Source organism: Acrocarpospora catenulata (assembly GCF_018476525.1).
Taxonomy (GTDB): domain Bacteria; phylum Actinomycetota; class Actinomycetes; order Streptosporangiales; family Streptosporangiaceae; genus Acrocarpospora; species Acrocarpospora catenulata.
Genome location: NZ_JAHCST010000003.1, coordinates 1 through 105253 on the forward strand (window position 1 = coordinate 1; position 105253 = coordinate 105253).

Here is a 105253-nt window from a genome sequence, read left to right on the forward strand (position 1 = left end):
GTGCTGGGCGGCAGCCGACCCTCCCGGCGGAGCCGGGTCCGGACCCGAAGGGGTCAAGAGGGTGGGTGGGTGGGAGATCCACCCCAGACGACGGCGAAGCCGGGGACGGCCGGCGTTCTGCGGGCGTCGAAAATTTGTCGGCAGACTTTGGGATTCAGCGGGAGAGATTCGGACAAAAGCTGACGGCGTCCCTGGAATGGGACGCCGTCGCCAGTACGTCGTACCGGGTTACCAAGCGTGCACCTTCATCTGTCTAGCGGGGCAAGCCCGTGTCGACACGCCTCCCGCGGCTGGTCGCGCGTGGGTACCCGGCAGCCGTACCCGGACACCTGGTCCGTGAGACCTTTCTACGTCGGATCCATGCACTTGGGAACCCCTTGAAGCAAGACCTTTACAGACTGCCCCCCTGCTCTACGGACCCATCTGAAGCGATTTGTCATAACTTGAGGCAATGGATCGTTATAGTGATGCTTGATCACTGAGGGTGATTGCCCAGCGGCAATCCCCCTGACCACAACCCAGCCCCACACCTCCAAAAAAACTGGCGCAAATTGCAGATTGCAGCTCGACGAAACTCGCGTGGATCGGGCAGCATACGGTGGTATCTCCCAATGTGGGAGTGACTGCGCACAGGGCACCTATGCAAGTCCCTTGCCATGCCCTGGTCAACTGATGAAAGCTTTCTTCTGAAACGGGACCGGCTCTACCCCCCCGGAGCCGGACCGGTCGGCGACCCCCGCTCTCCCCCCCGGCGGGGGTCGCCCTTTTCTCTTGACCTCCCCCCGCGACCCAGCGTCGGACACACCGTCGACCCCGCCCCGGAAACCCACCCCCGGCCGTACGAGAAGCCCGTGGTTTTCCACAGCAAGCGAGTTATCCACAGCCCGCCCCCGCAGCCCTCGAAGTGCCTCGCAGATCCCGCACAGTGGTCTCCCTCGACGGGAGGAGACCTCGATGCACCGTCCGCTGGCCATCACGGACGACCAGGACCTACTCGACGACCTGCTAAGGCTGGCCGCCGCAGCAGGCGTGGAACTCGACGTGGCCCACGTCGCGGCCCGAGCCCGCCCCCAGTGGCGCACGGCACCCCTAGTGGTGGTCGGCACCGACCTGGCCGAAGCCCTGGCCGCAACCGCCCCACCGCCCCGCCAGAACGTCCTGCTGGTCACCCGAACCACCGAAGACCCCGCCAGCTGGCGCAGATGCGTGGCCGTCGGCGCCCAGACCGTCATCGAACTCCCCGAGTGCGAGCGTCTGCTGGTGGCCGAGTTCGCCGAGGCCGCCGAGCCGTCCAACCGATCCGGAACCGTCATCTGCGTCACCGGCGGCCGCGGCGGTGCCGGAGCCACCGTCCTGGCGGCCTCACTGGCCCTGTCAGCGTCCCGATCGGGTCTGCGTACCCTCCTGGTCGACGCCGACCCCCTGGGCGGCGGCATAGACGTGGTGCTCGGCGAGGAGGAGGCGTCCGGCGCCCGCTGGCCCGACATCGTCGGCAGGGAGGGCAGGGTCAGCTACGGCGCACTACAACGCGCCCTCCCCACCTTCGGCGAACTCACCGTGCTGTCCTGGCACCGAGGCGAGCCCCTGCGCATCCCCAGGGAAGCCATGCGCGCCGTGCTGGACGCCGCCCGCCGCGGCTGCGACCTGGTCGTCGTCGACATCCCCCGGCACATCGACGACGCCGTGTCCGAGGCCCTCGCGAGAGCCACCGCCACCCTGGTCCTCGTCCACGCCGACGTGCGCGGCGTACTGTCCGCCGCCCAAACCCTGGCCTTCCTGCGCCCTCACACCGGCGACCTGAAAGCCGTGATCCGTACCGGATCGCTCGACCCCGACGTGGTCACCACCTCGCTGGGGCTCGCCGGTTGCCTCGTCTGCCCCGAGCAACGCGGCCTCACCCAGGCCCTCGACCGCGGCTTCGCGCCACCGCTCGGCAACACACCTCTCGGCCGCTTCTGCGCCACCGTGCTTGACCATGTGGGAGCCACCCATGACCGCCCCTAGCCCCGCCGCCACGGACCTCGCCAAGGCCGCTCCCGAACTCGTCGAAGCGGTCCGCGTCCGGCTCGCGCGCACCGGGGAGGAACCCACTCCCGCCCGGGTCGCCGCCGCCCTCCGCGCCGAACGCGCCGTGCTCGGCGACGCCGAGGTCCTCGCCATCGCCCGTACGCTCCGGGCCGACCTGATCGGCGCAGGCCCCCTGGAGTCCCTGCTGGCCGCCCCCGGCGTGACCGACATCCTCGTCAACGGCCCCCAGGAGGTCTGGGTGGACGACGGCAGCGGCCTGCGCCGTACCCCGGTCTCCTTCCCGTCCGACGAGGACGTGCGCCGCCTGGCCCAGCGCCTGGCCGCCGCCGCGGGCCGCCGTCTCGACGACGCCTCGCCGTACGTGGACGCCCGCCTGGCCGGCGGCGTACGGCTGCACGCCGTGCTGCCACCCGTGGCACCCGAAGGCACCTGCCTGTCCCTGCGCCTCCCGCCCCGGCACACCTTCGCCCTGGAAGACCTCGTGCCCGCCCCCTTGGCCACCGCGCTCCGCGCCATCCTCACCGCACGCCTGGCCTTCCTCGTCACCGGCGGCACTGGCACCGGCAAAACCACCTTGCTCTCAGCGTTGCTCTCGCTCGCGTCCCCAACCGAGCGCCTCCTCCTGGTCGAGGACTCCGCCGAACTCCGCCCCGACCACCCACACGTCGTCCGCCTCGAAGCCCGCCCACCCAACCTCGAAGGCGTCGGCGGCGTGACCCTGCGCGACCTCGTCCGCCAAGCCCTCCGCATGCGCCCGGACCGCCTGGTCGTAGGCGAGGTCCGGGGAAACGAGGTGGTGGAGCTGAATCTGAGGAAAACACCTATACTCACGGCATGCCCCCCAGCGCAGACGACACGACACGGGCCGGGATCTACTGTCGCCTCAGCTACGCCCCCGACGGCAGCCTCGAAAAGGTCGAACGCCAGGAAGCCGACTGCCGCCAGCAGGCCGCACGTCTCGGCTGGCCAGTCGATGATGACCACGTCTACAGCGACAACTCACGGTCTGCGTGGCAGAGGACCCGCAAACGCCCACAGTGGGATCGCATGCTCGCCGACATCGAGGCCGGCGACATCAACGCGATCATCGTGTACCACGGCGATCGGCTCGTCCGGCAGCCCTGGGATCTGGAACTGCTCCTGAAACTCGCCGACACCCGGCACCTACGCCTCGCAAGCGTGTCCGGCGTCCGCGACCTGATGTCCGAAGATGATCGGTTCGTCCTGCGGATCGAGGCCGCCCAGGCGTGCCGGGCGAGCGCCGACACCTCACGCCGGGTCAAGCGGGGCTGGAGGGCTCGCGCCGAGGCCGGAAAGCCCGTTGGGGGCGGGAAGAGGCCGTTCGGGTGGGGCATACCTACCGACCGCATCGGGCGCACTGGACGGCCCATCTACGACATCACCAAAGCTGTACCTGGCGAACACGCCATCCTCCGCGAGGCGGTCGAGCGGCTGATGGCCGGCCAGTCCCAGGGCGGGGTGTTGGCGTGGATGAACACGGTCTCGACCACATCCCAAGGCAAGAAATGGTCGGGTCAAGCCCTCAAGCACCTACTCAAATCCCCACGTCTCGCTGGCCTCATCGACGTGGCCGGCCAGCTGTATGAGGCGCAATGGCCGGCCGTCGTCACGCCAGAGGAATGGGAGGACCTCAAACTCCTGCTGAAAGAGAAGGAGGACTCCATCCCCTACTACGGGAGGGAGCGACGGTACCTGCTCTCCGGAATCGCCGAATGCTGTTCGTGCGGCGGCTTCATGCGCACGAAGCCGTCTGGCGGGCGCAATCGTAAGACTTCCCGCCTCTACTACTGCTGGGATTTGACCTGCACGGGCAGGGTGGCGCGGAACGTGGAGCACCTAGACACCTACGTGACATTGCGGGCCCTACGACGGCTGAGCGAGCCCGACCTCATGGAGGGGGTAGTCACCCAGGACCCCCGTGTCGCGGCCGAAATCGTCGCCCTGGAGCGCCGTCGCGCAGAGTTGAAGGCGGCATTCTCTAAGCTCGCCGACCATCCAGACATTGATCCAATGGTGCTGGCCGAGCAGTTGACGAGGGTCAACGGCCGGATCACGGAAGCGCGGGCCCGGCGCACCTCCAACGAGCGGGAGCGCCTCCTCCTCCGCATGCAGGGAATGACGCGGGAGCAGTGGGACGAGACCCCGATCGACGTCCGGTCCTCGACCGTGCGCGCTCTATTCCGAGTGATCATCCTTCCCGCAACCTGGCGCGGCCCCGGCTTCGACCCCGACAGCGTCCAGTTGATCCCCGTAACCGCATAACAGCAGGTCGAGACAGCATATAGCTATATGGCCATAGGTTGAATGCTCCCTATGGGCAAATACGGTGCCGGGCGTGACCGTCGACCGAACCGCGTACGAACCTATGTACCGGCAGGTCGCCCGCATCCTGAGCACGCAAATTGAGGACGGCTCCTACCTTCCGGGCGAGTTGCTCCCTTCGGAGCGCGAGCTGGCGACCGCGATGGGCGCGAGCAAGGACACCATCCGGGATGGGCTGCGGGTCTTGCGCGCCCGCGGCCTGGTGGTCACTGTCAAGGGAGTGGGCACCAAAGTTGCTGCCCGTCACGAGCTCCACGAGCACGAACTCTCCCCCGACGCCAAGGTGACGGCACGCATGCCGACCGCCGCAGAGCGGCGGCGGTTCCGAATCTCTGAGGGCGTTCCGGTCTTCGTCGTTGAGGACGCCTCAGGTTCGATTGTTTTGCCTGCCGACCGGACGGTTTTGCGGTCTGGGGGAGAGCCACAAACGAGGCGGGGATCCTAGGCCCCACCGAGGGCCTGGCGTTGCCGCCTTGAGCGGGTGACCCCGGGTAATAGGTCTGCCCGGGGTCACCCGCGGGCCGCACCGCGCGCTGGGTGGCGGCCCCGGGAGGAGTCCCCCGGCGGCGCGGTGCGGCGGCCCAGGGCATCCCTCGCCCGATCGCGTCAAAATGTGCGATCCCGGACATCGTAGACGCGACATGGCGTAGTGTCACGACTACCGCACTGGGCGTTTCCTGCCACAGTTTCGGCCTTACGTTCCGGCGAGAACCTCGTAGCCGTTCCAGTCCGTCGGGGGAGTGGATTTCGGACACCTTGATAGAAAGCTATCTTCCTCCGACTACATGTAGTAATGGCTGGTGAGCGGGAGGGTTACCAGACAAACGTTCGGGTTAAACCGGTCCACAGGAGATACTTTCGCACCCGGCCGAAGCGACCTAAAGTGGTCTTTCGCGAGAGGCCCCGGGAGAAAAAGTCGATCGCGCCGACGGGAGCACCCGCTTGTGGGGGAGGGATGATCCCGAGAGAGCAAGGCAACATGAGTAAGCTGATCAAGAGTAAGTCCCACGTCATGCTTTCCCGACTCATGTGGGCCTCGTGGGGGGTCGTCACCCTTGAGACCCTCCTCGACCTCATGCACACGAAAGCGTTCATGGGGCTCCTGGCCGCAGCTGGCGCACTGACAGTGTCGGCGCTGCTGGCGAAGAGAGCCGCCGCCGCCGAAGAACGCGCCGCAGCCCAGACAGACGCCATAGCGCGAGCGATCCGCGACCATGCCACGGTAGTCACCGAGAACGCTGTCGCGGCTGTGGAGGAACACACTCGGGTGATCACCGAGCGGGTCCTATCCTTCCCCAGCATGTACCAGCTCGGGCTCGAAGGCGATGTGAGTGCCCGGATGGCGGCCAGCGACCGAGTCGCGCGCATGACCTCGACGGCTCCGGACACGGGGCCCTTCGGCGCGGTGCGCTAGCTGGAACGAGCGAAGTAGGAGTGGGCGCCCTCGGCGTTTACTCCTGCTCTCGTCGCCGTCGCGCTTCTTCGAACCGGAGCGCCCGGTTCTCCAGGTAGATCCGGATCATCTTGACCTTGGCATCCTGGGGGATGTCCAGTGCCTCGATCTCCAAGATGTGAGGGTCTGTCGGCGGAGCGTCAGGGATGATCAGTTGATTGGCATCGACGCCGCGCTCCAGCAGCACCTCTCCGATCGACTTTCCTTCGGCAGCGGCATCGCGCCGCAGGTCGGCGATGACCTCGTCGTGGGTTGCCGCGTGCCGGACTGGCAGCTCGTCCGCGGTGGCCACGCCTGCGATCACGAGCATTTCCCCGAGCCCGTACCCGAGTACTCGGCCGATTCCTCGCAATGCGTCGATCTCCGGTACGCGATCCCCGCTGAGGGTCCGCGAGAGGACGGAAACGCCGATGCCGGCTTCGGTAGCGAACCGCGTCTGCCCTCCGCGCTCCAGCAGGTACCCTCGCTCGGTCAGCTGCTCGCGGAGCCAGGCACCGAATTGGCCTGCATTGTTGCCCACGGGCAAGGATGATAGCGCCTCTGTTACCCGCATGACCATGCGCTCCTGAGTGAGCTGCGACTGGCCAGCGCCTGTATTGCCATGAACACCCCTCTTGCCGAGCGGGAAAAATCATGGGCAGCTCCTTGCTTCAAGACAACAAACGCACTAGGTTGTTGGTTGTCGGCAAGCAAAGAGCTTTCCTTGACGGTACTCGGGAGGCCCACATGGCGCAACGCGCAAAGCTGCGTCAGGACCGATTCGTAGACAGAGCCCGCGAAATCGGGCTGGTATCGCAGGTACAGCAGGCCCAAGCCATCCGCACCCACCCGTCGATCCACTGCCGGGCGCTCAAGGGGGCTCGCGAGCTCAGCGGATCTTACGTCCTCGGTGTCTTGCTGACCGTGGGGGACAACGCCACCCGGGAACTCATCGACGACCTCTTCGAACTCCCGGACGCCTGATGAGGCCGCCTCGTCTCTGCATGACCCTCGACGAGATCGCCCGTGCGGGCTGGGAGGACGGGGCGAACGACCCGCCGCTCACCCCCACGCAGCGGACCTACCTGATCGCCCTGCTCGGCCCTCACATCAGGGCCTCGATCGCCAAGCGCGCCGTCGCCAGCAGCGACCAGACCAGCACCGCCGCCTGAACTACGGCGGGCCCCGACCGCCGAATCCGCCCAGACATCGAGAACGGAGCACCCCCGATGCTCGACCAGAACCAGCGCGAGGACCGCTACCTCGCCCAGACCGGCCGCACCACCCTGACCGCCGCGCAGCGCCGCCGCCTCCAGCACAAGGCCGGACACCAGCTGGCCGACGCTGCCGCCGCCCGCGAGGAGAACTCGCAGACCCGGGCCGCCGTGCGGGAGCGCCGCAAGGCCGCCAGGGAATCCTTCTCGACCGCCCAGCGCACGCTCTCGGGCCTGCTCGCCCGCTGAAAACCAAGCGGGCCCCGACCGAATAGCCCTCGGTCAGAGGCCCGCGTAACCCAGCTCAACCATCCGATTTCTGAAGCTCAGAGAGGAGCCGGGAGTGACATCGTCTCACACCCCCGCCTCGGAATTCCTGTACGCGGTCCGGATCATGGACGGCGACACGATCGTGGCCGACCGCACCGAGCCCACCCCCGTCCTGGAGAAGGCCCGAACCCAGCTGGCCAAGCTCCAGTACGCCTTCCCCGCCTCGGTCCTGGTCATCTCGGAACCCGGCTCCTACAGCCCCGGGTGGCAGGTGGCCACCGACGACCTTTTGCGCCGCATGGCCTACGCCCGCGCCGCCGACACCATCACCAAGCTGGTCGGGCGTGCCGACCTGCCCCTGATCGACTGGGGCATCAACGAGCACTACGACGGCTCGGTCCGCCTGTACGCGAACACCTCCCACGCGAACATCACCGCCCTCGCGGACGCGATCGGGATGGACGTCGTGGAGAAGGACGGCCGGCTCGACGGCAAGGGCACCTTCGACGGCATCGACCTCTGGGTGTACGCCTACCGGCCCGCCGCCGAGAGCAAGGCCGCGGCCTGATGGATCTGCACCTGAACCCGGACGGCCCGCGCACCCCCGACTACACCACCGCGGTGGCTCTGGGGCTCACCGAGTGCGTCCGGGTCCTCAACTCCCACACCCGGGACGCCGCCGCGCTGCCCGACCCGCAGACTATTTACGAGGTGCTCGGCGACCTGCACGCTGGCGCGGCCAAGTCCGACCAACTGCTCCAGCAGATCAGCCGCCGCTTGGGTGAACTCCTGGAATCGGACCGTCTGGCCGACGACCGGGGTAACCCGACGGGCTCCGTGCTCGCGGCCGTGAACTCGCTGGAGGCCGCTCGGTCCGCCGCCTACCAGCTGGCCAGCCACCTGGAGCGGGCCCACCTCGCCACCGCCACCCTCCACCTTCGGGAGGGGCAGTGAGCACCCAGGCCCTCGACATGTCCGCACCCGCCATCCTGCGGAGGGCGGCCAACGTGTACCGCACCAACGGGCGGTGCGAGGGGGCGTACTACGACGTCGTCCAGGAGTCCTTCGGGGTGCCCGCCAAGGACTGCCGGGTCTGCGCCATAGGCGCCATCAACATCGCCGCAGGCGCGCACCCTGAGGGCGTCCTCAACAGCAGTGGTCTCCGCGCCCGCATGGCTCTCGCAAAGCACCTGGGGCTTGGCCGCCACCTCGTCGGGCTCGACGTGGACCGGGACGACCCGCACGACACGGACGGACCCGGCTACGCGCTGATCAACGCCCTGGCGACCTGGCACGACCTCGCTGCCCGCACCCTCGACGAGGTGGTGGCCGCCCTGGTGGCCGCTGCCGACGCAGTCGAGCGGGGTGAATCGCGGTGACCGTGATCCCCCTACCTGCGCAGACCCACCTGCACCTGGCCGCCCGCGAGGTGGGCGCGGACGAGATGGCCCTGTCCTTCCCGCTGGACGCAGACGGAGTCAAGCGCGTCCTCGCCGACGCAGGGATCACCAACCCGGCGCTGGCCGCCGCCATCGACCTGGGCAGCCCGTCGGCGTTCGCATCCATCCCCGGCGGCCAGGTCGGCGTCATCCGCTGCGACGGCGACTGCGAGGCGACCCGTGCCGTCCTCGCGGCGGAAGGGACCGGTGGCCGATGAGCGTCCACACCGCCACGCTCGCCGCAACGGTCGCCGCCGTCCTGGACGGCGTGCCGGTCGCCGACTGCACGCCCGTCATCAGCCAGCCCCAGGACCGGTGCCACGTCCTGGTCACCTGTGGGATCGACGAGTTCTGGCGCGGCATGCCGTACACCACCCAGCACCAGCTCGTCTCCCGCGCACTCGAACACTGGCGGTTGGCGCTGGCCAACACCGACCTCGCGGTCGAGCCGTGGTGGCCGGGGGTCAGCAGGCTGGCTGCGCTGGTCGTTGCCGACCAGGACCACATCGACGTGGAGTCCAGGTGGGCGCTCGCCTACCTGTCTCAGCAGCAGCGGGACGGTGCCCGATGACCGCCCTCACCCCTGATCTCGCCGCCCTGGGGCAGGCCCCACCGGCCCCGGCGGCGACCCCCGGCGCGGAGGCACACCCCTCCGCCTCCGCGCCGGGCGTGCTCCCCGGGGAGACTTCCCCCTCCCCGGGTTCCGCCTCCGTTGAGGAGGTGCTGGAGGCCCTGCACTGGTCCGAGGTGGACGACGAGCTGACTGGCCCCGACCGGTCCGAGGTCGCGCACGACATCGCCTGTGGCCGGGTGACGGATGCCGCCCGCGTCCTGCTGTGCGGGAGGCGGGTGCGATGACGACCGCCACCGACCTGGTCATCCCCGGCGTCTACGACATCCCCGAGGAGCAGTACCACGCCGATCCCGTCCCGTGCGGCAGCCTCTCATCCTCGGGTGCCCGGAAACTGCTGACCCGCTGCCCGGCCGTGTTCATGCACGAGCAGCTCAACCCGCCCGAGAGCACCGCCGAACTCGACCTCGGCAAGGCCGCCCACCGGATGGTGCTGGGTGTCGGCCCCGAGTTCGTCATCGTGGACGCCAAAGACTGGACGACCAAGGCAGCCCAAGCCAAGCGGAAGGCCGCCCGCGCTGACGGTGCCGTCCCCCTCCTGACTCACCAGTGGCAGACCGTTCAGGACATGGCGTCCGCCCTCCGTCGGCACGAGCACGCCGGCGCACTTCTGTCGCCTGGTCATGGCGACCCTGAGCAGACTCTGATCTGGCGCGACGCCACAACAGGTGTGTGGCGTCGCGCCCGCCTCGACTTGCTGCCCCGGACCACCCCGGGCCGGATGATCCTCGTCGACTACAAGACGACCAAGAACGCCAACCCGCAGGTGCTCGACAGGACGATCCACGAGTACGGCTACCACCAGCAGCACGCCTGGTACGTCGACGGGGTGCTCGCGCTGGGGCTGGCCAGCGAGGTCGTCATGGTTTTCGTCTTCCAGGAGAAGACACCCCCGTACCTGATCACCGTGGCTGAGATCGCCGCGAGCGCCGTACGGATCGGGCGCGACCGCAACCGGCGCGCACTCGACCTCTACCGCCGCTGCGTCGAGACGGGCGAATGGCCCGGCTACAGCAGCGACATCGCCTACGTGTCCCTGCCCTACTGGGCCGAACGCCGGGAGGCCCTGGCATGATCCCCAACGGTAACGGCGCGCCCCCGCTGCCCGCCCCCACCCGCATCGGGCAGGCCACCGCGGTCGAGCAGTCCCGCGCGGTCGCCGAAGTCCACGCCGCGATCATCGTCGCCCAGCAGTGCCCCCGCGATGTGCAGGCGGCACGCCAGGCGATGCACGACTCATGCCAGCAGATGTTCATGGCCGAGAAGGCGTTCTTCCGGTTCCGGCGCGGCGACGGCCAGATCAGCGGCGAGACCGTGCACCTGGCCCGCGAGCTGGCCCGCTGCTGGCAGAACATCCAGTACAACGTGGGGGAACTCCGGCGCGACGACGCCGCCGGCCAGTCCGAGGTCATCGCGTGGGCCTGGGACGTCCAGATGAACACCAGGTCGAGCACCACGTTCATCGTTCCGCACGGCAGGGACAAGGACGGCCAGGTCGTCCCGCTGATCAGCCTGCGGGACATCTACGAGAACAACGCCAACGCGGGCGCCCGCCGCGTCCGGGAGATGATTTTCAACGTCCTCCCGCCGTGGTTCATCGAAGAGGCGAAGGAGGTCTGCACCCGCACCCTGGCGGGTGGCGGCGGCAAGCCGCTCGCGCAGCTCATCGACGAGGCGCTTCTCACCTTCGCCGGGCTGGGCGTGTCCGCCGACCAGATGGAGCAGAAGGTCGGCCGCCCCAAGGGCAACTGGAACCCCTACGACCTCGCCCAGTTCCGGGTGATCTACCGCAGCCTCCAGCGCCGCGAGGTCACCGTGGAGGACGAGTTCCCGCCCGCGCGGGTCACCGCGGCCGAGGTACTCCAGGCCGCCCAACAGCCTGCCGCACCCGCGCCCACCGAGCAGGTCACCTCCGAGCAGACCTCCGAAGGTGACAGCGGGAGGACCGGCGAGGGAGCGGATGGCTGGCCCCCGGTCACCAAGCCCGGGACGGGCGGTGATCCGGCATGAGTGACGTGTTCGCCCGCGGCCGGTCCGGCTCCTTCGAGTTCATCGACGCCGACGCGGTGCTCACCCCCGTTGAAACCGACGCGTTCCTTCGCCGCCTCAACAACGAACTCGCATGGGCGCATCTGGCCGTCCGTACGGCACGCGCCCGCGAAGTCGAATGCGAGAAGGCGTTCATGGTGGCCAAGGCTCCGGTCCTCCTGGAGGAGGAGGTGCCCAAGGTCGGCAACCGGGCCGGCGAGATGAACAAGACAGCCGCCGACGCCTGGTGGGCGGAGCGGCTCCCGGAGCCGTACTGGGCGCTGCGCAGCTCCCAGCTGGAGCGGCGCAACGCGCAGGACTACGCGACCTTGGTGCAGAACCAGGTCGAGATCATGCGCTCGCTGAACGTCAACGCCAAGGCCATCTACGAGTCCTACCGGGGCGGTGGCCGATGAGCCTTCTCCCCGTCGCCCTCGGCCGCGTCGCCGTCGCCGACCTGCCCCGCTGGCCCGCCTACCAGTACTTCGCCATCAACGCGGGCACCCAGGAGCGATACCTCGCCCTTCACGCGGACCGGCAGACCGTCACCGACGGCGACTTGGCCCACGCCCGCCACCGGGACACGGACTGCTGGACCTGCGCGGACAACGACAAGAACCACCACGCGGCGCAGCAGCGGGAGAACCGGCTGGAGACCGCCTACGGCATCCTCCAGAGCGGGATCTACCTGCTCCGTCGCCCCCACCTGGAGCCCGGTCTTTTCGATGAACCGGGCGACCCCGCCAAGCGGCTGGCCACGCTACTGGCTGGCTTGGAGAAGCTCTCCGCGCGGGCCGGAAAAGTCTTCCGGGGGGAGCGGTGAAGCGCCGCGCCCGGCTGGAGCCGGGCAAGCTGCTGGTCCGCCGTACCGAACTGAAGCGCGGGGACTGCCAGATGAAGCGCACCCCGCTCCGCTCGGTGTCCGCCAAGCGGGCTGCGGAGAACCGGCGGCGCCGGGAGATGAAGAACGAACTCTGGCCTGACGGCATCCGGCCGCGGTGCGTCGTCCCCTGGTGCGCCCATCTGGCCGACGACATCCACGAACCCCTCACCCGGGCGCGTGGCGGACCGATCGACCACCCCGACAACTCGGAGCCGTGCTGCCGCGACCACAACGGCGAGCTGACCCGCGAGCCGGAGTGGGGCTATCGGTACGACCTGCTCATCCACTCCTACGACCAGCGTCCGCTCGCCCAGCAGGCGGCCGACCGGCGGGCCAAGCTCGCCGCCTGGGCACCCCGGGAGGCGGCATGAGCTTCAACTGCGACCGCCGCCGTGAGCGTTTCGTCGCGTACCGCCGCCAGGGCCTGATGGTCAAGGAAGCCGCGGAAAGGCTCGGCGTTTCCGAGCGGACTGGCCACCGGTACGAGCAGTGGTATTGGCGCACGAAAGGCGTCACTGAAATGCGCCGCCGCGAGGCCAATTGGATGCGTCCGTTGATCCTGGCCCACCTGCGCGCCTACCCGGACCAGCTGTTCAGCGCTTGGGACATGGTGCGCAAACTCGGCAAGCCGACGAACCAGGTCACGGCCGCGCGGACGCTACGCGGCCTGGCCGCTGACGGGCTCGTGGAGCTGGTCGTGGGGCCAACCTGCGAGTTCGACCCACGCCCCGCCCGCCGCTACCGGCTTGCATCCTCTGCGCTTCGGGAGGTGGCGTGATCCTCCCCGTTGACGACATGCGCTTCTGCCCCTGGGAGGGGGAGACCCTCCCGGCCGGCCACGACTGCATCGCGGGCCCCGCGCCCGCTCCCATGCGGCTGACGCTCGACGAGGTTGAGGCCGCCTACCTGGACGCGCTGGGGGAGGGCGGGGTGCTCGGCGAGCACGCCCGTGTCGCTCTCGGTGCCGTCCCCGATCTGATCGCCCGCATCCGCCGCGCTGAGCGTGAGCTGGACGGCTGGCGGTCCCGACCCGCTGGAGGCCCCCAGTGACCGAGAACACCGACACGCAGGTGATTCCTGCCGTGCCCACCCCTGCCGCTCCTCCGCACGTGAAGCGCCGCTTCCGGGAGATCGCCGCCCAGGAGATGGCGACGATCCGCGCGACCGCCGACGCCGGGATCGCCTGGTGGCAGGCCGCGCTGGAGCGGGTCGAGGCGGAGGTGCCCGACCCCGCCCCGTACCGGATCGGCCAGCCGCCGTACACCCCCACCACCACCGACACCCCCTCGGGGAGGACGCCGTGAAGGACTTCCACATCCTGGACATTTCGATCGACCCGGGCCACGAGGGTGTGTGGCCGGGCATGGAGCCCGCCAAGGTGCGGGCCGCCTACGACAAGGCTGCGGGCACGAGCCCGCTCCCGGAGCAGGTGTTCAGCAAGGACGCGCTGCTCGCCCGGGGCGGTAGCCGTGGCTGACCCGCTGTACTGCGCGAACGAGGACCACGTCCGCCCAGCCGTCGCCCGCCTCTCCTGGCCGTGCGGACGCTTCAACCCGACGCTCGCCTGCCGCGAGGACGCCGCCAGAAGCCTGCGCGAGTCCATCGCCGACGGCTACACGCTGCTGGTCGAACCCATCGAGATCAGGGAGCGCCCCAAGGGCCCGCGCGACTACGCGCCCGCTGTCCGCGAGGTGGCCCGCCTTTACCGCAAGTCCTACGGGGAGCCCGTCCGGGCGATCCTCTTGGCGGCCCCGGACCTGCTTAGTTACGACGAGCTGCCGGAAACGCTGGAGGAGCGCCGGGCGCTTCCTGCCCGCTTCCACACGCCGGTCTGGCTCGACACGTGCACCCCGAAGGTGTGGGTCTGCGCGGTGTGCTGGGACGAGGGCCAGACCTATGGGTGGCCGTGCAAGACGGCGGTCGAGCAGGGCGGGGAGGTGTTCGCCCGATGAGCTACGCCCATTTCTCCTCTGACTGCGGCGAGCACCACGACCTGGTGGTGGACTTCCACGGCCTCCGCCCGGAGATCGTCGTCCTGTGCGGCAGCACGAGGTTCTTCGACACCTTCCGGTCGGAGAACCTGCGCCTCACGCTCGCCGGAAAGATCGTGCTCAGCATCGGGTGTGACACCAAGGCCGACGACGACATCGCCGAGATCTCGGACGTCGAGCAGGCGAAGACCGACCTGGACGAGCTGCACAAGCGGAAGATCGACCTGGCCGACTCGGTGCTCGTACTCAACGTCGGCGGCTACATCGGATCGTCCACCCGCTCCGAGGTCGAGTACGCGCTGAGGCTCGGCAAGCCCGTCGTCTACCTGGAGCCTGTAGGCGCGGAGGCGGTGACCTCCCGTGCCTGAGCAGACGACCGCTCCCGCCGAGTCGATGCCGCCAGGCCGCCTGGCCGAGATCGAGGCGACCATCCCCGACGGTCAGTTCGGGGACCACTGGACATTCACCCCCGGCGAGGACGCGAACCGCAAGGGCATCTGGGTCGTCCTGGACGACGACAACCAGGTGATCGCCACCGTCCCTATGGGCGACGGCGACCCCGACCCGGGGGCGGACCTGGCCGACTTCCTCGCGGGCGCCCGCACGGCCGTACCGGAGCTGGCCGCCGAGGTGCGTCGCCTCAACGGCGTGGTGGGCTTCCTCGGCCGCGAGCTCCAGCGGGACGCCCAGAAGACCGTGGACGCGGTCCGGGCCGAGGCCGCAGCAGAGTCGTGCGACCACTCCTTCCCGTGCCAGCCTCCGCACGGGTCCGTCTTCAACCCTGGCCCGTGCCGCCACTGCGGCCTGCCGTATCTGGTCGCGCAGGGGATCGACGAAATGGAGGAGGCCCGCCGGGCCCTCGGCGACCACGCGGCGCTCCGCCACCGCGCCCACTCCGGTGACCTCGCGGCGTGCGGGGAGCAGCCGTGCACGGCCATCCGTGCCGCCCTCCAGGGTCACGCTCCGGCTCCGTCGCTGGGGCGGCATGTCGCCGCCCTGGTTGCCTGGCTGGACTCCCACAACCCTCGCACCGACCACGAGATCGCCTGCCGGGTCATGAAGACCGCAGGCGAGGCGGGGGAGGCGATCGAAACCTACCTGGCCGCCGTCGGCCAGAACCCCCGCAAGAAGGGCACGGGCACGCTGGACCACGTCCGTGATGAGCTCCTGGACGTCGCCGCTACCGCCCTGGTGGCGGCGGCCAGCCTGGAGCCCGGCCGGGCAGAGCACACCATCGACGCGGACCTGCTGGCCCACCTCGCCTACCTGTGTGACCGGGTCGGGGCGGGTGAGACGCGGTGAAGGCGGACTTCTTCTACCGGGACCTCGATCGGTTCAACGCCGAGTTCGAGCGGCTCGGCGCGGTCGCCGAAACGGCCGACGGCTTCAAGTACATCGACGAGTCGAAGGCCCCCGCCCGCTTGGTGAGCGCCTACCGGATGCTCGGCCGCTTCGGGTACGCCAACGGCCTTTTGGGGGGTAGCCGTGGCTGACAACACCGCCATCGAGTGGGCCGACCGCACCTGGAACCCCGTGCTCGGCTGCGTCAAAGTCTCCCCGGGCTGCGACGGCTGCTACGCGATCACCCAGGCTCACATCCGGGCATCCAACCCGCACCCACGCGTGGCCAGCGCGTTCAACGGGCTCACCCAGCGGACCCCGGAGGGACTCGACTGGACGGGCAGAGTCAACCTGATCCGCGAGCGGCTGGGCGAGCCCTTCACCTGGCGCAAGCCGCAGACGGTGTTCGTGAACTCCCTCTCGGACCTGTTCCACCCGGCGATCCCCGAATCGTTCATCGCCGACGTGTTCCAGGTGATGGCCGCGACACCGCGGCACACCTACCAGGTCTTGACCAAGCGGCACGGCCGGATGCGAGGGCTGCTGCGGAAGTGGTCGCCCATCACGGGCGCCCCGCCGTGGGTGCACACGGGGCCGTGGCCGCTGCCGAACGTCTGGCTCGGAGTGAGCGTCGAAGACCAGGAGCGCGCCGAACTCCGCATCCCGGCGCTGTTGGAGACCCCCGCTGCTGTGCGCTGGATCTCGGCGGAACCACTGCTCGGGCCTGTAGATCTCCGCAACCTCAAGGCGAGGAACGGCGCTCTGATCGACTGCCTCGGCGGCGATGTGAAGACCCCCGGCGGCGAGGTCTACAGCGGCGCGCCGAGCGTCCTCGACTGGGTCGTGACCGGGGGTGAGTCCGGCAAGGGCGCCCGTCCACCCCACCCGGACTGGTTCCGGCGACTTCGTGACCAGTGCCAGGAGTTGGGCACGGCCTTTTTCCTCAAGCAGTGGGGATCATGGCGGCCTCAGCCCAGGTACGCGACCGACGACCGCCACCACGTGGTCATGGTCGACGGCCACGACCGGGGCACGCCGTGGCCCGGCTGGAGGCTCGACCAGCCCGACGCCGTGGTGATGGAGCGGGTCAGCAAGAAGTCCGCCGGGCGCGAGCTGGACGGACGCACATGGGATGAACTCCCCGGCGCCCGCGAGGTGGTGGTCCAGCATGGCTGACCTGCATCCGGTGGTGGCCGCCTTGGCGCACCGCACCAAGGTGCTGGGGCTGTCCAACCAGCAGCTCGCGCTTCGCATCGGCGTCAGCAAGACCTGCGTGAAGCGCTGGCTGTCCGGAGACAACATCCCCTGCTTCGGCCCCGCCGTCCGGTGGGCACAGGTTGTCGGCCTGCGCCTGGCCGCCGTGGACGGCAACGAGGTCTGGGCCGAAGGGATGGGGATTCTCTCATCTCTTGCCGAGTTCCGGCGGCGGCGCGGGATCCGGCAGGGCCAGGTCGCCCGCGTCCGGGACATCGCCCAGGCCAGCATCTCCCGGCTGGAGCACAGCCACGCCCGAGGTTTGGACCCGTTCCTGGTGAGCGTGGACGACCAGCTCGCCGCCCTCGACCTCCGGCTCGTCGTGCTCGCGGAGAGGGGGCGCAATGCTGCGTAACACCCTCCGTCTGGCCCGCTCCTACGCCTGGGAGTGGGGGCCGCTCGCCGCGGTCTCCGCCGCCGCAACCTGGGTGATCGTCCGCGCGGATCTGCCTGCGCTGGCTGTCGGCGCCTTCTACACCTCCCTGGTCGTCATGCAGGGCGTGCTGGTGCGGGCCCGCTGGGAGCGTGACGTGCTGGCCGACGAACTGGCCGAGCTGCGCGCCCGGCTGGAGCGGAGGCGGCCGTGCTGATCCCCACCTGGGCGGTGCCCATCGTCGGCGTCCTGGCCCTCTTTGGCTTCGTCTTCCTCTGCCTTGTCGCCGGGGCGGTCTGGCTCGCCTGGTGCGACGCCCGCGCTGATCGCCGCGACCGGCGACACACCGCCCGCCACTCCAAGAAGCCCGCCACCTCTGACGACGCGGACGGGCTGATCTCCGACACCACGAGAGGGGTCGCAACCTGATGTTCCGCCACGACTCCAACTTCATCGAGGTCCAGGACTGGTTCTGTGGTGCCGGCGGGTCCTCCCAGGGGGCCGAGGTGGTTCCCAACGTCAAGGTCACGCTCGCCGCGAACCACTGGGATCTGGCTCTCGACACTCATCGGGCGAACTTCCCCGATGTCCGCCACGAGCAGGGAAAGATCCAGGAGTCTGACGTCCACACCTGGCCGGTATCGCACATCCACTGGGCGTCCCCCGAATGCTTCCCCGCTGGGACTCTGATCCTCACCCGCCGCGGCCTGGTGCCCGTGGAGGACGTGCGCGAAGGCGATGTGGTGTTCACGCACCGTCGCCGCTGGCGACCCATCACCGCGACTATGAGCCGGCCCGCTGACACCGTCATCGTGCGCGGAATCGGCTTGGCTGGCGGCCTGGAGACCACACGTGAGCATCCCTTCTATACGCGGCGGGCTCTGAAGGTCTGGGACAACGGCTCTCGGACCTATCGCCGCACCCTCACCTCGGAGTCGAAGTGGACGGGTGCCGGGGACCTGGGCGGCCACCTGTGGGCCACGCCGGTCGACTTCGGGGCCGAGTTGCCGACGCCGGAAGTCCCCGGCCGAGGCGTGGAGTTCGACGCGGACTTCTGGTGGCTGGTGGGCCGCTGGCTTGGCGACGGCTCCATGCGCCTGTCGCCGAAGACCGGCGATGGGCTCCCAGCATTGCCGCGCCGCGTCTCACAACCGGCCGGGTCGACGTGCCTCGTGTGCGAGCAGCCTGCCCGCCCGGACGCTCGCAGCACCACGGGCCGCGTCGCGCCGTACTGCTCGGACGCATGTAAGAACACCCAGAAGCGGCAGGACCCCCGCCGGGGACGCTACGAGTTGACCATCGTGTGCGGCTTCCACGAGGCCGACGAATTGGCGAAGCGACTCGGTGCGGTCCCCGGTCTTCGTTGGCAGCGGCGGAACCTGCGGACAGCCGCGGCGTTCACAGCGGCTCACCGCGGATTGGTCGAGTGGCTTGCCGAGCACTTCGGTCAGCACGCGCACGGCAAGACGGTTCCAGCGTGGGCGCTCACCATGCCCAGCGCATGGCGAACTGCACTGCTGGACGGCTACGTCTCCGCTGACGGGCACGTCGCCCATGCCACCCAACTGACGACCGTGTCCAAGAAGCTGGCCATCGGCATGCGGATGCTGGCGAACTCCCTCGGCCAGATCGCCAACGTCGCCGGACCCTACGTCCGGAAGGGCGCGCGTGCCATCGAGGGTCGTCCCGTCCACGAACGGCCGAACTGGTCGGTCTCCTGGATCACCGACGGCCCCCGCCATGCCTTTACCTCCCAGGACGAAGGCTTCCGCTGGGCGCCGGTCAAGTCGGTGACCGATGGCCGTCGTGTCGAGGTCTTCAACATCTCGGTCGCCGAAGACGAGTCCTATGTCGCGGACGGCATCGTCGTGCACAACTGCACCAAGTGGTCGATCGCCAACGGCGAGAAGCGCACCTTCCACCGCTCCCGCCAAGACGAGCTGATCCCTCGGGAGAAGACCGAGAAGGAGATCACAGCCGAGGAGTCCCGGGCCCTCATGGAGCAGGTGCCCACCTACCTCGAAGGCGTCGTCTCCCGCGGACGGCTGGTCCTGGCCGGCATCGTCGAGAACGTCATCGACGAGCGCGAATGGGATGGCTTCGACGACTGGCTCCGCCGCTTCCACCGCATGGGCTACAAGACCCGCGTCATCGCCCTGAACAGCATGCACGTCCAGCCCGTACGCACGCTGGCCGCCCCGCAGAGCCGGGACCGGCTGTATGTCGGCTACTGGCACCGCTCCCTCGGTCGTGACCCCGACTGGGACAAGTGGCTCCGGCCGCTCGCCTGGTGCCCGGTGTGCGACGAGATGGTCCACGCCATCCAGTCGTTCAAGAAGACCCACAAGGACATGGGCCGCTACCGCGCCCAGTACCTGTACCGCTGCCCCCGGATTTCGTGCAGGAACGCCGTGGTCGAGCCCCCGGCTCTCCCCGCGTGGGAGGCGATCGACTTCACCCTGCCGACCCGGCGGATCGGCGACGGCAAGCCCGGCAAGAAGTTCCGGCCCTACGCGGAAGCGACCGTCGCCAGGATCGAGGCCGGGATCAAGAAGTTCTGGGTCCCGCTGCTCGTTCCGGCGGGCGGCACGTGGAACACGACGGCCTACCCGGTGACCCAGCCCTTGAGGACCCGGACGGCGACCGAGAACGACGCCCTGGCGGTTCCGCCGCTGCTGGTGCCCGTCGAGGGCCGCGAAGGCAAAGCGGCATTCCCGGCGACCGAGCCGGGCCGGACGCAGACGGCACGGAACGAGACGGGGGTCGCCTTCCCACCGTTCCTGACCTTGCTGCGGTCCGGCCGGCCGCGCAACACCGACCCGGCCGTTGACCCGCTGGCCACGATCGTGGCGGACGGCTCCAACCACGCCTTGGTCGAGCCGCCACCCTTCATGATCCCGATGCGTGGAGGGGGCGACAAGGAGAGGGCCCGGCCGATCAGCGAGCCCCTGCACACGGTCACTGCGGGCGGCAACCACCACTACCTGGCCCAGGCGCCGGAAGCCCTGCTGATCCCGTACTACAGCACCGGTAGGGCGCGACCCGCCTCGGAGCCGATGGGGACGGTGACCACGCTCGACCGGTTCGGCGTTGCTACCACCGACCTGCCGGAGATCGACGTCAACGAGGTCCGGTTCAGGATGCTCGAACCCAGCGAGATCGCTCGGGGCATGGCGTTCGCATCCGGATACGTGGTGCTGGGCGACAAGCGCGACCAGGTGACCCAGCTCGGGAACGCCGTCACCCCGCCTGCGGCCGAGGTGCTCGTCTCTGCCCTGGTGGAGGCCATCACCGGCGAAGAGCTGGGGCGGGGGGTGGCAGCGTGACGCTCGCGCACCCCTCTACCCTCACCCTGCCCGAGAACGCACCGTCCGGGCCATGCGAGGGACAGTCCGCCCTCATGAACCCGGATCCCGCCAACGTGCTCGGGGTGCATCGGGCCGTCGAGGTCTGCCTTGGCTGCCCGGTCTTCGTCGAATGCCTGACCTGGGTGATGGCGCTCAAGGACGACCGAGACCCCGGCGGCGTCATCGCTGGCCTGACTGAGCCTGAGCGCCACGAGCGGCGCCTGAACGCCGGTCGTACATGCACCGCCTGTGGCGAGCACCGGGCGGCCGACCAGTTCGGCTTCCATGACCGGGAGACCGGCCGCCGCCGGGCCATCTGCAAGCCATGCACCCAGGCCGCCAACCTGGCCCGCTACCACGCGCAGAGGAGAGCGGCATGAGGGACCACGTTGTGCTGCCGTCCGGCTGGGTGCGCCCCTGGTTCCCGGCCGGGGTCTCCGTTCGGGAGTCCACCTTCGATCGCGGCTGCGTCATCGAGGGCCACCTGTTCGACGACTGCGAAGTCCTCCTGCGCCGGGTGTCCGAACCCGTCGAGGGGTGCGGCTGGCTGGACCCGCGCCAGCCCGGCACGTGTGAGGACTGCATCGAGCGATTCGACGAGGCCCTGGCCTCCGAGCTTTTCCACGACGAGGACTGCGACTGCTCGCCGTGCGAGCAGCGCGCGAAGGGCCGTACGGCGGCCGGGAGCGAGCAGAAATGAAACTCTCCATCGACCCCCAGACCCTGGCCGAGACCGTCACCTGGGCGGTCCGCGCCATCACCCAGCGCCCGGCGATCCCCATCCTGGCTGGCCTGCTCTTGGAGGCGGCCGACGACCAGCTCACGGTCAGCGCCTTCGACTACGACTTCGTCCTCCAGGCGACGGTGACTGCCGACGTGTCCGAGCCCGGCCGGGTCGTGCTCCCGGGCCGGGTCCTGGCCGAGATCGCCAAGGACCTGCCCGGGGGGAACTTCGCGGACCTGGCCTTGTCCGGCCGCGAAATGGCGATCACCTGCGGGCGTCTGTCCTACACCCTGGTCTCCCTCCCCGTCGAGGACTACCCGAGCATCCCCGAGGCCCCGCCCATCCTGGGCACCGCTGACGGCGCCGTCCTGGCCACCGCCATCCAGCAGGTCGCCACGGCCGCCACCAAGGACAACACGCTGCCCATGCTGACCGGCATCCGGTGGGACATCTCCGAGGACACGCTCAGCCTGGCCGCCACCGACCGGTACCGGATCGCCGTCCGCGACCTGCCATGGACCCCCCACGTCACCGGCAAGGTCGACGGCGTGGTGGCCCCTCACGGCCATCTGCTGGACGCGGCCAAGGGTGGCATGCGCGGAACCGTGTCCGTCGGCTGGGACGGATCCCGGATCGGGTTCCAGTACGAAGGCCGCACCGTGATCACGCGGCTGCTCGACTCGCAGTTCATCGACTACACGTCGCGCACCGAGTACGGCGACCTCCCGATCCTGGCCACGATCGACAGGGCCTTGATCATGGGTGCGGTCAAGCGCGCGGCCCGGGTGGCCGAGAAGAACACGGCGGTCCGGCTGGCCTTCAGCTCCGACGAGGTGCTGGTGCAGGCGGGCACCGCCGACGTGGCGCGCGGCGCCGAAACCGTGCCGTGCGAGCTCACTGGTGCAGACGTGCACGAGATCGCGTTCCAGCCTCAGTTCCTGCTGGACGCACTCACCGGGGTCCAGCAGGACAAGGTGCTCATGCACATGCAGCCCGGCAACAAGCCCGCCCTGATCAGCGGTCAGGAGAGCGACTCCTACCGGTGCCTGGTCATGGTGCTGAGGCTCGCATGAGCGCCCCGATTCTCGACCTCCCGGCGTTCGCCGACGAGGTGCAAGACGCCCTTGAGGTCGCCGGGCACGAGCATTGGACCGTGTCCGGCGACGGATTCGCGATTCTCGAACACGAGTCGGACAGCGATCACGTCCTGGTGATGGACAAACGCACCGGCCTGCTGCGGGTCGGCGACTGGTCGACGATGAACCGCCAGCGCCTCGCCGGGGTCGAGGCGGATCTGCTGGCGGCTGGGTACGGGGTCGACTGGTTCGAGCGTCACGGCGAAACCGTCGGCCTGCTAGTCCGTCCCCGGCAGGTGACGCCGTGACCACCTATACCGAATTCCTTGAGGCCAAAGCTGCTCTCGCTGCCACGAGCGGGCTGGACGTCGACCTGTCCGAGGTTCACCCGGTCCTGAAGCCTCACCAGCGGGACGCCGTGGTGTGGGCGGTTCGCGGCGGCCGGCGCGCCGTGTTCGCGAGTTTCGGCCTCGGCAAGACTCTGATCCAGCTGGAGATCGTGCGCCTGGTGCTGGCCAAGCTCGGCCGCGGCCGCGGTCTGATCGTGCTGCCGCTGGGCGTCCGCCAGGAGTTCGTCCGCGATGCACGTCTGCTCGGCCTCGAAGTGCGGTTCATCCGCACCGTCACCGAGGCATCGGCTGGAGGCATCTATCTGACGAACTACGAGTCCGTCCGGGACGGCAAGCTCGACCCGCGGGCCTTCGACGTCGTCAGCTTGGACGAGGCCGCCGTCCTGCGCGGGTTCGGCGGGACCAAGACCTTCCGCGAGTTCATGAAGCTGTACGAGGGCAGCGACAACTACCGGTTCGTGGCCACGGCCACCCCGTCCCCGAACGAGTACATCGAACTCCTGGCCTACGCGGCGTTCCTCGACGTCATGGACGTTGGGCAGGCCAAGACCAGGTTCTTCAAGCGGGACTCCACCAAGGCCGACAAGCTCACCCTGCTCCCGCACATGGAGGCCGACTTCTGGCTGTGGGTGTCCTCGTGGGCGCTGTTCCTCCAGAAGCCGAGCGATCTGGGCCACAGCGACGAGGGCTACGTCCTGCCTCCGCTGGAGGTGGTCTGGCACGAGGTGCCGTCCGAGATCCCTGCCGAAGGTGTGGTGGACCGCAAGGGCCGGACGGCCCTGTTCGCCGACGCCGCGATGGGTGTGCAGGACGCCGCCCGGGAGAAGCGGGAAAGCCTCCAGGCCCGCGTAGGCGTGATGGCGTCCCTGGTCGCCGAAGCCCCCGAGGACCACTTCCTGCTCTGGCACGACCTGGAGGCGGAGCGGCACGCCATCGCGGCCGCGATCCCCGGCGTGACCGCCGTGTGGGGCTCCCAGGACTTGGACGAGCGGGAGCGGCGGATCATCGGCTTCTCCGACGGTGAGTTCCGGCTGCTGGCGACCAAGCCGGTCATCGCCGGGTCGGGGTGCAACTTCCAGCGGCACTGCCACCGCGCGGTCTTCCTGGGGATCGGGTTCAAGTTTGCCGACTTCATCCAGGCGATCCACCGCATCCACCGCTTCCTTCAGGACCGGCCGGTCCGCATCGACCTGATCTACACCGAGGCCGAGCGGGAGATCCGCAAGCAGCTGGAGCGCAAGTGGGCCCAGCACGACGAGCTGACTGCCCGCATGGGCGACATCATCAGGGAGTACGGGTTGTCACACGAGGCCATGGCCGCCCACATGCGGCGATCCATCGGAGTGGAGCGGGTCGAGGTCGCCGGCGAGTCCTACCGGCTCGTCAACAACGACACCGTCGAGGAGACCTCCACCCTGCCCGGCGACAGCGTCGACCTGGTCGTCACGTCGATCCCGTTCGCCACCCAGTACGAGTACACGCCCTCCTACAACGACTTCGGCCACACCGAGGACAACGCCCACTTCTGGCGGCAGATGGACTTCCTCACGCCCCACCTGCTGCGCACGCTGAAGCCCGGCCGGGTGGCCGCCATCCACGTCAAGGACCGGATCGTCCCCGGCGGCATGACCGGGCTCGGCTTCCAAACGGTCCAGCCGTTCCACGCCGAAACGATCAGCCACTTCACCGGGCACGGCTTCGCCTTCCTCGGCATGAAGACGATCGTCACCGACGTGGTCAGGGAGAACAACCAGACCTACCGCCTCGGCTGGACCGAACAGTGCAAGGACGGCACCAAGATGGGCGCCGGGCTTCCCGAATATCTGCTGCTGTTCCGGAAGCCGCCCACCGACGCGAGCAACGGCTACGCCGACGAGCCCGTCGTCAAGTCCAAGGCCGACTTCACCCGGCACCGCTGGCAGGTCGACGCGCACGGGTTCGCCCGCTCCAACGGCGACCGGCCGCTCGCCCCCGAAGACCTGGTGGGGCTGCCCGCCGACGAGGTGTTCCGCCTGTTCCGGGACCACAACCTCACCCACGTCTACGACTACGAGGCGCACGTGGCCGCGGGCGAGGCTCTGGAGGCGAAGCGCCGCCTGCCGTCCGGGTTCATGCTGCTGCAGCCGCCGTCCTGGCACCCCGACGTGTGGACCGACGTGGCGCGCATGCGGACGCTCAACATGATGCAGGAACGCAAGGGACAGCAGTTCCATTTGTGTCCATTACAGTTCGACATCGTCGAGCGGCTCATCAACCAGTTCTCGATGCGGGGCGAGCTCGTGTTCGACCCGTTCGGCGGGCTGATGACCGTGCCCTACTGTGCGATCAGGATGGGCCGCCGAGGCCTCGGCGTGGAGTTGAACCCGCAGTATTTTCGGGACGGGGTCGCCTACGTGGAGGCCGCCGAACGCGAGGCATCCCTGCCCACACTGTTCGACCTGGTCGACCTTGAGACCAGGGAGTCGGCGTGAGCGGGAACACTCGTCCGGCGACCTACCGCCGGTCCACGTACTCCCGCAGGAACTGGCGGATCAGTTCGTACAGCGACACGCCTTCCGCCTTGGCTTTGGCCATGGCGGCCTTCCACAGGTCGTCGTGCACTGGCAGGCCGCGCATGCGCACGCCGTCGGCACGCTTTCCGGGCACCTCAAGCCGTCCGGGCGGTGCGGGCCACCCAGTCGGGGACGTCGAGGGTCTGCTCCTGGCAGAACGCGACCAGGTCGATTCCCCCCATGACGTGGAGCACCTCAGCGTCGTCCAGGGCGCGGGCGGCGAGTTTGTCGAAGGCTCCCGCGTCCAACGCCTCCAGGTCGCCCGCCTCGGCGCGCATGAGCGCCTCGATCATGGCGATCGTGGCGGCGTCGTCGCGCCCGGTCGCGTCGATGATCCGGTCTGTGTAGGTGCTCATTTTCGGTACCTCTCTCGTGGGTGTATCTACACCATAAACCGGTGTAGATACACCGTCAATCCTCGGGGCGCGCGATGACCGCGATCCCGCGCCGGATGCGCCACCTTCCGCTCGACAAGCACGGCCGGGTCTGCCCATGGTTCATCGCCTGGGTGAACGGCCAGCCCGACCACCGGCTGATCGGCCCCGGGAAGATCGAATGCGCCTTGCGATACTCGGCCTGCTGGCTGTGCGGGGAGACCCTCGGCAACTACAAGGTATTCGTGCTCGGCCCGATGTGCACGATCACCCGCACCACGGCGGAGCCGCCGTCCCACCGGGACTGCGCCGAGTACGCCGTGCGCGCGTGCCCGTTCCTGACCACGCCGGCGATGCGCCGCCGGGAGCGCAGCCTGCCCGAGGGGCATCGGCCGCCGCCCGGACTGTCCATTCCGCGCAACCCGGGCGTGATCGCCCTCTGGGTTACCTACGACTTCGAGGTCTTCCCGGACCCGGATGGCCGGACGCTCCTCTCGGTGGGTGACCCGGTGGCCGTCTCGTGGTGGGCGGAGGGCAGGCAGGCAACCCGCGGCGAGGTGCTCGCCTCGGTCGAGTCAGGGCTCCCCGCTCTCCGCGCTGAAGCTGACGCGGAAGGCACTGAAGCGGTCGCTGACCTGCTCGGGATGTACGCCGCGGCACTCGAACTCCTTCCTCGGGAGGCGGCGTGAAGACCGGCACCAAGAACCGCGCCTGCGTCGGCAAGAAACGCAACAAGGACCGGGCCGCGGCTGAGGCTCAGATCGAGCGGGAGGTCACCCGGGGCACCTCCCGCGACCGGCTGATCATCTATCGCTGTGATCACTGTGGTCACTGGCATGTAGGCCACGTCGGCAAGCGCCTCGCCCGCAAGCAGGCATCTGAATCTGCGAGGGGGCGGCGCCGATGAGGTGGCGCAGGGTCCCCCTCGACGAACTCGCTCAGGCCTGCGCCCGGTGCGGGCACCAGAACGGCGGCCATGTCGACAGCCTGGAGCGCACCCGCTCTGGCTGGCCCATCTACGACCCCATCTGGGCCGACGCCCTGGGCGCGTGTTCGGTCCCCGGCTGCCCATGCCGGGGACGTACGAACGACCCGGCCACCCGGATCGAGCAGTCGGCCGTACCGGTGGCCGACCGGGTGCCGGTCCTGACGCGCCTGAGCGGCCCGTGCACGGCCGGGACAGGTCCGTGTGGGGCTCTACCCACTCGCCCGTACCCGGTGGGTCCACGCTGCGCTGAGCACGCTCCGACGGCCATCCGGCAGACGGCCTCCCAGAGGCCCGCCGAGCGACTTCGGGAGGCGGCATGAAGGCGGCGATGGACGCGGTAGGCGGAATGGTCACCGCCGACCTCCAGGTGGTCGTGATGGCCAACAAGCAGCGGGTTCTCCACAGATCGCGGGTTATCCACAGATCCATCCACAGGACGGCGTCTGTCGGTCGGGCGGGTCAAAGTGCTGTTGGCGCGAGCAAGGGCCAGCGAAGACAGGACCCGCCCCGCGTCCGCCCCGCATAGCCCTACCCCCGAGGGAGCACCCCCATGGCCATCGGCAAGCGCCTCCGCTTCCAGATCTTCCGCCGCGACAACTTCGCCTGCCGCTACTGCGGGCTCACCGCCACGGCCGGCGCGGTCCTCGAAGTCGACCACGTCAAGCCGCGGTCCGAGGGCGGCCGGGACGTGCCGACCAACCTGGTCACCGCGTGCGAGGGCTGCAACTCCGGCAAGAGCGACGTCCCGCTGGGCGCCCCCGTGGTGGCCGACGTGCCCCAGGCTGACTTCCGGGCGGTGCTGGCCGCACGCGAACCCCGGGAGGACGAGGAGCCCGTCCTCGACCCCCTCACCGAGTGGGCCTGCGAGATGGAGGTCGCCTGCGGCCTGCGGTGGCACGTCTACACCGTCGATGCCGGACTCACCGTCAGGGAGTCTCATGAGTTCGGCGTCTCCCTCATCCTGGCCATCGCCTGCGGTTACACGGAAGACGAACTGGTGGCCGCTACGAGCCAGGCAGGTGAGGCCCGCGAGACCGACCTCTTCCGCTACCTGCCCGAGCGACCCGATCCGCGCGAAACGACCGAAGAGATCGACTACTACGTAGACGCCCTGGCCTACCTCGACAGCTTTATCCCACTCGAACGGCGGCTCCTGATCTGGCGAGTCCGCCTGGCCGCGGGCGACCACCAGCCAACCCGCTCCGACCTCATCCGGGCGGCAGCGTCTATGGGGCACTGGCAAGTCGTCGAGCAGGGGCGCGACCACGAACAGCTGCGGGACTGGCTGCGCCACCTCCCGGACGGTGTCGGCTCGGATTACCTCCGCCAGGCCGCCGCCCGCTGGGACGAGGCGAACGTCGGGATAGCTGGCCAATCCGCCATGGAATGCCCCAACGAGGTGCTCGAACTGGCTGTGAGCCTTGCGCTCGGCGCCAGCGTGCCCGGCTGAGAGACACGCATGCCGCGCCTATCGCCTCGAACCCTGAACGGAGCCGTCAAGCACATGAGCGTCGAAGCAATGAAGTGGGTCCTGGAGGATGCTCCGGACTTTCCGCCGCATCTGCTCGGCGTGCTCATGGGCTTGGCCAACAAGGCAGACAGTGGAGGCCGGGCTGCATGGCCGGGGCAGGCGACGTTGGCCCAGTGGGCGAAGAAGGGTGAGCGTGCCGCACGGAAGGATCTGGCCCAGCTGGAGGAGCTGAAGCTGATCCGGCGTGGCGACCAGTCGCTGGTGGCTCATCTCGCGGCCGACGAGCGGCCGGTGGTGTGGGACTTGGCGATGGAGCGGACCCGCGAATTGGAGGGGAACTGTAGTTCCGCCCGGAACCACAGTTCCGGGGGGAACCCAGAGCCCGGCCCCGACAACACCGCAGATGAGGGCATTTCGGGGGGAACTGTGGTTCCGGGCGGAACTACAGACCCGGGCGGAACTGTAGGGCAGAGGGAGGGGAACCACAGTTCCGCCGATACGTCCGGTGATACACCCGGTGGTTCTCTCCCTACGGGAGAGAACACCAACGCGGGTACGCGCGATACCGGATCCGGGGGGACCAAGCAACCCCGTCGTCGGCGAACCAAGGCCGAACGCGACGAACTCGACCAGCAAGCGCAAGATCTCGCCAAGAAGTTTCGCGAGCGGTACAAGAACTCCCAACGCTTCGTGGCGATCATGACAGTGATTCGGGGCGCCCTCGGCAATGGGTTCACCCGCGACGAGGTCGCCTTCGCCCTCGACCGGCTCGGGCGCGAGAAGAAGCCCGTGTCCGGTGCCAGCATCCAGTTCGCCCACGGCCAGATCGAGGAGGAACGGGAGCGGGCTGCTGTCCGCACGGATAGGGCGAGGGCCTCGCCGCGCCCCGCCGAACCCCTCCCCGCTCGTGGCTCCTACGACGCATCCAAAGTCTTCGGGAACAGGAATAGATCATGACCGTCACGCCCCTCGTCGACTGGCACGACGAGCACCGTCGGCGCCGCCTCGCCGCCTTCCAGACCCGCCGCCCGCTGCTGCTACGGCACAAGGGCCCCCTCCGCGATGAGATCGCTGAGTGGGGATCTCGCCTGTTCGACAACACAGCCCGGACCTTGGTGCTGGTCGGCGGCACCGGAACGACCAAGACGTGGAGTCTGTGGGAGGTGCTGGAGCGCGCGGTGGCCGCCGGGTACGCAGGCTCGATCGTGTTCGCCACGGCCGCGGACTGGCAGGAGGCGGTAGGGCCGCCCGTCGACCGGCAGGCGCTTCGCGTGATGCGGCAGGCCGGCGTGCTGGTGCTGGACGACTTCGGATCCACGCGGATCAACGAATGGGCGGTGGACTGCCTAACCCCGGTCGTGGATGAGCGCTGGTCGTGGGGTCGGCCGACCGGCATCACCTCGAACCTGACCGACTTTGATGAAGCGCTGGGCGAGCGCGGGGAGCGGATCACCTCCCGGCTGGGCCACGAGGCCGCCGTCGTGGTCCTGGACGGGGCAGACCGGAGGGCGGCCGGATGACCGACGACACTGACGGGTTCGCCAACGAGTGGACGGCCGGCCCCGAGGTCATCGCCGCGGAGATGGCGATCCTGGGGGCCGCGATCGAGTGGCAGGAGGCGCTGGAGGAGGCGGTCACCCTGCTCCGGCCGGACGACTTCTACCGGCCGGCCCACCAACTCGTGTTTGCCGCCGCGAAGGCGATCCTGGATGACGGCCGGAAGGTCGCGCTGGCGGCGGTGATGGTCGAGCTTCAGGACCGCGGGGAGCTCGCCCGAGCCGGTGGCGGGGCCTACCTGCACGACCTGATGCGAGCTGCCTGCCTGCCCGCTTCCGTCGGCTGGTACGCGAGCCGGGTGGCGAGGGACGCCGACCGGCGTGGAGCCTGGGCGGCGCTCACGTGGGGGATCCAGGAGACCGGCAGGTCCCGATGGGACGGCGGCGCCACCTTGGACCTGATCCGCAAACGCCTGGACGAGGTGGCGGCCGGCCGGGTGGGGGATCTGCCGCTGAGCGTCGCCGACGAGATGGTCTCCCTGCTGGAGGACCTGGAAAACCCGCCGGAGACCACCCCCGGTGTTGTGCCGCCGTACCTGGACTTGGCCGCCCTGCTGGAGGTTTTCCGGTCCGGCGAACTGATCGTGGTCGGGGCGAGGCCGTCCATCGGGAAGACCACCGTTGCGGCAGACATAATCCGGTCGGCCGCGGTCCGGCACGGGCAGCGCACGGTGATGTTCACGCTGGAGATGACCCGCCGCCAGGTGCTGGAGCGCATGGTGGCGGCCGAGTCGGGCGTGCAGTTCAGGGCGATCAAGCAGAGGCAGTTGTCCCCGGCCGATCTGGACAAGGTGGCCGAGGTGGGCGCGAGGATCGCTGCGGCGCCGCTGACGATCGACCACACGCCGGGCTGCTCGATCGAGCGGATCCGGGCGACGCTGCGCACCCTGTCCCGGACCGGGCCGCTCGGCCTGGTCGTCGTGGACTACCTGGGGCTGATGGCGCCGCCGAAGGCGGAGACCAGGCAGCAGGAGGTGGCGGCGCTCTCCCGGGAGTTCAAGGTGCTCGCCGGCGAGTTCGACGTGCCGGTGGTCCTGCTGTCGCAGCTCAACAGGGAGCCGGAGAAGCGCTCTGACCGCCGCCCGCAGACCGCGGACCTTCGCGACTCGGGGGCCGTCGAGCAGGACGCCGACGTAGTGATCCTGCTCCACCGGGAGGACCACTACGACCCGGACTCGCCGCGAGCGGGCACCGCCGACCTGATCGTGGCCAAGAACAGGAACGGCCCCACCGCCACGATCACCGTGGTCAACCAGCTCCACTACGCCCGGTTCGCCGACTTCGAGGACGTCCAGGAACAGCGCGGCCGCCCCGACCTACGGGCCGTGCAGTGAACACCCCCCAACGCAAGGAGATGACCGTGGGCATCGACTCAGGGCTTCAGGCCGCGGCCGCGCGCAGGGACATCGGCGCCGTCGTCCGGCAGGTGGCCGACCGCCTGGCCCCGCCCGCCGACGTCGTAGACCTGAGCACCGTGAAGTACTTGACGGTGCTTGAGATAGCAACCACCCTCCGGGTCGCCCGGATGACCGCCTACCGGCTGATCCACCGGGGCGAGCTGCCCGCCATCAAGGTGGGTCGGCAGATCCGCGTCCCGGAGCACGCCTTCCAGGAGTACCTGCGGGACAGGTACGCCGACGCGGGTCTGGCACTCGCGGGAGGCCAGGGTGCGTGAGCCCAAGCTGGTGCGCGACCACATCCCCGACCTGATCCGCTCCCGGGGCGGGGACCCGATAGTACGGCAGGCCGCCCCCGGTGAGGTCGGCGACCTTTTGCGAGCCAAGCTCGGCGAAGAGGTCGAAGAGTTCCTGGCGTCCGGCGATCCGGAGGAGCTCGCCGACATCCTGGAGGTTGTCTACGCCCCTGGCCGACCACGCGGGTGTGGATGTCGCGCGGCTGGAGGGCCTTCGCCGGGTGAAGGCGGCCAGCCGTGGAGCTTTCGCCGAGCGGATCGTCTGGATGGGGAACCGCGGGTCGGATGGGGGTCGGGATGGCTGACCGGTGCGAGCTGACCGAGCTCATCAGGGAGCAGTGCGCGCACTGCCGTCCGGCCCCGCCGCCTGAGCCCCGCCTGTACGGCAGGTGGTTCGCAGCCCAGTTTCCGGGCGACTGCGCCGGGTGCGGTGAGCGTTTCGAGGAGGGCGACGAGATCCGCTGGGACGGGGAGGGCGGCTACCTGGCCGAATGCTGCGGAGGCGACGATGCCTGAGATCCCAGCGGAAGCCCATTCCGCGATCACCGCCGCCCACATCGCCGGACTGTCCACGCCGGAGCACGACAACCCTGCCTTGGTCAGGCATTCGGACGGGCGGTTGGAGGTCGTCGGAGAACCGTATCGGGTGATTCTCCGGCGGAGCGACCTGGAATCCCGGTCCTTCAAGTGCCGAGAGCCGGAACGGCAGGCCGAGATCGCCAATGAGCGCGAGGAGGCCCTGATCTGGTGGGAGGAGAACCATGGGTGACATCCCAGAGAAGGCTGTCCAGGCGGCAGCTGACGCGATCAGCCGGAAGCTGTTCTCTGAGCCGCCGTCGGGCGGCACGTGGATGGACCACGACAAGGAGTTGGCCCGCGCTGCGGTGGAGGCGGCGGCGCCGATCCTCGCCGCGCACATCGCCCACCTGATCCGCGTCCACAAGCCCGCCAGCAACCTGCGGCGGACGTTCGTGAGCGGGATCAACTGCGCAGCCAGGGTCGCCAGCCGGGCGTTCCAGCCGAAGGGAGATCGTGGTGCCTGAGCGCATTCAGCTCCGCCGTACGAAGGGCTGGCGTAAGCCGGAAGGTGCGGTGGTGGTGAGCCGCCCGAGCAGGTGGGGCAACCCGATCCGGATCACACCCGAACGCAGCGCGCACCACGGACGCCTCATGTACCGCGTCCACGGCAGCCTGCTCGACCACCACGGCGGGCCCGCCTACAACGGCCTGGACACTGCGCGCTACTTCGCAACCAAGTTCTTCGAGGCGGATCTCCTCCACGGTGTGTACGGCGACGCCTACCCGTCCGTGGAGGAGATCCGGCGCGAACTCGCGGGCAAGGACCTCGCCTGCTGGTGCCCGCTCCCGGCGCCGGGGAAGTCGGACGACTGCCACGCCGCCGTCCTGCTGGAGGTCGCAAACCCGGAGGTGGCCGATGCCTGAATTCCCTCTGTGCGCCAAGGACGACCCCCGCGTCCCGGTGGTGCTCAACATCCTGCGCAAGAGCGCGTTCATAGGCGGCAACTTCACGCTCGACTCCCGCCGGATCCTGGCTGCTCTCGATAAGGCGTTCGAGCCCGCCGCCCCGGATGGGCCAGGAACGCACCCAGCGTCCACGAGCGAAGCCGAGTCCACCTCTCAAGGGGTGATGGGGCGACCGGATGACTCGGGAGGCGCTGGGGCGCTCTCAGAGCTTCACGAGCTCGCCCACAAGCGTGGTGACCACGCGATGCTCATCGGCCAAGCGCTCGACCTGAGTCAGGCGAAGCTGGGGCGGGCCGAGGCGGCCATCGCCCGCATCCGTGAACTCCACCAGCCGCTCAAGCGTGCCGGGATCATGATCTGCACCGAATGCTCCGGGTGGAACGGGTCACGCTGCCGAGGCCAGGTAACCCCACACCCATGTCCGACGTTGGACGCCGTGGAAGCGCTGCCGGACGGCTCGGCGTATGCCCGCGAGCCCCTCGGCTGGATCGTTGTGGAGCGCACCCACGTCGGTGATCACGTTCACGGCTTCCTGCACGACTCGCGGGCGGCGGCATCCCGTGAGCGCGACGAGGCGAACACGTCGGCGGAGGCCGCAGGCGTGCCGGTTGACTTCACGGTTGCTGTCGTCGTCGGGGAGGCGAATGGCGATGCCTGACGACTTCGTGGTGCTCATCACCGGCTCCCGGGACTGGACCGACCGGGAAGCCCTCCACTTCGCCATCTTGGAAACCTGGCACGACGCCCTCACCGAGGGTCGCAAGGTGAAGTGGCGGCATGGCGGATGCAAGACCGGCGCGGACGCTCTCGCCGACGAGTTGCTCCGCCAGCACGGGTTCGTCCCCGAGGTCGTGGAGGCCGACTGGGCGACCTGCAACGGGCCCAAGTGCACGCCGCGGCATCGCCGCCGGCGCATCGGCGGCGGCACGTTCTGTCCGGCCGCGGGCTTGCACCGTGACGCCCGCATGGTGGACATGGGCGCCAACCTCTGCCTGGCGTTCATCATGCCGTGCATCAGAAAGGACTGCCGCCGCCCGCAGCCGCACGGCTCTCACGGTGCCTCGTTCACGGCCGACCGTGCAGAGAAGGCGGGCATCCCCACCCGCAGATTCACCCCGGAGGCAGGATCGAAATGAGCCCTTATGCGCCCGGAACGCATGTCGAATATTCGATCGACTACACGGAGAAGTCCGCGCTGGGCGGCACGGTCAAGGTCGTCTACCCCGTGGTGCACAAGGACCACCCGGACAGGGCGGTCAACGCCCATCTGGCCGCCATCCGGACCCGCCACTACCAGCGCCAGGCGGGCCTGCCGGAGGACGCCACGGCGGTAGCCCGCACCGTCACTGCCACACCGTGGGCACCGGTCCATGCGGAGGAGCCCAGCGACGAGCAGGTTGCCGAATGGGTGGGCCAGGTGGCAGACCCGTACGCCCGCGAGCTGATCGTCAACGGCTACACCGGGCAGGAGCCGACCCGGTGAGGGCCTACCTCGCCGGCCCAATGCGGGGGATCAAGGACTTCAACCACCCGGCCTTCCACGCGGCGGCCGACCGGCTGCGGGCCCTCGGCTACGAGGTGCGCAATCCGGCCGAGCACGACACCGTGCACCAGGCCGCCGACCCTGACGCCGCTCGGGCCGCACTGCGGGAGTGCATGGCCTCCGACCTGGCGTGGATCGCCGCTCATGCTGACGCCGTGGTGGTCCTGCCCGGGTGGGAGGGCTCGCGGGGCGCCCAAGCCGAGGTGGCGGTCGCCCGGTCGCTCGATCTGCCCGTACTGCCCATGGACGAGGTGCTGCTGTCGTCCATGCCGCCTACCCCCTAAGGAGACATCAGATGACCGGAGCAGAACTGATCGCGGCCGAGCGGCAGCGCCAGATCGAGCAGGAGGGCTGGACGGCCGGGCATGACGACCAGCACACCCGAGGGCAACTCGCGGGGGCGGCAGCCGCGTACGCCGTCGCCGCTGCCCGGATGTCCGGGGCCTCCGTCTGGACGGCTTGGGCGGATGAGGTGTGGCCGTGGTCGAGGAGGGCGTACAAGCCGGTCCGCGACGATCCGATCGGGACGCTCGTCAAGGCGGGGGCGCTGCTCGCGGCCGAGATCGACCGGCTGCAGCGTGCGGCCGTCACGGAGGACTGCGACCATGCATGATCCGCTCGTCGTCGCCTTCGTGATCCGCCGCCCGTGGCCGTACAAGACCAAGTCCCCATATCCGGGGCGCTGGCGGATCGGCTACTCGCACTGGAATCTCGCCGGGCACGGCTTCTACTTCCCGTCGGCTGTCACTGTCTGGCATCGCGAGCCGGGCGGCCACGACTCGGGCGAGGTCTGCAAGCAGCACTCCCGAGTCCAGGACGCTGAAGGTAACTGGCAGTGGAAGTTCCACCATGGGTGGCGATTTCACATCACCCACTGGAAGATCCAGGTCCACGCTCTCCAGAGGCTCCGCCGCCGCTTGCTTACCCGCTGCATCTGGTGCGGAGGGCCTTCCCGCAAGGGCGATCAAGTGGACGTCTCCCACTCCTGGGATGGGCCGCGCGCACCTGCTCGTTCATTCACTGCCCGCGCCCGGACGCGGTTTCCACCCTGTTGGAGGACAGGGAGGTCGAGCACATCGTCCAGTTCGGCGCGGAGACCTTCACGGTCCGCCACCCTCTCCGCGAACGGCTGGACGACGCGCTCATGGAGTGCGCCCTGCACGACCACATCGCCAACCTGGACGGTCCGCCCGTCAAGCCCGGCCAGCACGGGCGCGTCGCGACGGAGAGCGCTGGACCTGGGAGGCGGTGTCGTGAAGTTCTGGAGGCGCAAGCCGCGTGAGCCCCGCCGTGCACATGGAGAACTGTCGGTCGAATGGCCACCTGCGGAGCCTCCCATCCCGCCTGGGGCCCTGCTCGTGGAGCCTTCGGTGGACGAGCGGGCTGCCATCCGCCGCATGGTCAAGCTCGCCCGGGAGATGCGTTCCTGGTGCAGCCCTCACGGGTTCGCGATCCACTGCTCGGACGTCGTTGCCGAGACGATCCTGAACGAGCCGGGCCGGATCTGGGGGTCGGGCGAGGTCCTTGTCGAGCTGGAGCGGAGGCTGGCGACGTGAAGGTCCACTTCCGCATCAACTGCTCGTACGTTTCCCAAGGTCGCTCTGATGCCACCTGCAAAAACGTGAGAGATCGATCATGAGCGGAGCGGCTCCCCTTGACCGCACGTCCCGAGGAGCCGCCCGAAACCCGCCTGCCGACGGGAGTCCCCAGCACGGTACCAACGCAAGGAGCCCGGCATGCCTCGAACCGCCCCCGCCGTTTGCTCAGCCGTACACAAGACTGACCCGGACCGGCCGCGCCGCGCCGCCGACGGCCTCAACCTGTGCCGGGGCTGCCTCAAAGGCATGCACCGCAACCTGTCCGACTTGCCGTGGCTGCACGCCGAGGTGGTCACCTCCATGCCGACCACCCGCGCCACCGGATCGGCCCCAGTGTCTGGCTCGCGTACGCCCGGCTTGCCGGTCAACCTCAGAGCGGGAGAACTCCACAGCCAGATGGGCCACGATCTGCGCACGATCGCCGGCTGGGTGGCCAAGGACCGGGGAATCCACCTGCCGGTGGACGGCCGGGTCGGCTCGGTGTGCGCCTGGCTGGCCAAGCACGTGAACTGGCTGGCCGCCTCCCAGTACGCGGCCGACGTGCGGGGCGTCCTCACCGAGCTGGTCGGCCGCGCCTGGGCTGTGATCGACCCGGACCGGCGGCCGATGGAGGTTGGTCCGTGCGTGGAGCTGGTGGACAGTACGCCCTGTGATGGGATGCTGTGGGCCAGCGTGCTGGACGTGGGCGACCCGCGCCCGTCGAAGATCTGGTGTGACGGGTGCGAGCTGGAGCTGACCCCGGAGCAGTGGTACCGGTTCGGACGACGGTACGAGGCGAGGCGCCGGATGTCGGCATGATGCGCGCTGGCCGTCAGACGGAGGCCGGCCGTCCTTCCTTCCGCGCCCACGAGGCGGCCCACCGCCGCACATCCCGGCCCGACCAGATCTTGCCGGAGGCGAGGTTCGCGACGGGAGCGGGGAAGTCGGTGCGCTTGGTGAGCTGGTCTGCCCTCTGGCGGCTGATGGGGCGGTCCGTGAACATGGCGGCGATTTCCCGCACTCCCATCAATTCGACCGGCAGAGCCCGCGCCAACTCGTCGAATTCGTGCTGTGGCATGGCTTCGATGTGGGCGAGGCGCACGGACAAGCCGTATTCGCGCAGCGCCGTGACCACTTCCCGGGCCGCGATGTCGATCGCGCGGCGCACGGTGGACTCTTCCACATCCATCTGTACGGTGAGCCGGCCGGCCACCGGCTGTTCGCCGAGGTATGCGACGCCCCCGTGTCCGTGCACGTGGGCGAGCCGCCCGGTCAGGTGCACGCCGAGACCCTCGGTGAAGTCGGTGCCGGTGTCGGCGTCGACGCGCACACTCCACATCGTCGTCACAAGGGTCCCTCTCATCGGGGCGGCCAGACGAATCCGGCACGCCGGAGTATGGCTATGGCGTTGCGGAGACTGCGGTGGTCGCTCGGGGTGGCGGGCAGCGTGGTGATGAGGCGGTTGTCGGCGTAGACCTTCCAGTGGCCTGAGCCGCCCATTTTGACCTCGAACCCTTGCCGGTCCAGTTCCCCGAGGATCTGTGCGATCTCCTTGCGGCCCATGATGCCGTTTCCCTTGCTCTCTGTCAACGAAAGTTCGTATGCTCCAAGGGTAGCTAAACTATTGACAATCCGCAATGGTAAGCGCAGACTTGAGGTAGTAGGACAGGAGGTCAGGGACATGTACGAGATCGGGACAGAGGTCCGCTACCACGGCAGCATCGAGTCCATGCGCGGCGAGATCTTCACCGTCGTGGAGCACTGCTGCTCTGGTACGCGCCACCGGATCGACGGCTCTCGCCTTCTCCACCACGTCCGCCACCAGAGCATCACGCCTGTGGCAGAGGCTGACCCGGTCGCCGAGTTGGAGCGCGCGGTCTCGGACCAGAAGCCCGTCATGATCACCTACGTCGCGGTGGACGGCGAGTGGACCACCCGCGTCATCGAGCCGCACGCCGTCACCTGGACGCCCCGTGGACGCGCAGTCGTCCGCGCCTACGACCGTCTCCGCGCCGACCTCCGCACGTTCCGGGTGGACCGGATCCAGTCGCTGACCGTCCTGCCCGACGCCTTCCGCTTCGACCCGGCGCAGAAGTCGGAGGACCGCGCGCTCGCCCGGATCCGCGCCGAGATTGCCCAGGTGGCCGACCACGGCTACATCGACTCCGCCCGCTGGACCCCCGACCAGATCGCCCTCTAAAACCCCTCACGAAGGGATCAAGAACATGGCCACTGACGTCAACGAAGCCTTCGCCACCGAGAAGCGCACCCAGCTCGACCAGCGCCGCGCCGACCGCGATGCCCGGATTAAGGCGCAGGCGGATCGGGCCGCCAAGCTTGAGGCCGACATCGCGTCCGGCCGCCTGGTGTCCCTCGGCGGGAACCGCTACCGCGTCACGGAGGGCTGGGACGCGGGGGAGACCATCACCGTCCGCCGCAACAGCGTGGGCCAGGTCGCCGAGGTCGTCGCCGAGCACGGCCTTGACGTGGCCGCCGACGGCACCGTGGCCCTGTACAGCGCGGTTCCGACCTGGCACGGCCTCGGACAGATCATCCCCGGCGGCACGACCTCGATTGACGAGGTGCTCCGTCTCGCCCAGATCGACTGGGAGGTGGCCAAGCGGGAGGTCCGCTACAGCTTCATGGCGGACGGGGAGGACAAGCCGACCCTGCGGACCGCCCCGGGCTCCTTTGTCACGGTGAGGGAGGACACCGGCGCGGCGCTGGGCGTGGTCGGCACGAAGTACACGCCGATCCAGCAGCGCAGGATCTTCGGCTTCCTGGAGGAACTCGTGTCCCAGGGCGTGCTCTGGCAGTCGGCGGGCCCTCTGGACGACGGGCGCAGGGTGTTCGTCTCGCTCAAGGTCCCGGAGAACATCGTGGTCGACGCGGGCGGGATCAACGACGAGATCCAGTTGTTCATCGTGGCGTTGAACAGCCACGACGGGCGCAGCAAGGCCGAAACCGTGGTCACCCCGTGGCGGCCGGTCTGCCGCAATACCGAGCGTTTCGCGGTGCGCGACGCCGTCACCCGCTGGGGGATCCGGCACACCTCGGGCGCGCTGGACCGCCTGGAGGAGGCTCGGCGCAGCCTCGGCCTGACCCTCGCCTACGGCAAGTCGTGGGCGGAGGAGGAGAACACGCTGGCTCAGACGAACATCGTGTTGGACGAGTTCGACAAGCTGATCGCGGACCTGTGGCCGCCCTCCGAGGAGGAGGAGCCCAGCACCCGCACACAGGGGATCGCCGACCGCCGCCGCGAGCGCCTCCACGACATGTTCGCCACCGAGTCGGAGCGCCTCGGCCGGACCGCGTACGCGGCCGAGCGGACCATCACCGACTACTTGGACAACGTCGCCCCCCGGCGGCCGGGCAAGTCCCTGTCCCTGGAGTTGGCCCGCGCGTCGGCCGCCCTGGTGGGCGTGGACGACGACGTCAAGACCAAGGCGCACAAGCGGCTCATGCTGTTGGCCCGCCGCTAACAGGACCTGGGGTGGCCCCGAGGGGAAACGGGGCCACCCCACCAGCTCACCCCGCAACGAAACGGAGGCCACAGTGCTCCGGGAGACCTACAAGGGCCGGAAGGTCGTCATCAAGAAGGGCCGCGACTGGGGAACCGTAGCGGTCCACATCAACGGTGTGCACTGCTGGGCCCGCGTGTGCACCGCGGAGGCCGCGCTTGCACAGGCGAAGAGGGACATCGACTTCGTCGGCGAGGAGATCGACGGGGCGAGTTGGGGCCCGGAATGGTACGCCCCCGGCACGTACGAGATCTGCGACGAGGGGCACCCGCGAGCGATCGGCGGGGCGTGCACTCACTCCTACTGCAACCGCGAAACCCCGGAGGATGATCATGTTTAGGCCCGCAGACTTGCAGGAGTTCGCCGCCCTCTTGGAACAGGACCTTGAGGAGCAGTCGGGCTGGGGCGTGCAGGCGACGCTCGGCGTCGTCGTCGGCCACCAGATTGCGCCGGTCCTGCCACGCCTCTGGCTGCCTGACGGCGCACAGCCGGCGTCCGCGCTGCCGCTGCTGTCCGCGCGGGACCTCGTGAAGTTCGCACGCGCCACGGGCCCGGTCGCCGACGGCCCGGTCCAGCTGGTGTTCCTGGCATGCGAGGCGTGGAAGACGCTCGGCACGCTGACTTCCGGCCAGCACGCGCTCGCCCTGGCCGGGATCACCCCGGCGAGCGTGCACCCGGAGCGGGTGGAGACGCGCATCGTGTGGGCCGCCTCGCCGGACGGGACGGTGGCGTACGCCTCCCGGGTGCGCGGCGCGTCGCAGGCCGAGGCCGGGGTGGATGCGCCGGGAGCGCGCCAGTCGCCCACCCCGGCTGCTCTCGCCGCGCTGGCCCGCGCGACCAGGAGCCTTTGGTAGCCGCTCCTACTAGAAACCACGCTGGACATCGCCCCAGTTCAGCCCACTATCGCACCACCGACAGTGGGCTGAACTGGGGAAACATCTGAAGGCGAGTAGCCTAATGTCCCCCCGCATCCCCAAGCGCATGAAGGGCTGCCCCGTGCACGGCGGCTTGGCCGTACCGGAGGTGGCCGCCCGCCACCTTGACCCCGACTATCGGCCGCTGTTCGGCATCAACCATCCGGGCCGCGTCAACAACTGCCTGATCAACCGGCTGTGCGGCAACTGCGGGACCCCGCTGTCTTCCCGGCCCGGCGGCAAGTACGCGCTGCTGCTCCGCCCCGCCGACTTCGGGCGCGGCTACTCCTCCGAACCGGCCCTGCACCCCTCCGACTGCGCGCCGTATGCGGTCTCCGCCTGTCCGCTCCTCAACGGACGCCTCGCCAGCTACCCCACTCGGCGCCGCGACTTGGAGGCCGAGCGCTGCGGAGACCCGGAATGTGACTGCCGCCTCTGGACCAACGCTCCCGACCATCAGGAGCGGGCCGGCGCGGACGCCTCGCCCTTCTATGCGGCCATCTACCGCCAGGAGGACTACCGCCTGTGCGTGGGGGAGAAGCGCGGACGTCAGGGTGTCCTGCTCGGTGTGGCCGCCGCCGGGGTCGAGTCGCTGAGCGTCAAGCTGGTCACGAAGGGGGATCCGTCGTCCCTGGACTTCGCCCGCGCCCTGCTCTTCGGTCTGCCGCTCAGCGGCTAGGGCGGGCGGCCAAACTGGATCGCTGACCGCCCGCCGAGCGGTGGCTACTCCATCAGCGCGTGAAGCCCGACGATGGTGCCGCCGGCCGCCGCCAGTCCGGCCACCACAGCCAACGGCGCGGGCACGCCACCGAGGAAGCTCAGCCCGCCGATGACCAGTCCAGCCAGGATGCTCGCGATCAGGATCAGAACGGTACGGCGGGGGAGAAGCGGGTCGGGCTGGCGGGCACCAGCATCGTCAGGTAGGGCCACCGGAACTCCTCTCAAGGGGGGAAGGGGGATTCCGGGCCTTGAGGAAGGATCAGGAGACCTATCCTGACGTGCGTCGCTACACTTGCACTTGTACAAGAGCGCGGTAGCAGCCGTCAGGCCCAAGGCCCGGCTGACATCAGCCCGAGCGCGGACCGAGGCGGGAACCTCGGTCCGCGCGAGGCTGACGACTCCAGGATCTTAACCGGATCACGGCCGCCGTCGTGGCGATTCTTGGGTGAGCTGTGAAAAATCCGCAGCCTCGGTGCCACTCGGTCCGCGTCGGTACACACAGGGGACCTCGGGGAGAATCCGGATCTGCCGGTCTTTGCAGGTCACACCACAGCCTCTCTATTAATGGGTCGTTATTAGCCCCCGTTAATGGGTCGTTATTAGCCCCCGTTATTAATCCCTAATGCAACAGGCTCTGGTTTATTTAATGGATTCCCGCGCGGGGGCCTGGTCCCCCCCTACGCTGTTTGGCCGCCCGAGTCCGCAGGATGGCTCTCAGCGCGCCCGACAGGTCTCCAATCCGCCCGGACTCTGTCGGTGGCACCTGGCACAATCACCGCATGCCGCTCCCGCTCACCCTCTTCACATGCCCGGTCACCGGGGACGTGATCCTCGTCCCGGTCGGCACCGTCCACATGCGGCTCACGCCAGAGCAGCAGCGAGAACTTGTCGACGCGCTCGTAAACAGAGGCGCGGCAGCGTGAGCCCCGAAGTCCAGGCCGCCATAGTCGGGGCAGCCAGTGCCGCGCTCGTCGGGCTTGGAGGCACGGGCCTCTTCCAGTACCTCAAGCACCGCAGGGAAGACCGAGACGCCTACGAGAAGGCCCTCCGGGACGTGCTGACCCGGGCCGTCGTCTTCCAGATGGCCTTGCAGGTTTTCCGCGCCGGATGGCACGGACGTCGCCTGCCCGGCACGAGAGGCCGGCTCGCCAACGACTTCCATCTCCTGTTGCCGCCGATGGAGCGCATCACGGACGCCCTCAGCGTCGTTACCCTCTCCCGGGCGCGCAAGCACAGGCTGATCGTGCAGGCGGCTGGGCCTCTGACGGATGAGGTCGGAGCGCTGATGGAGGCGCTGAACGAGGACGAGGACGCATACACGGCCAGACGGGAGGCGTACAACAAGGCGTTGAGGGAGTTCCGTCGCGAGGTCGACCGGCGCAAGGACTTCTGGATGCCGAACCCGTTCCGGCCCGCCATACGGACCGGGAGCCCTGGGAGAGAATGAGGCCATGACCGGCCGCCGTATCTCCACCGCCGCCGCCTCCCGGCTGTACGGCATTCCGGCCCGCACGATCCGGCGATGGCACGCCGAGGGGCGCATCACCGGCCCGGAGGTGGACAAGGGGCGGCACCTGTGGCTCCAGTCCGAGATAGACCAGCTTGCTCAGCTGCGCGGAACCTCCCGCTTGCCAACATCACGGTGAATGACCCATCCTGAGTGGCAACGTGTAGAAGTGTGGCCCGGCCCTGGCAGCCGGGCCTTCGTTATGTACGGCGTCCGGCTGGTGTGGGACACGGTGGCCGCAGCCTGGGACGCACCGGACGCCGAGCACGGGCGACCCTACTTCCAAGAAGCGCCCGATGTGAGACGCATCTTTGCTTGGCGTGATGACCCCGACCAGCCGTCCGAACGCCTGACCGTCCGAACGCAGTCCTCGATGTCCGGGAGGTGAGCCGATGTCAGATGTACGAGGCGGAGGCGGCCGCTACGACCGCGACCCCGAGGTTGCCAAGCGCGACGCCCGCGCCTGCGAGCTGCGAGCCCAGAACAGGTCCTACGCGGAGATCGCCGCCGAGCTGGGCATCAGCAAGACCGCCGCCTACGAGAGTGTCCAGCGCGCCCTCGCCGAGACCGTGCGCGAACCGGCCGGCGAACTCCGCCAGCTGGAGCTGATGCGCCTCGACGAACTCGCACAGAAGGCGCGCGAGGTCATGAACGCCACCCACTACGTGGTGTCACAGGGCAAGGTGGTCCGCCTCACTCGGGCTGGTGCACCGCTCGAAGACGACGCCCCCGCGCTCCAGGCCATCGACCGGCTGCTGCGCATCCAGGAGCGACGGGCCCGCCTGCTCGGACTCGACATGCCTCAGCGCGTCTCGATCGAGGCGCAACAGCTCGGCGAAGACGTGCGTGGCCTGATCGCGGCGCTGCTGATGGGCGACGAAGTGGACGACGGCGAGGACGTGCCCGACCTGGACGACGATGACGACGGGGACCCCGACACGGACTGACCTGGAGCGCATCCAGGGCAGCATCGACGAACTCGTACGCGCAGGCGACACCCGCCGACTCCGGGCAGCGCACAAGCTGCTCAAGAGCGCGGTGGACCGGAAGCGGATCGCCGAGCGGGCCCGGAAGTACCTGGCAGACCCAGTCGGATGGGTGAAGCGGCGGCTCAAGCAGATCGTCTGGTCCAAGCAGCGGGAAGTCCTGGAGAGCGTCCGGGACAACCGGCGGACGGCGGTTCAGTCCGGGCACGGGGTCGGCAAGTCCCACACCGCGAGCCTGGCCGCCTCCTGGTGGCTGGACGTTCACCCGCCCGGCGAAGCGTTCGTGGTGACGACCGCCCCGACGTACGCCCAGGTGCGGGCGATCCTGTGGCGGTACATCCGGCGCATCCACAAGGCCGCCAACCTCGCGGGCAAGGTCAACCAGACCGAGTGGTGGATCGACGACGAGATCGTGGCCTTCGGCCGCAAACCATCTGACCACGACGAGTCCGGGTTCGTGGGCATCCACGCCCGCTTTGTGCTCGTCATCCTCGACGAAGCCTGCGGCGTCCCGGCTCAGCTATGGATCGCTGCGGATGCGTTGACGACGAACGAGGACTGCCGGATCTTGGCGGTCGGCAACCCCGACAACCCGGCGTCGGAGTTCCGGAAGGTCTGCAGACCGGGCAGCGGCTGGAACGTCATCAAGATCAGCGCCTTTGACAGTCCCAACCTCACCGGCGAGGTCGTCCCGAAGGACGTCGCCCTCGCCCTGGTCGGCCGGGCCTGGGTCGAGGAAAAGGCCAAGGAGTGGGGCGTCGACAACCCGCTCTACCGGAGCAAGGTGCTCGGGGAGTTCAGCGAGGACAGCCAATGGCAGGTCGTCCGTACGAGCGACGTCGCCGCGTGCCGCCTCGACCTCGAAACCCCGCACGCGCCGTCCGAGCTGCTACCCGTCGAACTCGGCGTGGACGTGGGTGGCGGCAGTGACGAGACCGTCATCCGCGAACGCCGCGGCCGGGTGGCCGGCCGGGAGTGGCGGGACCACACCGACCGGCCCGAGGTGATCGCGCCGATGATCCTGCAGGCGATCCGGGAGACCGGCGCTACCGCGGTGAAGGTGGACTCGAACGGGGTCGGGTTCGGCGTCGTCGGCGAACTCCGGAACATGGCCGCCCGCGGCCTGCACTCGGCGCGGATCTACGGCGTCAACGTCGGCGAGGCCGCCCGCGACGACGTGCACTTCGAGAACCTGCGGGCGGAGATCTGGTGGATGGCCCGCGAGCTGTCCGAAGAGCGGGCATGGGATCTGTCCACGATGGAGAACGCGGACACGACGGTCGCGCAGCTGCTCGAACCCCAGTGGGAGATCACGCCCAAGGGCCGCATCAAGATCGAGCCGAAAGACGACATCATCGAGCGCACCGGCCGCTCCCCGGACAACGCCGACGCGCTGAACCTCGCCTACTACGTGCCGAGCGACGCGACCACGGACTACATGGATGAGCTGATGAGGGGGAGGGCGGCGTAGATGAGTAAGTGGTGGCTCTGCCCGAACACCCCTCGGTGCCCGCACGCCGGTGTCGTTCACGACATCGAGGACTTCGACGACCCGACTCCGCGCTGCTGCGTCGAGGGATGTTCGTGTGGGGAGGCACGCGTTGAGTCGTCGGCGTAGGCGCTCCCAGATCAGCAAGGCCGCACCGGGCGGGGCTCTCCAAGGCCGCGTCGTCTTCACCGCTGACCAGGTGGCCGCGCTCATGCAGGGCCAGAGCGCCGGCCAGTCGGCCGCGCCGATGGCGCGCCCCGAGGAGTGGTTCCGCTCCCCGTTCGGGCCCGGTATGCCGCTCACCCCGGCGCCCATCAACACGCCCCGGCCGGACACCGACAGGCCCGAGCCGCGACTGTGGGACTACCCGGTCAGTTGGAACCTGGATACGGGCAGGAAGCGCCTCGTCCCCTGGCATGTGCTCCGGAGCGCCGGGGATGCCCCGCTGATCCGGCAGTGCATTCAGGTCCGCAAGCGCGGCCTGACCGGTCTCGGGTGGGACATCACCATCAACCAGTCCGCCATCGAGGCCGCCCAAGCGGACGGCGCCAGCCGCGCTGACGCTGAAACGACCCTCCGGGAGCGGCTCGGCCCGGACATCGCCCGCCTCGTCGAGTTCTGGTCCTGCCCCGACCGGGGGAACGGGTTGGAGCTCGCCGACTGGCTCGGGAGCCTACTGGAAGAGCACCTGGTGCTCGACGCCGTTGCCATCTACCCCCGGCAGACCTACGGGGGCGGCCTGTACAGCCTGGAGTTGCTGGACGGGAGCACCATCAAGCCGCTGCTCAACGAACGCGGCGGCCGACCACTGCCGCCGCACCCCGCGTACCAGCAGATCGTGCACGGCTTCCCGCGCGGGGAGTGGATGGCCGACGCTGGCGAGGATGGCAGCGTGACCGGACTGGCGGCCGACCAGCTCGTCTACCGGAAGTACACGACCAGGACGTGGACGCCCTACGGATTTAGCCCTGTAGAGATGGCCCTGGTGGACCTGGACCTGTACCTGAAACGGCTCGGGTGGATGCGGGACGAGTACACCCCGGGCGTGCAGGCTGAGACGTGGATGCGGATCCCGGCGGCGGTCTCCTGGTCGCCGTCCGAGCTGCGCGAGTACGAGCGGGCGCTGAACGACGACTTCAGCGTGAACCGGTCGCGGATCCGGTTCACGCCGCCGGGCGCGGAGCCGGACTACGGGTCGGATGCCGGGGAGCGGTACAAGCCGGACTACGACCTTCACGTGATCAAGCTCGTGTCGTCGCATTTCGGCGTGACCTTGCCGGAGCTCGGGTTCTCCGAGGCAAAGGGCCTGGGGTCGAGCGGCTGGAGCGAGGGCCAGGAGGCCGTCCAGCATCGGCAGGGCGTGCTCCCGACCGCGCGCTGGCTGGAAGCGCTGGTGACGGGCATCAGCCGCCGCTACCTGGGGATGCCGCGGGAGCTCCAGTTCACATTCCTGGGGCTGGAAGATCAGGACGCAGAGGTGGCGGACAGGATCGCCGAGGCGCGCGTCAAGTCCGGGCGGTTGACCTATAACGAAGGCCGCGACCAGCTCGGCTTGCCCAGGTATGCGATCCCGGAGGCCGACAAGCCCGCCATCGTCACCGCCTCCGGCCTGTCCTTCCTGGAGGGCTCCCTGGCCATGCGGGAGGCCGGTCGCGAGGCGGCCGAGCGGATGGCCCGCGAGGGTGGACAACCCGGCGGCCCCAGCGAGCCGAAATCTGGGCGTGACCAGGAAGAACGGCAGGACAAGACGGGGGACGTGGAGAAGGCCGCCGTTCCTGGCTCGGAAGGCTCGATCGGCCCGTTCCCCGACGAGTACAACCAGCCCCACGTCTACGCCCGAGACATCCACTCGGGCGCCGGAAACTGCGTCTGCGGACGGGCCCTGTCCAACCCCAAGCACGTTGAGGCCGCCCCGGGTGTGCCCACTCCCGAGGACAGGGCGAAGGCCGCTGCCGAGCTCGCCGCGTTTCGCCGCTGGGCCCGTAAGCGCGTCGAGCCGGGCCGGCAGTTCGAGTTCGCAGGGCACCGTGACGTGCTCCTGGCGCTCGCGCCCGACCTCGCCGAGGACGACCGCGTCACTTGGAAGGCGGCGGGCCCTGGCCCAAAAGCGCGAGCCGTAGGTGGGCCGGTTGGGGCCCCGACGACGCCCTGGCCCATCATTACGTCCCGCTGCTGATCGAGGCGCTCGGTGGGGCGATCGACGCCGACGCGCTGGCTCGGGAGTGGGCGGCATCCCGAGGGCTGAAGGCAGCTCCGGACGTACTGGCCTGGCTGGACCGGGTCCCTATCATCGGCGCCATCACCCGGGCCCTGCGGCGTGTCCTGGAGCCGCTCTGGTCCGAGGCCTGGCACGTCGGCGTCGTCGCCGCCCAAGACGCCATCGCGCCAAGGGCCACCAACGTGGCCGTCGACTGGGGCGCCTGGGAACCCGGCGACGCCGAGGCGGCCCAGCGGCTCTACTCGGGGGCGCGTGGCCTGCAAGACCTGCTCGACCGCGACGGCATCACCACCATCAAGTCCATTGCCGCGAACCGCATGAACGACCTCGCCGGCGAATTGGAGGAGGCCGTCGCCGAGGGCTGGTCGGCCGACAAGCTCGCCGACCGGATCCGGGACATGCTACGTCGGCCCGACCGCGCCGAGATGATCGCCACAACGGAGATCGCCCGTGTCATCTCCACCGCCTCGCTGGAGCGCTACCAGGCGGCCGGGATCGAGTACGTGGCCTGGGACACGGCCTACGACCGGGACGTCTGCAAGACCTGCCGAGAGAACGAAGACGCGGGCCCGATCCGGATCGGCCAGCTCTTCCCGGGCGGCCGGATCGCGCCGCCACAGCATCCGCACTGCCGGTGCGCACCGCAGCCGGTGATGGACGGTCCGGACCTGGAGAAGCGCGCGGCGTGGGATCCGGCCAAGCACCCGCGCGGGCCGAACGGCCGCTTCATCGGCCGCACCGCGTTCGCCAACGCCGCGGAGAAAGAGCTCGGCAACAAGGTCCTGGCCCAGAAGCCGCGCCGGTTCACCGACGCCCAGGCAACCAGCTGGCTGAAGGACCACAAGCCGCACCTCACCCACCAGCAGCGCTCGGCGGTCGAACGGTACACCGGCGACTCCTTCGTGGAGACCAACCGAGAACTACGCGCCGGGAAGACATCCGCGGCAGACGTGGCCACCCTCGACGGCGCGATGCGGCCAATCAGCGAGGCGATGATCCTCACCCGGGTCGTCCAGCCGGACGCGTTCGGCTACCGCAAGCCCGGCGATGTGAAGGGCCTGGTCGGCCGGAAGATCTCGGACCGGGCGTACATGTCCACGGCGGCGGGCTCGCCGTACGCGGGCGGTCTGGGCGGGGTGACGATGCACCTGGTCGTCCCCGAAGGCACCCCGGCTCTGCCGCTGGCCGCCCTATCGGAGAACGAGCACGAGCGGGAGATCCTGCTCGGGCGAGACCTGGAGATGGTCGTCGCCAAGGTGACGCCGAACGACCGGTACGGCGTGGATATGTTCGTCATCGTCCTGCCGAAGACCACGGAGAAGGCGGCCAAGGCGGACCCGCGCCTCAGCGACGCCGAGTTCACCGACGTGGGCGAAGCGCCCGCGTTCCTCCTCGACCCCGAGGTGGTCGAGTTCCTGTTCGGACAAGGAGCAGCAGCATGACCATCACGCACGCCTACGCGGCCGACATCACGAAGTTCGAGCGGGACGCCGATGGCGCGCTCATCGTGTACGGCAAGGCCACTGGGCCCCAGCTCGACCTGGACGCCCAGATCTGCGACCCGGAGTGGCTGAAGAAGGCCATGCCCGCGTGGATGGAGTTCGGCAACATCCGGGAGATGCACGGCCCCATCGCGGCCGGCGTCGGTATCGAGCTGGAGGCCAAGGGCGACGACTGGTGGCTGAAGTCCAAGTGCGTGGACCCCGGCACCGCCCGCAAGATCGAGCAGGGTGTGCTGAAGGGCTACAGCATCGGCATCAAGGGCCCGAAGGTCGTAAAGGATGCCGCCGCCCCGGGCGGTCGTATCGTCGGCGGGATCGTCGCGGAGACCTCGTACGTGGATCGGCCGTGCAACCCGACCGCGACTCTGATGATCGCGAAGATGGCGGGTTCGGGGCAGCTGGCGCCCGTGGACCTTGATGGCGAGCCGATCGTCCAAGACCAATCGAAGGCAGACGATACGGCAGACGATGCTGCGGGCACCGTGGCCGGGTTCGACCGGGACCGCGCGGAGCGCCTGCTCAAGGCCGTCTCCGCCGACGGGACTATCGACGAGCAGCCGGACATCGACGGCGCCGTCCAGGCGATCGCTCTGATCGCTGGCCTGATCCAGGCTGAGGCTGCCGAGCTAGCCGCAGGCTGCTACGGGGAGACATGGGACATCAGCCTGCTGCTGCGCGCAGTGGAGGTTCTGAAGCTCTTCGTCGAGCGCGAGCGTGCAGGGGCCACGTCAGCCGCCACCGCTGGGACTGTGACCGCAGACGTCGACCTGGCCGCGGTCCCGGACCTCACCAAGACTGCGGGCGGGGGCGTGACCCTGGAAGGCCTGGCCGCCACCGTCGACAAGCTCACCGAACTGGTGAAGCGCGCCTTCTCGCAGGCCGAGCGTGACGACGCGGCCGACGACGGGACCGCGATGCCTGACGGGTCATTCCCCATCGTCAACCGCGCCGACCTGGAGAACGCGATCCGCTCGGCCGGCCGGGCCAAGAATCCGGCGGCGGCCCGGCGGCACATCATCGCCCGCGCCCGCGCGCTGGAAGCCGCCGATCTGATCCCCGGCGACTGGACGAAAGCCGCCGACCCGGACACAACCACGACCACCGAGACTCCGGTCTCGAAGGACGAGCTTGCCGAGCTTGCCGAGCTCGTGAAAAACGCCGTAGCAGAGGCCACGAAGCCGCTGGAGGAGAGTCTGAAGACGCGGGACGACCGCGTGAAGGCGCTCGAAGTGGAGCTGGCGAAGGTCAAGGCGCAGCCGATTCCAGGCGGCCCGGTCATCACCCGGACCGCTATCACCACACCCCCGTCAGGCGAGGCCGACAACAAGGCCGCCTACTACCGGCACCTGGCTGGCCAGGTCAACGACCAGGCGGCCAAGGCGGGTTATCTGAAGCTCGCCGCCGAAGCCGAGCGCGGGTAACCCTTCGTCAAGGAGACACGATGCCGTACGCAGTTCCCACCCCGTCGGAGATGTTCTCCGACTCCGCCTCGGGGCGTGACGTCGCCGAGCGTTTCGAGACCTACAAGACCGTCCTGTCGTCGCAGCACCGCAAGGCACTGGCAGGCGGCGAGGTGTTCCAGCCTGGCCTGGGGATCGTCGCGGACGCGGGCCATCAGGCTGAGCTGGTCGCCGCCCGCGTGGAGGCCATCACCAAGGGCCTGTCACCTGACGCGCTCGCCTCCATCCAGGGTGAGCTGGACCAGCTCAAGGCCGTCAGCGCGGACCTCGGCAAGGACTGGACGCTGACCAACCCCAACTCCACGGGGCTGGTCCCCTACGACCTGGAGGCGCCCGCGAAGCTGCTGGTGCCGCGCGCGACACCGCTGCGGAACACGATCGCGCGCAGCAAGGGGCAGGGCACCGCGAAGCAGTTCAAGCGCATCCTCGGCTGGTCCAACAGTGGGACCGGCGGTGTGGCCGACCAGATGGCGTTCATGGACTCCGGCAGCATCTCCACGGGGTTCGGTCCGATCAACCTGCGCCGCGGCGCGAAGATCTCCTACGCGTCCGACTCCAAGAGCGTCGCCTACGTCGAACAGGGCCTGTCCGACTCGGTGATCTGGAAGGCGCAGTTCGCGGGGCAGGGCTTCCAGGACATCCGGTCCCTGTCGCAGACCGCTCTGCTATGGGCGACCATGGGCGCGGAGGAGCGCGGCATCCTGCTCGGCCGCGGCGCCTCCGGCAACGGATACGCGGGCGCCATCAGCGCGCCGGTCATCTCGATCGCGTCGTCCGCGTCCGGCGGGGCTGTCGCGGCGGGCACCTACTACGTGAAGGTCACCGCTCGGGGTGGTGGCGGTGAGTCCGTGGTGTCCAACGAGGTCAACACTGGCGCCCTGTCCGGCGGCGCCAACCAGTTCACGGTGACGGTCGCGACCGAGCCGACCGGTGCGCTCGGCTACAACCTCTACGTGGGCACCGCCTCCAACGGGGAGACGTTCGTCACGAGCTTCGCCGGGAACACGATCACCGTTCTGGTCACTCCGGCGACGGGCGGCGCGGCAATGCCCGTCGCGGACTCCAGTGCGAACGCCAACGGCTACGACGGGTTCCTCACCGTCCAGGCGGGCGCGGACTCCGGCTACTTCAAGCGGCACAACGCGTCCATCGCCTCGACCGGGGACGAGTTCCTTCAGGCGGCGTTCATCGGCATGTACGGCGCGAACGCGGTTGGCACGGCCGACCGGCGCCTGGCCGACCCCGATGAGGTGTGGCTGGACGGGCAGATCCGCAAGGTGCTGGGCGACTACCTGAAGAAGACCGCCGCTAGCACGGCGTACCGGATCGCGCTCACCGAGAGCGACGCCACGGGCGGCGCGACCGTCGGCTCGGTGGTCAACGCGGTCGCCAACCAGGTCACCGGCAAGATGGTGGACCTGAACGTGCACCCGTACATGCCGATCGGGTGCGTGCTGATCCGCTCCAAGACCCTGCCGGTGCCCGACTCTGAAGTCAGCAACACCACCGAGGTGGTCAACGTGCAGGACTACATGGCTGTGGATTGGCCGGTGATCCAGTACACGTACGACTCCAGCACGTACATGTACGGCACGCTCGTGCACTACGCGCCGGGCTGGTCCGGCCTCATCGTCGGCGTCCTCCCGTAGCAGCCGCCCCGCCATCCACGTGGTGAGGCCCCGCGCACCTCGCCGCTCGGGGCCTCACCCATACCCGCGAAAGGATCACCATGCAGCCGACCATCGGCCGAATCGTCCACTACACCCTGAACGCAGGGGACGCCCAGATCATCGAGTCTCGGCGCGCGCAAAGCGACCGCGTCGGCAACCATGTCGAGGCGGGGCAGGTGTACCCGGCGCTCGTGGTTCGCGTCTTCGACCCGTCCGCCCCCACCGTGAACCTTCAGGTCTACCTCGACGGCGACGACTCCTACTGGGCCACGTCGCGGACCGAGGGGGACACTCCTGGCTCGTGGTCCTGGCCTCCGAGGGTCTGACCATGGAAGAGCGCCCCCCCGCCGTGGCGGACATCGTCCACTACGTCAGCTACGGCACGCCCGGAGGCGAGCACCCGAGTACCTGCCGGGCCGCAATCATCACTGCCACACCGGACCCAGACGGCAGCGTCGTCGACCTGTGCGTGCTCAACCCGACAGGTCAGTTCTTCAACCAGGGAGTCGAACTCCACAAGGGTGGCGAGACGCTGGGCGACCTGGAATGCCCCAACCGGGCGCAGCACGGCAGCCCGTTCCGGTACTGCGGGTGCGGGTGGATGGAGTCCCATCTCATGGGCGGCACGTGGCACCGGCGGGAGGACTGCTCGTGAAGGTCGTTGCCCCCGCCCGCGCGTGCGTCGAGGTGGACGGGCTGTCCGGCCGCCGCTACCGCGCCCGTGACGGCATCTACGAGATGAGCCCCCGCGACGGGAAGGCGTTCGTCGCCGCTGGCGGGTTCGTTCCGTCGCTGTCCGGAGCCACCTCCCGCGCCACCGGCTACCGGTGCTCGTGCGGGTTCGGTTCGTTCTTCACCACCTGCTCCCGCTGTGGCGGGACCTGCACGAAGGAGCCGTGATGCCCCCGAGGAAGAGGAAGCCCGCACCCCTACCTCCTGTGCCTGGCGTCGAGGAGAACCCGCCCGAACTGTGCGGGACCTGCTTCCCCGCAGGGCTGGATAGCCAGCCCGAAGGGGCGACCGTCATCTCCTGTGCCCACGGCGCATGGCGAGTCGAGGACTTGGTCAAGCAGGAGCCCAAGGAGCCGCCGCCCGACAACCCGGAGAAGACCGAGGGCAGCGAGAGCCGGGGAGACAACGCCGAGCATCCGTGCCCCGAGCATTTCCCGGCAGGGTTCACCAAGGGGGTGTTCAGCGCCTGCTGCGAGCACGGCCTGTGGTACGCCCCGGCCGAGCTGCCCGCCGACGGGAGCGGCGAGCGCGTGTCGCCTGGCACTGGTGAGGTGATGGTCGCGGTCGAGGGCGACGAGCTGGTGGGCGACGGCTCCGGCACGACGTTCCCGCCGGCCCACTCGGACGGTAAGGGCGACGGCGGCCAGTGAGCCAGCTGGTCAGGCCGTACGTCACGAACGCCGAGTTCCGGTCCAGCCCGACGTGGCTGGACACGGAGAACCTCGTCGTCGGCGGTGACACGGTCGCCCAGGACGCCGAGCTCGCCAACACCCTGCTCAAAGCCAGCGCGTGGGCGACCGGGGTGTGCAACCAGAGGTTGGACGCCCACCAGGTGCTGGAGCGGATGCGCGTCACCCCCGACCAGTACGGCCGGGTCAGCATCCACGCCGCGGTGAAGCCGGTGCGCAAGGAAGCCGTGACGGCGTTCTCGTACGGCCAGCCGGGCAGCATGACCCCGCTGACGGACTTGTCGGCGGTGTGGGTCGAGGACGACGTGCAGATCCTCGTGCAGCTCGGCGGCCCCGGGAACTTCGGGCCCGCTTTGGAGTTCGGCCCCCCGCGCGGCCAGGTCGAGACGTTCGTCCAGCTCGGCTACGTCGGTGGGTGGACATCCACCACCCTGGCCGGGTCGAGCAGCTCGGGCGCGGCCTCCATCACCGTGGCCGACCCGGTCGGCATCTACCCCGGCGACGTCCTCCGCATCTGGGACCCGGGCGACGAGGAGGCCGTCCAGGTCGGCCCCAGCTACACCCCTGGCAACCCCACGGTCCCCCTGGTGGGCGCCACCGGCGCAGCGCACGGACCCGGCGCGGGGGTCAGCGCCATGCCTGCCGACGTCCACCAGGCGGTCATCTGCCGCGCCGTCTCCATGCTGCTGCGGTCCGAGACCGGCGGCGCCGGCGACTACCTGGAAGCGCCGTATGGGCCGACCGCCGCCACCGGCCCGGGGCGGTCGAAGGCCATGGAGTTGGTCGCGGAGGCCAAGCATCTGCTCAGGCCGTACAGGCGGGTCCGGTGAGCAGGGCCAGCGTCCGGGCGGGCATCGCCGAGTTCTTCGGCGGCCCCCTTATCGCCGGTCAGGACGTCTACCGGGGCGGCCCCCTCCAGGCGTACGGCCTGGCCACCGTCCGAGCCGCACAGGCCAAGCAGATCCCGGACACCGACTACACGGCCGGTCTCCCGTCCGGTCGCGCCATGGGCACGGTGGGAGTGGTCCACCTGGGCATCTCGACCGAGCGGCGGGTGGCGCTCGGCGGTGAAACTGGCGGGTGGAAGCACCGCGTCTACCAGGTGACCCTGCACCTCTACCACCTGGCCAACACGCCGACGACTGAGGCGGTCATCGCCGACCTCGACGAGCTGCTGGAGCGCGTCACCGCCCGCATCCACGGGGACCGGACGCTGGGCGGGACCGCCCTCCAGGCCGGAGAGAGCAGCGCGGGCATCAAGACCTTCCTCGGGGAGCCTGCCATCAGCGGGACACCCGAGCGGATCCGCACTTACGCGTCGGTGGCCTTCGACGCCGACGTCTACATCAAGGCATAGGAGCAACTCATGGCCCTGTGGAGCTTCCTCGGCTACGAGGAGATCACCTACCCCGACTACGTGTACGCCGGTCCAGGCGATGAACCGACCGTGCTGGTCGGCACGCCGGGCCTGGTGCTCGACCTGCCGGAGGGGCTCGCGCCACCGGGTGACGGCCGCTGGGAGTCCGCCGAGAAGCCGAAGAAGACCAAGACCGCGCCGGCCGTACCGCCCGCGCCGAGCAGCCAGGAGGACTGAGCTGTGACAGTGACCCCGGTAGCACGCCGGTTCGTCGGGATCGCCAAGGAGACCGTGCCCGGCACCGCGGTGGCGATGACGGCGACCATCCCCATCGAGAAGTTCGACCCGGCCGACGACGTCACGATGCTGGACGATCAGGCCCTGCGTGGCAGCATGTCCAAGCAGTACGGCCAGGTGGCCGGACCGGTCGCCAGCACATGGGACATGGGCGGGCCGATGTTCGGCGACGCCATCGGCCATCTGCTGTTCAACGTGTTCGGCGAACTGGCGACGACGGGTGCCAGCGCCCCGTATACGCACGCCTTCACCCTGCTCAACTCGGGTGCCGGACAGCCGCCGACGCACACGTTCACCGACCGGACCGGCGTACCGGCCACGAGCGGCGCCCGCCAGTACCCGTACAGCTGCCTGTCCGAGTTGACGGTGACGTGGAATGCCGAGCAGCTGTGCACCTGGGAGGCGAAGGCGACGTGCTGGCCGTCGGTGGTGCCAGGTGTCGCGCCGACGAACGCACTGTCCTCCGTCGCGCCGGTCCCGTCGTGGCGGGCGGCGGTCGGCATCGGCGGACCGGCCAGCGGCGGTACCAAGGTGGACAACATCAGCGAGCTGGCGATGACGTTCACGCGGGAGGTCACCGCGTACCACACGGCGGAGGGCAAGCAGTCCGCGTACGTGATCGCCCGTGGCCCGATCGATGTGACCGGCAAGTTCACCAGGCTCGCCGAGACGGAGAGCAGCATCCTCGACTACCTGGACAACGTGCAGCCAGCGCTTCAGGTCCTGCTCAGCAACGGGGGGGCTGGGGGCGGCCTGGTTAGCGTCCAGGTGGACATGGCGAAGGTCGGCTACCGAACCGCGAAGATCAACGCTGGCGGGACCGTCTTCCAGTACGACGTCGAGTTCCAGGCCATCGCCAACTCGACCAACATCGGCGCGAGCGGCGGCCTGGCTCCCGCGAAGGTCACCGTCCAGAACGCCGTCACCAGCTACTAGGAGATCAACCCGTGCCACGCATCACCCTGCCCGGCGATCAGTGGGCCGACCTCATCGACCCCTCGGACCTGCGCTCCGGAGACATCAAGGCATACCGCAGGTCGATGCCGGTCGGCGGCGTCATGACCTACGGAACCCTCGACGGCATGCGGGACGTGCTGCTCCGCCGCCTCATCACTAACTGGTCCGTCGAACTGCCCATCCCGAGGGACAACCCCGGCGATGACGAGCAGCCGGGCAGCCTCGACCTGCTCCCCATCCCCGCCTACCGGGCACTCATCGACGCCCTCGACCCATACATGGACGTGTTCAACCCGGACCCGGACCCAAAACCCTCGCCCGAGTCCGCTGGTACCTCAGCGGACAAGACGTCGAGCTCGGCGACGAGCTGACCGACGCCGTCACCTACGCCCTGTACGCCACCCGGTTCGGCTGGACCCCCGACCAGGTGGACGCCCTCCCGGCCACGGTCGAGCCGTGGTTACTCCCGATCGCCACCGAGATCGACAAGGTGAGGAGGGCACGCCGTGGGTGATGTGGACGCGGACGCGCTGATCGTGGCGCTGCGCGCGATGGGCGACCGGTCGAGCGACGGCGCCCGGGCGGCGGCCGACGCCATGGCGCTCGGCGCCGAGCGGGAGATCAAGCGCACGCTGCGGACGACCAGCCACCCGAAGGGCGCGCCGACGCCGTCCGCGCCCGGCACCCCGCCGTCGCTCGTCTCCGGCAGCCTCCGACGCAGCGTGAAAGCAGGCCGGCCGCGCCAGACCGGCGCCGCGCGGTGGGAGGCCAAGACCGCGCCCACCATCGTCTACTCGCGCATTCACGAGCTGGGCGGCTGGACCGGCCGCGGGCACCGCTCTTACCTGCCGCCGCGGCCGTACGTGCGGCCGACCCGTGCCCGGCTGGTCGCCTCGGGTGACCTGGAGCGGTGGGCCAATCGCGCGTTCGCCGCGAAGGTAGGGCTGACGTGACGGAGCTACCTCCCGCAGTCGCACGGTTCGTCGCCGACGCCTCCGGGTTCGAGCGTGGCACAAACCGGGCCGTCGCCGATGCCGAGAAGTTCACCCGGGCAGCCACGAAGTCGGCCCTGTCCGCGCGCAAGCTGGGAATCGAGGCGAAAGAGGCGGCGGAGAAGGCCGCCCGTGCCCAGCTGCTGGCCGCTCAGGCGGCGGAGAAGGCGGCGAAGGGGTTCGGCAAGGAGGAACATGCCGCCGAGCTCGCCGCGAAGGCTGTACGCGAGCTGGAGCGCGCCGAGATCAAGCAGGCCGCCGCAGCCCTCGCGTCTGCTGAGGCGAGCAGCAAGGCGGCAAAGGCGCACCAGGCGCTCGCCCGAGACACCGGGAAGGCCGAGAAGGCGCTGGAGTCGATCGGAGCGCGCGGTCCAGCGATGACCGCGCTGCTGGCTGCGGGGCTGCTGGCGCTGCCGGTGGTGGCGCAGCTGGCGGCGGCGGGGATCACTGTCGGGTTCGGTGCGGGCATCGTCGGCGTGGGCATCGCCGCCGCCGCGCAAAGCCAGCGGGTGAAGGACGAGTTCTCGGCGCTGAAGCAGGACGTCAAGGCCGAACTCCAGGACACCGCCCGGCCGCTGGAGGAGAGCCTGCTCAAGATCCCGGGCGTGACGCGCAAGGCGCTGGCTGAGACGAAGCCGGAGCTGTCCCGCTTCTACGAGCAGATGGCTCCGCAGGTGGACACCTTCGTGGAGCGGACCGCGGAGTCCGGGGCGCGGGCGCTGGAGCGGGCGCTCCCACCCCTCGAACGCGGGTTCGGCAGCTTCCTGGACTCCTTCGGCTTCCGGAGTGACGCGATCTTCGGGAACCTGGAAGGCACCATCTCCAGCCTGGCCGAGACGGTCGATGAGCACGCCGACGACATCGTCGCCTCCATCGAGCTCATCACCGGCGCGCTGAAGGCGACGGCGGACGGGATCGGCTGGCTGGTAGACGAGTGGGACCGGGAGATGGGGCGGGCTGAGTCCCTGCTGCACTCCTTCGGCGGCGCGGCCGGGGGCGCCCTCGGGGCCATGGCGGGGGACCTGGACAACTCGGGCGCGGCGGTCCAGCGGGCGGCTGAGGCCGCAGTGGAGGCCGCCAAGGATGCCGCCGCCTCTGCGGGAGGCTGGCGGGAACTCGGCGGGGTGATGCGCGGCACGGCGCAACTGGCGGACGATCTCCGCAAGGAGATGGACGAGCTGAACGGCATCCACCGGGACGCCAGCGCGGCGGCCAGCGACTACCAGGAGGCCGTGGACCGCGCCACCGCGACGATCAAGAAGAACGGCGACGCCTGGTCACTCAACACCGAGAAGGGCCGCCAGAACCAGGAGGTCATCCGGGGGATGGCCGAGACCGCCGAGCAAACCATCCTCGGTATGGTCCGGGAACACCGCACCATCGGCGAGGTTTCCACTGCCTACGACAAGTACCGTGATCAGCTGATCAGAGCGGCGATGGATGCCGGGCGCACCGAGAAGCAGGCGCGGGCGCTGGCGGACAGCTGGCTGTCGATCCCCGAGAGCGTGCGGACGGAGGTCGAGGCCGAGACCTACCAGGCCAGGGTCGCGTTCGGGGAGATCTTCTCGCAGATGCGGACCATGGCCAACGGTGTCACGATCCCGGTCTACTACCGGCAGTACGGGCCGGGGAAGTCGCCGGTCGGCGGGACCGGCATCCTGGGCCGCCAGCCGTACATGAACACCCCCCGGAAGGCCGATGGCGGCCCCGTGGTCGGCCCCGGCGGGCCGCGTGACGACCAGGTGGCCATCTGGGCCAGCAACGGCGAGTACGTCATCAACGCGGCCTCTACGAGGAAGCACCGCGGCGCGATCGAGGCCATCAACGCGGACCGCTTCGCGGACGGCGGCCCGGTCGGGCGCACCCACTACGCCTCGGGCGGACAGGTCAAGGTCGGCGGGGTCCCGGTGCCGGAGACGAAGTGGCGCGACATCGGCACGATCCTTGGCAAGGAGTTCGTCAAGGTCATGACCGGCAGCTCGTCGGAGATCGCGAGCATGGACCGGCGGCTGGAGAAGGCCATCGCCAAGCTGTTCGCGGGCAAGAAGACCAGCCTGGACGACAAGCTGATCGCCTACCTGGACAAGAACAGCAAGCACCTCCAGGCGCTGTCAAAAGAGCGGGACGCCGCGAAGAAGTCCCTGGAGGAGGGCAAGCAGTACGCCGGCTCGGTCACCTCCAGCGCGCGCAGTTTCGCCGGGCTGACCTCGCTGGACGGGCCGATGAACGCCGCCGGGATCCAAACCGGGCTCGCGCAGAAGGCGGGCACGCTGAAGGCGTGGGGCGTCGCGATCAAGAAGCTGGCCGCCCGGGGCCTGTCGCCTGCGCTCATCCGGCAGGTGATCGACGCCGGGCCGGAGCAGGGCCTTGAGCTGGCGAACATGCTCCTGAGCGCGGACAAGTCGACGTGGGCCGGGATCAACAAGGTCCAGAAGGAGATCGACTCCGTCTCCACATCCCTGGGCAAGAGCAGCGCGGACATCCTCTACGACAGCGGGAAGATGGCAGGGCAGGGCTTCCTGTCCGGGCTTCAGGCCAGCCTGAAGAGCCTGGACAAGGAGATGGACAAGCTGGCCAAGAGCATGGCGGCGAGCCTCAAGAAAGCCCTGAAGATCAAGTCTCCGTCGCAGCACCCCGACATCCGGTTCGCCGGCGCGATGACCGTCGCGGGCGTGGCGGCCGGGATGGCCGAGAACCTGCCCGTGCTCGACCGGTCCAGCGCGCTCCTGGCGGCACGCCTGGCCCGGCCGCGCATACGGCCCGCGGTCGCCCCCCCGGTCGCGCGCGGTGGCCGACCGGGGGCGGCAACCGCCACCGGGGAGGCGCCGATCGTAAACGTCAGGGTCGTCCTCGACGGCCGCGACCTCCGCGCCGGGGTGCAGACCGAGGTGCTCCGCTACGAGCGGCGCAACGGCCACAACGGGCTGAACAAGAGGCGCTGATGCCCGCCACCACCGCCAACCAGTGGACCGACTCCTTCGCCGTCGCCGGCACGTTCGTCATCCCCGACCCGATCAACAGCTCCCGCACTGTCTTCGTGAACCCGACCGCGGGGAACTGGCTGGTCGCCTTCGTGGGCTGGCGCACCGGGGCCGGGGCGCAGACGACCCCGACCGTGCATGTCGCCGACGACGCGCACAACCTCTGGATCCCGCTGGCGAGGGTCAACAGCGCGGGCGGCGGGTGTGCGATCTGGGTGGCGCCGAATCCGAGGAAGGCGCGCAGGGTGTATGTCGCGCCGACCGACTACGTCACCGCCCTGGTCACCAACGTCACCGAGTACGCGGGGATGGGCCAGCATCTCCAGCTCGCCAGCACGCCCGTGAAGGGCTTCACCAATGGCGGCACCAGCCTGGCCCTGGGTGCGCTGTCCGCGCCCGCGTCCGAGGCGCTCACGCTCACCTGCGCGGGCACCGACAGCACCACCGCCACACTGACCTCGGCGACCGCCGGATGGACCTCCGGAACCGCCGTCGCCGCCAGCAACGGCGCCGACACCATCTCAGACGCCCGGCTGCTGCCGCGGTGGCAGTCCACCACCGGGGGCCCTTCCGTCACCTACACCACGTCCGCCAGCTGCAACATCCACGCCGTCTCCGTCGCTGTCCTGGTCGCCGCGCCCACCCCCGCCCAGTCGAACCCGAACTGGCCGATCGTGCGCTTCGAGGCCGGGTTCGGGTCCGGGCAGCAGGCCCCGCGCGACGAAATCACCTGGACGAACCTGACGACCCGGCTGCTGTCCCTGGACACCTCCCACGGCAAGCAGTTCGAGCTGAGCGGCGTCGAGGCCGGCACGTCCCAGCTGAGGCTCCGCAACGACGACGGCGCGCTTGACCCGGAGAACGCGTCGTCGCCGTACTGGCCGGACGTGCTCGACTACACGCCGGTCCGGGTCACCGCCACCTGGCAGGGCCGTGTCTACGGGGTGCTGCACGATTTCGCCGAGAGATGGCCTCAGTCGTGGCGGGACCCGCATTGGGGCGAGGTCAACATGACCGCGATCGACGCCTGGGCCACGCTGGCGACGAAACTGACGGCCGCTGTCGAGGGCGAGATCCTGCTCGATGCCCCGTACGGCTACTGGCCGCTGTCCGACCCCGACACCTCCACCGTCGGCAGCAACCTCGCCCCGAACAACCCCCGCTCGGTGGTGATGACCCCGAGCAAGGAAGGCATTGGCACCAATGTGCAGGTCGGGTTCGGCGCGGACGCCTCCGCGTTGAAGGGGTCGGCGGGTACGGCGTGGGCCCAGTCCGGCCTGACCACTCTCCAGGGCCTCAACGGGTACAGCCTCGTGTACGCCCCGGCCATGGACATGCCGCTCCTGACCGGCGCTGGCGTCACGGTGGAGGTGTGGGCGCGGCACGCGGCGGGGACGCAGCCGACCAGCGACCGGGAGATCTTCGTCCTGAAGGAGACCGCCGGGTCGATCATCACCCTGTTCATCAACAGCAGCGGGTTTGTGGCCGTGGGCAGCTGGAACGCCACGACGCACACCCGCTCCGACACGGTGACCGCGTACGCGCCGACCGACGCCTACGTTCACTACGTCCTGGCCGTGACCACGACCACCTGGACGCTGTGGATCAACAGCCAGCAGGTCGCGTCCGGGTCCGGGACCCACGCCAGCAGGCCACACTGGTTCTCGATCTGCGGGCAGGCCGACCAGCGGTTCCACGGCCGCATGTTCAACGGCTCCTTCGCCCACGCCGCGATCTACCCGCGCCGTCTGCCGTACGGGCGGATGGTCGCCCACTACTGGTCGGGCCTGGCGGCGATGGAGCGGGACTCGGCGGACCAGCGGATCGGTCGGCTGCTGTCGTACGCGGGCTGGGGGCAGGCTCGGGCGATCTCGTACACGACGTACGCGCCGTACGCGCCGGCGGTGGACATCGCCGGGCGGCCGGTCTCCGGTCCAGTGCAGGACGTCGCCGACAGCGAGGGCGGCGTCCTGTACGTCGATGGCCACGGCTACCTGCGGTTCACGGCAAAGCAGTACCGGTACGGCCAGCCTCCCGCCTACACCTTCGGCGACCGCCCCGACCTGGGCGAGGTGCCCTACGACATCGGGATGGAAGCGGACTGGGACCCGGCCCAGTCCTACAACGACATCACCGTGACCCAGCAGTACTACGGCACCTCGACCCGGGTCACCGACGCGGCGTCGATCCAAAGGCGGGGATGGCGGGACACCGAGCGGCAGAGCCTGCTCGCCGACGCCGAGGCCGCGGCCGACCAGGCGCGCTACCTGCTCGACAAGTACAAGACTCCAAGCCGGCGCATCCAGACGATCATTCTCGATCCGGCGGGCAACCCGGGCATCTGGCCGGCGGCGCTGGGGGTCGAGCAGGGCGATGTGGTCCGGGTCAACCGGCGACCGATCGGCGCCCCGCCGATCTCCGGCATCTACGAGGTGATCGCCAAGGCGCACAGCGTCGACTTCGGGGAGGGGAAGTGGAAGGTAATCCTCTCCCTCGGGCCCGGCGACCCGGACGTCCTCATGGTGGATGACCCGGTGTTCGGCCTGCTCAACGGCTCCAACGTGATCGGGTGGTGAGCTGATGCCGTACCCAGTGCCCAACCCCCGCACGTGGGGGGCGGAGTTCGTCACCCCGCCCAAGCTTCGCGACCTCGGCGACTCGATCGCCTTCTTGCGACAGAAGCCGTTGTTCCAGGGCTACCAGGCGACCGCGCAGGCCGTCCCCGATCAGACGTACGTGCCCGTGAACATGGACGTGGAGACGCTCGACAACTGGGCCGTCCACTCGACGAAGGACAACCCGAGCCGGTACCCGGTGCCGGTGGACGGCTGGTACCTGGTCATGGGCCACCTGTTCGTCGACTACACGGCCGGATCGTCGGGCTTCAGCCACTCGATCAGCTTCCGCGCCACACAGAACGGCTCCGCCACCGACTACCGCGGCGAGACCCGGCCCGGCGGATCCACCCACCAGCCGGGCGTGTACGGCGCCGAACTGCTCCAGCTGAGCAAGTCCACCTCGGACTACGTGGAGATGCTCGCCTGGCAGAACACCGGGACCACGCGCAACCTGGTCGCCGACGTGAGCAGCTCGAACATCAAGTCCAGCGTGATGAGCGTGGCGTGGGTGGCGTCGCTGACCGGAACGACCGGCCTCGCGGTACCCTCCCCCGCGGCGTGGACGTCGCCGCTCACGTCCGCCCAACTCAACGCCTACCGCGACCACGTGCGGTTCCTGACGTATCCGCCGATCGCCCGGCTGGCGCTCAACTCCGGCCAGGGCATCCCCACCCAGGCGTGGCCCAACGGCACCCCCATCCAGTTCGACGCCGCCACCGTGGACAACTACGCAGGCTGGAACGCAGGAGTGAACCCGACCCGCTACAGCTTCGCCAGGAGCGGCGTCTACTACCTGTACGGCATGTACTCCTGCGCGAGCAACGCGACGGGTACCAGGGGGGTCGGCCTGCGCATCAACGGCGGCACCACGGTGTGGGGCTGCCACGACATGCCGTGCACGGCCACCGCGCCCGCGCACCGCGTCGCCGCCTCCCGCACGGTCCGCGTCACCGCGGGCGACTACGTGGAACTGATGGCCTTCCAGTCCTCCGGGGCGACCCGGAACACACAGGGCCCGCACGCCGTGCTGATCGTGGTCTGGAAGGGCGCCTGATGTCGCTCCAGCCGCCGGAGGTGCCCATCTTCCCGGCCCGCTACGGGCCGGCCGCTGCCGACTTCAACGCTTGGCTGAAGGACCCGGCCACATTCCTGGCCGCACCACCGTGGTGCTCGGTCCGCCGCACCACAGCCCAAGCCATCCCGTCCGGCACCTGGACAACCATTCAGTTCAACCAGGTGGACGCCGACGGGTACAGCGGCTGGGACGCCGTCAACTTCCGGTACGCCGCGCAGGCGCCCGGCTGGTACCTGGTCACCCTCAAGGTCGCCGCCAACGTCGCCGCGGGCGGAACGACGCACGCGCTACTGCCGGGCATCGTCACCACGGGAATCCTGTATCAGGGCAACGAGTCCTGGCAGGTCACCACCGACACCGCCGGGATGGTCACCACCCAGCAGTTCGTGTACCTCGCCCCCGGCATCGACTGGGTGGCGGGCCAGATCCACATCGCATCGGCGGCGCTATCCACGCCGACCGCGACCGGGCAGCAGCCGCAGATGGACATCGTCTGGTGGAGCGTGTAACCCATGGCCCAGCCTGCGTTCGAAGCGGCCGGCACCTACCTCACCGGCTCCGGTACGTCGGCGGCGGTCGCGGTCCCGTCGGGGGTGGCAAACGGAAAGATCGTCATCGTAACGATCTTCATCAACTCCGGCACGGCCGCCATCACCCCGGCCGCCGGTTTCGCCCCGGCCGAGGGCTCACCGAGTGCGATCACCGCCGGTGGCGGCAACCACGCCCTGCACGTCTTCTGGAAGAGAGCCACCGCGGCCGACGCCGGCACCTACACCTTCTCGTGGACCGGCTCGATCGTCCGCGAGGCAATCGCCACCCTCTACAACAACTGCGTGGCCAGCGGGAACCCGTTCGACTCTCCGACCAGCACCGCGCAGGACACCGGTAGCGGCAGCGTCACCCCGGCCGTCAACGTCACCACCGCTGGCCCAGACAGACGGCTCATCTGGGCGGCCACGAACTGGGCGGGCGGCACCTGGACGGCGCCGACCAGCTTCACCCGAAGGGCGCAAGGCGGCAACGGCAACTTCACCACCTGCGACGCGCCCTTCCCCACCCAGGGAGCCTCGGGGAACGTCACCGGCTCCGCGACGGGCTCCGACAAACGGTGCGCGTGGCTGGGCGCCCTCATCGGTACCACCTCGGGCGCGCCGGACCGGCCGCCACCACAGATGTCCCAGTACGGCTCGTACTTCTAGGAGAGACATGGCTCGCTACTTGACCACCGTGGTCAGCACGGCGGCGATCGTCGCCACCGCACCTTCGGGCGGCTCGGCGAACGCGCTGTTCGCCAACCTCAACGCGTCGGCCACCTCCGGCCACAAGCTGCGCCGGGTCACGCTGGGCGTGGTCGCGGGCGCGTCCGTGCCCACCAGCCAGCAGCTCCTGGTCGCCGTGGTCCGCACCACGGCGCGGGGCACCGCCACCGCGACGGTCACCCCGAAGGCCATGGACCCGAACGGGCCGCCGTCCTCGATCACCGGCCTGGACACCGCCTGGAGCGCAGTCCCGACCGCCACCTGGACGGCCAGCAACTGGCTCTACCAGATCCCCTTCAACTCGCAGAGCGGCGTGGACCTGCCGTTCGAGCTGCTGGAGGAGTTGATCTGCCCTACCGGCGTCGCCAACGGGCTGGCCTTCATCAACACCACCAACGCGCTCCCGGCCGGCCACTCCTACAGCCTGACCGTGGAACACGAGGAGTAGGAACCGGCGGGCTGAGGGAGCGGCATGTCGAGGCGCTGGCGCTGGCCGCGCTCGCGGCGCGGCGTCTTCCTGGTGGTGCCACCCGCCGCCCAGGACGCGCCGCCGCCCGAGCTGCCGCCGCGCCTGCTGGAACTGAGCGGGCCAAGGCCTCGCTGGGGCCGGGCCCGCAGGAGCGTCTTCCTGGCCGTCCCGCCGCTGGCTCCGGCGCCGGTCCCGTACGTCCGCAGGCGCGCGTCCTCCTGGCCGGTGTCCCGGGCCGGGGTGTTCCTGGCCGTGCCGCCCGCTCCACCCACCGAGCCGCCACCGTGGATCCCCGGCATCGTGCGCACCCGGGTACGGGTGAGCTGGAGGACTCGCCGCGCCTGGTGGACGCCCGTTCCGGAGACTGCCGCACCGCCCACACCACCAGCCTGGGTGCCCTCGTTCACCAGCTCGCCGCGGCCGACCACCCCACCGCCGCGGCGCGGCCGGTGGCTCACCTGCCCGCCACCTCAAGAGCGGCCGCCCGCGCCCACCGCCCGCGCTCGTCGGCAGTGGCCAGCCTCCCGCCGCGGCGGAATCACGGACCCGCCCTGGCCGCTTCCTCCGGTGGCTCCTGCCCGGCCTCCGGACAGGATTGGACGCCGCCGGACGCTCTCGTACGTGCCGCGCCGGGGACGGTGGAGCGCGCCGCCCTGGCCCCAGGTAGTCCCGCCCGCGCCGCCGGTATGGGTGCCGCCGCACATGGTTGGCCGCCGTCCGCGCCCGCCAGCTCGCCGCGGACGCCTCATGCTCTGCCCGCTCGTCGGCCTGGCCCCGCCGTCGGTGATGCTGCGCGCGATCCGCGCCGAGGTGCACGGGCCGGCGCGTTCCGGCCCGGTCCCGTCCGGGCCCGCCGTACACACGCATTCCGTCGTCGGCCCGGCTGTCCACCGCGAGGTGACCGGGCCCGCTACCAGCCGCAACGTCTCGGGAACGGGGGTCTGATGGCCACGGTGTTGCAGAGGGAGTCCACGGAGTTCATCTACAGCGGGGTGGATGGCGATGTGCCCAGCGTGGGCGCTGAGATGGCGTTCCTGGCCGCCGCTGTCCGGCCGACGTCGGGGGACTGGGAGCAGGCCGTGCTGGTGCCGGACAACTCCCACCCGCTGTGGGCCGATGCCGTCGCCTCTGGCCTGCTCGGCGACTACTACGTGGCCATCCTCGTGGGCGCGTACGGCGGGACGGGCGTGGTCCTGGCCCCCGGCGACTACCAGGTGTGGCTCCGGCTCACGGACACCGTGGAGCAGCCGGTCAGGATCGCGCCGACCGCCCTGGAGATCGCATGATCAAGGTGAGCGTGCCGTACGAGCACGACCCCGCCGACCTGTCTCCCATCCACCTCGCGGTCCTCCCGCGCGGTGCCCGACCCGGCGAGGACGACTGGGTGCCCGCCTACCGGGACACGGTGGACGGCCGCCGGGTGGTCTGGGCACGGTTCGAGGACCCGGCCGGCGTGGTGTGGCTGCGGACACGGGACGGGCAGCGCGAGGTGACCCGGCTGTGATCCGCCGCCCTGGCCCTCTCTCCGAGCACCCCTTCGAGTTGCTGTTCGGCGCGCTGGCCGCGGTTTCCGGCCTGGTGGCCACGCTGGGGATCGTGGCGAGCGCGAGCATCAACGCCGCGCTCCCGCTGCTGGCAGTCCGGGCTTGGGGCGTGCTGCAACTGGCGGCGGGGGTGCTGATGGTGGTCGGTGTGCTGCTGCCGTACCGGCGTCGGGCCTCGCTGGTGGTGGCGTGGCGGCTGGAGCGGGCGGGGCTGTGGCCGCTGGCGGCAACGGCGCTCGTGTACGCGGTGGTGGCGGTCAGCCATTCGGGGGTGCGCGCGTTGCAGGCGGCGGTGGTGTACGTGGCGCTCGCGCTGGCCTGCATCGCGCGGGCGCGGGCGGTCACACGGCTGGAGCAGGCGCTTCTTTCGGTGGAGCCGCCGGATGTCGACCGTTGACTGGCTCACCCCGGCGGTCATCGCGCTCCTCGCCGGGGGTACGGGCCAGCTGCTGACCACGCTGGTGCGCGCCCGCATCGATCTGCGCAAGGCCAAGACGGACGACCAGCGGGCGCCGATCGACCTTGACGCCGCGGCGCTCGGCGGGGCCGAACTCGCGGTCGGCTCGGTGGTGACGGCACTCCGCGAGGCCGAGGCGCGCATCGGCCGACTGGAGCGGGAGGCCACCGAGAAGGACCGGCGGATCGAGCACTTGGAGCAGGACCTGAACCGGGCGCACATCCGCATCGGCCGGCTTCAGGGCGAACTCGACCGCCTTCGTCCGCCATCGCTCCCCGAGCTTCCGTAGCAAGACGGACGCCCGGTTGGGCTATTGACGTCCGGGGTGGTGCGGGCCGACGCGGGACCCGGACTCGGTGTGACCGAGCACATTCACCCTCACCAGGAGGAGCTATGCCCATTGATCTGGTCCCCCGCAGCGCGTGGCGTGCGCGCTCCCCGAAGGGCTCGTACACGCCGCTGACCTCCACCAAAGGCGTCAAGGTGCACTACACGGGCGGGCGCATCGACCCCCGCATGCTGGACGACCACAGCCGATGTGTGGCCGCGGTCCAAGCCATCCAGGCGCACCACATGGATGGCAACGGCTGGATCGACATCGGGTACTCGGCCCTGGCCTGTTGGCATCGGAAGGTGTTCGTCGGCCGTGGCCCCCGCCGCGTGCCCGCCGCCAACGGTTCCGGGTTGAACTCCGGCCACTACGCGGTGTGCGGCCTGGTCGGCAACTCCGGGCTGGTCGAGCCGAACGACGCGATGCTGCACGCGATCCTGGACGCGATCGAGTGGCTGCGCGCCGAGGGCGGCGCCGGGCGGGAGATCAAGGGACACAGGGACGGCTACTCCACGGACTGCCCCGGGGGGCCGTTGTACGCGTGGGTGCAGCGCGGCGCTCCCCGGCCGGGCGGACAGCCCAAGCCCTCCCCGGCCGGCGATGACAACCCGGTCCCGGAGTTCGCGCGGACGCTGAAGGTCACGAGTCCGATGATGCGCGGCGACGACGTGGCCACCTGGCAGCGCGGCGCGAAGCGGTTCGTCCCCGCCTTGAAGGTCGACGGCTGGTACGGCGCCGATTCCCGCCGCGCGGCCGAGACCGTACAGCGCACAGTCGGCATGCCCGTCACGGGTGTGGTCGACGCCGAGACCTGGCTCCTCACGTGGGTGTGGGAGCCGGAACCCAAGAAGGAGAAGTCATCGTGAGGAAGATCCTCGCTCTCGTTGCCGCCGCGCTGCTCGCGTTCGGCGTCTTCGGCGGCGCCCTGGCTGCGGCAGCCCCGGCGGAGCCCGCGAAGGCGTACGGCGGCTGCGTGTCGAAGAGCACCGGCTACCTGCGGGTGCTGGAGCGGAACAATCTGGCCAAGAGCACGGTGGGGGCGTGCAAGTCCACCGAAAGGAAGATCACCTTCCCGTCTCGGACCGGCCTCATCAAGGGCGACAGGGGGGCGTCCGCGTACGAGGTGTGGCGGGACACCAAGCTGGCCGACGGCACCCAGCCGAACAAGGCCAAGACCGAGGCCGACTACCTGGCGAGTCTGAAGGGCGCGACCGGACCGGCCGGCCCGAAGGGTGACGGCGGTCCCGCTGGCCCGGCCCCGGTGAAGCTTGTCTTGAAGTACGGCGGCAAGACGGTGAACTGCACCAAGGACGCAGCTGCCACCGACCTCACGTACGAGTGCGCCGACGCCCCGACGTCATAGTCGACACCTCACCCCTGCTCGTCCCGCCGACGTACGGCGGGTTCGTCCCCCAAGGAGGGGCATCCATGAAGATCTTCGGCCGTGAGCCTGCCGCGTGGTTGCACGCGCTGCAGGCCATACTCGCCTTCGCCACCACGCTCCCGATCGTCCAGGCATGGGGGCTCACCCAGGAGGCCGCGGCGGTCGTGATGACGATCGCGGGCGGTGCCGTCGCCGTCTGGGTTGCCGTCGCGACCCGGCCGTTCGTGGTCAGCGCGCTCACCGGAGGAGTCCAGACCATCCTCACCGGGCTGATCGTGTTCGGTCTGCCGCTCTCCCAGACGTCCGCCGGCGCGGCCGTGGCCGCCCTCAACGTGGTCCTCATGCTGCTGCTGCCGCTGGGCATCACCCCGGCCGCCGACCCGGCGCCGGGATTTGTACGGGCAGAACGGCGCCTCGTCAGATAGACCCCCGCTTCGCGGGTGCCTCTCCCCGGTGACTGAACGCCTCGCTCCACCTTCGGGTGGGGCGAGGCATTCTTTCGTTTTGGCGGCGATCCGCGAACCCATAGGCCGCTGACCAGGGAGCATATTCGCCGTGATCATTTCCGGAGGCCGATCATGAAATGATCGTTATTTGGCGCTGGAGCCATACGAGTGAATGTTGTCGGTAGCCCCCGGAAGAATCGAGGCATGAACGACTTGCTCGACGCGGTGCAGTGGGGCCAGGTACCTGGATACCTAGCCTTCGTGGCGGTCTGCATCCAGGGCATTCGGAAGTGGTGGAACCGTCGCAGGGTGGTGGCAATCGGTCCACAGGAGGAGACGCGCAAGTCTCTCGTGACGGCCCGGACGCTGTTCGCGGATCTAGCGGCCAAGCCTAGGCGCACGAACTGGTTCATCGACGAGTGCCGCCGCCGAACTGCTGAAACTCTACGAGACCTAGCAGATCAGACCGGTGATCGCCTGTTGCGTGAGCACGTGCGCGCCGCTGCCGATTCCTGGGACGCAGCGTTCGCTGAATCGCCCGGTGAGCGTGAGGTCCCATTCCGGTTCGTGGGCGTGCCTCGCAGCCGCGAAGACATTGAGGGGGAGGCCGAAGACCTGAGACGACTCGATGCCGTGACGGATCACGCTCAGGTGGGCCTCGAAGCCGTCAACCACGGAATCGCCCGACTCAACGCGCTCGAACGGAAGGTACGGGGCCGAGGCTAGCGTGCACCGGAGGTCAACGGCGGTACACCCCCGTGCGAGGGCATTTCCCCGGAGGGCTGGAACGGCCCGCTCGTCCCGTTTGCAGGTGGGCGGGGCGTTTCGTCGTATCGAGGACATGAAGAGGGTTGCTGGCGACCCAATTTCTTGGGGTTTCAGGTCCTCTAGCGCGCTGGTGTGGCAAGCTTTGAGGCGCACGTTGTTGCAAAGCAGAACTGGGGCTCGATCCGCCGAGGCCGTCGAGTTACCAAGGGGTGTCCCTCCGGATTGGGGTGCCTCCCGGATCTGTTTGGGCAAGTACCACCGCGTGCCACCACAGTAGGGGCTATACACACGCGTTCTGCGTGGCCTGACGGTTGTCCGGACAACCGTTGTTCGGGTCACTGCGGAGCGCGTTTTTTGTTGATCTAACAGAAGGGAGAAGGCGTGGACCGGGAAGTCCGGGGCGCCGACGAGGAAGGCGCGGCCGAGGATACGGCGACCGCTGCGGTTCGGGAAGGTGGGCGGACAGTCCGGGAGGCGTTGAGCAGCACTCCCAAGACCGTCCGCCTAGTCGCGATCGTCGCGGTTGCCACCGCGGCGTTCGCGGGTGGTTCGGCGACGGCGTCTTCGCAGGACGCGTCGCCGGCGTGTCACATAGATGTGGTGGTTGGGCCCCCGGCTGTAGGGGGTGTCCGCATCTAGATGTAGCGCCTCCTATCGCATGGTAGGGGCTGCGCCGCAATGAGGCCCTGACTTCGCGTGAGGTCAGGGCCTCGCGTATGCCTTTTGCCGGTCCATGACCGGTGTGGACGTACTCTGCGCGGGTGATTGGGAAGTGGTGCGGACCCTCGGGGATCGAGGTAGAGGTGATCATCCTGGATCAACGAGCCTGCTTGCGCGTCACCCGCCTCAACCAGCACGGTCGCTACCTGCTGGCCTACTGCGGCACTCCGCAGGAGGTGGCCAAGCATGTCGACCTGGCCGACCTCGTCCAGGTCATCCCCCTTCCAGCGCGGCCCGGCCAGCCTCGGTGAGCACCAGCAGGCAGCCCTGGACCGGGACCTCCTCCCCGTAGGCGATCCACTGCTGCGCTTCCAGGACAGCGAGGGTGGCCGGCAGGATGCCGGAGCGGCGGGGCGACAGTCGGTTGTGGTAGACCTCGCCATCCCGGATGCGTTCGAGGACAGCTCGCTGGGCCGGGGTCGGGCGGCGGCGTTGGGGGCTGGTCATCCAGGTCACCTCTGGCCGGGGGGCGGATTTCCTGATTGTGCCAGCCGCAGGACAGCAGGTCATGGACGGGGGTCTGGCCGGACAGATGGCCGAGGAGTACCGTGGCGTGCTGTAGCACCCCTCCCAGGGCTTAGAAGCGCCTCCACCCGTCGCGGGTGGGGGCGCTTCGCTGTTCCCGGGACCGGTCAGGAGTGGAGGATCTCCCACAAGAACCGGGCGATCTGTACGGCGAGCGGGCCGAAGTCCACGATCGCGCGTCTGATTGTGCGTCTGAGGTGGTCCCATCGTGTGGTCATGGGGCCAGCTTCTCGGGCGGCCTGGGGTGACCTGTGGGGTCGCGAGTGGGGTCACCGTTGGGGCGACCTGTGGGGTGACGTGCTGGCAAGCGTCAGGCGAAGGAGCCCGGCCGAATATCCGACAAATATCGACCACACGTTCGGATCGCGCTAGGCTGATCCACGGCCCTGGGCGGTGGGGAAGCCGACCCAGGGCCGTCCTCTCTACGTCGCGGGCGCGCCTTAGTCCCAGATCAGCCTGGCAACTCTGGCCGTCCCCTCGTGGGTCTCCACCTCCTCTGAGGTGACGAGGTACTTCTGCCAGCCCACCTCGGCGCAACCGTCCTGATCGAGTCGGTACCGACCGACATGACCGTCCGAGTCGCCATATCTACACATGATGAGGATCATGGTGCGTACGGTAGGGCGGATCGCGACTAGTGTCCTCGCTCGCCGAGCGCGCTCGGAAAGAGCTGGATTGCGATCCGGACAAGATCGCCCCCACCTACCCGTAATCCCGGTTATGGGTAGGCGGGGGCTAAAGACGTGCCGGGAGCCGTGATCATCTGTAATGATCTAGCGTATGCCCATTCGCCTACTGCCCAGTGCCCTACGCGACCATGTGGTCAGAGAACTCAAAGACGTCCACGCTGCGCTACATCACATACGGAGCATGGGGAACGAAGGTCAGCGGTGGCACGCGTATCTAGATTGGGTTGCTACGGCCTGCTCCAAGTTGAGGCCCCTGATCGGTGCGGAAGATCTTGAGTCGCTCATCCTCACCCGACGGCACTGGACTGTCATGGTCCAGCCTTCCCCTGGCATCATCATGACGCTGGAGTTGGACGAAAGGGAATCGGACCTCCGTACGGCCATCGATGAACTGGAGCAGCAAGCGGCACATTGGGGCGACGGGGACGCGCTGATCGTGACGGACACTGGCGTCTTCCTCAACGGGCCCGAGCTGCCTGACCTGGACTTGGCCCCCGACATTGATGCTGCGGAGGGCGAGAGGATCCGCCTGATTGTGCCGATGATAGTCATCGACGAGCTCGACAAGCTGAAGCTCCACAACAACAAGGACGTTCGTAGCCGTGCCCGACGAGCTCTCCGCGATATCAGCCGTCTCGTCGTTGACATCGACCGCCCCAACTTGCTTCGGGATGCAGAGCCGCCATCGGTGACCCCTGCCAGGGGGCTACGTCGCGGACGTGTCCGAATCGAGATCATGTTCGATCCTCGTGGTCATATCCGTTTGCCGATCAACGACGATGAGATCGTTGATCGCGCTCTAACCGTCCAGTCATTGGCGGGACGCGAGGTCTGGCTGGCCGCGTACGACACCAACCAATGCCTGCGTGCTCGCGGCGCCGGACTGCTTCCGCTCCAGCTGACCCATAACTCGGCCGATGGGGGGCAGTGAACCCACGCCCTAGGTAGGCCGACGACGCTGCTGATTGACGATTGCGGACAATCCGGGAACTGGTCCGTATCAGCCGACGGCTATGAGCTTCTCAACCTCGGGCTGGAATTCGTCGTCCATGGTGACGTCCAGCCAGCCGCGTAGGCCGAGCAGGACAAGGGCGCGCACGATCGATTCGCGAGTAAGGGGTGGCTGGCGGTTGACCTTCCACTTCGCGACTGCCTGAACAACCTCGGTCGCGGTCGGGCGGCGGCCGTGCCGGTGCAGGAGAACGCCAGCGGCGTAGTGCACAGAGGCGGCAATCTCGGCATCTTGTGCAGTCATCCGAGCCACTAGATCCACCGTGCGTTCGATGGCCGGCCGCCACTGCTCCATCTGGTCGCGGTACGTCTCCACCGCGTCGCGGTAGGTGGGACCCACGCGGACCTCAAACATACGCCCTTGTTGACGCTCCACCAGGAGACCGTTGTTCTGGAGTCGCGCCACCATCTTCTTGACCTCGGCCGCGTATGGGCCGTAGCTCGCTGCTTCGTAGGCGAGCCCCGTCGGTACGCCAGCCTGCGTGGCGAAGTAGACGACCTTCATGAAGAAGACGCGTCCCACTGGCCAGTGGTACTCCTGCCGCTGGACGCGATCGAGGATGGCCACAACAGAAACCCACTCTGGCGCCACGAACCGTGCGCGTTCATCATCGGGCTGCGGGTCTGCGGCGGCGTCCAGCGTGAGTTGCTCGGGCTGGACGGCGATGTCATGCGGGGCGTAGAGCTGAACCGGGATCCCCAGGCGGGAGAGGTATCGATAGAGAGTCGGGCCCACGACGTCCCACTCCAGTTGACCGTTGCCGCAGCCGAGCGGCGGGACTGCTATAGAGGTGATGCCCCACTCCCGGTAGTGGCGTTCGAGATGTTGGAGGCCCGCGACTATGTCCTCCAACCTGCTCACGGCCCGCCAGTGGTTTTTGGTGGGGAAGTTGACGATCAGGTGGTCGTCGGCCCGGAAGACATAGGGCTCTCCCAGTCGCACCTCGCCGCGGTCGCACCGCTGGACGTAGTCCTTGAACATCTCCGGGTACCTGCGCTTGAAGGCGAGTGCGATGCCCTTGCCCATGATCCCGACGCAGTTGACGGTGTTGACCAAGGTCTGGGCATGCGAAGCGAGAAGATCACCCGACGTGACGTTTACCAGGGATGACTCATCCGAAGAAGACATGGGGTTTCACCACCACTCCCAGCCCCGCAGCCAATGATTGGCACACTTGTTCGCTTCGTGCGTTGTAGACGTAGCATCCCATCAGATAGGCGGGAGGAACATAGCCGGGGATGAGAACTTCTGAGCATCTCTGCCGCTTTCGCTCCGCTTGATCCCATGGGTTATCGTCTGTCCACCATTCAGCGTATACGCGCTGTTCGTCCAGGTGGGTGAGGCCCTGGGGGGATGCAAAGAACCTGGTGCCCCCTGTCGCGGCGTTACCATCTGTGACTACAGCCCCCGGGATGTCTAAGACTGAGGGGTTCACTCGAACGACAGCCGTGGCATGCCGGCGGGACCTTCTCACATACATCATCGGGTTCCGCGCATCGAAGTACAGGTTCGCGTAGTCGTGGAGCCACAGGCCGTTAGAGAGGCGCACCTTACGGCGCAGATCCTGCACGCTTGTCTCGGCAATTGAGAGGTGCGGCACTGACTCCGCCTGGTTGTGACATAAGATCCCGAGCCTGGCGATGGAGTGCAGGTTGTCGAAGGGCGTGATGAAGTGCAGTTCGGTAACCAGGCTGCGATCCATCGCCACCCCCGCCGCTCCCACCTCGCCGCATGCACGGCACGGATAGAGATTATGGCGTGCTCGGGCGACCGGGCTGTCATCGTGGCCAACGCTGCTTCACTGCGCTCCCGGCAGTTCGGCGGAACCGCTCGGGCCGAGTTCGGGAATGTAGCGGTACAGCGTCGCCCGGGACACGCCGAGGAGTTTCGCGATGCTCGCCACGGTCTCCTCGGGCTGGGTCAGCAGCCGGCGGGCGCGAGCCACCATTTCCGCGTCCATCGCTGGCGGCCGGCCGAGCCGCTGCCCGCGGGCCCGCGCGGCAGCCAGGCCCTCGTGTGTGCCCTGGACGATGAGTTCGCGGATGAACTCTGCCAGCGCGGCGAAGACGTGGAAGACCAGTCGGCCGCCGGGGGTGGTCGTGTCGAGGGCTTCATGGAGGGATCGGAAGCCGACGCCGCGGCGGCGAAGCTCACCGACGATGTTGATGAGGTCCTGAAGGCTACGGCCGAGTCGGTCGAGCGACAGTACGACGAGTGTGTCTCCGGGGCGGAGGTAGTCGAGGCATGCGGCGAGTTCTGGCCGGTCGGTGTTCTTCCCGGAGAGCTTGTCCGTGAAGACGCGGATGCATCCGGCGGAAGTAAGTGCGAGGTCTTGCCGGTCGAGGTTCTGTTCGCGGGTGGAGACCCGCCCGTAGCCGACGAATGTTCCGGTGAGGATCGCTGGCTCGGCGAGTGGGGGGTCCACGGTGGCGGTCATGGCGCTCCGGTGTCGCTGAATCGGTCGTCGGGGACTTCTGAGACGTCAAGATTTCTGAACACGTTTCTGAGACACGAATCCGGCCCCGTGCCCCCTCCCCGAGGGCTCGGACAGATCTTGTTCAGAAACGGTCGATTCTCGACAAGATCACCTGTGCGGGTTGAGAGCCCGCCACGCCTGCCGCCATGCATCGCTGGGAGGCGGGGCAGGGGTGTAGCGGCCGGTGTCGGGGTCGAGGTAGCCCCAGCCTCCGCGCACGCCGGGCGCGGTCGCCACCATCAGGGTGAGCGTCTCGGGCTCGTGGAGGTCGGTCACCTCATGGAACAGGTCCCGGGGCAACTCGTTGGCGTCGCCAGGCCGGTGTGCGGCCTCCACTACCTCCAGGTCGCCGCCGGTCAGGGTGTAGCGGTGCTCCGTGTAGCCCCCGCTGAGGATGTGCGCGGTGAACGGCCACGGATGGCTATGCGGCCTGGGCGCGCCGCCGCCGCGCAGGTCCGGCTCGTACCAGAGGTTGACGCGCCTCAATAGGTCGGGATGCTCCTGGAGCGTGAATTCTGCCTTGTAGGGGCGGCAGGTCTCCTCGTCCGGCACGAGCCCCCACCGCGCCGAGTCCGTCCACTGTTCCCAGGTCAGCGTGACGTCCGGGGCGTGCACGGCGAGCCCGGCCGCGGCCGACTCATACTGGCGGACGGTTACGGTTAGGCCGGGAAGGAGGATCACGGGGTCGATCATCGAAAGATCCTTTCGGAAGGGCTGGGGTGTGTGCCCCAGCCCACGTGAGCGGGCGGGGCGCGGGGGTGGGTCAGGCGGAGAGTTCACGCAGAGCGTCCTCGACGTCGTGGCCAGGCCCGTCCGGGCGCGGCCGTGCGGCCACCATCTCCCGGTAGCCGGGGACACGGGTGCGAAGGAACACGGTCTCCCTGATGCTCGCGGCCAGCTGGCGCAGGTCCGCGTCGTCCAGGTCGGCGAGCACCGCGGCGTAGACGTTGAGGAGCATGTGCTCGCGCTCCTCGGGGGTGAGCAGGGCGAGGTCGGCGGCGGCCTTGGCGGTGCGGGCCTGCTGCGTCAGGAACTCCCGGACCGCCTCCCAGCCGATGAGGCGATGGATGGCGAGCTCGTCGGTGGTGGTGCGCCAGCCGGCGAGCTTCAGTTCCCACTGGCCGGCGCTGGCATACCAGGTGGTCCCCACCTCGGTGTGACCGTGGTCGTCCAGAAGGAAGTCGACATCGATGGCGTCCCGGTGCGTGCGCCAGTCGGCGTACTGCACCTGGACGTGCGGCAGGCTGTGGCCGAAGTCGACCGCAGCCTGTACGGGGGGCGGGAGCGTGGACAGCGCCTTGCACTCCCGGCACCGCAGCGAACCGTCCTGCTCGGCGCGGAAGTGCCTGGTCATGCTCTCGCCGGGCTGGTCGAACTCCTCGCCGCAGCCGCCGCACGCGACGGTCACGCACGGCGTGGCCAGCTGCTCGGCGTGCGGCCTGGCACCCCACTCCGGTGCCGCCCGTTCTGCGGACGCCTGGTCGGGGAAGTGGGGGTCGTCCGTGACGAGCGACGGGAGGATCCAGCAGGGCGGGTGTGGTGTTTTGGTGGTGGTCATCACGATGTCCGTTCGGGGGAGTGCCCCGCCCGCCGAGCAGGCGGGGGCGGGGTTACATCTGGTTCAGGGTGTGCTGCATCAGCGCGAGGCTCTCGTTGATCTGCCCGAGCAGGCGGTCGGCCTCCGTGACCCGGCTCCGCAGCCGGGCGAGGTAGTCGATATGCGCCTGCTCGTCGACCTCGGGGACGAAGGGCGCCAAGTACGCCATGATGGGGTCGCCTTCTCTTGAGGGAGTGGGGCCCCGCCCGCAGTCCGGCAAAGATTTCCGGGCGGGGTCACCACGGGTGCAAGGGCTAGGCGGCCTTCGGGAGCTTCCGGCCGCCCTCGTTGACCAGGTCCTTGAAGCCCATGCCCGGCCGGAACTTGGGGACCCAGGACTCGGCGACCTGGACCGGCTCGTCGGTGGACGGGTTCCGCGCCTCGCGGGCCGGGCGGTGCACCATCTCGAAGCTGCCGAACCCGGTGATCGAAACCTTGTCGCCGTCGGCGACCGCGCCCTGGATGGTCTCGATGATGGCGTTGACCGCCTCGGTGGCCGTCTTCTTGTCGCCGACCCGGTCAGCGATCGCGTCCACGAGTTCCTTCTTGTTCATGGTTCTCCTCTGTGGGGTGGGGAGCAGGCTTGGGCTGACTCCTCCGGACACCCGCCCGGCCCGGGGGAGGGCGACGGGCGAGCATCCGCAACGTCAGCTCAGCCGAGCAAGTCGGCGAGGGCCTTTTCGGTGACCTGCTCGGAGCTGGCCATGAACTGGTAGCCGCTCGCTCCAGGGCGCATCCGGTCGAGCCGGATCCGCGTCCGGCTGCCTCGCATGTCGCGGACGTTGCCGTAGTACTTGCCGTCCGCCTGGAGGTTCAGCTGGCGCTCGATCTCCAGGGTGTTGGTCAGCGTCTCGACGACGGCGTAGCCGTGATCCACCGCGACCACGCGGACAGAGCGGCCGTGGCCGCGCCAGCTCGTGTCGGCCCACACGGAGCCCACCTGCACCGTGATCTCCATGGCTTCTCCTCTCCGGATCTGTTCGGTGCTGTAGTTGTAGGAGCGGCTAATTGCGGAGGTCGGCCAGCAGGCCGGGGAGGTCGTCCGGCTTGACCAGGACCTCGCAGGCTTTCCCGCCGACGCTTGGGCCGATCACGCCCTTCTGGAACAACCGGTCCATGAGCTGCTTGGCCTCCTTGGGGGGAAGCCGGAGCTTGCGCTGGAGCATCGACATGGAGCCGAACTGGGTGGTGACGATCAGCTCGGCCGCCTGTACCAGCAGCTCCAGGTCCTCGCCGGTCTCCCCGTCGTTCCCTGTCTCCTGCTCAATTGGCTCGATCGTGGGGACGCGAGGCTGGTAGGTGGGGTCGGCTTGCTGCTTGCAGTGGGCGACAATGCGATCGACTTCGGCGTCGGAGACGTAGGCGCCCTGCAGCCGCGTCGGCGTGCTGGCATCGAGGGGCAGGAACAGGGCGTCTCCCTGCCCGACCAGTTCCTCTGCGCCGGGCTGGTCCAGGATGACCCGCGAGTCGGCCAGGGAGGAGGCGGCGAAGGCCAGCCGGGACGGGATGTTGGCTTTGATCAGGCCGGTCACCACGTCCACCGACGGCCGCTGGGTGGCGACCACCAGGTGGATGCCCGCCGCGCGGGCCAGCTGGGTGATCCGGACGATGGAGTCCTCCACGTCCCTGGGAGCGACCATCATCAGGTCGGCCAGCTCGTCCACGATAACCAGCAGGTATGGGTACGGCTGGTAGACGCGCTCGCTGCCCGGCGGGGGCTGGAGCTTGCCCGCCCGCACGGCCGCGTTGAACTCGTCCACGTGCCGGAAGCCGGCGGCGGCCAGGTCGTCGTAGCGGCGGTCCATCTCCCCCACCACCCACTCCAGGGCCTCGGCGGCCTTCTTGGGGTTGGTGATGATCGGGGTGATCAGGTGGGGGATGCCCTCGTAGGGGGTCAACTCCACCCGCTTGGGGTCAATGAGGACGAACCTCACCTCGTCCGGTGTGGCGCGGGCAAGGATGCTGCACACCAGGCTGTTGATGCACACCGACTTGCCGGCCCCGGTCGCGCCGGCCACCAGCGTGTGCGGCATCTTCGCCAGGTTGGCGATCACGGGGCGGCCTTCGATGTCCAGACCGAGGCCGACGACGAGCGGGTGCTGCTCGGCTTGGGCGGCGGGGGAGCGGAGCACATCGCCTAGGGCCACGGTGTCCCGGTCGGTGTTCGGGATCTCCAGGCCGACGGCGGCGTAGCCGGGTGCCGGCGCCAGGAGCCGCACCAGTTTGGTCCTGGCGGCAAGACGGAAATCGTCACGCCGCGCGGTGATCTTTGAGACGGGGACGCCCTTGCCGGGGGTGACCAGATATCGGGTCACCTGGGGGCCGCGGATGAAGTCGGTCACCGCCGCGTTGATCCCGAAGGATTCCAGGACGCCGTTCAGGGCGGCCACCATGGCGTCGGTCGCCGCGGTCCGGCCGCGCGGCGGTGCCCCTTCCTTGAGGGCGTCGGTGCCGGGCGCGGTGTAGTCGTCGAGCGCCGGTTCGGGCTGCGGCTGGCGGCGCCTCCCCTGCTCGCGGGGGCGGGCAGGCTCCGGCTCCGGCTGCGGGGGCGGGGCGGGTTCGGCCGGTAGGGGTTCCTCGTCTGCGTCGGCCTCCTCCTGCTGGTCGGGCTGGTGCTGGTCGTCATCGCCTCTCCGGTACCGCGCGGGCGTCGGCCCGGTCGGAGTGGCCGGCTTGGTGCGGCGGAAGGCGAGGACCAGCCCACCCGCGCCGAGCGCGACCAGCAGGAGCGCCCAGAGCCAGGACGGCAGCAGCAGCGCCGGAACGGTAATGACCAGCCCGGCCATACCGCCCGACGCGGCGAGGGCGTCCCATTGGCCGAACACGGGCAGCCCGGCGGCGAGGTGGGTCAGCCCGGTGATGGCGGCCGTAGCCATCGCGAGCCCGGCACCGCGGCGGATCGTCTCCATCTCGGCGTCCGGCCTGCGCAGGATGCGGGCGCCCAGCCATACCAGGTAGGCGAGCAGCAGCCAGCCCGTCCAGGCGCCGAACAGCACCCGCACGGGGAACACCTGGTAGCCGTAAGGGATGGCCGCCACGATGGCGCCCGCCACCAGGCCAGCCCCCACCTCGTCACGCCGCTGGGTGGCGAGGACCTTCTCGGGTCCGCCGGTGGTCGAGCGGATGACGGCACCCACCCCGCGCGCCACCTTGCCCAGGGCGCGGCCGAGGTCGCCGTTTCCCCGCCGCGCAGCGGGTCGGCTGACGGTCCGGGATGCCGTCCGGGTGGCCGGCCGCCGTGTGGTGCGTCTCTTGGCCACTGGGCTCACCCTTCCCGCACGAACTTGACGACGATGAGGGCGATAATGCCGACCACGATCGCGGTGGCCGCGGCGAAGCGGACCAGCCACGACGGGCCGAGCAGGACGAGCGCGAGCAGGAGTATGAAGCCAGCAGGGAGCACCATCTGCCGGGAGAGCACGGCGTCGAGCAGGCCCCGTCCGCCCACGGTGAGCAAGCCGCGCCCGGTTGCCGCCCAGTCCTGCCCTGCCGGGGTGGGGGCCTCGGACGGCTGGCCACCAGGCTCGGCGGACGGCAGCGCGGTGTCCGCGGCGTCTCGCTCGGCCTCGGCCAGGGTGAGCAGGATGGAGGCGGCTTCGGCGCCGAACTGGGGGGCGGCCCACGAGGCGTGGATGTGCTCCAAGTGCTCGGCACGGGTGGCGCGGTCGGTGACGTACGCGAGCGGGTGCAGGGCCTCCACCGTGTCCCACGTCGGGTCCGAGGGCTCGTAGTCGGGGTGGGAGAGCAGGAGTTCGCCGTCGGCGACGATCCTGACGAGGCGGGCGCGGGCGTGCCTCCCGGCGGCCTCTTCGGCGTCGGCGAGGTCGGCGAGGAGCTTTGCTCGGTGGAGGGGCTCGGTCGTGGCGCCGAGGTCGGCGATGGCGGTGGTCATGTCGTCTCCGATGTGCGGCCCCATGTGCGGGCGCGGATGGTGAGTGTGCGGTCACGTTCTGTTCGTGTGCGGCGCGTGTGCGCATGTGCGGTGATCTTGTGCGGGTATGTGCGGTCACGCTCTGTAGATGTGCGGCGTGCGCGTTGATCTTGCGCGGGCGATGTGCGTAAGGTGTGCGGGGCACGTGCGCCCCTTACGCACATCGCGAAATCCCCTATAGAGAAAGACGGCCCCCCACGCCGATGTGCGGCGCACCCGGCGTCCCGTCACCGTCCGTGAAGCGGGCCCCGGGCGCCCCCGCGCCCGCGCGCTCGAGCGGCGAGCGGACCAGATCCCAACCGCCGTCCTCCCTGGCCTGGATGCAGCCCAGGTCCGCCCATCGGTCGGTCTGCCGGTACAGGAACCGTCGGGACCGGCCCACCCGGCCCAGCCACTCCGTCAACTGACTGGTCTCCAGACCTCGAGACCCCGACCGGTACAGCCTGTCGAGCAGTTCGTCCCAGACCCGCTGCGCCTGCTCGGGCGTCAAGTCCGGCCGCTCCTCGTCGTCCTCCTGTCCGCCGTCCTCGACGTCGGTGCCGATTTCAAGATCGGGGTCCACGTCGGCCCAGTCGTCGGCGGTGGCGTCCTCGCCGAGGTGCCGCTCGCGGGACTCCTCCATCTGGCGGCGCATCTCGGCGAGATCCTGCGCGTTCTCCTCGTCGGCCTGCATTGCGGCCTCCTGTTCCTGGTCGAAGTCGTAAACCCGACGTCCGGGCATGGGCTGCTCGGGGCGCGGCGCGGGCACGCTGGCCCCCCAGACCCGGCCGGAGTGGCGGGTGCGCCGCGCGTATAGTTCACCGAACAGCTGTTCGGTAACGGTGTCCATGGGGTCGCGGACCTGCGCTCCGAGACGGACCGCCTCGGTCAGCTGCTCGTCGAGAGGATCGAAGATCCGCGCCATCGTGGACCACATCCGCTTGGGGGTTCCCAGGCCGGCGATGTAGCAGTAGCCCGGCTTGCTGGCGCCCCAGAGCGGCAGGCCGTCCTTGCCGAGCGCGCGGAGAGCCTCGTCAGGCAGGACGTGGCCCGCGTCGTCGGGCTCGGTCACTCCGAAGCAGATCCCGGACCCGTGCAGCTTGCGAACGGTTGTGGAGACCTGCCGGTAGATCCAGTCCTGGGTGCTGCTCACGAACATGATCCCGGCGCTGCCGGCGTCGGCGACCGCGTTCTCGTACTGGGTCTGGAACTTCCTGAACGTCTTGGACTCCTCGATGTGGATCACCAGGAAGTTCAGGCTGGATCGCAGGCTCCAGCGGGCCAGCCCTTCGCGGGCCAGGTGAGCGGTTCTCCCCTTGATGACGTGGGCGAGCCGGGCCATGAACAGGCGGCCTTCGTCCTCCTCGGTGATCACCCACGTGAATCCTTCGACGATCGGCCCGAACGTCTGGAGCTCCTTGGTCAGGTCGATGCCGATGATGTTGAGGCGGCGCTTGGCCATGAGAGAGGCGAGGAAGACCCGGGCGAAGATGCTCTTGCCCGCGCGGGTGGTGCCGCCGACCTTCGTGTGGGAGACGTCGGCGGCCGACCGGTCGCTTTCGACGTCGCCGACCAGGCGCACCATGGCCAGGCCGGTCTGGTATTCGCCGACCGGGAATGGGTCGGTCGGCAGGCTGCCCAGCAGGTCACGCACGCCAGGCCACGGAATCGGCCGGGCCAGGTTGTCGCGGGTGGCGATCTCCATGTAGCCGACGCCATCACGGTTCTGGTCGCGCGCCAGATGGGCGCTTCCCGGTACGGCCCGAGCGTCCGCCGACAGCATAGGTACCAGGGCCTGCGCGTCGTCGATCGTGCCGCCCGGCAGGGTCCTGACCTTGGCTCGGACCACGCCTCGCTCATCTACCTCGGCCTTCGAGAACTGCACCCGGGCGGCGGAGATGGCCTCAGCGAGTGGGTTTGGCGCGGTCTCGCTGGTGGCGCCCGCGTACTTCTGGCCCCTCCAAATGATCCACAGCGCCCACACCACGAGCGAGCAGCACAGGTAGGGGATCCACATGATCCGCCATCCCAGCACCGTCACCAGGACCAGCATCGCGGTGGCGCACCCGCCCGTGACCCCGACAAGGATCTTCAGGTGGGGGCGCGGTCCGGCCGTCGACAGGCCGAACCACGTCAAGGCGGCGCCGATCAGCGCGAACACGAGCGCCAGCAGCGGCGTCACGACCGGATCGCCGCCGAACCCCCACCTTGCCCCGGCGCACAGCAACGCGAACACAACACACCCGATCAGGGGCGTGACTAGCGGCAGACCGTGCACCAGCCACCAGCCGCCATCCACCCGCAGGGCGGGCTCCGCAACCTGCACACGCTTAGCCATCTCACTTCTCCGTCCGATAGCGGCCCTGACGGCCCGACTTGCCGTTCTGCGCCGGATCGGTCTCCAGCGCGATGTACTCCTGGTGGACCATCGACATCCGCACCGCCGTCTTGGCCGCCTCCAGCACGGCCTCGGCCGACCGCTTGCCGTGCCCCGACAGGCGGAAGCTGAGGAACATGCGGTCCCACCAGCCCACCCGGCCGCCCTTCGGGTCCCGCTCGCGCAGCCATCGGCCGGCCTCCGCCGCGTCCTCGGCGATCAGCAGAGACAGGTCGCACATGATCGTGCGCACCGCCTCCAGGTAGCGGCGGTACTCCTCGTGGGAGCGGCCCAGATCCGCCTGCTCGAAGACCGCAGCCGCCTGCGCGAGCTTCCCTGACCTGCTCATTTGGGGCCCCTCGCCTTCTTCTCCTTGGCCTCGAATTCGGCGTGTACGGCGCGCATGGCCCGCAGCGCGTTGATGGCCAAGTGGAGCTGGTCGGACAGGTGGCGGCCGTGGCCGCGGGTACGCCGGGCCAGCCGTGTGCGCTCGATCCACGGCACCCGCTTGCCCTTCTTGGGCTTGCGCCTGGAGAGCCATGTGGCGGCGATCTCGGCGTCCTGGTGGCCCATCATCGCCGCGGTGGTGAACATGGATTCGGCGAGGTCAAGGTAGTCCCGGAACGCGTCGTGACTGCGGATCGGCTCGGCCTGCTCGAATGTCGCAACCTTCGCGGCGAACGTGCCGACGGCCTGGCCTTGTCCCTGGTTCTGGTCCGCCATCACAGGTCTCCGATCACGTCGCGGAGCAGCCGCAGAGCGGTGCCCTTGGTGGAGGTGTGGACGATCAGCCCGGTGGGGGTGCGCCGCGACATCGTCGAGTCGGCCGCGGCCCGACGCCAGGCTGTGCGCACCGAGGCGACCCGGCCCCGGACCGTGGCGTTCTCGTCGGTGCAGAAGGCGACGACCAGCGTCACGGTGACCAGGGCGGCCACCGTGACGTAGTCGAGGATGATCTGCCTCATCACGCCCCCGGGCTGGTCAAGGCGGGGACGGCGGGGTGGGCCAGCAGCACGACCGGCCGGGCGTCGGCGGGCGGGAGCTGGCCGTGGCGGTCCAGCACGTGCCGCACGTAGACGAGCGGGTCGGTGTGGCCGAGCGCCTGGCCGGCTACCGCGGCGCGGGCGGCGGCCAGGAGTTCGGCGTAGTCGGCGGCGGTCTGCGCGGCGAGGTCGGAGCGGGAGAGGGTTGCAGTCATGCCGCACCCCCGTACAGCTCGTCGCGAACCTGTCGGGCGGTGGAGGTGGCGCACTTGAGAGCGGCGCGGATCTTGTCCACTCCGGCGCCCTCCGGGAGCACTCCGGCGGCGATCAGAGCCCGCACGCGGGTCGCCTTCTGGGCGATGTCGTCGGGGTCAGTCGCCCCCGACTCGACCCCCGACTCGAAGTCGGCGTTTCCCCTGTACGATCCGCCAGTCGCCCCCCGACTCGCCCCCCGACTCCAGCGGCCCCCGAGGGCGGGTGCCGGAAGGTCGGAAAGGATCTTCCAGAGGGTGGGCAGGACCCAGACGGAGATCACGGCGGCGACCGGTCCCAACGAGTGGACGATCAAGTCGAGGAGGCTGAAGCCGTCCAGCTTGAACGCCGGCCAACAGTTGAGCACCAGCGTGAGCGACAGCAGCACCAGCTCCACCCGGAACAGGCGCTTGCCTTCGGGGCTCTTGCGGTCCACCACCTTGTCGCGCATCGCGGAGTACGCCTGCACCCCGACGGCGGCCAGCAGGGGCAGCGACAGGACGGCCTCGACGCCGAACGCCGCCCACCATCCGAGGTCGCCGTAGTGGAGGTCGAGCGCCTTCGCCACGCTCGCCTGCACACCGATGCTGCTCACCGCGAGCGCGATCCCGGCCGCGGCCAGGGTCATGCTGGTGGTGATCCGGCGGACCTTGGCGTCCCGCCAGGCAAGCGCGGCCGGGTCCTGTGCCAGCTGGTGCAGACGCGCGGCCTCCCAGGTCTGGCGCCGGCGCTTGCGCACCTTGTCGGTGTCGAGCTGGAACGGGGTGTCGTCGTCCTGGAGGTCGGCGAGCAGGTGCGCTTCGGCGACCTCCTTCCGCAGGCGCTCGACGCGCTTGGTCTCGCCCCCGTGGAGGGGCACGACGGGCCGGGGTGCCTGGTCGGCCATGAAGAGGTCGAGTTCGGCCAGGCCGCGGGAGACGTCCTCCGGGCTCGGCTCCGGGGTGGGGGTCGTGATGGTCATCGGTCCTCCTTTCGGAACCTGCGGCGCCACGGCCGGGCCGGGCGGGGGTGGGAGGTTTCGGTGAGGGCGGCGCGGATGGCGGCCAGCTCCTCGTGAATGGCGAGCAGCGCCAGCACCTGCGCCTGCTGCGCGGTGGCCTCCGCGAACGCGCGGCGCACCTCCGTGTGGGGGTGCCCGTACGGGCGGGAGTCGGCGAGCTGGTCGCGCGCCTGTGTGAGGTGCGAACGCGCATCCTCGACCAGCGACTGGCCGGGAGGCGGCGGGCCGTAGAGGTCCTTCATCACGCCGCCTTCCGGGCCTGGCGTACGGCGGCCTGGCGGCGGCCGCGCCGGATGTTCCACCGCTGGCGGGCGGTCTTGCCGCCGCGCACGCCGTGGATCTCGGAACGCTGGAGGTTGCGCTCCTCGTGCAGCGCGAGCTCCAGGCAGAGCGCCCGGACGGGGCAGCCGTCGCACAGGGTGCGGGCATGCTCCTCGTGGACGGCCCTTTCGATCAGGTCCAGCGCGGGGTCGCCGGTCGGGGCCGGCTCGTCCGGGAACCAGGCGTCCGGGTCGGGTGCGTTCCGGCAGGCGCCGCGCGTGATGACGGCGAAGCGGAGATCCGAAAGGGTGTTCGCTGGCGCTTGGGCGCGCCGAAGCTGTATCAACGTCATGTCCTCGGTCCTGTTCTGCCAGGTCGGGATGTTCGGCCCCGGGGTGGGCGGTAGGGTCGCCTGCCCCGGGGGTGCTCAGGGGGCTAGCTGCTGGCGTCTTCCTGCATGTCCGGGCCCGGGATCGTGCGCCGGGTGCCGTCGGCGGCCTCCACCACCCACTGGCCGGTGGAGAAGTCGCCGTCGACGATCCGGCCCTTGAAGACGGGGCCGTTGAAGGGGAAGGTCTTCACGTTCTTGCCGATCGACTCGGCGGTGCGCCGGGCGAAGTACTCGTCGTCTGCGCGTCCCATTCCCGATCTCCTACGTGTTGCGGTTGAAGTAGGGGTCGCCGCTCGGCAGCGAGAACCAGTTGCCCTCTCGGCGGAGCCGGGCCAGGCGGCGGTTCAGCGTCGTGCACTCGTCGCGGTGGTCGCTGGGCTCGTTGGAGTCCTTGAGGCAGCTTCCGCAGCGGCAGTGGCGGCTCTGTCCGATCCCGCAGCTGGCGCATATCGAGGCCATAGGGCCCTCCTCTCGGGTGGTGGGCCCGCCCGCCGTGTGCGGGGGCAAAGCACGGCGGACGGGCGGTCTATCGGCTGCCGGGGTGGCAGTCTGGTGCGGGGTGGCTGGCCAGAGTCCAAGGCATTACGCCCTGGGACCAGCCCTGCAAGATCACGTCTTTGTCGCAGCGGCACCTCGCTGTGCCGCCTGGTCTCTGACCGGGCTCGGCAGGGACGCAGTGGTCCCAGCCGTTCGGGTGGAGCCGGCCAATCACCCACACGACCGGCTCGTCCTGTTCCGGCGCCCGGATGGTCACCGGGTGACCGAGCCGCCTGGTCACGGCAGGGGTTCCTGCCGTTTCGCGGCCTGCCGCTTCTCGTCCTCCGCCGTCAGCACCTGGTCCATCTGCTGTGCGTTGGCCGAGTCCACGGTGCGGGAGCACTCGGCGTTGTACTCGGCTTTCGTGAGCTGGTGGTGCCAGGTGGCCCAGTAGCGGCCGGTGCTGGACGTCCAGATCGTCCACCCGGGGTGGGCGGTCCGGAGGTCGGCCAGTGTCAGATCGGCGGGCGGTTGGTCGGCCCGGCGCTCGGTCATGGGGGTGACGATACGTCGACTTGCCTTAGCTAGTCTAGTGCCTGCTATATATCAGTCAAACAGTTGCTCTAGATCAGGCAAGCGTGTGTAGTGCAAAGATAGGGCTTGTAATGGCACATCTAGCCTGCGAGCGTGCTACGTCATGGAGGACCGGTGCCTCTGTACCGCCAGGTTGCCGACGTGATCCGAGCTCGGATCACAAGCGGCGAACTGCCGCCTGGGCATGCGATCCCCAGCGAGCACGAGATCGCCCATGAGTTCGGCGTGTCGCGAATCACCGCGACCAAGGCGACTCGCGTGCTTCGCGACGAGGACGGGCTAATCCATACGGTCCAAGGGAAGGGCTCGTTTGTCGGCTCGTCCGATGTGACTCGGGTGTCGAAGCCGCGACTCTACGAGAAGATCGCGGCAGAGATCGCCGGGGAGATCCAGGCGGGTAGGCCCGCCGTGGATCAGGCGCTTCCCTCTGAGATGGCGTTGGGCCAGCGGTTCGGGGTGGCGAAGGGCACCATCCGTCAGGCGATGGCCCTACTGCGTGAGCAGGGGTGGGTGTTCACCGTGGCGCACCGGGGGACCTTCGTCTCAGACCCGGAGAAGTGGCCTAGGTAGATCTCCGGTCGCCTCCCGGCCCGGCCGCCCTGCAGACCTGGCAGTCAGCGCGGCGGCACGCCGTTGCGGGCTCCTGGGGCTCGGGAAGGGTAGCCGGGTCGTTTGGGGCGATCCGCAGCGCCACAATCCGCTGGACGGCGTCGAACAGGATCTCCTGCTCGTCGTCGGTCAACGACGCGGCGATGCCCTTCCCGGTGACCGAGTCGGCCATCTCCAGGCCGTAGAACTCGATCAGTTCGAGGGTGAGGGCGGCACCGGCGTGCAAGCCGACCTCGTAAATCGGGATCGTGAGATCCTTCATGCTGGGTCTCCTCCTGTTGTGGCAGTAGGGGATCAAGGGCCAGGCCGGTGGTCGCACACCGGCCTGGCCCGGCTTGTCTTGCTCTGGAGTTATCAAGGATCAAATCAAAGCATCGTACGATGCTTTGTCGTACGACACTGACGGTAGACGCGGCCTGGTGGGTCGTCAAGCAACTGTCGTACGTCAGTTGATGAATTGTCGTACGCCACTGGGGTAGTGTGTCGCTATGTCACCAGAGAGAGACACCGGGCCAGCGGGCCGTATCGCCGACGCCTTGCGAACCGCCATTCGCGATGGCCGGATACCGCCAGGCGGCAAACTCCCACCCGTCCGAGACCTGGCCGACCAGCACGGCGTGAGCCGAAACACGGCGGCGAAGGCTATCGCCCAACTGCGAAAGGAGGGCCTCATCACGACGAAGTACGGCAGCGGAGCATATGTGCGGGAGCGGCACCCGATTCGACCTCTTGGGCCGGACCGTTACGCCCGCAGTCGTTGGCAGTCCACGGTCGTCCAGGCGTACGCCGACGATCGACTGGCGGACATTACCGAACAAGCTGGCGGGCAGACACAGGAAGTGAACCTCGTCGAAGCTGGCGAGCGTGTCGCTTCGAGGCTCGGGGTTGCCCCTGGCGCGCTGGTGTACGAGCGGGATCGCACCATGTCACGCGACGGCGTGTCCACGCACACCATGACCAGCTACTACCGGCGGGAGGATGTCGAGGGGACCCCCTTGGTCGATCCCCGGCCGGGGATCGCCGGTCAGCGAGGTGGTTTCGCGATCCTGTCGGATCGGGGCCTGGAACCGCACGAGATCACCGAGGATCTGCGTGCGCGGATGCCGACAGTGGATGAGGCGACGCTCCTCGAACTGCCGGACGGCGAACCCGTGGTTGAGATTCACCGCGTCACGCGGACCGCTGAGGGGCGGGTGGTCGAGTACGCCGTGGGCGTCCATGCGGCCAGCCGTTTCCTCTGGTCCTACACCTTCGCAATCCCGGACTAGCACGATGGTGATCAAGGGCTCGCCGGATGGGGGACCAGCCGGCGAGCCCGTCTTTTTTGGCAGAGGCTCGGAACTGCGGTTCCGGGCGGAATCCGCTCGGAGTCCAGCCGGAAGCGGGAACGGAACCCGAAGACCATTCCGGGTGGAACGGTGGTACCTCCCCCTAGCAACTTGCTAGGCGTTTGCTACGGGGTTGCTATCGAAGCAGCCAAGCAAACCGCCCGGGGTGCTCGCGCCGTTTGCTTGCCGGAACCCCCGCTCATGCGCCACGCACTCAAGTCCGCGCGCCGCGCAGATAAGTCTGCGCCGATCAACGAAAGCCAGGTCGAATGCCCCCCGACATGGACGAAGCCCGCCCCCAGCCCGGGGCGGGCTCCAAGGTCCAAGACCTCAACTCCCAGACCACGATACGCCATCGAGGACGCCCCGCAGCTCCACTGCGAGGATGCGAATGATCCGCCCTGATGACGACACCGCCCCGTTCGTTTCGCGGTGGAACACGCTGATCCGCGTCCTCCTAGTTGAGTCATCGGTCAAACTCGTGGCCCGTACGGCGATGGACTATGCCGACTTCAACACCGGTGCGAACTGTCACCCGAGTAATGATCGATTAGCGCGGGACACCGGGTACAGCGAGCGCACCATACGCGACGCATGGAGCGTGCTTCGCGGGCTCGATCTTGCGGAACGAGTCGCTACGGCCGTAGCCCATGCCCGGCTCGCTGACGAATACCAGCTCGTCATCCCAGGCGACTGGCGGGGGCTGCCGACGATCGGCCCGCGCGGTCGCAAGTTCACCTGCCTGGGCTGCGGGAAAGGCTTCAATCCGGCTGCGCATCAGGCGAAACGCAAGCCAGATGGGCAGGTCCGCTTCGATGTCTCGCGCTTCTGCTTCTGCGCGGCAGCGCGTGGCGAGCACACCAGTCACTGCTTACGGCTCTGGGATCTTCAACGGAAGCAGCGCGGCGAGAAGCCGTGGCGGGACACAGCGGATAAATGGGCACTATTCCGGCAGGCTCGGGGCGACGATTGGTGACTCGGCGAGTACCGGAAACCATTTCCGGTACCGGCAGTGGTTTCCGTGAGTACCGGAAACCATTTCCGTAGATACTGGAAACCATTTCCGCGAGTACCGGAAATGGTTTCCACCCAACGTCCCATAGAACAAACCATCGAACGACCCATGTGAACGGCGGCGCGCTCCGCGCGGCCCACGCTGGCGCGTGGGCGCGAGAGAGGATGATCGAACCCAGCTGGGAGGCGGGATCTCCCGGCACACTGGGCTCATGACCACGACGCCGCCGCGCACCAGCCTCTCCGAGGATGAGATCACCGCCGCACTCGCCGAGCTGCCGGAGTGGACCAGGGAGGGCAACGCCATCGTCCGCACCGTGACCCATCCGGACTTCGGGGTAGCGCTCGGATGGGTCGTCCGCGTTGGCCTCATCGCGGAGAAGGCGGACCACCACCCCGACATCGACGTCCGCTACAACCAGGTGACTCTACGGCTCTGGACCCACACCACCGAGGGAATCACCACGTCGGATATTGACCTCGCGAAGCGGATCGACAAGACCGTGTAGCCGCTGGGCGGCACTAGAGCCCGAGCCACATCACTTTGAGGATCTCCACATGCCGCCGATCCTCAAGGATCATGTACGTGACCATGCCCTGCTTTCGTGGCCCGAATGCCAGGGTCAGAATGTTCGCGTTGGGGTTGTCCTCGTTCAGTGACTTCCCACTCCACGGGGCGACGCCGAGCACGGCCAGGACCTCCAGGAAGGGCGCCAATGCGTCGAACGGTAAGACGTCGGCCTGCTCTTGCGCTTCGTCCCCGTACTCGACCGCGTACACCTACGCGCCCCGGGCCAGGCGTGCGCGTATGCGCGCCTCGACATCCTCCCCGGGGACACTCTTCACGGACTCTCCGCGTCGGAGCTTGCCAACTCTCTCCCACATCCGGTGGCGTCCTCGCGGATCGCGGAGCGAGTCGCAGGCGATCAGCCACCACGTGTGGATGAACTCGTCCAACACGGCCCAGTCGTGCGTGGCCCGTGCTTTGTCGACGACAACAGGGAGGCTTGCCTCGAACGCTTCGATATCACAGGGGTGCGACAGAACCGCCCTGATCGCCAGCACGTTCTTCTCCGGGCGGGCGGGCCGGCCAGGTGAGGGTTCGTGCGGCTGGGCTGTCATACGACGACTCTAGCTGTGCGCTAAGTACCTGTACATTCCGCTCGCTCGTATGCGCAGGCTATGGCCCCCGGGCTGTTCCGACCTCGAGCCCCGGGCGCGGGGAAGCGACCTGGGGCTCTCGCTACGTCATGGCGAAGTCAGGCCCCGGTGTCAATCGCGAGCTGGCCGCTGCGGAGTTCGGCGGCAGAGTAGTCCACCGGGTCGCGGTCGCCGATCTTCAACCCGTAGAAGGGCGAGTCCGCCGGTACGTCCGCGATCGAGAAGTGGAACACGCACCGCTGGGTTTCCGGCGGGCTGTCGCCGAGCGTCAGAATGCCCACCCCGAGAGTTCCGATACCGACGGTTTTACCAGTGTTATCGGACAACACCAGCCGTAGGCCAGGCTTGATGTCCTCACTCTGACGGCTGGTGTAGCCGCACTCTTCGCCTTCCTTGTTTGACCAGGACGCGCCGAAGGCGAGGACCGTACCGGACGCGGTGAATGTGGCGGGTGCGCTTGGCGTCGGCGCGGCGGCCTCGGTACTCCCGCACGCGGCGATGGTCAGGGTGAGCAGGGCGGCGGTCAGGGCTCGCACAGGGCCTCCCGGGAGTGAGGGGTACCCACTAGATGCCCGAACGGGCGGCCGGGTTGCCACCAGCCGTCGATCAGGTTGGAGCCCCAGCGCACACCGGGCACGGGGTGGCCGTCATCCTGCCGTCCGCCACGTGCACCACCCGCCGCGAGCCCAGACAGTACCGGCACGCCAGCGTCGCAGCGACCGACGGGTCCGACCAGACCTTGTGCTCCCACACGGCCGGGAGCGGCGGCGGCTCGCACTCCTGGCCGCGCTCGGCCGGCTCATTGTCCTCGCCGACCCAACCCCGACCGCCACAGAACCGGCACGCCAGATGCAGGGACCCCAGCCTCACGCCGCGGGTCCCTCCACATTCCGGACACGTGATCCGGTCGCTCACTACCGTCGTCCCGTCCCGTTACACGCGCTGCACGGCACCCAGACCGCCTGTGCTGGCCCGGACCCGTTCTGATTGACCCATTCTCCACACGCACCCAGGCAAACATCGCAGATCGGAGGCGGCGGGGGAGTCTCCTCATCGGCCACGATGTGGACGGTACGCCGCATAATCGCGATCAGCGAGCGGTTCCCGCAGCGTCGCCGGTTCGGGGACGACCAGAATCCTGCCTTCTGGGTCAGATGTCCGCCACTTCCACCGTCCACGCGCACAGCGTGCCGTTCACCTGCAGGTGGAAGGTTCCCGCCCGATACTGCGGGGTGCGCTTATCGGCCTTGGTGCCGATTTCGTTCGCCACCAGATCGACGATCTGCGTTCCATCCATGACGGTGATCGACATGGCGCCCTGGCCCGCCACGTTGTTTGTGCAGTCGAAGGTGTAGTGGACCTCCCACGAGTCGTCCACCGTGAACCGCTGCGTGTTCTTCTTGCCGTCCCCGCTGTCGGTCAGCAGCACCCCGCGCGGCTGGGCCGGCTGGGATGAGGCGGCGGCAGCCGGCGGCGGCTCCGTGCTGGGTGCGGTCCCCGTTGAGGGCTGCTCCGCGGGGGGCTGTTCGGCCGGGGGTTGCTCCGCGATGGCGGTCCCGCCCGTGGCCTCCTGGACGATACTCGACCGGGAGTCCGGCTCCGTTGCGACGGTCGTGGCCGTGTCGTTCACCGCCAGCAGGACCGCGCAACTGCCGAGGATGGTCAACGCGACCGCCCCGACCACGACCAGGATCAGCGCGGTGTTGCTGTGGCGCGGCGGCGGGGGAGGGGGCGGGTAGTACCCGGGCTGCTGGCCGTACGGGGGCTGACCGTATTGCTGGGACATGGGGGGCTCCAGGGACAGGCTGGCGTTGACCCTTCGTGGACGGATGGTCTATCAACGTGGTTGACGTCGTCGCCTCTCTCGCCCAAATTTTCATCGCGCTGTTATCGGCCAAGTGTTGGTGTTTATTCGAGATTCGGCGACCTCCTCAGCGCTTTGAACACCGGCCACGAAGGCGGTTGCGGCACCCTCCACGCCAACACCGCCGCCGATGTCCCACCCCGCCTGGAAGCCCTCGCCTGCGCCGCCGGCCTCACCCGCGAGGCCGTCCACAGCCAACTCGCCGCCGCCCTCGACGCCGTCATCCACCTGACCCGCCACCCCCAGTCAGGCCAACGCCAGGTCTCCGAAATCTGCCTCCTCCAACGTTCCCCCTCCGGCTTCGTCACCGCCCTCCCCGCCCTGACCTCGACCCCCACCGGCACCCTCCAAGCGGGCCCAGCCCTCCCTTTCCTCAAGTCCCGCTGCCCCACCCTTCTCTGATCACCATGACCGTGAAACTCAAGGCCCAGCGGCAGGGAGGACATCCCTTGAAGGAGGTCGCAGGCACCTTCGTGGTCTGGTCGCAAATGCCCAGTGGAGTTCAGTCGCGAGAAGGGGGAGAGTTAGGTGGGTGCCTTCGGTTGGGGCCTGGTCGCGACTCTGACGGGCGGTATCGCAGGCTGGCTATGGTTCGGCCCAACGCGAGCATCTGCACGACTGACCGCGATCGCCAGCAGCCCAACCCGCCCATGGCCTTCGCTCCTGTACGGCTTCCGCCGCACCCGCCCGGCCAAACAGGCAGCCGCATGGCGCACGTCATCGATCGAACTATGCCAAGCCATCGCGGCCGAACTGGCCACAGGCCGAACCGCCGGCGACGCCCTGAGCCGCGCGATCACCTCGACCGACTTCCCCGACCCCACCAGAATGACGCCAGTCCTGGCAGCCGCCCGCGACGGCGGCGACATCGCGACAGCCCTACGCCAGGCAGCCCCTCCCACCGGCGGCGAAGGGCTCCTCCGCCTCTCCTCCTGCTGGCACGTCAGCACCACCATAGGCGGCGGCCTCACCACCCTCATCGAACGAGTAGCCACCTCCCTCCGAGACCTGGAAGCCCACCGCCAGGACATCTCCGCCCAACTAGCAGGCCCCCGAGCCACCGCCCGCCTCCTCGCCGCCCTCCCCGCCCTAGGCCTCCTCCTGGCAGCCGCCCTGGGCATGCAGCCCCTCCCCTTCCTCTTCACCACCCCCGCCGGCCTCGCCTGCCTCATCCTCGGCCTCACCCTCAACGCCCTCGGCCTCCGATGGACCAACCACCTCGTCACCAAAGCCGAACAGACCTGCCTCTAACCCCGCCCATCACCTCCTCTCAATCGCGTAGGAGGACCAACCCGTGAGCTGCCCACGCGCCCGCCGCTTGAGCCGGCTTGAGCGGAGTCGCCATGTTTCGCCCGTGCCGGATTCGATGACGGTCGCCTTCTCGCACACGGGTGAGAGTGCCTCCGTGGTGGGTCGTGAGGCGGTGAGAAGGCTGGGTGCTCGAAGAAGGGCGCTCGTCCCATGTTCATCTTCGGAGGCTGTGGTGTTTGTTCTCTTGAGTGCGGTGTTGGCCGCGCTGGCCGTCTGGGCCTGGCCTGTCCGCCGGAGGCCCGAGGATCGGCTTTCGCGAGTGCGTGAAACGCCGGGGGAAGGAACCGCGCGCAGGAGCGTGGGCACCCGCGGAGGTGGCGCATCGATGACCGGTGACGTCGTGGGTGATGTGGACGCAGTAGGGGTGGATGGGCGTGGGTCTGCGGAAGTTCGCGCATACGGGGCTGTGGCGATTGTCGCCGGGCCTGCTGGCGTGCTGACCTTTCTCACAGTGGGCGGGTTGTTTGGGGTGGTTGCTGGTGTCTTGGTGGCTTCAGGATTGATTGTCGTAATTCGACGGAGAGAATCGCCGGACGCTCGTCGCCGAAGGGAGCAACTCACGGCGGATCTGCCGTTCCTCGCGGATCTGGTGGTGGCGTGCCTGCGAGCGGGCCAGCCCTTGAGCGGGGCCGTCGACACGGCCTCCAGGGCCGTTGGAGGCCCCCTGGGCGCCCGTCTCTCATGGATAGCGGCTCAGATGCGCCTCGGCGCCGACCCGGCATCCGCATGGTTGCTGCTCGCTGACGAGAAGCCACTGGCGACGTTCGCCCGAACCATGTCCAGAGCCATGGAAAGCGGCGCTCCGGTCGCGGACGTACTCACCCGCCTTGCGGAGGACGCCCGCCACGCCCACCGCGCGACCTCATCCGCCACCGCCCGAAAAGCAGGAGTCCACGCCGTCGCACCACTCGGCCTGTGCTTCCTGCCCGCCTTCGTCTTCCTCGGCATCATCCCCGTAGTGGCAGGTCTGGCCACCCAGGTCCTCATGCCTTGAACGCGAGTGTCAACGAACATGCCGTTGTCGAGATGGACGGCCAGTAACCGTCCTGGCTGACGGCCATCAGAAATCGCGCAGAGCCGAGCCCAAGAGAGTGCTTACTGCGATCCTGGCAGTGACCTGTACCCATCCGGCACTGAACTCCACTCGCCTAACGCCAACCCCGCCAATACACAGGCGCCGCACCTGTGGATGAAGTTATCCACAACTGTGGACAACGCCCCCCTGTCTTGTGACTGAAGGCCGTATCGGCTGGTCAAAGTCCCGGGAAGTTATCCACAGCCTTTCGGATATCCACAGAATCGCATTCGGCCCCAGCGAGAAACGGCAAGTACATGCACTCTGAACGTGGCTGCGGACGGAGGGCCCGTCCCAGGCTCGTAGGAGGCCCAAATGCGCGTGCGGACCACCGAGCACCCCCAGAACACCCACCCGCTCCATCCAATCCCACCCGCCATCTCACCTCGCCGACACTCCACCCCCACCCCATCGGATCAGCGGGTTGCCCTGCCCTTCAGCATCGTCGGTTCGACTGGCACGCCCAGGCTGGTAGTGCGGGAGACCGGCGATTCGCAGCCATTGGATCGATCCCGGCTTGCCGGAACGGCCCCATCGATGCACCAGCCGGTAGCGACGCGTGACCGGAGCTTGCCAGCGGGCGGTACGACCCCTCGCGGTATGCGCCCGGCGGGTGGTACGCCACCTCGCGGTATGGGCTCGGCGGGTAGTACGGCACCTACTGGTACGGGCTCGGCGGGTGGCACGGCCCCTCGCGGTATGCGCTCGGTGGGCGCTATCTGCTCCGTCCATGCCGTGGCATCGCGAAGTGCGGTTGTCCCCGCGCCGCGTCCCGCGGTCGAGTCCACGCATGAGTTCGGGGCGGGGAACGTTCGGGCGGCTGTCTCGTCGCCCCCGGCCGAGGCTGATCAGAATCAGGGGACTGTCATTCACGTGGATCGTTGGCCAGGTCGCCAGGGCCAGCTGGTCCTGGTGGAGGGAGGTGGTGAAGCGGCGAAGGTGCTGCTTCCCAAGACTCGGCGACAGCGGCTCAGCCTGGTGAACCGCGCCCGGAACCTGGGTGTCCAGTGGACGCTCGCCGCCCGCACGCGAAGCGACGCCGGCATGTCCACCGCCGAATACGCCGTCGGAACGATCGCGGCCTGTGGCTTCGCAGCCCTGCTCTTCAAGGTGGTGACCTCAGGCGAAGTCCAGCAGATGCTCTCCGCCCTGGTCCAGAAGGCCCTCAACCTGGCTGGTTAGTCCCCGAATCAACCGAATCTCGACAGGGCAACCCCCATGAAACGCGCCCTCCGACGCTTGCACCTCCTCGGCCATGCCTGTAGCTCGCGCCTGCTCGGGCATGCTTGTGGCTCGCGCCTGCTCGGGCATGTCTGTGGCTCGCGCCTGCTCGGGCATGCTTGTGGCTCGCACCTGCTCGGCCACGCCTGCGGCTCGCACCTACTCGACCATGGCCGTCGCTCGACGGGTGACGCGCTCAACCTGCAGGCCAGCCAGTTCATCCCCCAGAGTCCCAATCCATGCCGTCAAAACCCACAGCTCGATCTTGAGGTATGTGAGCCGACTCGGCCGATCCCCGGGTCGAACCCCCGAATCCGTGATTCTCACGAAATCCCTGAGCCGGTGCATCCGGTAGACCACGTCGCTCCGAGCCGGGGCCGCGGTCGGGTGCGCGGTCGGGTGCGCGGTCGGGATCGCAGTCGGAGTCGCAGTCGGCTTCGGGTTCGGGGTCACGCATGGGTTCGGGGTCGCGCATGGGGGCGCGGTTGGGTTCGGCGTCCCGGTCAGGTTTGGGTTCGGGGTCGTGGATGGGGTGGCGGTCGGGTTTGGGGGTGGAGTTGGGTTGGGAGTTGGGCTCGGGGACGGGGCTTTCGCTGGGTTCGGCGTGTTCGTCGGGGCATGGGGGATGCGGGGTCGGTGACTGCCGAGATGGCGGTTGCCTTGCCAACGCTGGTGGTTGTTCTCGGGGCGGCGTTGTGGGCCATTGCGGTGGTTTGTGCGCAGCTTGAATGTGTGGACGCGGCTCGGGCCGGTGCTCGGGCCGCGGCCCGCGGGGAATCCGTCGAAGCTGTTCGCGAGGCGGCAATTCGCTCGGCTCCCGATGGAGCGAGAGTTACAGTCGCCATCGGTGAAAATCTTGTCCGAGTAACAATAACCGCAGATATAGGCCCCCGAGTGGGTCATATCGTCTCCCCGATAACCGTTGTCGCTTCCGCGTCATCAATATCGGAGCCAGGGCTGTCGCTCTAAGCGCACCCACAAAGAATGTAGAAGGTCACCGCTTCTCCCCATTTACGCCAGGGGTGACGACTTCCCGCCGTGCGGGCTCTCAGGGCGGCGGTGAGCACGACGACGCCGATCGCGTAGATGGCTCACAAAGAATCAGTGTTGAAAAGAGGAGTAAGGACGCATAGAGGAAAGTGGGCGCGGAGGAAAGCGGCACGGAGGAAAGTGCATCGAAGAAAGGGTGGATGGAGGAAAGGGTGGATGCTCGGGAGCGGGGGAGCGGGACGGTTTGGGTGGTTGCTGTTATGGGGGTTGTTTGGGTTGTGGTGGTGATTATGGTTTGGGTTGGGGTTGTTCGGGTGGGGCGGCATCGGGCGCAGGTTGCGGCTGATCTTGGTGCGCTGGCGGGTGCGAAGCAGGCATTTGTTTCGGAGGATGTTGCTTGTGGTGAGGCAAGGCGTGTGGTTGAGGCCAACACCGCTCAGTTAACGTCCTGTGTGGTTTCGGGCGGCGTAGTTGATGTTTCCGTTGCGGTTGCGATGACGCTCCCAGGATTGGGTGCGCGCATCGCCACCGCTTGGGCAAAAGCTGGGCCTGCCGAAGTTGGTCTCCCCTGAAGCATTTACATGCGAATCGGCTAGGGCTGGCTGGACACGCTGCACGGCCTGGTCAACTTCCCGTCGCGGCGGCCACTTTTTGCGTGGCCTTCACCCGTTCGGCGGAGCGGTGGCTGGCATGACCCTCAAACAAGATTTATCGCTCTCGGGGTGGGACATACTGTGAATGATGACGTCCCACTCCGACGGCCGGGTTACCTCGCGGCGTTCTCTATCGCCTCGGTTTCCGCGATAGAGGAACTATTTCGATCAGGCGGATAAACTGGGACCGTAGGGGGCGCTCCACCCACCCGCAGATCCAGCGTGTCCTCCGCTGTTCCCGCCGGTCCCTGGCGGCCACTGGGACAAATTGGATGATGAAGGTAGGACTAGGTCTCGCTGTTCTCAGGTTCGGGTTGTAGGAGGATGTTGAGTAAGTGAATGGCGCCCTGTTTGTCTAGGGGCTCGTTGCCGTTGCCGCATTTTGGAGACTGGATGCAGGACGGGCAGCCGTGGTCGCACTCGCAGGCGGCAATGGCGTCTCGGGTCGCGGTCAGCCATTCCACGGCATTCGCATAACCGCGTTCCGCGAATCCGGCGCCGCCGGCGTGGCCGTCGTAGACGAACACGGTCAGCAGCCCGGTGTCGGGATGGAGTTCGGTTGAGACGCCGCCGATATCCCATCGATCACAAGTCGCGAACAGGGGCAGAAGCCCAATCGCCGCATGCTCTGCCGCATGTGCGGCCCCACCAAGATCGATGTCCCGCTTCTTCGCAGCCCGGCGCCCCGGAGTCCGCCCCCGAGCCATCCCACCATCTGAACTAAGCAGTTCCTGAGGCACCTCAGCAGGACCAAGAACACCCTCAAGCGGAGCGGAAACAACCCCAAGCGAAACGGAAACAGCATCACGGGAAGCGAAAAGGGCCCTGTCTTGAGTGGCATCCCCTTGAAGGGGGTCGCCTTGAAAGGGGTCGCTTTGGACGGGGTTGCCTTGGACGGGGTTGCCTTGGACGGGGTTGCCTTGGACGGGGGCGCCCTGAAAGGCGTTGGCTTGCGTGGGGCCATCTTGGATGGCGTTGGCTTGCGTGGGGCCATCTTGAACGGCATCGGCTTGCGAGGGGCCGCTCTGAACGAGGTCGGTTTGGTTAGGGCTCAGTTGGTTGGTGGCGGACTTGTCGGTCTGGGGGAGGGCCGTGTTGGGGAGGGTCCACCAGGCTGAGCGGGTTTGGAGGGTTCGGGGTGGGAGGGTTAGGGGGGTGTCGCCGAGGAGTTCGCCGGATTGGGTGTGGCGTTTGGAGTAGGAGATGACCTGGCGGGTTACCTCGACGGTGCCGAAGTGGAGTTCGCCGGGGCCCAGCGGGCGGGAGCGGAGGGATTCGATGATGCGGATCTCGGTGATGTCGCGGGCGAAGGTCGAGTAGTCCGGCTGGGCGGAGGTGACCAGAGCGACGCCGGCGTCGAGGTCGAGTTCCTCGACGAGGAAGGTGTCGCCGCGATGGAGGTGCACGGCCCCGGGATGCACGGTGCTGTGCGCGGACGCCTCGTCCACGGTCCCGAGCAGCCGCCCGGTCTCCACCTCCACGATCTGGATGGGCGCCCCACCGGACCCCCGGATGTCAGCGAGATCAACCGCCCACTCCCGGCTGGTCCAGAACCACCCGGTGGTCCGCCGCCGCAACAACCCCTTCCCCACCAGCTCATCCAAAACCCCAGCCGCAGCAGGACCAAAAATAGAAAGGTCCTCATCCGTGAGCGGTATTTCGGACGCCGCCGCACAGAGATGCGGCCCCAGGACGTACGGATTGTCCGGATCCAGCACCGTCGCCTCAACCGGATGTCCGAAAAGCGCCTCCGGATGGTGCACCAGATAGGTGTCCAGCGGATCGTCCCGCGCGATCAGCACCGCCAGCGCGTCCTGCCCGTCGCGCCCCGCCCGCCCGGCCTGCTGCCACAGCGAGGCCCGCGTCCCCGGCCACCCCGCGATCAGCACCGCGTCCAGTCCGGACACGTCCACCCCGAGCTCCAGCGCGTTCGTGGTCGCCAGCCCGAGCAGTTCCCCCGACCGCAGCGCCTTCTCCAGCCCCCGCCGATCCTCCGCCAGGTACCCGGCCCGGTAGGCCGCCACCTTCTCGGCCAGTCGCAACTCGGGCAGCACCGGCGTCGCCGCCCCGGCCCGGGACGGCCGGGCGTGCACCCCCAGCGACAGCTCGGTGTCGTGCAGCTGCCCCCGGGCCGTCAGCGCCACCGTCTCGGCCGCCCGCCGCGACCGTACGAACGCCAGCGTGCGCACCCCGTCCAGGACGAGATCGGCGAGCAGGTCGGCCGCCTCGGCGGTGGCGGTGCGCCGGACCGGAGCCCCTCCCTCGCCGCGTAGATCGGTCAGAGGCGGCTCCCAGAGCGCGATGGTGGTCGCACCCCTGGGCGAGGCATCACGTGTCACCTCGGCCATCTCAAGCCCCGTCAGGCGCATCCCCGTCGTCCCCGGCTCACTCGCGGTGGCCGAGGCGAGGAAGAAGACCGGGCGGGAGCCGTACTTGGCGGCGACGCGGCGCAGGCGGCGGAGGATCTGGGCGACGTGCGAGCCGAACACGCCGCGGTAGCCGTGGCACTCGTCGACCACGACCAGCCGGAGGCGGCGCCAGAAGGAGTTCCAGGCGGCGTGCCGCGGCAACATCGACCGATGGAGCATGTCCGGATTTGTCAGGACGTAGTTGGCGTGGCGGCGGGCCCAGGCGCGGTCCTCCGCGGGGGTGTCGCCGTCGAAGGCGGCGGGGCGTACGCCGTCCAGGCCGAGGGAACGGACGGTGCGGAGTTGGTCGGCGGCGAGGGCCTTGGTCGGAGTGAGGTACAGGACGGTTGAGCCCTGGAGGAGGGAAGTGACCGCCGGGACCAGATAGGCCAGAGATTTTCCGGATGCGGTGCCGGTGGAGATGATCACGTTTTGGCCACGGTGGGCGTGCTCGGCGGCGGCCAGCTGGTGCGGCCACAGGCCGGACACCCCCAGTCCCTCCAGCCGCTCACGCACCGTCGGGGGGACCCAATCCGGCCACTGGGCTTGACCTGCCTGACGTGCTGGAACATGCTCCACGTGAGTGACTCTCCCGTGCCGTGCCGGGGTCATCAGCAAACGATCGAGGAGTGGTCCGTTCCGGCCAGGCACACCCCTGCTGAGGTGCGCGGGTGACGAGGACCGATTCATTGGTTTCCACCATGGCATCTGCGGGGAGAGTCGCCCGGAGTCGGGATTTCGTATAGACACTGAGGCGTGGCGTGGTTGAATGCCGCGCGTCAGGATCGTGTTTTCCTAAGGATGCACGATCTGCATCGGACCTACGCAGGCAAGGCGCTGGAGGATCTGTGGATCTGAAGTTGGACCACCGTACCGAGGACCGTCTCACCATCGTCGAGGTCGAGGGTGAGATCGACGTCTACACCGCGCCCAGATTGCGTGAGCTGCTCATCGACCTGGTCAACAAGGGCAACTTCCATCTGCTCGTGAACATGGAGAAGGTGGACTTCCTCGACTCGACCGGCCTGGGTGTGCTGGTTGGGGGGCTCAAGCGGGTGCGTGCCCACGACGGCTCCCTGGAACTCGTCTGCACCCAGGAGCGCATTCTGAAGATCTTCCGGATCACCGGGCTCACCAAGGTCTTCGGGATCTACGCCTCGGTGGACGAGGCCAAGGAAGCCCACGGCCGAGACAAGTAGTCATGGCCACCGTCGAGCTGACGTTCAGCGCGCTACCGGCGCACGTGCGCACGGCGCGGTTGGTCGCCACGGCCATCGCCCGGCGCACCGGGGTGGCGGAAGCGCTGCTGGACGAGGTGCGGCTCGCCGTCGGAGAGGCGTGCTCCCGGGCAGTTGAGGCGCATCGCGTCCACTGCCCGGGGGAACCCATCCGCATCGAGCTCCGCGACGATTCTGGGCGGTTCGAGGTGACGGTCACCGACCTCGCCCCGAACGACGATCTCAAGCCGGCACTCAACGGGTTCCGCCCGCCGGAGGCCATGTTCGGGATCGTGCCGGAGTTGCCCGGTCTGGGCATCGCGGTGATCACCGGGCTGGCCGACGACGTCGAGGTCTCGCCCGGCCCCACCGGTGTCCGCATCCGGATGAGCTGGCCCGCGGCCACCGCCAACGGGGTCCCGGCCCACTGATTCGGTACGGCTCATGCCGCGGTCGGGCGCATCCCGGTACGTCACGCTGGGTAACATCATGCCGACATTCGGCTAGGAAACCCGGCAGTCACCAAGATGTCAGACGCCCGTAGGTAAATATTTTAAGTAGGCCCGCATCCCGGCCCCGCCGACCTTTCCCCCCTGATACGATCATGCCGGAACCCCAGGTTACGCCCTGTCCGTAACCTTTTCGACATCGTACTGACGGCGGTCAAATACCCTGTTTGGGAACTGCCGCATCCGGTCCTTACTGGACGCGGCCCCAATTGGCGGGGCCCCAGGGCTTCATATCCGTCCACAGGCTGCGTAGACTCCCCGCACCGGCCAAGGTATTGCGGATATGCAACCGGAAGCGGCACTGCCAACCACCCGGAAGTGCGCCGCTGACGCCCCAATCGCGATAGGGCCCCGTAACACTGTTGAGGCTGCGCCTCCCGGGCAGGACCTACCCGTCTGGCCGAGGAGGACGGAATTGTCTGCCTATCAAGCCGCTGTCAATGACGCAGCGGTATCCCTGAGCGGCTCCCACCTCACGATCGTTGTCGTGGTGGCCGCCGTGGCCATGATCGCGCTAGCCGTCGCAGGCGGCCTCGTGCGCGAGGTGCTGGCCGCGCCCCAGGGCACGGAGCGTATGCAGAACATCGCGAGAGCCGTACAACAAGGAGCTGCCGCCTACCTGACGCGGCAGTTCCGGACGCTTGCCATCTTTGTGGTGCTGATCCCCTTCCTGCTGCTCCTGTTGCCGGCCGAATCGACCGGTGTCGCGATCGGGCGCAGCGTGTTCTTCGTGGTCGGGGCCCTGTTCTCCGCGCTGACCGGGTTCATCGGGATGTGGCTGGCGGTGCGGGGGAACGTCCGCGTCGCCGCCGCCGCCCGGGACGCCGGTGAGAAGACCGCGATGCGGATCGCGTTCCGTACCGGCGGCGTGGCCGGTATGTTCACCGTCGGGCTCGGCCTGCTGGGCGCGGCGATCGTGGTGTTCGCCTACAAGGGTGACGCGCCGAGCGTGCTGGAGGGCTTCGGCTTCGGCGCCGCCCTGCTGGCCATGTTCATGCGGGTCGGCGGCGGCATCTTCACCAAGGCCGCCGACGTGGGCGCCGACCTGGTCGGCAAGGTCGAGCAGGGCATCCCGGAGGACGACCCGCGCAACGCGGCCACCATCGCCGACAACGTGGGCGACAACGTCGGCGACTGCGCCGGCATGGCGGCCGACCTGTTCGAGTCGTACGCGGTGATGCTCGTCGCCAGCCTCATCCTGGGCAAGGCGGCCTTCGGCACCGAGGGCCTGGTGTTCCCGCTGATCGTTCCGATGATCGGTGTGATCACCGCGATCATCGGCATCTTCGTCACCTCGCCGCGCTCCGGCGACCGGAACGCGATGGCGGCGATCAACCGCGGCTTCTTCATCTCGGCCGCGATCTCGGCCGTCCTGGTGGCCGTCGCCGCGTTCGCCTACCTCCCGGCCTCCTTCGCCGAGCTGTCCTCGGCGGCTCCGGCCATCCAGCAGCTCGACGCCAACCCGCGGATCATCGCGATCGGCGCGGTGCTGGTCGGCCTGGTGCTGGCCAGCGCCATCCAGATCCTCACCGGCTACTTCACCGAGACCAACCGGCGTCCGGTGAAGGACATCGGCGAGTCCTCCCGGACCGGTCCGGCGACCGTCATCCTGGCGGGCATCTCGGTCGGCCTGGAGTCGGCCGTCTACTCGGCGCTGCTCATCGGGGCCGCCGTGTACGGCGCCTTCCTGCTCGGCTTCGGCAACGTCACCGTGGCGCTGTTCGCGGTGGCCCTGGCCGGCACCGGCCTGCTCACCACGGTCGGCGTGATCGTGTCCATGGACACCTTCGGCCCGGTCTCCGACAACGCGCAGGGCATCGCCGAGATGTCCGGCGACGTGGAGGGCGAGGGCGCCCGGGTGCTCACCTCGCTGGACGCGGTGGGCAACACCACCAAGGCGATCACCAAGGGCATCGCCATCGCGACCGCCGTGCTGGCCGCGACCGCGCTGTTCGGCTCGTTCCGCACCGCGGTCGAGGGCGAGCTGGCAAAGGCGAGCGCCGGGGTCAAGGACGCGCTGGGCGGCTTCGCCACCTTCAGCCTCAGCGTGGACTCGCCGAACACGCTGGTCGGCCTGATAATCGGCGCCTCGGTGGTGTTCCTGTTCGCCGGTCTGGCGATCATGGCCGTGGGCCGGGCCGCCATGCGCGTGGTCTTCGAGGTGCGCGACCAGTTCCGCAGCAAGCCGGGCATCATGGACGGTTCGGAGCTGCCGGACTACGGGCGGGTCGTGGACATCTGCACCAAGGACTCGCTGCGGGAGCTGGCCACGCCCGGTCTGCTCGCCGTGCTGACCCCGATCGCGGTCGGGTTCGCCCTCGGG

At 68.9% G+C, this 105253-nt stretch carries 147 protein-coding genes and 1 pseudogene (1 of these 148 cut by a window edge); 112 read left to right on the forward strand and 36 right to left on the reverse strand.

Annotation, left to right across the window (positions count from 1 at the left end; translation table 11 throughout):
* Window positions 1–954: 954 nt before the first annotated feature.
* From ssd to KIP79_RS03390, 5 genes and pseudogenes are all read left to right on the forward strand, one after another.
* Entirely contained in the window at window positions 955–2004 is a 1050-nt protein-coding gene (ssd, locus tag KIP79_RS03370; protein ID WP_214103155.1) for a septum site-determining protein Ssd, read from the forward strand.
* A pseudogene (locus KIP79_RS03375) lies at window positions 1991–2833 on the forward strand (TadA family conjugal transfer-associated ATPase); the annotation flags it as partial. The gene ssd and the pseudogene KIP79_RS03375, both read left to right, overlap by 14 nt.
* A 29-nt stretch (window positions 2834–2862) precedes the next feature.
* On the forward strand, window positions 2863–4311 hold the full coding sequence (locus KIP79_RS03380; protein ID WP_214103156.1) for a recombinase family protein: 1449 nt from the start codon (window positions 2863–2865) through the stop codon (window positions 4309–4311).
* Between the two features lie 73 nt (window positions 4312–4384).
* Window positions 4385–4816, forward strand: coding sequence for a GntR family transcriptional regulator (locus KIP79_RS03385; protein ID WP_214103157.1), 432 nt, complete (start codon window positions 4385–4387; stop codon window positions 4814–4816).
* Between the two features lie 534 nt (window positions 4817–5350).
* Window positions 5351–5785 carry a hypothetical protein gene (locus tag KIP79_RS03390; RefSeq protein ID WP_214103158.1) on the forward strand — a complete coding sequence of 145 codons (435 nt, stop codon included), beginning with the start codon at window positions 5351–5353 and terminating at the stop codon, window positions 5783–5785.
* Window positions 5786–5822: 37 nt separating this feature from the next.
* Here the strand turns inward: KIP79_RS03390 and KIP79_RS03395 are convergent, their stop codons facing one another.
* Window positions 5823–6344 carry a helix-turn-helix domain-containing protein gene (locus tag KIP79_RS03395; protein ID WP_214103159.1) on the reverse strand — a complete coding sequence of 174 codons (522 nt, stop codon included), beginning with the start codon at window positions 6342–6344 and terminating at the stop codon, window positions 5823–5825.
* 206 nt (window positions 6345–6550) lie between these two features.
* On the opposite strand from KIP79_RS03395, the gene KIP79_RS03400 reads away from it, so the two are divergent.
* The 32 genes from KIP79_RS03400 to KIP79_RS49185 all read left to right on the forward strand — a co-directional run bounded on the left by KIP79_RS03400 (window position 6551) and on the right by KIP79_RS49185 (window position 25195).
* Window positions 6551–6787 (forward strand): hypothetical protein, encoded by a 237-nt coding sequence (locus KIP79_RS03400; RefSeq protein WP_214103160.1) that lies wholly within the window; start codon window positions 6551–6553, stop codon window positions 6785–6787.
* A 20-nt stretch (window positions 6788–6807) separates the two neighbouring features.
* On the forward strand, window positions 6808–6975 hold the full coding sequence (locus KIP79_RS03405) for a hypothetical protein (RefSeq protein WP_214103161.1): 168 nt from the start codon (window positions 6808–6810) through the stop codon (window positions 6973–6975).
* A 57-nt stretch (window positions 6976–7032) separates the two neighbouring features.
* A complete protein-coding gene (locus tag KIP79_RS03410; protein WP_214103162.1) occupies window positions 7033–7266 on the forward strand; it encodes a hypothetical protein in 234 nt (77 codons plus the stop codon).
* A gap of 94 nt (window positions 7267–7360) precedes the next feature.
* Window positions 7361–7855 carry a hypothetical protein gene (locus KIP79_RS03415; protein WP_214103163.1) on the forward strand — a complete coding sequence of 165 codons (495 nt, stop codon included), beginning with the start codon at window positions 7361–7363 and terminating at the stop codon, window positions 7853–7855.
* Window positions 7855–8241: a hypothetical protein gene (locus KIP79_RS03420; RefSeq protein ID WP_214103164.1), complete on the forward strand. Its 387-nt coding sequence runs from the start codon at window positions 7855–7857 to the stop codon at window positions 8239–8241. Before KIP79_RS03415 ends, KIP79_RS03420 begins: the two co-directional genes overlap by 1 nt.
* Window positions 8238–8666: a DUF6197 family protein gene (locus KIP79_RS03425; protein ID WP_214103165.1), complete on the forward strand. Its 429-nt coding sequence runs from the start codon at window positions 8238–8240 to the stop codon at window positions 8664–8666. Before KIP79_RS03420 ends, KIP79_RS03425 begins: the two co-directional genes overlap by 4 nt.
* Window positions 8663–8944: a hypothetical protein gene (locus tag KIP79_RS03430; RefSeq protein ID WP_214103166.1), complete on the forward strand. Its 282-nt coding sequence runs from the start codon at window positions 8663–8665 to the stop codon at window positions 8942–8944. The genes KIP79_RS03425 and KIP79_RS03430 overlap by 4 nt, the downstream gene beginning before the upstream one ends.
* Window positions 8941–9297 carry a hypothetical protein gene (locus KIP79_RS03435; RefSeq protein ID WP_214103167.1) on the forward strand — a complete coding sequence of 119 codons (357 nt, stop codon included), beginning with the start codon at window positions 8941–8943 and terminating at the stop codon, window positions 9295–9297. The genes KIP79_RS03430 and KIP79_RS03435 overlap by 4 nt, the downstream gene beginning before the upstream one ends.
* On the forward strand, window positions 9294–9584 hold the full coding sequence (locus tag KIP79_RS03440; RefSeq protein WP_214103168.1) for a hypothetical protein: 291 nt from the start codon (window positions 9294–9296) through the stop codon (window positions 9582–9584). The genes KIP79_RS03435 and KIP79_RS03440 overlap by 4 nt, the downstream gene beginning before the upstream one ends.
* Window positions 9581–10432, forward strand: coding sequence for a PD-(D/E)XK nuclease-like domain-containing protein (locus KIP79_RS03445; RefSeq protein WP_214103169.1), 852 nt, complete (start codon window positions 9581–9583; stop codon window positions 10430–10432). Before KIP79_RS03440 ends, KIP79_RS03445 begins: the two co-directional genes overlap by 4 nt.
* Window positions 10429–11367 carry a hypothetical protein gene (locus tag KIP79_RS03450; protein ID WP_214103170.1) on the forward strand — a complete coding sequence of 313 codons (939 nt, stop codon included), beginning with the start codon at window positions 10429–10431 and terminating at the stop codon, window positions 11365–11367. The genes KIP79_RS03445 and KIP79_RS03450 overlap by 4 nt, the downstream gene beginning before the upstream one ends.
* Window positions 11364–11801, forward strand: coding sequence for a hypothetical protein (locus KIP79_RS03455; protein WP_214103171.1), 438 nt, complete (start codon window positions 11364–11366; stop codon window positions 11799–11801). Before KIP79_RS03450 ends, KIP79_RS03455 begins: the two co-directional genes overlap by 4 nt.
* Window positions 11798–12208: a hypothetical protein gene (locus KIP79_RS03460; protein ID WP_214103172.1), complete on the forward strand. Its 411-nt coding sequence runs from the start codon at window positions 11798–11800 to the stop codon at window positions 12206–12208. Before KIP79_RS03455 ends, KIP79_RS03460 begins: the two co-directional genes overlap by 4 nt.
* Entirely contained in the window at window positions 12205–12639 is a 435-nt protein-coding gene (locus KIP79_RS03465; protein WP_214103173.1) for a hypothetical protein, read from the forward strand. Before KIP79_RS03460 ends, KIP79_RS03465 begins: the two co-directional genes overlap by 4 nt.
* Window positions 12636–13046, forward strand: a complete 411-nt coding sequence (locus KIP79_RS03470; RefSeq protein ID WP_214103174.1) for a helix-turn-helix domain-containing protein — start codon at window positions 12636–12638, stop codon at window positions 13044–13046. Before KIP79_RS03465 ends, KIP79_RS03470 begins: the two co-directional genes overlap by 4 nt.
* Window positions 13043–13318, forward strand: coding sequence for a hypothetical protein (locus KIP79_RS03475; protein WP_214103175.1), 276 nt, complete (start codon window positions 13043–13045; stop codon window positions 13316–13318). The genes KIP79_RS03470 and KIP79_RS03475 overlap by 4 nt, the downstream gene beginning before the upstream one ends.
* Complete coding sequence (locus KIP79_RS03480; RefSeq protein WP_214103176.1) at window positions 13315–13572, forward strand: hypothetical protein; 258 nt, start codon at window positions 13315–13317, stop codon at window positions 13570–13572. Before KIP79_RS03475 ends, KIP79_RS03480 begins: the two co-directional genes overlap by 4 nt.
* Window positions 13569–13745, forward strand: coding sequence for a hypothetical protein (locus KIP79_RS03485; protein ID WP_214103177.1), 177 nt, complete (start codon window positions 13569–13571; stop codon window positions 13743–13745). The genes KIP79_RS03480 and KIP79_RS03485 overlap by 4 nt, the downstream gene beginning before the upstream one ends.
* Window positions 13738–14220, forward strand: a complete 483-nt coding sequence (locus KIP79_RS03490) for a hypothetical protein (RefSeq protein WP_214103178.1) — start codon at window positions 13738–13740, stop codon at window positions 14218–14220. Before KIP79_RS03485 ends, KIP79_RS03490 begins: the two co-directional genes overlap by 8 nt.
* A complete protein-coding gene (locus KIP79_RS03495) occupies window positions 14217–14627 on the forward strand; it encodes a hypothetical protein (RefSeq protein ID WP_250212636.1) in 411 nt (136 codons plus the stop codon). Before KIP79_RS03490 ends, KIP79_RS03495 begins: the two co-directional genes overlap by 4 nt.
* Complete coding sequence (locus KIP79_RS03500) at window positions 14620–15561, forward strand: MazG-like family protein (protein WP_214103179.1); 942 nt, start codon at window positions 14620–14622, stop codon at window positions 15559–15561. Before KIP79_RS03495 ends, KIP79_RS03500 begins: the two co-directional genes overlap by 8 nt.
* Window positions 15558–15752 carry a hypothetical protein gene (locus KIP79_RS03505; RefSeq protein WP_214103180.1) on the forward strand — a complete coding sequence of 65 codons (195 nt, stop codon included), beginning with the start codon at window positions 15558–15560 and terminating at the stop codon, window positions 15750–15752. Before KIP79_RS03500 ends, KIP79_RS03505 begins: the two co-directional genes overlap by 4 nt.
* Entirely contained in the window at window positions 15745–16776 is a 1032-nt protein-coding gene (locus KIP79_RS03510; RefSeq protein ID WP_214103181.1) for a DUF5131 family protein, read from the forward strand. The genes KIP79_RS03505 and KIP79_RS03510 overlap by 8 nt, the downstream gene beginning before the upstream one ends.
* Window positions 16769–17209 carry a helix-turn-helix domain-containing protein gene (locus tag KIP79_RS03515; protein ID WP_214103182.1) on the forward strand — a complete coding sequence of 147 codons (441 nt, stop codon included), beginning with the start codon at window positions 16769–16771 and terminating at the stop codon, window positions 17207–17209. Before KIP79_RS03510 ends, KIP79_RS03515 begins: the two co-directional genes overlap by 8 nt.
* Window positions 17199–17444: a hypothetical protein gene (locus KIP79_RS03520; protein WP_214103183.1), complete on the forward strand. Its 246-nt coding sequence runs from the start codon at window positions 17199–17201 to the stop codon at window positions 17442–17444. The genes KIP79_RS03515 and KIP79_RS03520 overlap by 11 nt, the downstream gene beginning before the upstream one ends.
* Entirely contained in the window at window positions 17438–17656 is a 219-nt protein-coding gene (locus KIP79_RS03525) for a hypothetical protein (RefSeq protein WP_214103184.1), read from the forward strand. The genes KIP79_RS03520 and KIP79_RS03525 overlap by 7 nt, the downstream gene beginning before the upstream one ends.
* Window positions 17656–20553 (forward strand): Hint domain-containing protein, encoded by a 2898-nt coding sequence (locus tag KIP79_RS03530; protein WP_214103185.1) that lies wholly within the window; start codon window positions 17656–17658, stop codon window positions 20551–20553. The genes KIP79_RS03525 and KIP79_RS03530 overlap by 1 nt, the downstream gene beginning before the upstream one ends.
* A gap of 74 nt (window positions 20554–20627) precedes the next feature.
* A complete protein-coding gene (locus tag KIP79_RS03535) occupies window positions 20628–20954 on the forward strand; it encodes a WhiB family transcriptional regulator (RefSeq protein WP_214103186.1) in 327 nt (108 codons plus the stop codon).
* Window positions 20951–21274, forward strand: coding sequence for a hypothetical protein (locus KIP79_RS03540; RefSeq protein WP_214103187.1), 324 nt, complete (start codon window positions 20951–20953; stop codon window positions 21272–21274). Before KIP79_RS03535 ends, KIP79_RS03540 begins: the two co-directional genes overlap by 4 nt.
* A complete protein-coding gene (gene dnaN / locus KIP79_RS03545; protein ID WP_214103188.1) occupies window positions 21271–22371 on the forward strand; it encodes a DNA polymerase III subunit beta in 1101 nt (366 codons plus the stop codon). Before KIP79_RS03540 ends, dnaN begins: the two co-directional genes overlap by 4 nt.
* On the forward strand, window positions 22368–22682 hold the full coding sequence (locus KIP79_RS03550; RefSeq protein ID WP_214103189.1) for a hypothetical protein: 315 nt from the start codon (window positions 22368–22370) through the stop codon (window positions 22680–22682). Before dnaN ends, KIP79_RS03550 begins: the two co-directional genes overlap by 4 nt.
* Window positions 22679–25195 carry a DNA methyltransferase gene (locus KIP79_RS49185; RefSeq protein ID WP_214103190.1) on the forward strand — a complete coding sequence of 839 codons (2517 nt, stop codon included), beginning with the start codon at window positions 22679–22681 and terminating at the stop codon, window positions 25193–25195. The genes KIP79_RS03550 and KIP79_RS49185 overlap by 4 nt, the downstream gene beginning before the upstream one ends.
* A 22-nt stretch (window positions 25196–25217) precedes the next feature.
* Here KIP79_RS49185 and KIP79_RS03560 read toward each other — a convergent pair whose 3' ends face one another.
* Together KIP79_RS03560 and KIP79_RS03565 are read right to left on the reverse strand one after the other, a co-directional pair.
* On the reverse strand, window positions 25218–25370 hold the full coding sequence (locus tag KIP79_RS03560) for a hypothetical protein (protein WP_214103191.1): 153 nt from the start codon (window positions 25368–25370) through the stop codon (window positions 25218–25220).
* Between the two features lies 1 nt (window position 25371).
* Window positions 25372–25632: a hypothetical protein gene (locus tag KIP79_RS03565; protein ID WP_214103192.1), complete on the reverse strand. Its 261-nt coding sequence runs from the start codon at window positions 25630–25632 to the stop codon at window positions 25372–25374.
* Between the two features lie 74 nt (window positions 25633–25706).
* Here KIP79_RS03565 and KIP79_RS03570 point away from each other — a divergent pair, with 74 nt between their 5' ends.
* The 20 genes from KIP79_RS03570 (at window position 25707) to KIP79_RS03665 (ending at window position 36782) form a co-directional block, all read left to right on the forward strand.
* Window positions 25707–26339, forward strand: a complete 633-nt coding sequence (locus tag KIP79_RS03570; RefSeq protein WP_214103193.1) for a hypothetical protein — start codon at window positions 25707–25709, stop codon at window positions 26337–26339.
* Entirely contained in the window at window positions 26336–26557 is a 222-nt protein-coding gene (locus tag KIP79_RS03575; protein WP_214103194.1) for a hypothetical protein, read from the forward strand. The genes KIP79_RS03570 and KIP79_RS03575 overlap by 4 nt, the downstream gene beginning before the upstream one ends.
* Window positions 26554–26958, forward strand: coding sequence for a hypothetical protein (locus tag KIP79_RS03580; protein WP_214103195.1), 405 nt, complete (start codon window positions 26554–26556; stop codon window positions 26956–26958). Before KIP79_RS03575 ends, KIP79_RS03580 begins: the two co-directional genes overlap by 4 nt.
* 230 nt (window positions 26959–27188) lie before the next feature.
* Complete coding sequence (locus tag KIP79_RS03585; RefSeq protein WP_214103196.1) at window positions 27189–28088, forward strand: HNH endonuclease; 900 nt, start codon at window positions 27189–27191, stop codon at window positions 28086–28088.
* 54 nt (window positions 28089–28142) lie between these two features.
* Window positions 28143–29066, forward strand: a complete 924-nt coding sequence (locus KIP79_RS03590) for a helix-turn-helix domain-containing protein (RefSeq protein WP_214103197.1) — start codon at window positions 28143–28145, stop codon at window positions 29064–29066.
* Entirely contained in the window at window positions 29063–29629 is a 567-nt protein-coding gene (locus KIP79_RS03595) for an ATP-binding protein (protein ID WP_214103198.1), read from the forward strand. Before KIP79_RS03590 ends, KIP79_RS03595 begins: the two co-directional genes overlap by 4 nt.
* Window positions 29626–30999 carry a replicative DNA helicase gene (locus KIP79_RS03600; protein ID WP_214103199.1) on the forward strand — a complete coding sequence of 458 codons (1374 nt, stop codon included), beginning with the start codon at window positions 29626–29628 and terminating at the stop codon, window positions 30997–30999. The genes KIP79_RS03595 and KIP79_RS03600 overlap by 4 nt, the downstream gene beginning before the upstream one ends.
* A 26-nt stretch (window positions 31000–31025) precedes the next feature.
* Window positions 31026–31340: a helix-turn-helix domain-containing protein gene (locus tag KIP79_RS46445; RefSeq protein WP_443611854.1), complete on the forward strand. Its 315-nt coding sequence runs from the start codon at window positions 31026–31028 to the stop codon at window positions 31338–31340.
* Between the two features lie 315 nt (window positions 31341–31655).
* A complete protein-coding gene (locus tag KIP79_RS03610) occupies window positions 31656–31874 on the forward strand; it encodes a hypothetical protein (protein ID WP_214103200.1) in 219 nt (72 codons plus the stop codon).
* Window positions 31867–32127, forward strand: a complete 261-nt coding sequence (locus KIP79_RS03615) for a hypothetical protein (RefSeq protein WP_214103201.1) — start codon at window positions 31867–31869, stop codon at window positions 32125–32127. Before KIP79_RS03610 ends, KIP79_RS03615 begins: the two co-directional genes overlap by 8 nt.
* Window positions 32120–32401, forward strand: a complete 282-nt coding sequence (locus tag KIP79_RS03620; protein ID WP_214103202.1) for a hypothetical protein — start codon at window positions 32120–32122, stop codon at window positions 32399–32401. Before KIP79_RS03615 ends, KIP79_RS03620 begins: the two co-directional genes overlap by 8 nt.
* Window positions 32394–32801, forward strand: coding sequence for a DUF4326 domain-containing protein (locus KIP79_RS03625; RefSeq protein ID WP_214103203.1), 408 nt, complete (start codon window positions 32394–32396; stop codon window positions 32799–32801). Before KIP79_RS03620 ends, KIP79_RS03625 begins: the two co-directional genes overlap by 8 nt.
* Window positions 32794–33501 (forward strand): hypothetical protein, encoded by a 708-nt coding sequence (locus KIP79_RS03630; protein ID WP_214103204.1) that lies wholly within the window; start codon window positions 32794–32796, stop codon window positions 33499–33501. The genes KIP79_RS03625 and KIP79_RS03630 overlap by 8 nt, the downstream gene beginning before the upstream one ends.
* Window positions 33494–33979, forward strand: coding sequence for an SLOG family protein (locus tag KIP79_RS03635; RefSeq protein ID WP_214103205.1), 486 nt, complete (start codon window positions 33494–33496; stop codon window positions 33977–33979). The genes KIP79_RS03630 and KIP79_RS03635 overlap by 8 nt, the downstream gene beginning before the upstream one ends.
* A complete protein-coding gene (locus KIP79_RS03640; protein ID WP_214103206.1) occupies window positions 33976–34326 on the forward strand; it encodes a hypothetical protein in 351 nt (116 codons plus the stop codon). Before KIP79_RS03635 ends, KIP79_RS03640 begins: the two co-directional genes overlap by 4 nt.
* The gene (locus KIP79_RS03645; protein WP_214103207.1) at window positions 34323–34670 is read left to right on the forward strand and encodes a DUF4406 domain-containing protein; all 348 of its coding nucleotides are present in this window, start codon (window positions 34323–34325) and stop codon (window positions 34668–34670) included. Before KIP79_RS03640 ends, KIP79_RS03645 begins: the two co-directional genes overlap by 4 nt.
* An 11-nt stretch (window positions 34671–34681) precedes the next feature.
* On the forward strand, window positions 34682–34999 hold the full coding sequence (locus KIP79_RS03650) for a hypothetical protein (protein WP_214103208.1): 318 nt from the start codon (window positions 34682–34684) through the stop codon (window positions 34997–34999).
* 324 nt (window positions 35000–35323) lie between these two features.
* Window positions 35324–35668 (forward strand): DUF6085 family protein, encoded by a 345-nt coding sequence (locus KIP79_RS03655; RefSeq protein ID WP_308169542.1) that lies wholly within the window; start codon window positions 35324–35326, stop codon window positions 35666–35668.
* Between the two features lie 88 nt (window positions 35669–35756).
* Window positions 35757–35942 carry a hypothetical protein gene (locus tag KIP79_RS03660; RefSeq protein ID WP_214103210.1) on the forward strand — a complete coding sequence of 62 codons (186 nt, stop codon included), beginning with the start codon at window positions 35757–35759 and terminating at the stop codon, window positions 35940–35942.
* A 180-nt stretch (window positions 35943–36122) separates the two neighbouring features.
* Window positions 36123–36782 (forward strand): hypothetical protein, encoded by a 660-nt coding sequence (locus KIP79_RS03665; protein ID WP_214103211.1) that lies wholly within the window; start codon window positions 36123–36125, stop codon window positions 36780–36782.
* 13 nt (window positions 36783–36795) lie between these two features.
* On the opposite strand, the gene KIP79_RS03670 is transcribed toward KIP79_RS03665, so the two are convergent.
* Both KIP79_RS03670 and KIP79_RS03675 read right to left on the reverse strand, forming a co-directional pair.
* The gene (locus KIP79_RS03670; RefSeq protein WP_214103212.1) at window positions 36796–37293 is read right to left on the reverse strand and encodes a hypothetical protein; all 498 of its coding nucleotides are present in this window, start codon (window positions 37291–37293) and stop codon (window positions 36796–36798) included.
* A 29-nt stretch (window positions 37294–37322) separates the two neighbouring features.
* The gene (locus KIP79_RS03675; protein ID WP_214103213.1) at window positions 37323–37553 is read right to left on the reverse strand and encodes a hypothetical protein; all 231 of its coding nucleotides are present in this window, start codon (window positions 37551–37553) and stop codon (window positions 37323–37325) included.
* 91 nt (window positions 37554–37644) lie between these two features.
* Here KIP79_RS03675 and KIP79_RS03680 point away from each other — a divergent pair, with 91 nt between their 5' ends.
* From KIP79_RS03680 to KIP79_RS03700, 5 genes are all read left to right on the forward strand, one after another.
* Complete coding sequence (locus tag KIP79_RS03680) at window positions 37645–38163, forward strand: helix-turn-helix transcriptional regulator (protein ID WP_214103214.1); 519 nt, start codon at window positions 37645–37647, stop codon at window positions 38161–38163.
* A gap of 25 nt (window positions 38164–38188) precedes the next feature.
* Complete coding sequence (locus tag KIP79_RS03685; protein ID WP_214103215.1) at window positions 38189–39445, forward strand: DUF932 domain-containing protein; 1257 nt, start codon at window positions 38189–38191, stop codon at window positions 39443–39445.
* A 73-nt stretch (window positions 39446–39518) separates the two neighbouring features.
* Entirely contained in the window at window positions 39519–39824 is a 306-nt protein-coding gene (locus KIP79_RS03690) for a hypothetical protein (protein ID WP_214103216.1), read from the forward strand.
* The gene (locus KIP79_RS03695) at window positions 39817–40338 is read left to right on the forward strand and encodes a hypothetical protein (protein ID WP_214103217.1); all 522 of its coding nucleotides are present in this window, start codon (window positions 39817–39819) and stop codon (window positions 40336–40338) included. The genes KIP79_RS03690 and KIP79_RS03695 overlap by 8 nt, the downstream gene beginning before the upstream one ends.
* 103 nt (window positions 40339–40441) lie before the next feature.
* Window positions 40442–41077, forward strand: coding sequence for a hypothetical protein (locus KIP79_RS03700; protein ID WP_214103218.1), 636 nt, complete (start codon window positions 40442–40444; stop codon window positions 41075–41077).
* Window positions 41078–41121: 44 nt separating this feature from the next.
* Here the strand turns inward: KIP79_RS03700 and KIP79_RS03705 are convergent, their stop codons facing one another.
* Complete coding sequence (locus KIP79_RS03705; protein ID WP_214103219.1) at window positions 41122–41328, reverse strand: hypothetical protein; 207 nt, start codon at window positions 41326–41328, stop codon at window positions 41122–41124.
* Between the two features lie 569 nt (window positions 41329–41897).
* On the opposite strand from KIP79_RS03705, the gene KIP79_RS03710 reads away from it, so the two are divergent.
* From KIP79_RS03710 to KIP79_RS03830, 25 genes are all read left to right on the forward strand, one after another.
* A complete protein-coding gene (locus tag KIP79_RS03710) occupies window positions 41898–42041 on the forward strand; it encodes a hypothetical protein (protein ID WP_214103220.1) in 144 nt (47 codons plus the stop codon).
* Complete coding sequence (locus KIP79_RS03715; protein ID WP_214103221.1) at window positions 42038–42565, forward strand: hypothetical protein; 528 nt, start codon at window positions 42038–42040, stop codon at window positions 42563–42565. The genes KIP79_RS03710 and KIP79_RS03715 overlap by 4 nt, the downstream gene beginning before the upstream one ends.
* A gap of 4 nt (window positions 42566–42569) precedes the next feature.
* Window positions 42570–42764 carry a MerR family transcriptional regulator gene (locus KIP79_RS03720; protein ID WP_214103222.1) on the forward strand — a complete coding sequence of 65 codons (195 nt, stop codon included), beginning with the start codon at window positions 42570–42572 and terminating at the stop codon, window positions 42762–42764.
* A 253-nt stretch (window positions 42765–43017) separates the two neighbouring features.
* Window positions 43018–43572 carry a hypothetical protein gene (locus KIP79_RS03725; RefSeq protein WP_214103223.1) on the forward strand — a complete coding sequence of 185 codons (555 nt, stop codon included), beginning with the start codon at window positions 43018–43020 and terminating at the stop codon, window positions 43570–43572.
* Entirely contained in the window at window positions 43544–45082 is a 1539-nt protein-coding gene (locus KIP79_RS03730; protein WP_214103224.1) for a hypothetical protein, read from the forward strand. The genes KIP79_RS03725 and KIP79_RS03730 overlap by 29 nt, the downstream gene beginning before the upstream one ends.
* A 130-nt stretch (window positions 45083–45212) precedes the next feature.
* Window positions 45213–47276 carry a hypothetical protein gene (locus KIP79_RS03735; protein ID WP_214103225.1) on the forward strand — a complete coding sequence of 688 codons (2064 nt, stop codon included), beginning with the start codon at window positions 45213–45215 and terminating at the stop codon, window positions 47274–47276.
* Window positions 47180–48760: an ADP-ribosyltransferase gene (locus KIP79_RS03740; RefSeq protein WP_214103226.1), complete on the forward strand. Its 1581-nt coding sequence runs from the start codon at window positions 47180–47182 to the stop codon at window positions 48758–48760. Before KIP79_RS03735 ends, KIP79_RS03740 begins: the two co-directional genes overlap by 97 nt.
* Window positions 48757–50241 carry a hypothetical protein gene (locus KIP79_RS03745; RefSeq protein ID WP_214103227.1) on the forward strand — a complete coding sequence of 495 codons (1485 nt, stop codon included), beginning with the start codon at window positions 48757–48759 and terminating at the stop codon, window positions 50239–50241. Before KIP79_RS03740 ends, KIP79_RS03745 begins: the two co-directional genes overlap by 4 nt.
* 20 nt (window positions 50242–50261) lie before the next feature.
* Window positions 50262–51929 (forward strand): hypothetical protein, encoded by a 1668-nt coding sequence (locus KIP79_RS03750; RefSeq protein ID WP_214103228.1) that lies wholly within the window; start codon window positions 50262–50264, stop codon window positions 51927–51929.
* A gap of 80 nt (window positions 51930–52009) precedes the next feature.
* Entirely contained in the window at window positions 52010–52276 is a 267-nt protein-coding gene (locus KIP79_RS03755) for a hypothetical protein (protein WP_214103229.1), read from the forward strand.
* A 2-nt stretch (window positions 52277–52278) separates the two neighbouring features.
* Entirely contained in the window at window positions 52279–52605 is a 327-nt protein-coding gene (locus tag KIP79_RS03760) for a hypothetical protein (protein ID WP_214103230.1), read from the forward strand.
* Entirely contained in the window at window positions 52602–52850 is a 249-nt protein-coding gene (locus KIP79_RS03765) for a hypothetical protein (RefSeq protein WP_214103231.1), read from the forward strand. The genes KIP79_RS03760 and KIP79_RS03765 overlap by 4 nt, the downstream gene beginning before the upstream one ends.
* A gap of 38 nt (window positions 52851–52888) precedes the next feature.
* Window positions 52889–53332, forward strand: a complete 444-nt coding sequence (locus KIP79_RS03770; RefSeq protein WP_214103232.1) for a hypothetical protein — start codon at window positions 52889–52891, stop codon at window positions 53330–53332.
* A complete protein-coding gene (locus tag KIP79_RS03775) occupies window positions 53329–54201 on the forward strand; it encodes a hypothetical protein (protein WP_214103233.1) in 873 nt (290 codons plus the stop codon). The genes KIP79_RS03770 and KIP79_RS03775 overlap by 4 nt, the downstream gene beginning before the upstream one ends.
* Window positions 54198–54728 carry a hypothetical protein gene (locus KIP79_RS03780; protein ID WP_214103234.1) on the forward strand — a complete coding sequence of 177 codons (531 nt, stop codon included), beginning with the start codon at window positions 54198–54200 and terminating at the stop codon, window positions 54726–54728. Before KIP79_RS03775 ends, KIP79_RS03780 begins: the two co-directional genes overlap by 4 nt.
* A 9-nt stretch (window positions 54729–54737) precedes the next feature.
* Window positions 54738–54965 (forward strand): hypothetical protein, encoded by a 228-nt coding sequence (locus KIP79_RS03785; protein ID WP_214103235.1) that lies wholly within the window; start codon window positions 54738–54740, stop codon window positions 54963–54965.
* 3 nt (window positions 54966–54968) lie between these two features.
* On the forward strand, window positions 54969–55961 hold the full coding sequence (locus KIP79_RS03790) for a phage tail tube protein (RefSeq protein WP_214103236.1): 993 nt from the start codon (window positions 54969–54971) through the stop codon (window positions 55959–55961).
* Between the two features lie 11 nt (window positions 55962–55972).
* A complete protein-coding gene (locus KIP79_RS03795) occupies window positions 55973–56353 on the forward strand; it encodes a hypothetical protein (protein ID WP_214103237.1) in 381 nt (126 codons plus the stop codon).
* Between the two features lie 135 nt (window positions 56354–56488).
* Complete coding sequence (locus KIP79_RS03800; protein WP_214103238.1) at window positions 56489–56935, forward strand: hypothetical protein; 447 nt, start codon at window positions 56489–56491, stop codon at window positions 56933–56935.
* On the forward strand, window positions 56932–59916 hold the full coding sequence (locus tag KIP79_RS03805; RefSeq protein ID WP_214103239.1) for a hypothetical protein: 2985 nt from the start codon (window positions 56932–56934) through the stop codon (window positions 59914–59916). The genes KIP79_RS03800 and KIP79_RS03805 overlap by 4 nt, the downstream gene beginning before the upstream one ends.
* Window positions 59916–62531: a LamG-like jellyroll fold domain-containing protein gene (locus KIP79_RS03810; RefSeq protein WP_214103240.1), complete on the forward strand. Its 2616-nt coding sequence runs from the start codon at window positions 59916–59918 to the stop codon at window positions 62529–62531. The genes KIP79_RS03805 and KIP79_RS03810 overlap by 1 nt, the downstream gene beginning before the upstream one ends.
* Before the next feature lie 4 nt (window positions 62532–62535).
* Window positions 62536–63627, forward strand: a complete 1092-nt coding sequence (locus KIP79_RS03815) for a hypothetical protein (protein WP_214103241.1) — start codon at window positions 62536–62538, stop codon at window positions 63625–63627.
* Window positions 63627–64157 (forward strand): hypothetical protein, encoded by a 531-nt coding sequence (locus KIP79_RS03820; protein WP_214103242.1) that lies wholly within the window; start codon window positions 63627–63629, stop codon window positions 64155–64157. The genes KIP79_RS03815 and KIP79_RS03820 overlap by 1 nt, the downstream gene beginning before the upstream one ends.
* 3 nt (window positions 64158–64160) lie before the next feature.
* Complete coding sequence (locus KIP79_RS03825; RefSeq protein ID WP_214103243.1) at window positions 64161–64847, forward strand: hypothetical protein; 687 nt, start codon at window positions 64161–64163, stop codon at window positions 64845–64847.
* Window positions 64848–64854: 7 nt separating this feature from the next.
* Complete coding sequence (locus tag KIP79_RS03830; protein WP_214103244.1) at window positions 64855–65355, forward strand: hypothetical protein; 501 nt, start codon at window positions 64855–64857, stop codon at window positions 65353–65355.
* Here KIP79_RS03830 and KIP79_RS03835 read toward each other — a convergent pair.
* The gene (locus tag KIP79_RS03835; RefSeq protein ID WP_214103245.1) at window positions 65325–65834 is read right to left on the reverse strand and encodes a hypothetical protein; all 510 of its coding nucleotides are present in this window, start codon (window positions 65832–65834) and stop codon (window positions 65325–65327) included. The genes KIP79_RS03830 and KIP79_RS03835 overlap by 31 nt on opposite strands.
* Before the next feature lie 289 nt (window positions 65835–66123).
* On the opposite strand from KIP79_RS03835, the gene KIP79_RS03840 reads away from it, so the two are divergent.
* The 11 genes from KIP79_RS03840 (at window position 66124) to KIP79_RS03890 (ending at window position 71277) form a co-directional block, all read left to right on the forward strand.
* Window positions 66124–66321 carry a hypothetical protein gene (locus tag KIP79_RS03840; protein WP_214103246.1) on the forward strand — a complete coding sequence of 66 codons (198 nt, stop codon included), beginning with the start codon at window positions 66124–66126 and terminating at the stop codon, window positions 66319–66321.
* Entirely contained in the window at window positions 66321–66662 is a 342-nt protein-coding gene (locus KIP79_RS03845) for a hypothetical protein (protein ID WP_214103247.1), read from the forward strand. The genes KIP79_RS03840 and KIP79_RS03845 overlap by 1 nt, the downstream gene beginning before the upstream one ends.
* Window positions 66659–66880 carry a hypothetical protein gene (locus KIP79_RS03850; RefSeq protein WP_214103248.1) on the forward strand — a complete coding sequence of 74 codons (222 nt, stop codon included), beginning with the start codon at window positions 66659–66661 and terminating at the stop codon, window positions 66878–66880. The genes KIP79_RS03845 and KIP79_RS03850 overlap by 4 nt, the downstream gene beginning before the upstream one ends.
* Window positions 66877–67317 (forward strand): hypothetical protein, encoded by a 441-nt coding sequence (locus KIP79_RS03855; RefSeq protein ID WP_214103249.1) that lies wholly within the window; start codon window positions 66877–66879, stop codon window positions 67315–67317. The genes KIP79_RS03850 and KIP79_RS03855 overlap by 4 nt, the downstream gene beginning before the upstream one ends.
* Complete coding sequence (locus KIP79_RS03860; protein ID WP_214103250.1) at window positions 67304–67666, forward strand: hypothetical protein; 363 nt, start codon at window positions 67304–67306, stop codon at window positions 67664–67666. Before KIP79_RS03855 ends, KIP79_RS03860 begins: the two co-directional genes overlap by 14 nt.
* Before the next feature lie 104 nt (window positions 67667–67770).
* A complete protein-coding gene (locus KIP79_RS03865) occupies window positions 67771–68574 on the forward strand; it encodes a peptidoglycan recognition protein family protein (RefSeq protein ID WP_214103251.1) in 804 nt (267 codons plus the stop codon).
* Window positions 68571–69071 (forward strand): hypothetical protein, encoded by a 501-nt coding sequence (locus KIP79_RS03870; protein WP_214103252.1) that lies wholly within the window; start codon window positions 68571–68573, stop codon window positions 69069–69071. The genes KIP79_RS03865 and KIP79_RS03870 overlap by 4 nt, the downstream gene beginning before the upstream one ends.
* Window positions 69072–69136: 65 nt before the next feature.
* Complete coding sequence (locus KIP79_RS03875; protein ID WP_214103253.1) at window positions 69137–69517, forward strand: hypothetical protein; 381 nt, start codon at window positions 69137–69139, stop codon at window positions 69515–69517.
* Window positions 69518–69742: 225 nt separating this feature from the next.
* On the forward strand, window positions 69743–70264 hold the full coding sequence (locus KIP79_RS03880; protein WP_214103254.1) for a hypothetical protein: 522 nt from the start codon (window positions 69743–69745) through the stop codon (window positions 70262–70264).
* 423 nt (window positions 70265–70687) lie between these two features.
* The gene (locus KIP79_RS03885; RefSeq protein WP_214103255.1) at window positions 70688–70945 is read left to right on the forward strand and encodes a hypothetical protein; all 258 of its coding nucleotides are present in this window, start codon (window positions 70688–70690) and stop codon (window positions 70943–70945) included.
* A 191-nt stretch (window positions 70946–71136) separates the two neighbouring features.
* Window positions 71137–71277 carry a hypothetical protein gene (locus tag KIP79_RS03890; RefSeq protein ID WP_250212637.1) on the forward strand — a complete coding sequence of 47 codons (141 nt, stop codon included), beginning with the start codon at window positions 71137–71139 and terminating at the stop codon, window positions 71275–71277.
* Here the strand turns inward: KIP79_RS03890 and KIP79_RS03895 are convergent.
* Window positions 71240–71473 (reverse strand): hypothetical protein, encoded by a 234-nt coding sequence (locus KIP79_RS03895; RefSeq protein WP_214103256.1) that lies wholly within the window; start codon window positions 71471–71473, stop codon window positions 71240–71242. The two genes, KIP79_RS03890 and KIP79_RS03895, sit on opposite strands and share 38 nt — an antisense overlap.
* A 518-nt stretch (window positions 71474–71991) precedes the next feature.
* The gene (locus KIP79_RS03900) at window positions 71992–72159 is read right to left on the reverse strand and encodes a hypothetical protein (protein WP_214103257.1); all 168 of its coding nucleotides are present in this window, start codon (window positions 72157–72159) and stop codon (window positions 71992–71994) included.
* A gap of 418 nt (window positions 72160–72577) precedes the next feature.
* Between KIP79_RS03900 and KIP79_RS03905 the strand changes: the two genes are divergently transcribed.
* Window positions 72578–73171: a PIN domain-containing protein gene (locus KIP79_RS03905; protein WP_214103258.1), complete on the forward strand. Its 594-nt coding sequence runs from the start codon at window positions 72578–72580 to the stop codon at window positions 73169–73171.
* Window positions 73172–73240: 69 nt separating this feature from the next.
* Here the strand turns inward: KIP79_RS03905 and darG are convergent, their stop codons facing one another.
* The 21 genes from darG to KIP79_RS04005 form a co-directional block, all read right to left on the reverse strand.
* Window positions 73241–74380, reverse strand: a complete 1140-nt coding sequence (gene darG / locus KIP79_RS03910) for a type II toxin-antitoxin system antitoxin DNA ADP-ribosyl glycohydrolase DarG (RefSeq protein WP_214103259.1) — start codon at window positions 74378–74380, stop codon at window positions 73241–73243.
* Window positions 74364–74954 (reverse strand): DUF4433 domain-containing protein, encoded by a 591-nt coding sequence (locus tag KIP79_RS03915; RefSeq protein WP_214103260.1) that lies wholly within the window; start codon window positions 74952–74954, stop codon window positions 74364–74366. The genes darG and KIP79_RS03915 overlap by 17 nt, the downstream gene beginning before the upstream one ends.
* Window positions 74955–75050: 96 nt before the next feature.
* Window positions 75051–75689 carry a recombinase family protein gene (locus KIP79_RS03920; protein ID WP_214103261.1) on the reverse strand — a complete coding sequence of 213 codons (639 nt, stop codon included), beginning with the start codon at window positions 75687–75689 and terminating at the stop codon, window positions 75051–75053.
* Between the two features lie 147 nt (window positions 75690–75836).
* Entirely contained in the window at window positions 75837–76421 is a 585-nt protein-coding gene (locus KIP79_RS03925; RefSeq protein ID WP_214103262.1) for a hypothetical protein, read from the reverse strand.
* A 70-nt stretch (window positions 76422–76491) separates the two neighbouring features.
* Window positions 76492–77286, reverse strand: coding sequence for a hypothetical protein (locus tag KIP79_RS03930; RefSeq protein ID WP_214103263.1), 795 nt, complete (start codon window positions 77284–77286; stop codon window positions 76492–76494).
* Window positions 77287–77338: 52 nt separating this feature from the next.
* On the reverse strand, window positions 77339–77494 hold the full coding sequence (locus KIP79_RS03935) for a hypothetical protein (protein WP_214103264.1): 156 nt from the start codon (window positions 77492–77494) through the stop codon (window positions 77339–77341).
* Window positions 77495–77579: 85 nt separating this feature from the next.
* Window positions 77580–77879, reverse strand: coding sequence for an HU family DNA-binding protein (locus KIP79_RS03940; protein WP_214103265.1), 300 nt, complete (start codon window positions 77877–77879; stop codon window positions 77580–77582).
* Between the two features lie 98 nt (window positions 77880–77977).
* Complete coding sequence (locus KIP79_RS03945) at window positions 77978–78283, reverse strand: hypothetical protein (protein ID WP_214103266.1); 306 nt, start codon at window positions 78281–78283, stop codon at window positions 77978–77980.
* 46 nt (window positions 78284–78329) lie between these two features.
* Window positions 78330–80585, reverse strand: a complete 2256-nt coding sequence (locus KIP79_RS03950) for an FtsK/SpoIIIE family DNA translocase (protein WP_308169544.1) — start codon at window positions 80583–80585, stop codon at window positions 78330–78332.
* 5 nt (window positions 80586–80590) lie between these two features.
* Window positions 80591–81217, reverse strand: a complete 627-nt coding sequence (locus tag KIP79_RS46450) for a hypothetical protein (protein WP_250212638.1) — start codon at window positions 81215–81217, stop codon at window positions 80591–80593.
* Window positions 81218–81431: 214 nt separating this feature from the next.
* Window positions 81432–83573: a hypothetical protein gene (locus tag KIP79_RS03955; RefSeq protein WP_214103268.1), complete on the reverse strand. Its 2142-nt coding sequence runs from the start codon at window positions 83571–83573 to the stop codon at window positions 81432–81434.
* A 1-nt stretch (window position 83574) separates the two neighbouring features.
* Window positions 83575–83961: a hypothetical protein gene (locus KIP79_RS03960; protein WP_214103269.1), complete on the reverse strand. Its 387-nt coding sequence runs from the start codon at window positions 83959–83961 to the stop codon at window positions 83575–83577.
* Window positions 83958–84335 carry a hypothetical protein gene (locus KIP79_RS03965; RefSeq protein WP_214103270.1) on the reverse strand — a complete coding sequence of 126 codons (378 nt, stop codon included), beginning with the start codon at window positions 84333–84335 and terminating at the stop codon, window positions 83958–83960. Before KIP79_RS03965 ends, KIP79_RS03960 begins: the two co-directional genes overlap by 4 nt.
* Window positions 84335–84577 carry a hypothetical protein gene (locus KIP79_RS03970; protein WP_214103271.1) on the reverse strand — a complete coding sequence of 81 codons (243 nt, stop codon included), beginning with the start codon at window positions 84575–84577 and terminating at the stop codon, window positions 84335–84337. Before KIP79_RS03970 ends, KIP79_RS03965 begins: the two co-directional genes overlap by 1 nt.
* Window positions 84577–84810, reverse strand: a complete 234-nt coding sequence (locus KIP79_RS03975) for a hypothetical protein (protein WP_214103272.1) — start codon at window positions 84808–84810, stop codon at window positions 84577–84579. The genes KIP79_RS03970 and KIP79_RS03975 overlap by 1 nt, the downstream gene beginning before the upstream one ends.
* Window positions 84807–85808, reverse strand: a complete 1002-nt coding sequence (locus KIP79_RS03980; RefSeq protein WP_214103273.1) for a hypothetical protein — start codon at window positions 85806–85808, stop codon at window positions 84807–84809. Before KIP79_RS03980 ends, KIP79_RS03975 begins: the two co-directional genes overlap by 4 nt.
* The gene (locus tag KIP79_RS03985) at window positions 85805–86089 is read right to left on the reverse strand and encodes a hypothetical protein (protein ID WP_214103274.1); all 285 of its coding nucleotides are present in this window, start codon (window positions 86087–86089) and stop codon (window positions 85805–85807) included. The genes KIP79_RS03980 and KIP79_RS03985 overlap by 4 nt, the downstream gene beginning before the upstream one ends.
* Window positions 86089–86460, reverse strand: a complete 372-nt coding sequence (locus KIP79_RS03990; protein WP_214103275.1) for a WhiB family transcriptional regulator — start codon at window positions 86458–86460, stop codon at window positions 86089–86091. The genes KIP79_RS03985 and KIP79_RS03990 overlap by 1 nt, the downstream gene beginning before the upstream one ends.
* Window positions 86461–86543: 83 nt before the next feature.
* Entirely contained in the window at window positions 86544–86750 is a 207-nt protein-coding gene (locus KIP79_RS03995) for a hypothetical protein (protein WP_214103276.1), read from the reverse strand.
* Window positions 86751–86760: 10 nt separating this feature from the next.
* The gene (locus KIP79_RS04000) at window positions 86761–86958 is read right to left on the reverse strand and encodes a hypothetical protein (RefSeq protein ID WP_214103277.1); all 198 of its coding nucleotides are present in this window, start codon (window positions 86956–86958) and stop codon (window positions 86761–86763) included.
* Window positions 86959–87273: 315 nt separating this feature from the next.
* Entirely contained in the window at window positions 87274–87531 is a 258-nt protein-coding gene (locus KIP79_RS04005) for a hypothetical protein (RefSeq protein WP_214103278.1), read from the reverse strand.
* A 153-nt stretch (window positions 87532–87684) separates the two neighbouring features.
* On the opposite strand from KIP79_RS04005, the gene KIP79_RS04010 reads away from it, so the two are divergent.
* Window positions 87685–88140 carry a GntR family transcriptional regulator gene (locus KIP79_RS04010; protein ID WP_308169546.1) on the forward strand — a complete coding sequence of 152 codons (456 nt, stop codon included), beginning with the start codon at window positions 87685–87687 and terminating at the stop codon, window positions 88138–88140.
* On the opposite strand, the gene KIP79_RS04015 is transcribed toward KIP79_RS04010, so the two are convergent.
* Window positions 88133–88441: a hypothetical protein gene (locus KIP79_RS04015; RefSeq protein ID WP_214103280.1), complete on the reverse strand. Its 309-nt coding sequence runs from the start codon at window positions 88439–88441 to the stop codon at window positions 88133–88135. The genes KIP79_RS04010 and KIP79_RS04015 overlap by 8 nt on opposite strands.
* A gap of 226 nt (window positions 88442–88667) precedes the next feature.
* Between KIP79_RS04015 and KIP79_RS04020 the strand changes: the two genes are divergently transcribed.
* From KIP79_RS04020 to KIP79_RS04030, 3 genes are all read left to right on the forward strand, one after another.
* A complete protein-coding gene (locus KIP79_RS04020; protein WP_214103281.1) occupies window positions 88668–89447 on the forward strand; it encodes a GntR family transcriptional regulator in 780 nt (259 codons plus the stop codon).
* Between the two features lie 445 nt (window positions 89448–89892).
* Entirely contained in the window at window positions 89893–90483 is a 591-nt protein-coding gene (locus KIP79_RS04025) for a helix-turn-helix domain-containing protein (protein WP_214103282.1), read from the forward strand.
* A gap of 250 nt (window positions 90484–90733) precedes the next feature.
* Window positions 90734–91030, forward strand: coding sequence for a 4a-hydroxytetrahydrobiopterin dehydratase (locus KIP79_RS04030; RefSeq protein WP_214103283.1), 297 nt, complete (start codon window positions 90734–90736; stop codon window positions 91028–91030).
* A 13-nt stretch (window positions 91031–91043) separates the two neighbouring features.
* Here the strand turns inward: KIP79_RS04030 and KIP79_RS04035 are convergent, their stop codons facing one another.
* The 4 genes from KIP79_RS04035 to KIP79_RS46455 all read right to left on the reverse strand — a co-directional run bounded on the left by KIP79_RS04035 (window position 91044) and on the right by KIP79_RS46455 (window position 93468).
* Window positions 91044–91301: a hypothetical protein gene (locus tag KIP79_RS04035; RefSeq protein WP_214103284.1), complete on the reverse strand. Its 258-nt coding sequence runs from the start codon at window positions 91299–91301 to the stop codon at window positions 91044–91046.
* Window positions 91302–91643: a DUF6247 family protein gene (locus KIP79_RS49985; RefSeq protein ID WP_372453516.1), complete on the reverse strand. Its 342-nt coding sequence runs from the start codon at window positions 91641–91643 to the stop codon at window positions 91302–91304.
* 137 nt (window positions 91644–91780) lie between these two features.
* Window positions 91781–92218, reverse strand: coding sequence for a hypothetical protein (locus KIP79_RS04040; protein ID WP_214103285.1), 438 nt, complete (start codon window positions 92216–92218; stop codon window positions 91781–91783).
* Between the two features lie 614 nt (window positions 92219–92832).
* A complete protein-coding gene (locus KIP79_RS46455) occupies window positions 92833–93468 on the reverse strand; it encodes a hypothetical protein (protein ID WP_250212639.1) in 636 nt (211 codons plus the stop codon).
* Window positions 93469–93621: 153 nt separating this feature from the next.
* Between KIP79_RS46455 and KIP79_RS46460 the strand changes: the two genes are divergently transcribed.
* From KIP79_RS46460 to KIP79_RS49990, 6 genes are all read left to right on the forward strand, one after another.
* On the forward strand, window positions 93622–93948 hold the full coding sequence (locus KIP79_RS46460) for an ATPase, T2SS/T4P/T4SS family (protein WP_372453517.1): 327 nt from the start codon (window positions 93622–93624) through the stop codon (window positions 93946–93948).
* Window positions 93949–94074: 126 nt separating this feature from the next.
* Window positions 94075–94797 carry a type II secretion system F family protein gene (locus tag KIP79_RS04050; protein WP_308169547.1) on the forward strand — a complete coding sequence of 241 codons (723 nt, stop codon included), beginning with the start codon at window positions 94075–94077 and terminating at the stop codon, window positions 94795–94797.
* 385 nt (window positions 94798–95182) lie between these two features.
* Window positions 95183–95851 carry a type II secretion system F family protein gene (locus tag KIP79_RS04055; protein WP_250212640.1) on the forward strand — a complete coding sequence of 223 codons (669 nt, stop codon included), beginning with the start codon at window positions 95183–95185 and terminating at the stop codon, window positions 95849–95851.
* A 954-nt stretch (window positions 95852–96805) separates the two neighbouring features.
* A complete protein-coding gene (locus KIP79_RS04060) occupies window positions 96806–97114 on the forward strand; it encodes a DUF4244 domain-containing protein (RefSeq protein WP_308169548.1) in 309 nt (102 codons plus the stop codon).
* A gap of 687 nt (window positions 97115–97801) precedes the next feature.
* Window positions 97802–98122, forward strand: coding sequence for a TadE family type IV pilus minor pilin (locus tag KIP79_RS49190; protein WP_308169577.1), 321 nt, complete (start codon window positions 97802–97804; stop codon window positions 98120–98122).
* A 221-nt stretch (window positions 98123–98343) separates the two neighbouring features.
* The gene (locus KIP79_RS49990) at window positions 98344–98715 is read left to right on the forward strand and encodes an Rv3654c family TadE-like protein (protein ID WP_372453523.1); all 372 of its coding nucleotides are present in this window, start codon (window positions 98344–98346) and stop codon (window positions 98713–98715) included.
* A 368-nt stretch (window positions 98716–99083) separates the two neighbouring features.
* Here the strand turns inward: KIP79_RS49990 and sftH are convergent, their stop codons facing one another.
* Window positions 99084–101720, reverse strand: coding sequence for a DNA 3'-5' helicase SftH (gene sftH, locus KIP79_RS04075; protein ID WP_504741654.1), 2637 nt, complete (start codon window positions 101718–101720; stop codon window positions 99084–99086).
* A 332-nt stretch (window positions 101721–102052) separates the two neighbouring features.
* Between sftH and KIP79_RS04080 the strand changes: the two genes are divergently transcribed.
* The 3 genes from KIP79_RS04080 to KIP79_RS04090 all read left to right on the forward strand — a co-directional run.
* Window positions 102053–102403, forward strand: coding sequence for an STAS domain-containing protein (locus KIP79_RS04080; protein ID WP_111171502.1), 351 nt, complete (start codon window positions 102053–102055; stop codon window positions 102401–102403).
* A gap of 2 nt (window positions 102404–102405) precedes the next feature.
* Complete coding sequence (locus KIP79_RS04085) at window positions 102406–102852, forward strand: ATP-binding protein (RefSeq protein ID WP_214103287.1); 447 nt, start codon at window positions 102406–102408, stop codon at window positions 102850–102852.
* 565 nt (window positions 102853–103417) lie between these two features.
* Window positions 103418–105253 carry the 5' portion of a sodium-translocating pyrophosphatase gene (locus tag KIP79_RS04090; protein ID WP_372453519.1) on the forward strand. The gene runs 420 nt beyond the window's last position, so 1836 of the gene's 2256 nt are visible here — the first part of the coding sequence; the start codon lies at window positions 103418–103420; the stop codon falls past the right edge of the window.

What these genes read in the sequence shown, in the direction of transcription:
- ssd (WP_214103155.1), top strand. Translation starts at nt 955, where the DNA reads ATGCACCGTCCGCTGGCCATCACGGACGACCAGGACCTACTCGACGAC.
- KIP79_RS03380 (WP_214103156.1), top strand. Translation starts at nt 2,863, where the DNA reads ATGCCCCCCAGCGCAGACGACACGACACGGGCCGGGATCTACTGTCGC.
- KIP79_RS03390 (WP_214103158.1), top strand. Translation starts at nt 5,351, where the DNA reads ATGAGTAAGCTGATCAAGAGTAAGTCCCACGTCATGCTTTCCCGACTC.
- KIP79_RS03400 (WP_214103160.1), top strand. Translation starts at nt 6,551, where the DNA reads ATGGCGCAACGCGCAAAGCTGCGTCAGGACCGATTCGTAGACAGAGCC.
- KIP79_RS03405 (WP_214103161.1), top strand. Translation starts at nt 6,808, where the DNA reads ATGACCCTCGACGAGATCGCCCGTGCGGGCTGGGAGGACGGGGCGAAC.
- KIP79_RS03410 (WP_214103162.1), top strand. Translation starts at nt 7,033, where the DNA reads ATGCTCGACCAGAACCAGCGCGAGGACCGCTACCTCGCCCAGACCGGC.
- KIP79_RS03420 (WP_214103164.1), top strand. Translation starts at nt 7,855, where the DNA reads ATGGATCTGCACCTGAACCCGGACGGCCCGCGCACCCCCGACTACACC.
- KIP79_RS03435 (WP_214103167.1), top strand. Translation starts at nt 8,941, where the DNA reads ATGAGCGTCCACACCGCCACGCTCGCCGCAACGGTCGCCGCCGTCCTG.
- KIP79_RS03440 (WP_214103168.1), top strand. Translation starts at nt 9,294, where the DNA reads ATGACCGCCCTCACCCCTGATCTCGCCGCCCTGGGGCAGGCCCCACCG.
- KIP79_RS03445 (WP_214103169.1), top strand. Translation starts at nt 9,581, where the DNA reads ATGACGACCGCCACCGACCTGGTCATCCCCGGCGTCTACGACATCCCC.
- KIP79_RS03450 (WP_214103170.1), top strand. Translation starts at nt 10,429, where the DNA reads ATGATCCCCAACGGTAACGGCGCGCCCCCGCTGCCCGCCCCCACCCGC.
- KIP79_RS03455 (WP_214103171.1), top strand. Translation starts at nt 11,364, where the DNA reads ATGAGTGACGTGTTCGCCCGCGGCCGGTCCGGCTCCTTCGAGTTCATC.
- KIP79_RS03460 (WP_214103172.1), top strand. Translation starts at nt 11,798, where the DNA reads ATGAGCCTTCTCCCCGTCGCCCTCGGCCGCGTCGCCGTCGCCGACCTG.
- KIP79_RS03470 (WP_214103174.1), top strand. Translation starts at nt 12,636, where the DNA reads ATGAGCTTCAACTGCGACCGCCGCCGTGAGCGTTTCGTCGCGTACCGC.
- KIP79_RS03495 (WP_250212636.1), top strand. Translation starts at nt 14,217, where the DNA reads ATGAGCTACGCCCATTTCTCCTCTGACTGCGGCGAGCACCACGACCTG.
- KIP79_RS03515 (WP_214103182.1), top strand. Translation starts at nt 16,769, where the DNA reads ATGGCTGACCTGCATCCGGTGGTGGCCGCCTTGGCGCACCGCACCAAG.
- KIP79_RS03520 (WP_214103183.1), top strand. Translation starts at nt 17,199, where the DNA reads ATGCTGCGTAACACCCTCCGTCTGGCCCGCTCCTACGCCTGGGAGTGG.
- KIP79_RS03530 (WP_214103185.1), top strand. Translation starts at nt 17,656, where the DNA reads ATGTTCCGCCACGACTCCAACTTCATCGAGGTCCAGGACTGGTTCTGT.
- KIP79_RS03535 (WP_214103186.1), top strand. Translation starts at nt 20,628, where the DNA reads ATGAACCCGGATCCCGCCAACGTGCTCGGGGTGCATCGGGCCGTCGAG.
- KIP79_RS03540 (WP_214103187.1), top strand. Translation starts at nt 20,951, where the DNA reads ATGAGGGACCACGTTGTGCTGCCGTCCGGCTGGGTGCGCCCCTGGTTC.
- dnaN (WP_214103188.1), top strand. Translation starts at nt 21,271, where the DNA reads ATGAAACTCTCCATCGACCCCCAGACCCTGGCCGAGACCGTCACCTGG.
- KIP79_RS03550 (WP_214103189.1), top strand. Translation starts at nt 22,368, where the DNA reads ATGAGCGCCCCGATTCTCGACCTCCCGGCGTTCGCCGACGAGGTGCAA.
- KIP79_RS03565 (WP_214103192.1), bottom strand. Translation starts at nt 25,632, where the DNA reads ATGAGCACCTACACAGACCGGATCATCGACGCGACCGGGCGCGACGAC.
- KIP79_RS03570 (WP_214103193.1), top strand. Translation starts at nt 25,707, where the DNA reads ATGACCGCGATCCCGCGCCGGATGCGCCACCTTCCGCTCGACAAGCAC.
- KIP79_RS03580 (WP_214103195.1), top strand. Translation starts at nt 26,554, where the DNA reads ATGAGGTGGCGCAGGGTCCCCCTCGACGAACTCGCTCAGGCCTGCGCC.
- KIP79_RS03585 (WP_214103196.1), top strand. Translation starts at nt 27,189, where the DNA reads ATGGCCATCGGCAAGCGCCTCCGCTTCCAGATCTTCCGCCGCGACAAC.
- KIP79_RS03590 (WP_214103197.1), top strand. Translation starts at nt 28,143, where the DNA reads ATGAGCGTCGAAGCAATGAAGTGGGTCCTGGAGGATGCTCCGGACTTT.
- KIP79_RS03595 (WP_214103198.1), top strand. Translation starts at nt 29,063, where the DNA reads ATGACCGTCACGCCCCTCGTCGACTGGCACGACGAGCACCGTCGGCGC.
- KIP79_RS03600 (WP_214103199.1), top strand. Translation starts at nt 29,626, where the DNA reads ATGACCGACGACACTGACGGGTTCGCCAACGAGTGGACGGCCGGCCCC.
- KIP79_RS03610 (WP_214103200.1), top strand. Translation starts at nt 31,656, where the DNA reads ATGGCTGACCGGTGCGAGCTGACCGAGCTCATCAGGGAGCAGTGCGCG.
- KIP79_RS03615 (WP_214103201.1), top strand. Translation starts at nt 31,867, where the DNA reads ATGCCTGAGATCCCAGCGGAAGCCCATTCCGCGATCACCGCCGCCCAC.
- KIP79_RS03620 (WP_214103202.1), top strand. Translation starts at nt 32,120, where the DNA reads ATGGGTGACATCCCAGAGAAGGCTGTCCAGGCGGCAGCTGACGCGATC.
- KIP79_RS03630 (WP_214103204.1), top strand. Translation starts at nt 32,794, where the DNA reads ATGCCTGAATTCCCTCTGTGCGCCAAGGACGACCCCCGCGTCCCGGTG.
- KIP79_RS03635 (WP_214103205.1), top strand. Translation starts at nt 33,494, where the DNA reads ATGCCTGACGACTTCGTGGTGCTCATCACCGGCTCCCGGGACTGGACC.
- KIP79_RS03640 (WP_214103206.1), top strand. Translation starts at nt 33,976, where the DNA reads ATGAGCCCTTATGCGCCCGGAACGCATGTCGAATATTCGATCGACTAC.
- KIP79_RS03650 (WP_214103208.1), top strand. Translation starts at nt 34,682, where the DNA reads ATGACCGGAGCAGAACTGATCGCGGCCGAGCGGCAGCGCCAGATCGAG.
- KIP79_RS03665 (WP_214103211.1), top strand. Translation starts at nt 36,123, where the DNA reads ATGCCTCGAACCGCCCCCGCCGTTTGCTCAGCCGTACACAAGACTGAC.
- KIP79_RS03680 (WP_214103214.1), top strand. Translation starts at nt 37,645, where the DNA reads ATGTACGAGATCGGGACAGAGGTCCGCTACCACGGCAGCATCGAGTCC.
- KIP79_RS03685 (WP_214103215.1), top strand. Translation starts at nt 38,189, where the DNA reads ATGGCCACTGACGTCAACGAAGCCTTCGCCACCGAGAAGCGCACCCAG.
- KIP79_RS03695 (WP_214103217.1), top strand. Translation starts at nt 39,817, where the DNA reads ATGTTTAGGCCCGCAGACTTGCAGGAGTTCGCCGCCCTCTTGGAACAG.
- KIP79_RS03700 (WP_214103218.1), top strand. Translation starts at nt 40,442, where the DNA reads ATGTCCCCCCGCATCCCCAAGCGCATGAAGGGCTGCCCCGTGCACGGC.
- KIP79_RS03710 (WP_214103220.1), top strand. Translation starts at nt 41,898, where the DNA reads ATGCCGCTCCCGCTCACCCTCTTCACATGCCCGGTCACCGGGGACGTG.
- KIP79_RS03720 (WP_214103222.1), top strand. Translation starts at nt 42,570, where the DNA reads ATGACCGGCCGCCGTATCTCCACCGCCGCCGCCTCCCGGCTGTACGGC.
- KIP79_RS03725 (WP_214103223.1), top strand. Translation starts at nt 43,018, where the DNA reads ATGTCAGATGTACGAGGCGGAGGCGGCCGCTACGACCGCGACCCCGAG.
- KIP79_RS03730 (WP_214103224.1), top strand. Translation starts at nt 43,544, where the DNA reads ATGACGACGGGGACCCCGACACGGACTGACCTGGAGCGCATCCAGGGC.
- KIP79_RS03745 (WP_214103227.1), top strand. Translation starts at nt 48,757, where the DNA reads ATGACCATCACGCACGCCTACGCGGCCGACATCACGAAGTTCGAGCGG.
- KIP79_RS03750 (WP_214103228.1), top strand. Translation starts at nt 50,262, where the DNA reads ATGCCGTACGCAGTTCCCACCCCGTCGGAGATGTTCTCCGACTCCGCC.
- KIP79_RS03755 (WP_214103229.1), top strand. Translation starts at nt 52,010, where the DNA reads ATGCAGCCGACCATCGGCCGAATCGTCCACTACACCCTGAACGCAGGG.
- KIP79_RS03760 (WP_214103230.1), top strand. Translation starts at nt 52,279, where the DNA reads ATGGAAGAGCGCCCCCCCGCCGTGGCGGACATCGTCCACTACGTCAGC.
- KIP79_RS03785 (WP_214103235.1), top strand. Translation starts at nt 54,738, where the DNA reads ATGGCCCTGTGGAGCTTCCTCGGCTACGAGGAGATCACCTACCCCGAC.
- KIP79_RS03810 (WP_214103240.1), top strand. Translation starts at nt 59,916, where the DNA reads ATGCCCGCCACCACCGCCAACCAGTGGACCGACTCCTTCGCCGTCGCC.
- KIP79_RS03815 (WP_214103241.1), top strand. Translation starts at nt 62,536, where the DNA reads ATGCCGTACCCAGTGCCCAACCCCCGCACGTGGGGGGCGGAGTTCGTC.
- KIP79_RS03820 (WP_214103242.1), top strand. Translation starts at nt 63,627, where the DNA reads ATGTCGCTCCAGCCGCCGGAGGTGCCCATCTTCCCGGCCCGCTACGGG.
- KIP79_RS03825 (WP_214103243.1), top strand. Translation starts at nt 64,161, where the DNA reads ATGGCCCAGCCTGCGTTCGAAGCGGCCGGCACCTACCTCACCGGCTCC.
- KIP79_RS03830 (WP_214103244.1), top strand. Translation starts at nt 64,855, where the DNA reads ATGGCTCGCTACTTGACCACCGTGGTCAGCACGGCGGCGATCGTCGCC.
- KIP79_RS03840 (WP_214103246.1), top strand. Translation starts at nt 66,124, where the DNA reads ATGCTCTGCCCGCTCGTCGGCCTGGCCCCGCCGTCGGTGATGCTGCGC.
- KIP79_RS03845 (WP_214103247.1), top strand. Translation starts at nt 66,321, where the DNA reads ATGGCCACGGTGTTGCAGAGGGAGTCCACGGAGTTCATCTACAGCGGG.
- KIP79_RS03850 (WP_214103248.1), top strand. Translation starts at nt 66,659, where the DNA reads ATGATCAAGGTGAGCGTGCCGTACGAGCACGACCCCGCCGACCTGTCT.
- KIP79_RS03860 (WP_214103250.1), top strand. Translation starts at nt 67,304, where the DNA reads ATGTCGACCGTTGACTGGCTCACCCCGGCGGTCATCGCGCTCCTCGCC.
- KIP79_RS03865 (WP_214103251.1), top strand. Translation starts at nt 67,771, where the DNA reads ATGCCCATTGATCTGGTCCCCCGCAGCGCGTGGCGTGCGCGCTCCCCG.
- KIP79_RS03875 (WP_214103253.1), top strand. Translation starts at nt 69,137, where the DNA reads ATGAAGATCTTCGGCCGTGAGCCTGCCGCGTGGTTGCACGCGCTGCAG.
- KIP79_RS03880 (WP_214103254.1), top strand. Translation starts at nt 69,743, where the DNA reads ATGAACGACTTGCTCGACGCGGTGCAGTGGGGCCAGGTACCTGGATAC.
- KIP79_RS03895 (WP_214103256.1), bottom strand. Translation starts at nt 71,473, where the DNA reads ATGACCAGCCCCCAACGCCGCCGCCCGACCCCGGCCCAGCGAGCTGTC.
- KIP79_RS03900 (WP_214103257.1), bottom strand. Translation starts at nt 72,159, where the DNA reads ATGATCCTCATCATGTGTAGATATGGCGACTCGGACGGTCATGTCGGT.
- KIP79_RS03905 (WP_214103258.1), top strand. Translation starts at nt 72,578, where the DNA reads ATGACGCTGGAGTTGGACGAAAGGGAATCGGACCTCCGTACGGCCATC.
- darG (WP_214103259.1), bottom strand. Translation starts at nt 74,380, where the DNA reads ATGTCTTCTTCGGATGAGTCATCCCTGGTAAACGTCACGTCGGGTGAT.
- KIP79_RS03915 (WP_214103260.1), bottom strand. Translation starts at nt 74,954, where the DNA reads ATGGATCGCAGCCTGGTTACCGAACTGCACTTCATCACGCCCTTCGAC.
- KIP79_RS03920 (WP_214103261.1), bottom strand. Translation starts at nt 75,689, where the DNA reads ATGACCGCCACCGTGGACCCCCCACTCGCCGAGCCAGCGATCCTCACC.
- KIP79_RS03925 (WP_214103262.1), bottom strand. Translation starts at nt 76,421, where the DNA reads ATGATCGACCCCGTGATCCTCCTTCCCGGCCTAACCGTAACCGTCCGC.
- KIP79_RS03930 (WP_214103263.1), bottom strand. Translation starts at nt 77,286, where the DNA reads ATGACCACCACCAAAACACCACACCCGCCCTGCTGGATCCTCCCGTCG.
- KIP79_RS03935 (WP_214103264.1), bottom strand. Translation starts at nt 77,494, where the DNA reads ATGGCGTACTTGGCGCCCTTCGTCCCCGAGGTCGACGAGCAGGCGCAT.
- KIP79_RS03940 (WP_214103265.1), bottom strand. Translation starts at nt 77,879, where the DNA reads ATGAACAAGAAGGAACTCGTGGACGCGATCGCTGACCGGGTCGGCGAC.
- KIP79_RS03945 (WP_214103266.1), bottom strand. Translation starts at nt 78,283, where the DNA reads ATGGAGATCACGGTGCAGGTGGGCTCCGTGTGGGCCGACACGAGCTGG.
- KIP79_RS46450 (WP_250212638.1), bottom strand. Translation starts at nt 81,217, where the DNA reads ATGACCACCGCCATCGCCGACCTCGGCGCCACGACCGAGCCCCTCCAC.
- KIP79_RS03955 (WP_214103268.1), bottom strand. Translation starts at nt 83,573, where the DNA reads ATGGCTAAGCGTGTGCAGGTTGCGGAGCCCGCCCTGCGGGTGGATGGC.
- KIP79_RS03960 (WP_214103269.1), bottom strand. Translation starts at nt 83,961, where the DNA reads ATGAGCAGGTCAGGGAAGCTCGCGCAGGCGGCTGCGGTCTTCGAGCAG.
- KIP79_RS03965 (WP_214103270.1), bottom strand. Translation starts at nt 84,335, where the DNA reads ATGGCGGACCAGAACCAGGGACAAGGCCAGGCCGTCGGCACGTTCGCC.
- KIP79_RS03970 (WP_214103271.1), bottom strand. Translation starts at nt 84,577, where the DNA reads ATGAGGCAGATCATCCTCGACTACGTCACGGTGGCCGCCCTGGTCACC.
- KIP79_RS03975 (WP_214103272.1), bottom strand. Translation starts at nt 84,810, where the DNA reads ATGACTGCAACCCTCTCCCGCTCCGACCTCGCCGCGCAGACCGCCGCC.
- KIP79_RS03980 (WP_214103273.1), bottom strand. Translation starts at nt 85,808, where the DNA reads ATGACCATCACGACCCCCACCCCGGAGCCGAGCCCGGAGGACGTCTCC.
- KIP79_RS03985 (WP_214103274.1), bottom strand. Translation starts at nt 86,089, where the DNA reads ATGAAGGACCTCTACGGCCCGCCGCCTCCCGGCCAGTCGCTGGTCGAG.
- KIP79_RS03990 (WP_214103275.1), bottom strand. Translation starts at nt 86,460, where the DNA reads ATGACGTTGATACAGCTTCGGCGCGCCCAAGCGCCAGCGAACACCCTT.
- KIP79_RS03995 (WP_214103276.1), bottom strand. Translation starts at nt 86,750, where the DNA reads ATGGGACGCGCAGACGACGAGTACTTCGCCCGGCGCACCGCCGAGTCG.
- KIP79_RS04000 (WP_214103277.1), bottom strand. Translation starts at nt 86,958, where the DNA reads ATGGCCTCGATATGCGCCAGCTGCGGGATCGGACAGAGCCGCCACTGC.
- KIP79_RS04005 (WP_214103278.1), bottom strand. Translation starts at nt 87,531, where the DNA reads ATGACCGAGCGCCGGGCCGACCAACCGCCCGCCGATCTGACACTGGCC.
- KIP79_RS04015 (WP_214103280.1), bottom strand. Translation starts at nt 88,441, where the DNA reads ATGAAGGATCTCACGATCCCGATTTACGAGGTCGGCTTGCACGCCGGT.
- KIP79_RS04020 (WP_214103281.1), top strand. Translation starts at nt 88,668, where the DNA reads ATGTCACCAGAGAGAGACACCGGGCCAGCGGGCCGTATCGCCGACGCC.
- KIP79_RS04025 (WP_214103282.1), top strand. Translation starts at nt 89,893, where the DNA reads ATGCGAATGATCCGCCCTGATGACGACACCGCCCCGTTCGTTTCGCGG.
- KIP79_RS04030 (WP_214103283.1), top strand. Translation starts at nt 90,734, where the DNA reads ATGACCACGACGCCGCCGCGCACCAGCCTCTCCGAGGATGAGATCACC.
- KIP79_RS49985 (WP_372453516.1), bottom strand. Translation starts at nt 91,643, where the DNA reads ATGACAGCCCAGCCGCACGAACCCTCACCTGGCCGGCCCGCCCGCCCG.
- KIP79_RS46455 (WP_250212639.1), bottom strand. Translation starts at nt 93,468, where the DNA reads ATGTCCCAGCAATACGGTCAGCCCCCGTACGGCCAGCAGCCCGGGTAC.
- KIP79_RS04055 (WP_250212640.1), top strand. Translation starts at nt 95,183, where the DNA reads ATGACCGGTGACGTCGTGGGTGATGTGGACGCAGTAGGGGTGGATGGG.
- KIP79_RS49190 (WP_308169577.1), top strand. Translation starts at nt 97,802, where the DNA reads ATGGCGGTTGCCTTGCCAACGCTGGTGGTTGTTCTCGGGGCGGCGTTG.
- KIP79_RS49990 (WP_372453523.1), top strand. Translation starts at nt 98,344, where the DNA reads ATGGAGGAAAGGGTGGATGCTCGGGAGCGGGGGAGCGGGACGGTTTGG.
- KIP79_RS04085 (WP_214103287.1), top strand. Translation starts at nt 102,406, where the DNA reads ATGGCCACCGTCGAGCTGACGTTCAGCGCGCTACCGGCGCACGTGCGC.